This window comes from Ruegeria sp. BB9, assembly GCF_056539345.1.
In genome coordinates, this window is sequence record NZ_JBQFUU010000002.1 from 339,512 (window position 1) to 449,994 (window position 110,483).

At 61.7% G+C, this 110,483-nt stretch carries 112 protein-coding genes, 1 tRNA gene, 1 other RNA gene and 1 pseudogene (2 of these 115 running past the window's edge); 55 read left to right on the forward strand and 60 right to left on the reverse strand.

Annotation, left to right across the window (positions count from 1 at the left end):
* Positions 1-467, reverse strand: the 5' portion of a protein-coding gene (gene lgt / locus ACR0FC_RS09075; RefSeq protein WP_170340007.1) for a prolipoprotein diacylglyceryl transferase. 421 nt of this gene lie to the left of the window's left edge; only the first 467 of its 888 coding nucleotides appear in the window; its start codon is at positions 465-467; its stop codon lies beyond the left edge, outside the window.
* Positions 468-564: 97 nt separating this feature from the next.
* Between lgt and ACR0FC_RS09080 the strand changes: the two genes are divergently transcribed.
* The 5 genes from ACR0FC_RS09080 (at position 565) to ACR0FC_RS09100 (ending at position 3,772) form a co-directional block, all read left to right on the forward strand.
* The gene (locus ACR0FC_RS09080) at positions 565-813 is read left to right on the forward strand and encodes an accessory factor UbiK family protein (RefSeq protein ID WP_170340009.1); all 249 of its coding nucleotides are present in this window, start codon (positions 565-567) and stop codon (positions 811-813) included.
* A 322-nt stretch (positions 814-1,135) separates the two neighbouring features.
* Positions 1,136-1,636 carry a type III secretion system chaperone family protein gene (locus ACR0FC_RS09085; protein WP_093964674.1) on the forward strand — a complete coding sequence of 167 codons (501 nt, stop codon included), beginning with the start codon at positions 1,136-1,138 and terminating at the stop codon, positions 1,634-1,636.
* Between the two features lie 39 nt (positions 1,637-1,675).
* Positions 1,676-2,491, forward strand: coding sequence for a pyrroline-5-carboxylate reductase (proC, locus tag ACR0FC_RS09090; protein ID WP_170340011.1), 816 nt, complete (start codon positions 1,676-1,678; stop codon positions 2,489-2,491).
* A complete protein-coding gene (locus tag ACR0FC_RS09095) occupies positions 2,484-2,822 on the forward strand; it encodes a tRNA-binding protein (RefSeq protein WP_170340013.1) in 339 nt (112 codons plus the stop codon). The genes proC and ACR0FC_RS09095 overlap by 8 nt, the downstream gene beginning before the upstream one ends.
* Positions 2,822-3,772 (forward strand): 2-hydroxyacid dehydrogenase, encoded by a 951-nt coding sequence (locus ACR0FC_RS09100; RefSeq protein WP_170340015.1) that lies wholly within the window; start codon positions 2,822-2,824, stop codon positions 3,770-3,772. Before ACR0FC_RS09095 ends, ACR0FC_RS09100 begins: the two co-directional genes overlap by 1 nt.
* Here the strand turns inward: ACR0FC_RS09100 and ACR0FC_RS09105 are convergent.
* Positions 3,769-4,347, reverse strand: a complete 579-nt coding sequence (locus tag ACR0FC_RS09105) for a thymidine kinase (RefSeq protein ID WP_093964678.1) — start codon at positions 4,345-4,347, stop codon at positions 3,769-3,771. The two genes, ACR0FC_RS09100 and ACR0FC_RS09105, sit on opposite strands and share 4 nt — an antisense overlap.
* 356 nt (positions 4,348-4,703) lie before the next feature.
* Here ACR0FC_RS09105 and ACR0FC_RS09110 point away from each other — a divergent pair, with 356 nt between their 5' ends.
* On the forward strand, positions 4,704-5,165 hold the full coding sequence (locus tag ACR0FC_RS09110; protein ID WP_093965032.1) for a hypothetical protein: 462 nt from the start codon (positions 4,704-4,706) through the stop codon (positions 5,163-5,165).
* A 92-nt stretch (positions 5,166-5,257) separates the two neighbouring features.
* On the opposite strand, the gene ACR0FC_RS09115 is transcribed toward ACR0FC_RS09110, so the two are convergent.
* Complete coding sequence (locus ACR0FC_RS09115; RefSeq protein ID WP_170340017.1) at positions 5,258-5,980, reverse strand: hypothetical protein; 723 nt, start codon at positions 5,978-5,980, stop codon at positions 5,258-5,260.
* Between the two features lie 192 nt (positions 5,981-6,172).
* The gene (locus ACR0FC_RS09120; RefSeq protein ID WP_170340019.1) at positions 6,173-7,297 is read right to left on the reverse strand and encodes a beta-ketoacyl-ACP synthase III; all 1,125 of its coding nucleotides are present in this window, start codon (positions 7,295-7,297) and stop codon (positions 6,173-6,175) included.
* A 166-nt stretch (positions 7,298-7,463) separates the two neighbouring features.
* On the opposite strand from ACR0FC_RS09120, the gene ACR0FC_RS09125 reads away from it, so the two are divergent.
* From ACR0FC_RS09125 to ACR0FC_RS09135, 3 genes are read left to right on the forward strand one after another with little or no spacing between them, the layout of a single operon-like run.
* Positions 7,464-7,931: a MarR family winged helix-turn-helix transcriptional regulator gene (locus ACR0FC_RS09125; RefSeq protein WP_170340021.1), complete on the forward strand. Its 468-nt coding sequence runs from the start codon at positions 7,464-7,466 to the stop codon at positions 7,929-7,931.
* Positions 7,928-8,965: an efflux RND transporter periplasmic adaptor subunit gene (locus ACR0FC_RS09130; RefSeq protein ID WP_170340023.1), complete on the forward strand. Its 1,038-nt coding sequence runs from the start codon at positions 7,928-7,930 to the stop codon at positions 8,963-8,965. Before ACR0FC_RS09125 ends, ACR0FC_RS09130 begins: the two co-directional genes overlap by 4 nt.
* A gap of 11 nt (positions 8,966-8,976) precedes the next feature.
* Entirely contained in the window at positions 8,977-12,024 is a 3,048-nt protein-coding gene (locus tag ACR0FC_RS09135) for an efflux RND transporter permease subunit (protein ID WP_170340025.1), read from the forward strand.
* A gap of 56 nt (positions 12,025-12,080) precedes the next feature.
* Here the strand turns inward: ACR0FC_RS09135 and carB are convergent, their stop codons facing one another.
* On the reverse strand, positions 12,081-15,434 hold the full coding sequence (carB, locus tag ACR0FC_RS09140; protein ID WP_170340032.1) for a carbamoyl-phosphate synthase large subunit: 3,354 nt from the start codon (positions 15,432-15,434) through the stop codon (positions 12,081-12,083).
* 172 nt (positions 15,435-15,606) lie between these two features.
* Between carB and ACR0FC_RS09145 the strand changes: the two genes are divergently transcribed.
* Genes ACR0FC_RS09145 through ACR0FC_RS09155 form a run of 3 tightly spaced genes read left to right on the forward strand, consistent with a single transcriptional unit; the run spans position 15,607 to position 18,010 of the window.
* Positions 15,607-16,740, forward strand: coding sequence for an aminodeoxychorismate synthase component I (locus ACR0FC_RS09145; protein ID WP_170340034.1), 1,134 nt, complete (start codon positions 15,607-15,609; stop codon positions 16,738-16,740).
* Entirely contained in the window at positions 16,695-17,342 is a 648-nt protein-coding gene (locus ACR0FC_RS09150; protein WP_170340035.1) for an aminotransferase class IV family protein, read from the forward strand. The genes ACR0FC_RS09145 and ACR0FC_RS09150 overlap by 46 nt, the downstream gene beginning before the upstream one ends.
* Positions 17,339-18,010, forward strand: a complete 672-nt coding sequence (locus ACR0FC_RS09155) for a CPBP family intramembrane glutamic endopeptidase (protein ID WP_170340037.1) — start codon at positions 17,339-17,341, stop codon at positions 18,008-18,010. Before ACR0FC_RS09150 ends, ACR0FC_RS09155 begins: the two co-directional genes overlap by 4 nt.
* A 5-nt stretch (positions 18,011-18,015) precedes the next feature.
* On the opposite strand, the gene ACR0FC_RS09160 is transcribed toward ACR0FC_RS09155, so the two are convergent.
* The gene (locus tag ACR0FC_RS09160) at positions 18,016-19,242 is read right to left on the reverse strand and encodes an SAM-dependent methyltransferase (protein ID WP_170340039.1); all 1,227 of its coding nucleotides are present in this window, start codon (positions 19,240-19,242) and stop codon (positions 18,016-18,018) included.
* 205 nt (positions 19,243-19,447) lie between these two features.
* Here ACR0FC_RS09160 and aspS point away from each other — a divergent pair, with 205 nt between their 5' ends.
* Positions 19,448-21,223: an aspartate--tRNA ligase gene (gene aspS / locus ACR0FC_RS09165; protein WP_170340041.1), complete on the forward strand. Its 1,776-nt coding sequence runs from the start codon at positions 19,448-19,450 to the stop codon at positions 21,221-21,223.
* A gap of 262 nt (positions 21,224-21,485) precedes the next feature.
* On the opposite strand, the gene ACR0FC_RS09170 is transcribed toward aspS, so the two are convergent.
* Entirely contained in the window at positions 21,486-22,205 is a 720-nt protein-coding gene (locus ACR0FC_RS09170; RefSeq protein WP_170340043.1) for a response regulator, read from the reverse strand.
* 134 nt (positions 22,206-22,339) lie between these two features.
* Between ACR0FC_RS09170 and mce the strand changes: the two genes are divergently transcribed.
* Positions 22,340-22,744: a methylmalonyl-CoA epimerase gene (mce, locus tag ACR0FC_RS09175; RefSeq protein ID WP_170340045.1), complete on the forward strand. Its 405-nt coding sequence runs from the start codon at positions 22,340-22,342 to the stop codon at positions 22,742-22,744.
* 22 nt (positions 22,745-22,766) lie between these two features.
* A complete protein-coding gene (locus ACR0FC_RS09180; RefSeq protein WP_093964691.1) occupies positions 22,767-23,042 on the forward strand; it encodes a DUF1467 family protein in 276 nt (91 codons plus the stop codon).
* Here ACR0FC_RS09180 and ACR0FC_RS09185 read toward each other — a convergent pair whose 3' ends face one another.
* Complete coding sequence (locus tag ACR0FC_RS09185) at positions 23,043-23,744, reverse strand: EI24 domain-containing protein (protein ID WP_170340047.1); 702 nt, start codon at positions 23,742-23,744, stop codon at positions 23,043-23,045.
* On the reverse strand, positions 23,741-24,319 hold the full coding sequence (locus ACR0FC_RS09190) for a nitroreductase family protein (protein WP_170340049.1): 579 nt from the start codon (positions 24,317-24,319) through the stop codon (positions 23,741-23,743). The genes ACR0FC_RS09185 and ACR0FC_RS09190 overlap by 4 nt, the downstream gene beginning before the upstream one ends.
* Positions 24,320-24,442: 123 nt before the next feature.
* Between ACR0FC_RS09190 and ACR0FC_RS09195 the strand changes: the two genes are divergently transcribed.
* Positions 24,443-24,718: a DUF167 domain-containing protein gene (locus ACR0FC_RS09195; protein ID WP_170340051.1), complete on the forward strand. Its 276-nt coding sequence runs from the start codon at positions 24,443-24,445 to the stop codon at positions 24,716-24,718.
* On the opposite strand, the gene ACR0FC_RS09200 is transcribed toward ACR0FC_RS09195, so the two are convergent.
* Positions 24,715-24,954: a hypothetical protein gene (locus tag ACR0FC_RS09200; RefSeq protein ID WP_170340053.1), complete on the reverse strand. Its 240-nt coding sequence runs from the start codon at positions 24,952-24,954 to the stop codon at positions 24,715-24,717. The genes ACR0FC_RS09195 and ACR0FC_RS09200 overlap by 4 nt on opposite strands.
* Before the next feature lie 118 nt (positions 24,955-25,072).
* Between ACR0FC_RS09200 and ACR0FC_RS09205 the strand changes: the two genes are divergently transcribed.
* The 5 genes from ACR0FC_RS09205 (at position 25,073) to ACR0FC_RS09225 (ending at position 27,001) form a co-directional block, all read left to right on the forward strand.
* Positions 25,073-25,771, forward strand: a complete 699-nt coding sequence (locus ACR0FC_RS09205) for a M48 family metalloprotease (RefSeq protein WP_170340056.1) — start codon at positions 25,073-25,075, stop codon at positions 25,769-25,771.
* Positions 25,768-26,136: a YigZ family protein gene (locus tag ACR0FC_RS09210; protein WP_093964696.1), complete on the forward strand. Its 369-nt coding sequence runs from the start codon at positions 25,768-25,770 to the stop codon at positions 26,134-26,136. The genes ACR0FC_RS09205 and ACR0FC_RS09210 overlap by 4 nt, the downstream gene beginning before the upstream one ends.
* A 69-nt stretch (positions 26,137-26,205) precedes the next feature.
* Entirely contained in the window at positions 26,206-26,457 is a 252-nt protein-coding gene (locus tag ACR0FC_RS09215; RefSeq protein ID WP_093964697.1) for a DUF6455 family protein, read from the forward strand.
* A 17-nt stretch (positions 26,458-26,474) separates the two neighbouring features.
* A complete protein-coding gene (locus ACR0FC_RS09220) occupies positions 26,475-26,747 on the forward strand; it encodes a DUF6455 family protein (protein WP_093964698.1) in 273 nt (90 codons plus the stop codon).
* Positions 26,744-27,001 (forward strand): DUF6455 family protein, encoded by a 258-nt coding sequence (locus ACR0FC_RS09225; RefSeq protein WP_093964699.1) that lies wholly within the window; start codon positions 26,744-26,746, stop codon positions 26,999-27,001. Before ACR0FC_RS09220 ends, ACR0FC_RS09225 begins: the two co-directional genes overlap by 4 nt.
* Before the next feature lie 5 nt (positions 27,002-27,006).
* Here ACR0FC_RS09225 and ACR0FC_RS09230 read toward each other — a convergent pair whose 3' ends face one another.
* A complete protein-coding gene (locus tag ACR0FC_RS09230) occupies positions 27,007-27,249 on the reverse strand; it encodes a CDGSH iron-sulfur domain-containing protein (RefSeq protein ID WP_170340058.1) in 243 nt (80 codons plus the stop codon).
* A gap of 229 nt (positions 27,250-27,478) precedes the next feature.
* Between ACR0FC_RS09230 and ACR0FC_RS09235 the strand changes: the two genes are divergently transcribed.
* Entirely contained in the window at positions 27,479-27,667 is a 189-nt protein-coding gene (locus ACR0FC_RS09235; RefSeq protein WP_244952318.1) for a hypothetical protein, read from the forward strand.
* Between the two features lie 58 nt (positions 27,668-27,725).
* Here the strand turns inward: ACR0FC_RS09235 and rimO are convergent, their stop codons facing one another.
* Positions 27,726-29,117 carry a 30S ribosomal protein S12 methylthiotransferase RimO gene (rimO, locus tag ACR0FC_RS09240; RefSeq protein WP_170340060.1) on the reverse strand — a complete coding sequence of 464 codons (1,392 nt, stop codon included), beginning with the start codon at positions 29,115-29,117 and terminating at the stop codon, positions 27,726-27,728.
* Between the two features lie 98 nt (positions 29,118-29,215).
* Between rimO and ACR0FC_RS09245 the strand changes: the two genes are divergently transcribed.
* Positions 29,216-31,195 carry an AsmA family protein gene (locus tag ACR0FC_RS09245; RefSeq protein WP_170340062.1) on the forward strand — a complete coding sequence of 660 codons (1,980 nt, stop codon included), beginning with the start codon at positions 29,216-29,218 and terminating at the stop codon, positions 31,193-31,195.
* Between the two features lie 31 nt (positions 31,196-31,226).
* On the opposite strand, the gene ACR0FC_RS09250 is transcribed toward ACR0FC_RS09245, so the two are convergent.
* The 4 genes from ACR0FC_RS09250 to ACR0FC_RS09265 are packed head-to-tail and all read right to left on the reverse strand — an operon-like array spanning position 31,227 to position 35,789.
* Complete coding sequence (locus tag ACR0FC_RS09250; RefSeq protein ID WP_170340064.1) at positions 31,227-32,723, reverse strand: phosphomannomutase/phosphoglucomutase; 1,497 nt, start codon at positions 32,721-32,723, stop codon at positions 31,227-31,229.
* A 15-nt stretch (positions 32,724-32,738) separates the two neighbouring features.
* Positions 32,739-33,572 (reverse strand): 3-deoxy-8-phosphooctulonate synthase, encoded by an 834-nt coding sequence (kdsA, locus tag ACR0FC_RS09255; protein ID WP_170340066.1) that lies wholly within the window; start codon positions 33,570-33,572, stop codon positions 32,739-32,741.
* 5 nt (positions 33,573-33,577) lie between these two features.
* Positions 33,578-35,152 carry a KpsE/RkpR family capsule polysaccharide export protein gene (locus ACR0FC_RS09260; protein WP_170340068.1) on the reverse strand — a complete coding sequence of 525 codons (1,575 nt, stop codon included), beginning with the start codon at positions 35,150-35,152 and terminating at the stop codon, positions 33,578-33,580.
* Positions 35,130-35,789, reverse strand: coding sequence for an ABC transporter ATP-binding protein (locus ACR0FC_RS09265; RefSeq protein WP_093964707.1), 660 nt, complete (start codon positions 35,787-35,789; stop codon positions 35,130-35,132). The genes ACR0FC_RS09260 and ACR0FC_RS09265 overlap by 23 nt, the downstream gene beginning before the upstream one ends.
* A 234-nt stretch (positions 35,790-36,023) precedes the next feature.
* Between ACR0FC_RS09265 and ACR0FC_RS09270 the strand changes: the two are divergent.
* Together ACR0FC_RS09270 and ACR0FC_RS09275 are read left to right on the forward strand one after the other, a co-directional pair.
* Positions 36,024-36,611 (forward strand): annotated as a pseudogene (locus tag ACR0FC_RS09270) (uracil-DNA glycosylase family protein).
* A complete protein-coding gene (locus ACR0FC_RS09275) occupies positions 36,604-37,392 on the forward strand; it encodes an SseB family protein (RefSeq protein ID WP_170340070.1) in 789 nt (262 codons plus the stop codon). Before ACR0FC_RS09270 ends, ACR0FC_RS09275 begins: the two are co-directional and overlap by 8 nt.
* Positions 37,393-37,444: 52 nt before the next feature.
* On the opposite strand, the gene yghU is transcribed toward ACR0FC_RS09275, so the two are convergent.
* A complete protein-coding gene (yghU, locus tag ACR0FC_RS09280) occupies positions 37,445-38,323 on the reverse strand; it encodes a glutathione-dependent disulfide-bond oxidoreductase (protein WP_170340072.1) in 879 nt (292 codons plus the stop codon).
* Between the two features lie 241 nt (positions 38,324-38,564).
* On the opposite strand from yghU, the gene ACR0FC_RS09285 reads away from it, so the two are divergent.
* The gene (locus ACR0FC_RS09285; protein WP_170340074.1) at positions 38,565-39,083 is read left to right on the forward strand and encodes a YHS domain-containing (seleno)protein; all 519 of its coding nucleotides are present in this window, start codon (positions 38,565-38,567) and stop codon (positions 39,081-39,083) included.
* A gap of 57 nt (positions 39,084-39,140) precedes the next feature.
* Here ACR0FC_RS09285 and ACR0FC_RS09290 read toward each other — a convergent pair whose 3' ends face one another.
* On the reverse strand, positions 39,141-39,794 hold the full coding sequence (locus ACR0FC_RS09290; RefSeq protein ID WP_170340076.1) for a J domain-containing protein: 654 nt from the start codon (positions 39,792-39,794) through the stop codon (positions 39,141-39,143).
* Between the two features lie 181 nt (positions 39,795-39,975).
* Positions 39,976-40,842 (reverse strand): methylenetetrahydrofolate reductase [NAD(P)H], encoded by an 867-nt coding sequence (gene metF, locus ACR0FC_RS09295; RefSeq protein WP_093964713.1) that lies wholly within the window; start codon positions 40,840-40,842, stop codon positions 39,976-39,978.
* 94 nt (positions 40,843-40,936) lie between these two features.
* Here metF and ACR0FC_RS09300 point away from each other — a divergent pair, with 94 nt between their 5' ends.
* Complete coding sequence (locus tag ACR0FC_RS09300) at positions 40,937-41,842, forward strand: LysR family transcriptional regulator (RefSeq protein ID WP_170340077.1); 906 nt, start codon at positions 40,937-40,939, stop codon at positions 41,840-41,842.
* Between the two features lie 108 nt (positions 41,843-41,950).
* Positions 41,951-42,736 (forward strand): inositol monophosphatase family protein, encoded by a 786-nt coding sequence (locus ACR0FC_RS09305; RefSeq protein WP_170340079.1) that lies wholly within the window; start codon positions 41,951-41,953, stop codon positions 42,734-42,736.
* 76 nt (positions 42,737-42,812) lie between these two features.
* On the opposite strand, the gene bhcD is transcribed toward ACR0FC_RS09305, so the two are convergent.
* The 4 genes from bhcD to bhcA are packed head-to-tail and all read right to left on the reverse strand — an operon-like array spanning position 42,813 to position 47,161.
* Positions 42,813-43,799 carry an iminosuccinate reductase BhcD gene (gene bhcD / locus ACR0FC_RS09310; RefSeq protein WP_217358610.1) on the reverse strand — a complete coding sequence of 329 codons (987 nt, stop codon included), beginning with the start codon at positions 43,797-43,799 and terminating at the stop codon, positions 42,813-42,815.
* A 14-nt stretch (positions 43,800-43,813) separates the two neighbouring features.
* Complete coding sequence (gene bhcC / locus ACR0FC_RS09315) at positions 43,814-44,977, reverse strand: 3-hydroxy-D-aspartate aldolase BhcC (protein ID WP_170340082.1); 1,164 nt, start codon at positions 44,975-44,977, stop codon at positions 43,814-43,816.
* A complete protein-coding gene (gene bhcB / locus ACR0FC_RS09320) occupies positions 44,974-45,960 on the reverse strand; it encodes a beta-hydroxyaspartate dehydratase BhcB (RefSeq protein WP_170340084.1) in 987 nt (328 codons plus the stop codon). The genes bhcC and bhcB overlap by 4 nt, the downstream gene beginning before the upstream one ends.
* 10 nt (positions 45,961-45,970) lie before the next feature.
* On the reverse strand, positions 45,971-47,161 hold the full coding sequence (gene bhcA, locus ACR0FC_RS09325; RefSeq protein ID WP_170340086.1) for an L-aspartate--glyoxylate aminotransferase BhcA: 1,191 nt from the start codon (positions 47,159-47,161) through the stop codon (positions 45,971-45,973).
* A gap of 196 nt (positions 47,162-47,357) precedes the next feature.
* Between bhcA and ACR0FC_RS09330 the strand changes: the two genes are divergently transcribed.
* Positions 47,358-48,197 carry an IclR family transcriptional regulator gene (locus tag ACR0FC_RS09330; protein ID WP_093964716.1) on the forward strand — a complete coding sequence of 280 codons (840 nt, stop codon included), beginning with the start codon at positions 47,358-47,360 and terminating at the stop codon, positions 48,195-48,197.
* Here the strand turns inward: ACR0FC_RS09330 and ACR0FC_RS09335 are convergent.
* From ACR0FC_RS09335 to putA, 3 genes are read right to left on the reverse strand one after another with little or no spacing between them, the layout of a single operon-like run.
* Positions 48,173-48,544 carry a GFA family protein gene (locus ACR0FC_RS09335; protein ID WP_170340087.1) on the reverse strand — a complete coding sequence of 124 codons (372 nt, stop codon included), beginning with the start codon at positions 48,542-48,544 and terminating at the stop codon, positions 48,173-48,175. The two genes, ACR0FC_RS09330 and ACR0FC_RS09335, sit on opposite strands and share 25 nt — an antisense overlap.
* The gene (locus ACR0FC_RS09340) at positions 48,541-49,284 is read right to left on the reverse strand and encodes a rhomboid family intramembrane serine protease (RefSeq protein ID WP_170340089.1); all 744 of its coding nucleotides are present in this window, start codon (positions 49,282-49,284) and stop codon (positions 48,541-48,543) included. The genes ACR0FC_RS09335 and ACR0FC_RS09340 overlap by 4 nt, the downstream gene beginning before the upstream one ends.
* Positions 49,285-49,325: 41 nt before the next feature.
* Positions 49,326-52,724: a bifunctional proline dehydrogenase/L-glutamate gamma-semialdehyde dehydrogenase PutA gene (putA, locus tag ACR0FC_RS09345; RefSeq protein WP_170340091.1), complete on the reverse strand. Its 3,399-nt coding sequence runs from the start codon at positions 52,722-52,724 to the stop codon at positions 49,326-49,328.
* A gap of 102 nt (positions 52,725-52,826) precedes the next feature.
* On the opposite strand from putA, the gene ACR0FC_RS09350 reads away from it, so the two are divergent.
* Positions 52,827-53,315: an Lrp/AsnC family transcriptional regulator gene (locus ACR0FC_RS09350; RefSeq protein ID WP_170340093.1), complete on the forward strand. Its 489-nt coding sequence runs from the start codon at positions 52,827-52,829 to the stop codon at positions 53,313-53,315.
* 30 nt (positions 53,316-53,345) lie between these two features.
* The gene (locus tag ACR0FC_RS09355; protein WP_170340094.1) at positions 53,346-53,912 is read left to right on the forward strand and encodes a tetratricopeptide repeat protein; all 567 of its coding nucleotides are present in this window, start codon (positions 53,346-53,348) and stop codon (positions 53,910-53,912) included.
* A gap of 54 nt (positions 53,913-53,966) precedes the next feature.
* On the opposite strand, the gene ACR0FC_RS09360 is transcribed toward ACR0FC_RS09355, so the two are convergent.
* Positions 53,967-55,856 (reverse strand): PhoX family protein, encoded by a 1,890-nt coding sequence (locus ACR0FC_RS09360; protein WP_170340096.1) that lies wholly within the window; start codon positions 55,854-55,856, stop codon positions 53,967-53,969.
* 307 nt (positions 55,857-56,163) lie between these two features.
* On the opposite strand from ACR0FC_RS09360, the gene ACR0FC_RS09365 reads away from it, so the two are divergent.
* From ACR0FC_RS09365 to ACR0FC_RS09380, 4 genes are all read left to right on the forward strand, one after another.
* Positions 56,164-56,237, forward strand: a tRNA-Gly gene (locus tag ACR0FC_RS09365).
* 128 nt (positions 56,238-56,365) lie between these two features.
* Positions 56,366-58,186, forward strand: a complete 1,821-nt coding sequence (locus ACR0FC_RS09370; protein WP_170340098.1) for an ABC transporter transmembrane domain-containing protein — start codon at positions 56,366-56,368, stop codon at positions 58,184-58,186.
* 154 nt (positions 58,187-58,340) lie between these two features.
* On the forward strand, positions 58,341-60,230 hold the full coding sequence (locus ACR0FC_RS09375; RefSeq protein ID WP_170340100.1) for an acyl-CoA synthetase: 1,890 nt from the start codon (positions 58,341-58,343) through the stop codon (positions 60,228-60,230).
* A gap of 12 nt (positions 60,231-60,242) precedes the next feature.
* Positions 60,243-61,166, forward strand: a complete 924-nt coding sequence (locus ACR0FC_RS09380) for an alpha/beta hydrolase (protein ID WP_170340102.1) — start codon at positions 60,243-60,245, stop codon at positions 61,164-61,166.
* A gap of 6 nt (positions 61,167-61,172) precedes the next feature.
* Here ACR0FC_RS09380 and ACR0FC_RS09385 read toward each other — a convergent pair whose 3' ends face one another.
* From ACR0FC_RS09385 to ACR0FC_RS09460, 16 genes are all read right to left on the reverse strand, one after another.
* A complete protein-coding gene (locus ACR0FC_RS09385; RefSeq protein WP_170340104.1) occupies positions 61,173-62,009 on the reverse strand; it encodes an alkaline phosphatase family protein in 837 nt (278 codons plus the stop codon).
* Positions 62,010-62,168: 159 nt separating this feature from the next.
* Positions 62,169-63,806, reverse strand: coding sequence for an ABC transporter ATP-binding protein (locus ACR0FC_RS09390; protein ID WP_170340105.1), 1,638 nt, complete (start codon positions 63,804-63,806; stop codon positions 62,169-62,171).
* A complete protein-coding gene (locus ACR0FC_RS09395; protein ID WP_170340106.1) occupies positions 63,803-64,618 on the reverse strand; it encodes an ABC transporter permease in 816 nt (271 codons plus the stop codon). The genes ACR0FC_RS09390 and ACR0FC_RS09395 overlap by 4 nt, the downstream gene beginning before the upstream one ends.
* Complete coding sequence (locus ACR0FC_RS09400; RefSeq protein ID WP_170340107.1) at positions 64,615-65,571, reverse strand: ABC transporter permease; 957 nt, start codon at positions 65,569-65,571, stop codon at positions 64,615-64,617. Before ACR0FC_RS09400 ends, ACR0FC_RS09395 begins: the two co-directional genes overlap by 4 nt.
* A 15-nt stretch (positions 65,572-65,586) precedes the next feature.
* Positions 65,587-67,173, reverse strand: a complete 1,587-nt coding sequence (locus tag ACR0FC_RS09405) for an ABC transporter substrate-binding protein (protein WP_170340108.1) — start codon at positions 67,171-67,173, stop codon at positions 65,587-65,589.
* 127 nt (positions 67,174-67,300) lie between these two features.
* The gene (locus tag ACR0FC_RS09410) at positions 67,301-69,295 is read right to left on the reverse strand and encodes a CocE/NonD family hydrolase (protein WP_170340109.1); all 1,995 of its coding nucleotides are present in this window, start codon (positions 69,293-69,295) and stop codon (positions 67,301-67,303) included.
* A gap of 51 nt (positions 69,296-69,346) precedes the next feature.
* A complete protein-coding gene (locus tag ACR0FC_RS09415) occupies positions 69,347-70,450 on the reverse strand; it encodes a DUF4147 domain-containing protein (RefSeq protein WP_170340110.1) in 1,104 nt (367 codons plus the stop codon).
* The gene (dtd, locus tag ACR0FC_RS09420) at positions 70,450-70,887 is read right to left on the reverse strand and encodes a D-aminoacyl-tRNA deacylase (protein WP_170340112.1); all 438 of its coding nucleotides are present in this window, start codon (positions 70,885-70,887) and stop codon (positions 70,450-70,452) included. The genes ACR0FC_RS09415 and dtd overlap by 1 nt, the downstream gene beginning before the upstream one ends.
* Before the next feature lie 24 nt (positions 70,888-70,911).
* A complete protein-coding gene (locus ACR0FC_RS09425; RefSeq protein WP_170340114.1) occupies positions 70,912-71,592 on the reverse strand; it encodes a nitroreductase in 681 nt (226 codons plus the stop codon).
* Positions 71,593-71,691: 99 nt separating this feature from the next.
* Positions 71,692-72,807: a TFIIB-type zinc ribbon-containing protein gene (locus ACR0FC_RS09430; RefSeq protein ID WP_170340116.1), complete on the reverse strand. Its 1,116-nt coding sequence runs from the start codon at positions 72,805-72,807 to the stop codon at positions 71,692-71,694.
* A gap of 6 nt (positions 72,808-72,813) precedes the next feature.
* The gene (locus ACR0FC_RS09435; protein ID WP_170340118.1) at positions 72,814-73,131 is read right to left on the reverse strand and encodes a CPCC family cysteine-rich protein; all 318 of its coding nucleotides are present in this window, start codon (positions 73,129-73,131) and stop codon (positions 72,814-72,816) included.
* Between the two features lie 9 nt (positions 73,132-73,140).
* Positions 73,141-74,289 (reverse strand): SPFH domain-containing protein, encoded by a 1,149-nt coding sequence (locus ACR0FC_RS09440; protein WP_170340120.1) that lies wholly within the window; start codon positions 74,287-74,289, stop codon positions 73,141-73,143.
* Between the two features lie 22 nt (positions 74,290-74,311).
* Positions 74,312-75,265: a DUF2927 domain-containing protein gene (locus tag ACR0FC_RS09445; RefSeq protein WP_170340122.1), complete on the reverse strand. Its 954-nt coding sequence runs from the start codon at positions 75,263-75,265 to the stop codon at positions 74,312-74,314.
* Positions 75,266-75,278: 13 nt separating this feature from the next.
* Entirely contained in the window at positions 75,279-76,469 is a 1,191-nt protein-coding gene (locus ACR0FC_RS09450; protein WP_170340124.1) for a toxic anion resistance protein, read from the reverse strand.
* A gap of 30 nt (positions 76,470-76,499) precedes the next feature.
* Positions 76,500-77,414 (reverse strand): 5-bromo-4-chloroindolyl phosphate hydrolysis family protein, encoded by a 915-nt coding sequence (locus ACR0FC_RS09455; protein WP_170340126.1) that lies wholly within the window; start codon positions 77,412-77,414, stop codon positions 76,500-76,502.
* A 177-nt stretch (positions 77,415-77,591) separates the two neighbouring features.
* Entirely contained in the window at positions 77,592-78,467 is an 876-nt protein-coding gene (locus ACR0FC_RS09460) for a pseudouridine synthase (RefSeq protein ID WP_170340128.1), read from the reverse strand.
* Between ACR0FC_RS09460 and ACR0FC_RS09465 the strand changes: the two genes are divergently transcribed.
* Positions 78,466-78,936, forward strand: coding sequence for a nucleoside deaminase (locus ACR0FC_RS09465; RefSeq protein ID WP_170340130.1), 471 nt, complete (start codon positions 78,466-78,468; stop codon positions 78,934-78,936). The two genes, ACR0FC_RS09460 and ACR0FC_RS09465, sit on opposite strands and share 2 nt — an antisense overlap.
* Positions 78,937-78,943: 7 nt before the next feature.
* Here ACR0FC_RS09465 and ACR0FC_RS09470 read toward each other — a convergent pair whose 3' ends face one another.
* The gene (locus ACR0FC_RS09470) at positions 78,944-80,122 is read right to left on the reverse strand and encodes a M24 family metallopeptidase (RefSeq protein WP_170340132.1); all 1,179 of its coding nucleotides are present in this window, start codon (positions 80,120-80,122) and stop codon (positions 78,944-78,946) included.
* Complete coding sequence (locus tag ACR0FC_RS09475; protein ID WP_170340134.1) at positions 80,119-80,811, reverse strand: metal-dependent hydrolase; 693 nt, start codon at positions 80,809-80,811, stop codon at positions 80,119-80,121. The genes ACR0FC_RS09470 and ACR0FC_RS09475 overlap by 4 nt, the downstream gene beginning before the upstream one ends.
* A 57-nt stretch (positions 80,812-80,868) precedes the next feature.
* Between ACR0FC_RS09475 and ACR0FC_RS09480 the strand changes: the two genes are divergently transcribed.
* On the forward strand, positions 80,869-81,555 hold the full coding sequence (locus ACR0FC_RS09480) for a ceramidase domain-containing protein (RefSeq protein ID WP_170340136.1): 687 nt from the start codon (positions 80,869-80,871) through the stop codon (positions 81,553-81,555).
* On the opposite strand, the gene ACR0FC_RS09485 is transcribed toward ACR0FC_RS09480, so the two are convergent.
* The 3 genes from ACR0FC_RS09485 to ACR0FC_RS09495 all read right to left on the reverse strand — a co-directional run bounded on the left by ACR0FC_RS09485 (position 81,515) and on the right by ACR0FC_RS09495 (position 83,206).
* On the reverse strand, positions 81,515-82,273 hold the full coding sequence (locus ACR0FC_RS09485) for a class I SAM-dependent methyltransferase (RefSeq protein WP_170340138.1): 759 nt from the start codon (positions 82,271-82,273) through the stop codon (positions 81,515-81,517). The genes ACR0FC_RS09480 and ACR0FC_RS09485 overlap by 41 nt on opposite strands.
* A 6-nt stretch (positions 82,274-82,279) precedes the next feature.
* Positions 82,280-82,843, reverse strand: a complete 564-nt coding sequence (locus ACR0FC_RS09490) for a DUF4202 domain-containing protein (protein WP_170340140.1) — start codon at positions 82,841-82,843, stop codon at positions 82,280-82,282.
* A 201-nt stretch (positions 82,844-83,044) separates the two neighbouring features.
* On the reverse strand, positions 83,045-83,206 hold the full coding sequence (locus ACR0FC_RS09495) for a hypothetical protein (RefSeq protein ID WP_170340142.1): 162 nt from the start codon (positions 83,204-83,206) through the stop codon (positions 83,045-83,047).
* Positions 83,207-83,433: 227 nt separating this feature from the next.
* Here ACR0FC_RS09495 and gatC point away from each other — a divergent pair, with 227 nt between their 5' ends.
* The 5 genes from gatC (at position 83,434) to rnpB (ending at position 87,085) form a co-directional block, all read left to right on the forward strand.
* Complete coding sequence (gatC, locus tag ACR0FC_RS09500; RefSeq protein WP_005981734.1) at positions 83,434-83,721, forward strand: Asp-tRNA(Asn)/Glu-tRNA(Gln) amidotransferase subunit GatC; 288 nt, start codon at positions 83,434-83,436, stop codon at positions 83,719-83,721.
* 3 nt (positions 83,722-83,724) lie between these two features.
* The gene (gatA, locus tag ACR0FC_RS09505; RefSeq protein ID WP_170340144.1) at positions 83,725-85,212 is read left to right on the forward strand and encodes an Asp-tRNA(Asn)/Glu-tRNA(Gln) amidotransferase subunit GatA; all 1,488 of its coding nucleotides are present in this window, start codon (positions 83,725-83,727) and stop codon (positions 85,210-85,212) included.
* Between the two features lie 40 nt (positions 85,213-85,252).
* Complete coding sequence (locus ACR0FC_RS09510; RefSeq protein WP_093964748.1) at positions 85,253-85,951, forward strand: hypothetical protein; 699 nt, start codon at positions 85,253-85,255, stop codon at positions 85,949-85,951.
* Entirely contained in the window at positions 85,890-86,657 is a 768-nt protein-coding gene (locus ACR0FC_RS09515; protein ID WP_170340145.1) for an N-acetylmuramoyl-L-alanine amidase, read from the forward strand. Before ACR0FC_RS09510 ends, ACR0FC_RS09515 begins: the two co-directional genes overlap by 62 nt.
* 12 nt (positions 86,658-86,669) lie before the next feature.
* Positions 86,670-87,085: RNase P RNA component class A (rnpB, locus tag ACR0FC_RS09520), an RNA gene on the forward strand.
* A 7-nt stretch (positions 87,086-87,092) separates the two neighbouring features.
* On the opposite strand, the gene ACR0FC_RS09525 is transcribed toward rnpB, so the two are convergent.
* From ACR0FC_RS09525 to ACR0FC_RS09535, 3 genes are all read right to left on the reverse strand, one after another.
* The gene (locus ACR0FC_RS09525) at positions 87,093-87,425 is read right to left on the reverse strand and encodes a GYD domain-containing protein (RefSeq protein WP_170340147.1); all 333 of its coding nucleotides are present in this window, start codon (positions 87,423-87,425) and stop codon (positions 87,093-87,095) included.
* Positions 87,426-87,502: 77 nt separating this feature from the next.
* Positions 87,503-88,363 carry a DUF2182 domain-containing protein gene (locus ACR0FC_RS09530; protein ID WP_170340149.1) on the reverse strand — a complete coding sequence of 287 codons (861 nt, stop codon included), beginning with the start codon at positions 88,361-88,363 and terminating at the stop codon, positions 87,503-87,505.
* Positions 88,344-88,979 (reverse strand): DUF1326 domain-containing protein, encoded by a 636-nt coding sequence (locus ACR0FC_RS09535; RefSeq protein WP_149774645.1) that lies wholly within the window; start codon positions 88,977-88,979, stop codon positions 88,344-88,346. The genes ACR0FC_RS09530 and ACR0FC_RS09535 overlap by 20 nt, the downstream gene beginning before the upstream one ends.
* 292 nt (positions 88,980-89,271) lie before the next feature.
* Between ACR0FC_RS09535 and rpmG the strand changes: the two genes are divergently transcribed.
* Entirely contained in the window at positions 89,272-89,439 is a 168-nt protein-coding gene (gene rpmG, locus ACR0FC_RS09540; protein WP_007799108.1) for a 50S ribosomal protein L33, read from the forward strand.
* Positions 89,440-89,658: 219 nt separating this feature from the next.
* A complete protein-coding gene (locus ACR0FC_RS09545) occupies positions 89,659-90,165 on the forward strand; it encodes a lipoprotein (protein ID WP_170340151.1) in 507 nt (168 codons plus the stop codon).
* Between the two features lie 139 nt (positions 90,166-90,304).
* Here the strand turns inward: ACR0FC_RS09545 and ACR0FC_RS09550 are convergent, their stop codons facing one another.
* Entirely contained in the window at positions 90,305-91,042 is a 738-nt protein-coding gene (locus ACR0FC_RS09550; protein WP_170340154.1) for a Bax inhibitor-1/YccA family protein, read from the reverse strand.
* A gap of 173 nt (positions 91,043-91,215) precedes the next feature.
* Positions 91,216-91,431, reverse strand: coding sequence for a DUF1127 domain-containing protein (locus ACR0FC_RS09555; RefSeq protein WP_093964754.1), 216 nt, complete (start codon positions 91,429-91,431; stop codon positions 91,216-91,218).
* A 127-nt stretch (positions 91,432-91,558) separates the two neighbouring features.
* On the opposite strand from ACR0FC_RS09555, the gene ACR0FC_RS09560 reads away from it, so the two are divergent.
* Complete coding sequence (locus tag ACR0FC_RS09560) at positions 91,559-92,440, forward strand: LysR family transcriptional regulator (RefSeq protein ID WP_093965049.1); 882 nt, start codon at positions 91,559-91,561, stop codon at positions 92,438-92,440.
* Between the two features lie 5 nt (positions 92,441-92,445).
* Here ACR0FC_RS09560 and ACR0FC_RS09565 read toward each other — a convergent pair whose 3' ends face one another.
* Positions 92,446-93,402 carry an NADPH:quinone oxidoreductase family protein gene (locus ACR0FC_RS09565; protein WP_170340156.1) on the reverse strand — a complete coding sequence of 319 codons (957 nt, stop codon included), beginning with the start codon at positions 93,400-93,402 and terminating at the stop codon, positions 92,446-92,448.
* 301 nt (positions 93,403-93,703) lie between these two features.
* On the opposite strand from ACR0FC_RS09565, the gene ACR0FC_RS09570 reads away from it, so the two are divergent.
* The 3 genes from ACR0FC_RS09570 to ACR0FC_RS09580 all read left to right on the forward strand — a co-directional run bounded on the left by ACR0FC_RS09570 (position 93,704) and on the right by ACR0FC_RS09580 (position 96,359).
* Positions 93,704-94,075 carry a helix-turn-helix domain-containing protein gene (locus ACR0FC_RS09570; RefSeq protein ID WP_093964756.1) on the forward strand — a complete coding sequence of 124 codons (372 nt, stop codon included), beginning with the start codon at positions 93,704-93,706 and terminating at the stop codon, positions 94,073-94,075.
* A 44-nt stretch (positions 94,076-94,119) separates the two neighbouring features.
* Positions 94,120-94,911, forward strand: coding sequence for a histidinol-phosphatase (hisN, locus tag ACR0FC_RS09575; RefSeq protein WP_170340158.1), 792 nt, complete (start codon positions 94,120-94,122; stop codon positions 94,909-94,911).
* Positions 94,912-95,024: 113 nt separating this feature from the next.
* On the forward strand, positions 95,025-96,359 hold the full coding sequence (locus tag ACR0FC_RS09580) for an 8-oxoguanine deaminase (RefSeq protein ID WP_170340160.1): 1,335 nt from the start codon (positions 95,025-95,027) through the stop codon (positions 96,357-96,359).
* Between the two features lie 7 nt (positions 96,360-96,366).
* Here the strand turns inward: ACR0FC_RS09580 and guaD are convergent, their stop codons facing one another.
* Complete coding sequence (gene guaD / locus ACR0FC_RS09585) at positions 96,367-97,656, reverse strand: guanine deaminase (protein ID WP_170340162.1); 1,290 nt, start codon at positions 97,654-97,656, stop codon at positions 96,367-96,369.
* 138 nt (positions 97,657-97,794) lie between these two features.
* On the opposite strand from guaD, the gene mgtE reads away from it, so the two are divergent.
* Together mgtE and ACR0FC_RS09595 are read left to right on the forward strand one after the other, a co-directional pair.
* On the forward strand, positions 97,795-99,189 hold the full coding sequence (gene mgtE, locus ACR0FC_RS09590; protein ID WP_170340164.1) for a magnesium transporter: 1,395 nt from the start codon (positions 97,795-97,797) through the stop codon (positions 99,187-99,189).
* Positions 99,186-99,743, forward strand: coding sequence for a 5-formyltetrahydrofolate cyclo-ligase (locus ACR0FC_RS09595; protein WP_093964760.1), 558 nt, complete (start codon positions 99,186-99,188; stop codon positions 99,741-99,743). The genes mgtE and ACR0FC_RS09595 overlap by 4 nt, the downstream gene beginning before the upstream one ends.
* A 3-nt stretch (positions 99,744-99,746) precedes the next feature.
* On the opposite strand, the gene ACR0FC_RS09600 is transcribed toward ACR0FC_RS09595, so the two are convergent.
* Positions 99,747-99,977, reverse strand: coding sequence for a putative hemolysin (locus ACR0FC_RS09600; protein ID WP_217354725.1), 231 nt, complete (start codon positions 99,975-99,977; stop codon positions 99,747-99,749).
* 128 nt (positions 99,978-100,105) lie between these two features.
* Here ACR0FC_RS09600 and ACR0FC_RS09605 point away from each other — a divergent pair, with 128 nt between their 5' ends.
* From ACR0FC_RS09605 to ACR0FC_RS09615, 3 genes are all read left to right on the forward strand, one after another.
* The gene (locus ACR0FC_RS09605) at positions 100,106-100,918 is read left to right on the forward strand and encodes a TIGR00282 family metallophosphoesterase (protein ID WP_170340168.1); all 813 of its coding nucleotides are present in this window, start codon (positions 100,106-100,108) and stop codon (positions 100,916-100,918) included.
* A 90-nt stretch (positions 100,919-101,008) separates the two neighbouring features.
* Positions 101,009-102,787, forward strand: coding sequence for an SLC13 family permease (locus tag ACR0FC_RS09610; protein WP_170340170.1), 1,779 nt, complete (start codon positions 101,009-101,011; stop codon positions 102,785-102,787).
* Positions 102,788-102,886: 99 nt separating this feature from the next.
* On the forward strand, positions 102,887-103,624 hold the full coding sequence (locus ACR0FC_RS09615; RefSeq protein WP_170340172.1) for a YbaY family lipoprotein: 738 nt from the start codon (positions 102,887-102,889) through the stop codon (positions 103,622-103,624).
* 13 nt (positions 103,625-103,637) lie between these two features.
* On the opposite strand, the gene ACR0FC_RS09620 is transcribed toward ACR0FC_RS09615, so the two are convergent.
* The 4 genes from ACR0FC_RS09620 to ACR0FC_RS09635 all read right to left on the reverse strand — a co-directional run bounded on the left by ACR0FC_RS09620 (position 103,638) and on the right by ACR0FC_RS09635 (position 108,788).
* Positions 103,638-105,299, reverse strand: coding sequence for an FAD-binding dehydrogenase (locus tag ACR0FC_RS09620; RefSeq protein WP_170340173.1), 1,662 nt, complete (start codon positions 105,297-105,299; stop codon positions 103,638-103,640).
* A gap of 11 nt (positions 105,300-105,310) precedes the next feature.
* On the reverse strand, positions 105,311-106,168 hold the full coding sequence (locus ACR0FC_RS09625; protein WP_170340175.1) for a bile acid:sodium symporter family protein: 858 nt from the start codon (positions 106,166-106,168) through the stop codon (positions 105,311-105,313).
* Between the two features lie 72 nt (positions 106,169-106,240).
* Complete coding sequence (locus ACR0FC_RS09630; RefSeq protein ID WP_170340176.1) at positions 106,241-106,975, reverse strand: glutamine amidotransferase; 735 nt, start codon at positions 106,973-106,975, stop codon at positions 106,241-106,243.
* Positions 106,976-107,015: 40 nt separating this feature from the next.
* Entirely contained in the window at positions 107,016-108,788 is a 1,773-nt protein-coding gene (locus tag ACR0FC_RS09635; protein WP_170340178.1) for an SLC13 family permease, read from the reverse strand.
* Between the two features lie 110 nt (positions 108,789-108,898).
* Between ACR0FC_RS09635 and ACR0FC_RS09640 the strand changes: the two genes are divergently transcribed.
* The gene (locus ACR0FC_RS09640) at positions 108,899-109,639 is read left to right on the forward strand and encodes a YebC/PmpR family DNA-binding transcriptional regulator (protein ID WP_170340180.1); all 741 of its coding nucleotides are present in this window, start codon (positions 108,899-108,901) and stop codon (positions 109,637-109,639) included.
* A 177-nt stretch (positions 109,640-109,816) separates the two neighbouring features.
* Positions 109,817-110,483: the 5' portion of a permease gene (locus ACR0FC_RS09645; protein ID WP_170340182.1), read on the forward strand. Its footprint extends 599 nt past the window's final position; the window shows 667 of its 1,266 coding nt (coding positions 1-667); it begins with the start codon at positions 109,817-109,819; its stop codon lies off the right edge, out of view.

Below are 110,483 nucleotides of genomic sequence, written 5' to 3' on the forward strand. Positions count from 1 at the left end.
AAATTGGCCAAACGGCCAAGCAAAAGGCCGGGGGGAACAGTATGGGCGATCAAGTCGGCCAGTGAAAGCAAGGGGGCCGAATGGCGTCGCGCGAAGACCAGCGCTGCGGTCACCACACCCAGAAGGCCGCCGTGAAAGGACATGCCACCCTGCCAGACCTTCAGGATCTCAAGCGGGTGGAACAGGTAGTATTCGGGCTGATAGAACAGGACAAAGCCCAACCGCCCGCCGATGATGACCCCCAGGATGATCCAGGTGATCAGGTCCTCCAACTGGTCCGGTCTCAGAGGAGGGGATTGATCCGGCCACAAAGCGGGACGGCGCACCGCCATCACCGCCATGCGCCACGCGATCAGGATGCCCGCGATATAGGCCAGCGCATACCACCGCAGCGCGAACTCGATCCCGAAGGCGGAAATCGAGAACAGCTCGGGCGACAGATCGGGGAAATTCAAAACAGCTTGCATGTGCGTCTCATTGCCCGGGGTTGGCTGACCAAGTCAACCTTGAGACTGGGCTCTCTATCCCCCATATAGAAGGCATTCGCGATTCCGGAGTAGACACATGCAAACCCGCAACAAGTTTCTGGACGATATGTCCCAGTTGATGACCAACGCAATGGGCGTGGCGCAGGGTGCGCGAGAAGAGGCTGAAACGGCGATGAAGTCCTTGGTCGACCGCTGGCTGGCGGATCGCGACTTTGTCACGCGAGAAGAGTTCGATGCCGTCCGCGCGATGGCCCAGAAAGCGCGCGAAGAAAACGCGTCACTGGAAGCGCGGATCGCCGCGCTTGAAGCCAAGCTGGACAAATAAGCCCAGCCGCAGATCGGCATTTCGGAATTTTTGGCAAGACCCTACACCGCTCAACCCGCGCTGGGTGTCGCAGTGTGGGGAGTCTCGCCGCATTGCGAAAATAAATCAAGGCAAAGCTGCAGGGTGCGCCAATATTTTGGTGGCCGTTGCCAGCTGTCCACAACTTATTGCTGTTATCCCCAAGAATGGGGGTTGCCAGAGTCCCAGCCACAGCGCACCATATTTAGTACAGGCCTATGGGGGAAGCCCGGCTTGTAGAGCAGGCAACTAGCGCTGGGGCGCTGCCAGCCCCGAAATGCTAGGTATTAAGTGAGGTGGCACCATGGCACTTTCCGAGCAGTATTTCGAAGAAGACATTCATCCGATTGATATTGTCGAACATCTGGCTGAACACCACGATTGGGATTTCGACCGGATCGGTGACGACCAGATCGCCATGGCGGTCGAAGGACAGTGGCGCACCTACTCGATAACGTTGGCCTGGTCCAACTATGACGAGACCCTGCGGATGGTCTGCTCGTTCGAGATGGAGCCGCCCGAGGACCGGGTTTCCGATCTCTATGAATTGCTGAACCGCATGAATGACCAGTGCTGGGCCGGCGCCTTCACCTACTGGGGCAATCAGAAGCTGATGGTCTACCGCTACGGTCTGGTGCTCAGCGGCGGGCAATCGGCCAGCCCCGAACAGATTGACACGATGATCACCGCCGCTGTCCTGAGCGCCGAGCGTTACTATCCTGCGATCCAGTTGGTAACCTGGGGCAACCGTACGCCCGAGGATGCGATGCAAGTCGCCATTGCAGAGGCTTACGGCCGCGCGTAAAGCTTTGCCCCAAACCGCAAAAGCAGGGGAGGGGCAATCATGGACATGTCACGCGTCGCGGATCAGGGGCTGGTGCTTCTGGGATGCGGCAAGATGGGGTCGGCCATGTTGGCCGGTTGGCTCGAACATGGCCTGCCATCCGCATCCGTATGGGTGATCGACCCCAACCCTTCCGATTGGCTCAGGGCGCAAGGGGTCAATATCAACACCCCACTTCCTGAAAGACCTGCCGTCGTTCTGGTTGCCGTCAAACCTCAGATGATGGGCGAGGCATTGCCGGCAATTCAGGCGTTTGGGGGAGGTGGAACCCTGTTCATCTCGGTCGCCGCCGGAACTTCCATCGCCACGTTCGAGCGCGTTCTGGGGGCTGGCACACCGATCATTCGGGCCATGCCGAACACGCCCGCGGCGATCCGGCAAGGCATTACCGCGCTGATCGGAAACGCCAGCACGTCGGGTTCTGACATGACACTGGCCGAAGATCTGCTTTCGGCCATCGGTGATACCGTGCGCCTGCAGGATGAGGCGCAGATGGACGCGGTCACCGGTCTCAGCGGCTCGGGCCCGGCCTATGTCTTTCATTTGATTGAAACGCTGGCTGCCGCCGGCGAGGCGCAAGGCCTTCCGCATGATCTGGCCATGCGCTTGGCCAAGGCGACGGTTGCCGGGGCAGGGGCCCTGGCGATAGCGTCCGAGGAAGATCCGTCGCAATTGCGCATCAATGTCACGTCACCCAACGGAACGACGCAGGCAGCGCTGGAAGTCCTGATGCATGAACAGGAAGGGTTTCCAAACCTGTTGCACCGAGCCGTAAAGGCGGCAACCGATCGATCCAAGGAGTTGTCCGGTGAGTGAAATATCCTTCGACGACTTCCTCAAAGTCGACATCCGCGTAGGTGAAGTCACCCGGGCCGAACCCTATCCCGAGGCGCGCAAGCCCGCGATCAAGATGTGGATCGACTTCGGCGACGAGATCGGCGAGCGCAAGACCTCGGCACAGGTTACCGTGCATTACACGCCCGAATCCCTTGTGGGCAAACAAGTGCTGGCCGTGGTCAATTTCCCGCCGCGTCAGATCGGACGGTTCATGTCTGAGGTTCTTGTTCTGGGTCTGCCCGACGAATCGGGCGAGATTGTTTTGATCGGTCCTGATGGCAAAGTTCCCGTGGGCGGGCGGATGCACTGATGAAGCTGTTGATCACCCGACCGATGACCCCCGCGGTCACGGCCCGCGCGCGGGATGAGTTCGACGTCGATATCCGAGATAGCAACGCACCGCTCAGCATTGATGAGTTGGCGCGCGCATTGCGGGACTACGACGTGGTCGTTCCGACTTTGGGCGATGTCTTTTCGGCCAATGTCTTTGAAATGGTCACGGTTCCGCGGTGCAAATTGCTGGCCAATTTCGGGGTGGGTTTCAATCACATTGATGTGGCGGCAGCGCAGGCTGCTGGTGTTCGCGTGACCAACACACCGGGGGCGGTCACGGATGCAACAGCGGACATTGCCATGACCCTGCTGCTGGCAACGGCCCGCCGCGCGGGCGAGGGTGAACGGCTGGTCCGGTCCGGCAATTGGCGGGGCTGGCACCCGACCCAGATGCTGGGACAGCACGTCACCGGGAAACGGGTCGGAATCATCGGAATGGGACGGATCGGGCAAGCCATTGCCCGGCGCTGTCATTTCGGGTTCGGGATGCAGGTCAGCTATCAATCCCGAACGCCCAAGGATCTGGATTTCCCTGCCGAGTTCGTTCCCGACTTGGCGACCCTGGCTGCTGTGGTCGATTTTCTGGTCGTCGCCGTCCCCGGTGGTGTTGACACCTTCCACCTCATAGACGCTTCGGTTCTTTCAGCGATGCGGCCGTCGGCTATTCTGGTCAACATCGCTCGCGGAGAAGTCGTGGACGAAGCCGCACTGATCCATGCGTTGAAAACCGGCCAGATCGCCGGTGCCGGGCTGGATGTCTATGAGTTTGAACCGGCCGTGCCGCAGGCCCTGCGCGAGATGGAGAATCTCACCCTGTTGCCGCATCTGGGCACCGCGACCGAGGAAGTGCGCACGGATATGGGGCACATGGCTTTGGACAATGTGGCGGCTTTTGTCGCCGGCCGACCGTTGCCAAATCTGGTCTAACTGCCCACGGCCTCGCGCCAGTGTCTCCGGCAGAGTGAAACATAGGTCTCGTTTCCGCCGATCTGCACCTGCGCACCTTGAGTGATGGTTTTGCCGTTTTCGTCCTGACGGATCACCATCGTGGCTTTCCGCCCGCATCTGCAGATGGTGCGGACCTCGCGCATTTCATCGGCTAGGGCCAGCAGAGCCGCTGAACCGGGGAACAGCTTGCCTTGAAAATCCACTCGCAACCCGTAGGCCAGAACCGGTACTTTGAGGTCATCCACCGCGCGGGCCAATTGCCAGACCTGTTCTTCGGTCAGAAACTGCGCCTCGTCCACAAAAACACAGGCCACTTTCCCCTGATCAAGACGGTCTTGAATCATCGCAAACACATCGTCGCGGGGATTGAACGTATCGGCCTGTTCCGAGATTCCGATCCGCGATGCTATACGTCCCTGGCCCGCGCGCCCGTCAATGGCTGCGGTCATCAGATAGGTGTCCATGCCGCGCTCGCGATAGTTGTGCGACGCCTGAAGCAGCACCGTGGACTTGCCTGCGTTCATGGTTGAGTAGTTAAAGTACAGCTTGGCCATGGGCTGGGTCTAATCGGCTCACGCTGCGCGAGCAAGTCGTCAATGTCCTGAAAGGAATCGACGCCGCCATTGCAGTCGCAGAGGCCGAGCATATGCTCTTGGGGATGGATAACCCCGCTTCCACAACAGCGACACCGCCGGCCACGAAATGGCCGAAACAGCGCAGGGCCTGAAATACTGCCCCACAAACACTCTTTACCGGCATTAACTGCCGCCACTCACTCACAAAACCCCCGCATATCTGAGGGATAGCCAACATATGACATTTCAATTATGACTCGAGTATGGGAAATTTCCCCTCCCTTTCCCCGGTGCGGACAGCCGGGCAAGAGGGCGCAGCGAACAAAGGTACAAAAATGGCGGATATCGGGGCCTATCTGAAAAAGCACACCGAAGCTTTGGTCAAGGACGTGGGGATCGAAGCAGCATGCGAGATCACAGGGAAATCCAAGGCCACATTAGGTCGGTATTACTCCGACAATCCCGAGCACAGTGACCGGTTCATGCCGGTGGATGCGGTTGCACGTCTGGAAAACGCGGCCAGCTACCCGCATGTGACTTCGGCCCTGGCGGACCTGAAGAACATCACCTTGTCCTATGATGAGCGCAATTCGACCGGTACGCGTACCGGCGGCGTCAATTCGGACGTGATCGCACTGAGCCAGCGTTTCGCGATGCTGATGACCGAATACCAGGCCGCGATCGAGGATGGCATCATTACCGTCAACGAAGCCAAGCGTCTGCTGAAAGAAACCTCGTTGCTGCAACAGGTTCTGATCGAGATGAAATTGCACCTCGAAGAGGAAAGCGTCAGCTGACCTAATTTCCCGGCAAGCCGTCATGGGGCGGTGAAAAAGGCGATGTGCGCATCGCCTTCTTCAAGCTGAGCTGAAGAAGCTCATAGCCTTTGTCAGTTTTCGTCGTTGTTGGCGTTGTTCCCGCGTCCAGGGCTTGAGCCTTCGGGCCCATTTCCGCCCCCGTTGTTGCCTTTGCCGCCGCCATTGTTGCCCTTGCCGCCGCCTTTCCCGTCGCCGTTTTTGCCTTTACCGCCGCCGTGACCGCCAACCTTGCCGGGCTTGCCGTCACCATGGCCGGGCTTGCCACCGCCCTTGCCGGGTTTGTCTCCACCCTTGCCGGGCTTGCTGCCGCCATCGCCAGGCTTGCCGCCGCCGTTGCCCGGATCGTCGGATCCGCCATCACCGGGGTCATCGTTCCCCCCGCCATTGCCGGGGCCACTGTTTCCGCCGCCCGACCCGGATCCGCCGCCGGCGGCTGGGCCGGTGCTCGATGCGGGTTGAAACCCGCTGGGGTCGTTTTCGCGGCCGTCAAAGCTGTTGGCGTTGGAAATCGATCCGGTCGGCAAATCGCTCAGCAGATTGGCCAGCCCCGGACACTGCTGCGAGGTATTGGCAAGAACCGACCCGAAATCTGCCCGTTGTTGCAGATGCGAGAGGAAACTGGGCGTAACCTGCGAACAGCCGCAAAGGGCCGCATAATCACCATTGTTGGCCGCGACCCGTGCTGTGTTGGCGTTGCAGACCTGGGGCTCGGCAATGGCCGCGCTGGCTGCAGCAACCCCCAATAACGGGGCGACAACCCAGGCCGCCATTCCTGACTTAGAACTCTTGAACATGGCGCACCTTTCTAAACCTAGCGTCACCTGACATGCGGAATTGCATGGCCTTCCAGATGGAGGCCGCGGGTTAAGCTGTGCTGTATCAATTCTGAAGAAGTATTCAGGAATACAAAAACAGTCCGCCTGCGCGGGCGAAATGTTCGAGGTTATCGCTTGTTACGCCGGACGTGGACTGGCGGCGCCGGCGTGTCAGGCGTGGCGTTTGACGATGACGGACCCAACCGAATACCCTGCGCCGAACGAGCAGATCAGGCCGACATCGCCATCCTGAAGATCGTCTGAATATTTGGAAAAGGCGATGATCGACCCGGCTGACGATGTATTGGCATAGTCCTGCAGGATGTTGGGCTGTTCGCCCGGCTCCGGCTCTCGGCCCAAGACCTTCTTGCCGATGAAATCATTCATCGTTTTGTTGGCCTGGTGCAGCCACAGCCGCTTGAGATCGCCGCTTTCGATCCCTTCGGAATCCATGTGGTCGCTGATGTGTTTGCTGACCATCGGCAGCACTTCCTTGAACACCTTGCGGCCGTTCTGCATGAACTGCATGTCGCGCCGGTCGGTCAACCCGTCGGGCCGGGTGCGCCGCAGAAAGCCGTTGTTGTTGCGGATGTTGTTGGAAAACTCGGTCGCGCAGCGGGTCGACAGGATCTCGAAATGCGGGCCTTTGGCATCTTCGGTCCGTTCGATCAGCGTGGCGGTGGCCACGTCGCCGAAGATGAAGTGACAATCTCGGTCGCGCCACTCCAGGTGCCCCGAGCAGATCTCGGGGTTGACCACCAGCGCCGCCCGTACGGACCCCGACCGGATCATGTCGGCCGCAGCCTGAATGCCGAACGTCGCCGAAGAACAGGCCACGTTCATATCGAACCCAAAACCAGTGATGCCCAACGCGTTCTGGATTTCGACCGCAATGGCGGGATAGGCGCGTTCATGGTTCGACGCGGCACAGATCACCAGATCGACATCCGCCGCCGTCCGCCCGGCCTGGGCCAGCGCTTTTTTGCAGGCGTCCAGTGCCATTTCGGTCATTATGCCCGGCTCGTCATCGCTGCGTTGGCGCAGCAGGGGGTGCATCACGTCCGGGTCCAGCACGCCGGTCTTGTCCATGACGTACCGGTTCTCGATGCCGGATGCCTTGACGATGAACTCTTCCGAGGAGTGCTGCATCGGCTCCATCTCGCCCGCGGCGATGGCATCGGCGTTGGCAGCATTCATCTTGTCGGCATAGGCGTTGAAGGCTTTGACCAGCTCGGCATTGGTGATGACGTTTTCGGGCGTGAAAACCCCGGTACCGGTGATTGCGGGCGTGTACATGTCGGGTCCTGAATGTTTCGGATTCGCCCAAAATGCAGTCACAGCGCCCTCAGATCAAGAGATGTTGACCCAAGGGAACGGCATAGGTTTGCGCAAATTCAACTTCACATCTTGAATAGTTCGGAATCCGAAGTATATCACCGCTCGACTCGTGCGGAGAGCATCCATGACCAAAGACATCAGTGAACGGCTGGCCCGACTGACCCCTGAGATCCATGCGATGATGGGCGTCTATGCGCTGTACTGGAAACTGGAAGAGAGTTTCGGCTGCATCGATACCGATCTCAGCCATCAGGAATGCCATATGTTGATCAAGTTGGATCAGCCCAAGCGGATGGGAGTGTTGGCGGCCGACATGCTGACCGTGCCGTCGACGATTACGGCCACCGCCGATGCGCTTGAGGCGGCCGGTTATCTGACCCGTCAGCAGGACCCCGATGATCGCCGTGCGTGGTTGCTGGTGCTGACCGACAAAGGTGCCGAGGCCCGCAACATGCTGGTCACCACCGCCGGTGAGCTGTTTCACCGTGCCTCTGGGTTGGATGACGAGGAAACTGCTCAATTTGCCCGGCTTGCCCGCAAGATCCGGGACAACATTCTGAAAACGGGAATACCCGAGGGATTGACGAAATGAAGCTGCTGACTTCGCTGGGCCTTGCCCTTGCCGTACTGGCCGCACCGCTTGCGGCGCAAGACGACACCAAGCCTGTGAAACTTATGGTGGTGCATGAGACCGCTCCCGGATTCTCACGCCAGTTCTTCGGGCGCGTGGCCGCGCGGCAGACTGTCGATCTGGCGTTTCAGGTCGCCGGACAGATCGTGGAACTGCCCGTCAACGAAGGGTTCCAAGTGCCCAAGGGCAGCCTGATTGCAAAGCTGGACCAAGAGCCGTTCGAACTGGCACTGGAACGTGCGCGTCTTCAGAAGGATCAGGCTGACCGCACCGTGGCCCGCCTGTCGCGCCTGCGGGGGACGACTGCAAGTCAGGTCGCTGTCGATGACGCTGAAACCGCCGCCCAACTGGCCGCGATTGCGGTGCGTGACGCCGAGTACAACCTCGAGCACACGACTCTGACCGCGCCGTTCGACGCGCTGGTATCGCGACGTGAGGTCGAGAACTTCACCACCGTGGCCGCCGGAACGCCGATCGTCCGGATCCACGATCTGTCCGAATTGAGGATCGAGGTCGATGTGCCCGAAATCCTGTTTCAGAGAACCAGCCAGGAAGATGGCATTTCGATCACGGCGAAATTCCCCGCAAGCGACGAGGTCTTCCCGTTGGAAATCCGCGAATTCGACGCCGAAACTTCGAGCGTCGGCCAGACGTTCCGGATCCAGTTCGGCCTCACGCCGCCGGAAGACTTGCGGGTGCTGCCCGGTTCGTCGGTAACCGTCAATGTTCAGGTCGATGACAAACGCACTGGCATCATCGTTCCCCCGACCGCGATTGTCGCCGACGCCGAGGGCAATCTGGGCGTTATGGTCTTTTCGCCGGTCGGTGCAGATGTCGGCACCGTGCGGCGTGTTCCCGTGACCATCGAGCCTACCCAGACCGGTGACGTCCGGGTTTTGACCGGTTTGTCGGACGGCGACGAAATCGTAGTGGCCGGAGGGTCCGTTCTGACCGATGGGCAGACCGTGCGCCGCTTTGCCGGCTTTGCGAACTGAAGGGGGCGAGGATGAATATCGCACGCGCCTCGATCGACAGGCCGATCTATACGTGGCTGGTGATCCTGATTGCACTGCTGGGTGGTATCTGGGGGTTTTCGTCGCTCGGGCGGCTCGAAGATCCGGCGTTTACCATCAAGAACGCCGTAGTGTTGACCACTTATCCCGGTGCGACGGCTGAACAGGTGGCCGAGGAGGTCTCGGAACCCTTGGAATCCGCCATCCAGCAGATGGGCGAGGTCGATGTCATCACTTCGGTCAACCGCCCCGGTCAATCGCTGATCGAAGTCGAGATCAAGTCCACCTACGATGGCAGCGAATTGCCGGATATCTGGACCCGACTGCGCGCCAAGGTCCGGGATGCGGCCCGTGGATTGCCGTCCGGTGTCAGCCAACCCTATGTGAATGACGGGTTTGGTGACGTGTTCGGTCTTTTCTATGCAGTCACTGCGGAAGGGTTCAGCGACGCCGAAAAGCACGAGTTGTCGACCTTCTTGCGGCGCGAGTTGCTGACCGTTGAGGGCGTTGCAGACGTTGAAGTGCAGGGATTGCCCGACGAAGCCATTTTCATCGAGCCGGACCTGGCCATTTCGGTCAACCAGAATGTGCCGTTGCAGTCGATCAACGAAGCGATCGCTAACGCCAATTCGGTCCAGTCGTCGGGGACGCTCCGGTCAGACGACGATCGCACCACGATCCTGACGGCCGACGGATCGGACAGCGTGTCCGAGATCGCAGGGCTGTCGGTTGGCTCTCAGGGGCAAGTGATCAACCTCTTTGACATGGCTGATGTCTACCGGGCCCGCCAGACCGATCCTGACATCATGATCCGGTTCAACGGCGTCGAAGCCTTCACCCTGGGTATTGCTGGCCTGTCGACGGAAAACATCGTGGAGGTCGGAAAGCGCGTAGACGCCAAGCTGGCCGAACTGGATGTGGAAATTCCCGCAGGCGTCGATGTATTGCCGATCTACCAGCAGCACGTCGTGGTCGAGCAGGCTTCGAACGATTTTCTTGTGAACCTGGCCATGTCGGTTGCCATCGTGGTGGCGGTGCTTGGAATATTCATGGGTTGGCGCGCGGCAGTCGTTGTGGGCTCGACCCTTTTGTTGACCGTCGTCGGGACCCTGCTGTTCATGGCGCTGTTTTCCATCGAGATGGAACGCATTTCGCTGGGCGCTCTGATCATTGCGATGGGGATGCTGGTCGATAATGCCATCGTGGTGGCCGAGGGGATGCAGATCTCCATGCTCAAGGGAAAAAACTCGCGCGATGCTGCCGACGAGGCCGCGTCCAAGACACAGATCCCCCTTCTGGGGGCCACGGTCATCGGGATCATGGCCTTTGCCGGGATTGGGCTCAGCCCGGATGCGACGGGCGAATTCCTGTTCTCGCTATTTGCGGTGATCGCGATCTCTTTGCTGCTGAGTTGGGTGCTGGCCATCACGGCGACACCGTTGTTGGGGCATTATTTCTTCAAACAGGGCAAGGACGTGGATGTCGACGCCTATAGCGGCATCCTGTTCCGAACCTACGGGGCGATCCTGCGCTGGGCATTGCGGTTCCGTTGGCTGGTGGTGGCCGGTTTGGTCGGGGTCACCGTGGTCTGCTATGCCGGCTTCGCGATGGTGAAACAGCAGTTTTTCCCGGACTCCAACACGCCGCTGTTCTTCGTCCATTACAAGCTGCCGCAGGGGACTCCGGTCGCGCGGACGAGTGCCGATATGCAAGTCTTTGAAGACTGGCTGGCCCAGCGGAATGATGTCGTCTCGGTCACCACGTTCGTGGGGCAGGGCGCGACGCGGTTCATGTTGACCTATTCGGCCGAGAAGCCCAACCCAAGCTATGGGCACATGATCATCCGGACCGAAACGCTCGAGGACATTCCTGTCCTGCGCGCCGATCTGGAGGCCTTTGGTGAAACTCAATTCCCCGAAGGCGAATTCCGGACCAAGCGTCTGGTCTTCGGCCCCGGTGGCGGTACCCCGATCGAGGCGCGGTTCTCGGGCAGCGATCCGGTCGTGCTGCGGCAACTGGCCGACGAGGCGGTGCGGCGCATGTCGGCGGCATCGCCAAATGCGCTGGACGTGCATCACGACTGGCGTGAAATGGAATTGGCGGTCCAGCCGATCTATGCGACCGAACGTGCGCAGACGGCCGGTGTTACCCGCGAAGACATTGCCGCCACCCTGCAATTCTCGACGGACGGAATCACCGGCGGCGTGTTCCGCGAGAGGGACCGCCTGATCCCGATTATCCTGCGACGCCCGGCGGACGGAGAATACTCGATCGTGGATCAAGTGGTGTATTCGGACCAGTCACAGAAATTCGTGCCGATCGAGCAGATGGTGGACGGGTTCCAGTACAAAGCGCTCAATACACTGGTGCATAGGCGCGATCGCGTTCTGACCGTCACGGTGGGCGCAGACATCCCAGCCGGCCTGACCGCGGCACAGGTTCATTCCGAGGTTCGCGGCGCGATCGAGGACATGGAACTGCCGCTGGGCTACAAGCTGGAATGGGGCGGTGAGTTCGAGGATTCCGGCAAAGCGCAAGCCAGCCTGGGCAAACAGCTGCCGCTGAGCCTGTTGATCATGGTTCTGATCTCGGTGCTGCTGTTCAACGCGATCCGGCAACCGGTCATCATCTGGCTGCTGGTGCCGATGTCGGTGAACGGCGTGGTGATCGGGCTGCTGGGCACGGGCCTGCCCTTTACCTTCACCGCGCTTCTCGGGCTGCTCAGCCTGTCAGGGATGCTGATCAAGAACGGTATTGTTCTGGTCGAAGAGATCGACCTTGTCCGCGCCACGGGCAAGCCTCTGCGCGAAGCGATCATCGAAGCCTCGGTCTCGCGTCTGCGCCCGGTCATGCTGGCGGCGATCACCACGATCTTGGGGATGGCGCCGCTGCTGACCGACGCGTTCTTCGTGTCGATGGCAGTGACGATCATGGGTGGTCTGGCTTTCGCGACGATCCTGACCATGGTCGCCGCGCCGGTGTTCTACATGCTGTTCTTCTCTCGGGAAGAACAGCGCAGGTTGGCGGCGCAGACTGCATGATCCCACAAAAAAGCCCCGGCGAACGGCCGGGGCTTTTTGTTTGTCCGCTGCGGGCTTCAGCCCTGTAGCGATTTGACCTCCACATCCCCTTCAGCCTGCGCCTTGATGGCCAGTGCGGCGGCGTGGCTGGCCGCAGCCGTGGTGTAGTAGGGGATTTTGTCATAGAGCGCGATCGAGCGGATGGCCTTGCTGTCCTCAACTGCCTGCGCGCCTTCGGTGGTGTTCATGACCAACTGGACCTGACCGTCCTTCAACATGTCCACCACATCGGGGCGGCCCTCGTAGACCTTGTTGACCACGTCACAGGGCACGCCCTTGGATTCCAGCCATGTCTGTGTTCCGCGGGTGGCCACCAGCGAGAATCCCTGCTCGACCAGAACCTGCGCAGCCTCGATCATCGCCGGACCCTTGTCGGCATCCTTGATCGAGATGAAAGCCCGTCCCTTGGACGGCAACACCATGCCCGCGCCCATCTGCGCCTTGAGGAAGGCCCGCGGGAAGTCGCGGTCCCAGCCCATGACCTCGCCGGTCGAGCGCATCTCGGGGCCAAGGATGGTATCGACGCCGGGGAAACGGGCGAAGGGCAGCACCGCTTCTTTCACCGAGAACCACGGCATATCCGGGTCGGCCAGGGTCATCTGGTCGGCGATCTTGGTATCCTGACCTTCCTTGTAGGGCGGGCGTTGCGGGAAGTTCGACAGCGGCTCGCCTGCCATCACCCGCGCGGCGATCGAGGCGATTGCGCTGTCGGTCGCCTTGGCCACAAAGGGCACGGTGCGGCTGGCGCGCGGGTTGACCTCGATCAGGTAGATCTCGTCATCCTTGATCGCGAACTGCACGTTCATCAGGCCCACGACGTTCAGCGCCTTGGCCAGCTTGTAGGTCTGGTCCTTGATTTCGGAGATGATCTCTTTCGACAGCGAATAGGGCGGCAGCGAACAGGCCGAGTCGCCCGAGTGCACGCCGGCCTCTTCGATATGCTGCATGATGCCGGCCACATGGACATCCTTGCCGTCGCACAGCGCGTCCACGTCCAGCTCGACCGCGCCGGCCAGATAGCTGTCCAACAGCACCGGACTGTCGCCCGAGACCACCACGGCCTCATTGATGTAGCGTTTCAGCTGATCCATGTCGCGCACGATCTCCATCGCGCGGCCGCCCAGAACGTAGGAGGGGCGGATCACCAGTGGGAACCCGATCTCTTCTGCGATCTCAAGCGCTTGCGCGTCGGTCGAAGCGATACCGTTCTTGGGTTGCTTCAGGCCCAGATCGTTGACCAGTGCCTGGAACCGTTCACGGTCTTCGGCCAGGTCGATCGCGTCCGGCGTGGTGCCTAGGATCGGAATACCTTCGGCCTCGAGCGCATTGGCCAGCTTCAGCGGGGTCTGACCACCGAACTGCACGATCACGCCGTGCAGTGTGCCGTTCTGCTGCTCGGTCCGCAGGATCTCCATCACATGCTCGAAGGTCAGCGGCTCGAAATACAGCCGGTCCGAGGTGTCGTAGTCGGTCGACACCGTCTCGGGGTTGCAGTTGACCATGATGGTTTCATAGCCCGCGTCGGTCAGCGCGAAACAGGCGTGGCAGCAGCAATAGTCGAACTCGATCCCCTGGCCGATCCGGTTGGGGCCGCCGCCCAGAATGACGACCTTCTTGCGGTCGCTGGGGCGCGCCTCGCATTCGACCTCGCCCATCGTTGGGGCCTCGTAGGTCGAGTACATGTATGGCGTCTGCGCCTCGAACTCGGCGGCGCAGGTGTCGATCCGCTTGAACACGGCGGTGACGCCCAGATTGTGGCGGGCGCGGCGCACGTTGGCCTCGTCGCGGCCGGCCAGATTGCCCAGACGCGCGTCGGTAAAGCCCAGCATCTTGAGCCGGCGCAGGCCGTCCTCGGTCATCGGCAGGCCGTCCTTGCGGACGGTGCGTTCCGCTTCGATGATCTCGCGGATACGGGCCAGGAACCACGGGTCGAACTTGGTGACGGCAAAAATTTCGTCGTCGGTCAGACCGTGGCGCATCGCCTGCGCGATGGTGCGCAAACGGTCGGGTGTCTGCTTACTGATGGCCTTGATGACATGTGCCTTGTCGTCGCTGCTTTCGACCGCATCCCATGGGCCGATGCTCAGGCCCGGAATTTCAACTTCGTCAAACCCGGTCAGGCCCGATTCCATCGAAGCCAGCGCCTTTTGCATCGATTCGTGGATGGTACGACCGATGGACATGGCTTCACCCACCGATTTCATCGCGGTGGTCAGGTAAGGCTCGGATCCGGGGAATTTCTCGAAAGCGAATTTCGGGATTTTGGTGACGACATAGTCGATGGTCGGTTCGAAAGACGCAGGCGTGACCTTGGTGATGTCATTGTCCAGCTCGTCCAGCGTGTAGCCCACCGCCAGCTTGGCGGCTATCTTGGCGATCGGGAAGCCTGTCGCCTTGGACGCCAGCGCTGACGAGCGCGACACACGCGGGTTCATCTCGATCACGACCATGCGGCCGTCTGCCGGGTTGATCGCCCATTGCACGTTCGATCCGCCCGTTTCGACGCCGATCTCGCGCAGAACGGCGATCGAGCCGTTGCGCATGATCTGGTATTCCTTGTCGGTCAGCGTCAGCGCAGGGGCCACGGTGATCGAGTCACCGGTATGCACGCCCATCGGATCGACGTTCTCGATCGAGCAGACGATGATCGCGTTGTCGGCGGTGTCGCGCACCACCTCCATTTCATATTCTTTCCAGCCCAGAAGGCTTTCGTCGACGAGGATCTGGTTCACCGGCGAGGCATCCATTCCCGAGCGGCAAAAGTGGATGTAATCCTCACGGTTGTAAGCCACACCGCCGCCGGTGCCGCCCAATGTAAAGGCGGGGCGGATGATCGCGGGCAAGCCGATGTTTTCCAGCTCGTCCAAGGCCATTTGCACGCCGGCATCCAGGTCGGCAGAACCGTCGGCTTTTTTGGGGGCGGTGACGATGGTGGCCTTGGGGTTTTCAAGACCCAGGCGGTCCATCGCTTCGCGGAACAACTTGCGGTCCTCGGCCATTTCGATGGCCTCTCGCTTGGCCCCGATCATCTCGACGCCGAATTTTTCCAGCACGCCCATCTCTTCCAGCGCCAGCGAGGTGTTCAGGCCTGTCTGCCCGCCCATCGTAGGCAGCAGGGCGTCGGGGCGTTCCTTTTCGATGATCTTGGCGACGACCTCGGGCGTGATCGGTTCGATATAGGTGGCGTCGGCCAGTTCCGGGTCGGTCATGATCGTGGCAGGGTTCGAGTTCACCAGGATGACCCGATACCCTTCCTCGCGCAGCGCCTTGCAGGCCTGGGCGCCGGAATAGTCGAATTCGCAAGCTTGCCCGATGACAATGGGCCCCGCCCCGATGATCATGATCGACTGGATGTCGGTTCTCTTCGGCATGGCCTGGTCCCTTCGATTTTGCACGAGTCGCGGGCGCCGCCCAAGCGCCCAAATTGTCGTGCGTTATAGGGACCCGGGCAAAAGGTGCAAGGGGGATCGGAAACGGAAGCGAAATTGCCGCTTTCCCCCCTTTCCCTTGGCACCGTATTCTCTATATGCCGCTGAACGGCAGATGAGGAAGCAATTGCGCATTCGTTTCGATCAGGGACCCGCCGGTCCGGGCACCGGTTTCGACCGGCCCGCCCAGGTGATCCGCGCCGACCGGGCGGAGCAGGTGCCCCAGGCATTGGCGGCGCTGGATGACGCGCGCTCGCAGGGCGGCTGGCTGGCCGGATTTGCCAGCTACGAGCTTGGCTATGCGCTTGAGCCGAAGCTGGCCGCAAGGCTGCCCGCGAACCGTCGATTGCCGCTATTGTGCTTTGGGGTGTTCGACGGCCCGAGCGTGCAGGACCTGCCGTCCGGTGCGGCCGGGCTGACTGCATTTCAGCCGCGTTGGAGCGAGGCGCGCTATACCGAAGCCTTCCGCGCCGTGCATGATGCGATCGGGGCCGGGGACATCTATCAGGCCAACCTGACCTTTCCCATCGACCTGGAAACCGAGGGCGACAGCGCCGCGCTCTACGCCGGGCTGACCGCCGGACAGCCGGTCGGCCATGGCGCGCTGGTCCAGCAGGACGGGCTGCCCGATCTGCTCAGCCGCTCGCCCGAGCTGTTCTTCCGCACCGATGCCGACGGGATGATCGAGACCCGGCCGATGAAGGGCACCCAGCCGCGCAGCGCCGATCTGGTCGAGGACGCGCGGCGGCGCGATTTCCTTTCCTCGGACGAAAAGAACCGGGCCGAGAACCTGATGATCGTGGACCTGCTGCGCAATGACATCAGCCGCGTGGCGCTGCCGGGAACCGTTCAGGTGCCTGAGCTGTTCAAGGTCGAGACCTACGCCACCGTGCATCAGATGGTGTCGCTGGTGCAGGCGCGGCTGCAGATGGGGGCGGGGTTGTCCGACATCCTGACGGCGCTGTTTCCCTGTGGATCGATTACCGGGGCGCCCAAGATCCGTGCGATGGAGATTCTGTCGGATCTGGAGCCCTGGCCGCGCGACATCTATTGCGGCACCATCGGCTGGGCCGCCCCAGACGGGCGGTCGGAATTCAACGTCGCAATCCGGACCTTGATGGTCGAGGGTAATCGGGCCACGCTGAACGTCGGCGGGGGCGTCGTCTGGGACAGCACCGCCGCGTCGGAATACGAGGAAGCGCTATGGAAAGCCCGGTTCGCGCACCAACTGAGCCTGATTTCCGCCTGATCGAAACCTTTGCGTTTCGGCCCGGGCAGGGCTTTTTGCGGCTGGAGCGCCACCTGCGGCGCATGGCGCGGACAGCTGACTGGCTGGGTGTTCGGTTCGACGTGTGGCGCGTCGGCGAAGTGGTGGACGGTGTGATCGGCGCGGACCCGCTAAGGTGCCGGCTGACGCTGGACTTGACCGGTGCACCTGAGATCACCACGGGGCCTCTGGCGGACAACCCGCCGGACTGGACGGTGGGTCTGGCGACGACAAGGCTGACGTCCTCGGACATCTGGCTGCGCCACAAGACCACCCGCCGCGCGATCTATGATCAGGCACGGGCGGAATTGCCCGACGGCGTGGACGAGCTGTTGTTCCTGAACGAACGGGATGAACTGTGCGAGGGCACCATCACCAACCTGTTCGTCAAAACGGAAGATGGGCGCCTGCTGACACCTCCGGTTGCGGCGGGCCTGCTGCCGGGCATCCTGCGCGAGGAGTTGATCGAAACCGGACGCGCGGTCGAAGCGGTCTTGACCCTGCATGACCTGGCCGCCGCGCGCTGGGTCTGGATGGGCAATTCCCTGCGCGGTTTGATACCGGCTGAGGTGATGCTGTCATGAGCGACCGCAGTTCTGCGCGTGGATTGCAGGTGTCGAACCTGCGCCTGAAGGCTGAGTTCGTGGCGTTCTATGTCGCGGTCCCCTTGCTGATCGCCGTTCTGTTTCCACCCGACTGGATGTTTCCGGCGCTGTTCTTCTTCACCGCTGTCGGGATCGCCCTGCTGCACCGCACCTCGGGCTTTTCCTGGGCAGAGCTGCGCTATGGTTGGCGCAACTGGCGCTGGGCCGAGGTGATCGGGTTCATTCTGGCAATGGCCGCGATCTGTTCGGCCCTGGTGATGGCCACGCGCCCGGATGCGGCCTTTTTTCTGCTGCTGCACCGGCCCGAATTTCTGGCCGTGATCTGGCTGGGCTATCCGTTGCTGTCGGCACTGCCGCAAGAACTGCTGTTCCGCACGCTGTTCTATCGCCGCTATCACGCGGTCCTGCCTAACGGCGCGGCCTTGCCGTTGCTGAACGCCGGGCTGTTTGCCTTTGCGCACCTGATGTATTGGAGCTGGATCGTCACCGTGATGACATTCGCGGGCGGGCTGCTGTTTTCATGGGCCTACCGCAAGCGTGGGTCGTTCTTCTATGCGGTGCTGCTGCACGCGATTGCGGGCAACATCATCTTTGCCGCCGGGCTTGGCGTGTTCTTCTATTCCGGCAACGTGCAGCGCCCGTTCTAGGGGCTCTACTCGGCGGCGTCGCGCATGTCTTGACCGGGCTGGTAGAGATAGTCCCGCGTCAATGGCGCCGCGTCGCGGCGATGACTCAGCTGCAGTTGGAAAACGGTCTGGTCACGCTCTTCGAACACCAAAATGCAGGCGGTCAGATAGAACCGCCACATGCGGATGAACCGGTCGTCATACATCGCGCGCACCTGATCCAGATTGCTCTCGAACCGGTCGCGCCAAGCGCGCAGGGTCAGGGCATAATGCAACCGCAGGCTTTCGACATCCAGAAACCACAGACCGGTGCGCGCCACGGGTTTGACGATTTCCTCGAGCGACGGGACATAGCCACCCGGGAAGATGTACTTGTTCAGCCAGGGCGACTGGCCGGTGGGCGGCCCGTTGCGGCCGATGGAATGGATCAACGCCACACCGTCGGGCTTCAGCAGAGCGGCGACCCGGTCGAAATAGGTGCGCAGCTGTGGCGCGCCCACATGCTCCAGCATCCCGACTGAGACAATCCGGTCGAACTGATCCTGCATCTGCCGGTAGTCCATCAGCCGAATGTCGACGCGGTCGGCCAGCCCGGCCTGCTGCACCCGCGCGGTCGCGGTGCGGTGCTGGTTCTGTGACAGGGTCAGCCCGGTCACCTGCACGCCGTGGTCACGCGCCAGCGTCAGGGCCAGACCGCCCCAGCCGCAGCCGATATCCAGTACGCGCATTCCGGGCTCCAGGCAAAGCTTGCGCGCAATATGCGCCTTTTTGGCGGCTTGCGCTTGTTCCAAAGTCATCCAGGGCTGCTGGAAATAGGCGCAGCTGTACTGCATGTCAGGGTCCAGCATCAGCCGGTAGAAGTCGTCGGACAGGTCATAGTGATGCGCCACGTTGCGCCGCGCCGAGCGGACCGAGTTGCGCTGCAGGATCGGCCGCAGCAGATACCCGGCCCAGTCTTGGATCTGCTGCAGCATGGGCAATGACCCGCTGGCCGCGCATCGAATCGCGATCCGCATGGCGCTTTCCAGGCCGCCCTCGTCGACGGTCAGGGTGCCATTCATGTAGCCCTCGCCAAAAGCCATCTCGGGACTGTGCACCAAGCGCGCCATCAATGCGGGGTCATGAAGGGTGACATGCGCCTCGGGCTGCGTGGCGTCGCCATAGGTGCGCGCCGTCCCGTCCGGGAAGGTGATCCGCAGAGTTCCGCGGGTGATGAAACCCCGCAATACGCGATCCAAAACAGTTTGCCACATCGGCCGAACACCTCCTTGCTCAAGGGGCCTGGCTCCCGCGTGCCGGGAAAACTATTCGAGTTCACATGTCCAAAAGATAGCGATTTTTTCGAATTTGTCTGCATTCCGGGCTCCGATGGAGGCGCATCGTGCTCCAACCCTTGACTTCCCGACCCGATCGCGGTGTATCGGCGCGACGAATTCAGCGCCCGAAGGGATATCATCCATGCACGCCTATCGCAGCCACACCTGCGCCGATCTGACCGCCGCAAATGTCGGTGAAACCGTCCGCCTGTCGGGTTGGGTTCATCGGGTGCGAGATCACGGCGGCGTGCTGTTCATCGACCTGCGCGACCACTATGGCGTGACCCAGGTTCTGTGCGACGGCGACAGCGCCGCGTTCAGCGCGTTGGAGAAAGTGCGCTCGGAATGGTGCATCCGCATCGACGGCACGGTCAAGGCGCGCGACCCCGAATTGGTAAACCCCAAGCTGCCCACCGGCGAGATCGAGGTTTATGTCCGCGAACTGGAAGTGCTGGGCGCGGCCGAGGAGCTGCCGCTGATGGTGTTCGGCGACCAGGAATACCCAGAAGAAACCCGCCTGCGCTATCGCTACCTGGACCTGCGTCGCGAGGTGATGCAGCGCAACATGGCACTGCGCTCGGACGTGGTGGCCAGCATGCGCCGCCGCATGTGGGATCAGGGCTTCCGCGAATATCAGACGCCGATTATCACCGCCTCGAGCCCCGAGGGCGCGCGCGACTTTCTGGTGCCCTCGCGCCTGCATCCGGGCAAATTCTATGCGTTGCCGCAGGCGCCGCAGCAGTTCAAACAGCTGATCATGGTGTCGGGCTTCGACAAGTATTTCCAGATCGCGCCCTGCTTCCGCGACGAAGACCCGCGCGCCGACCGGTCGCCCACCGATTTCTACCAGCTGGACTTGGAGATGAGCTTCGTCACCCAGCAGGACGTGTTCGACACGATCCAGCCAGTTCTGACAGGGATCTTTGAAGAATTCGGCGGTGGCCGGAAGGTTGATCAGGAATGGCCGCAGATCTCCTACAAGGACGCGGCGCTGTGGTATGGCACCGACAAGCCCGATCTGCGTAACCCGATCAAGATGCAGGTGGTGTCGGAACACTTCCGCGGGTCCGGTTTCGCGATCTTTGCCAAACTGCTGGAACAGGAAGGCACCGAGATCCGCGCGATCCCCGCGCCGGGTGGCGGCAGCCGCAAGTTCTGCGACCGCATGAACGCCTTTGCCCAGAAAGAAGGTCTGCCCGGCATGGGCTATATCTTCTGGCGCGATCAGGGTGAGGGGATGGAAGCCGCCGGCCCGCTGGCCAAAAACATCGGCCCCGAACGCACCGAGGCAATTCGCCAGCAGCTGGGCCTTGGGGTCGGTGACGCGGCGTTCTTCCTGGGTGGTAAGCCCAAAGCCTTTGAAAAAGTCGCCGGCAAGGCGCGCGACGTTATCGGCGAGGAACTGGGCCTAACCGACAAGGACCGGTTCGCCTTTGCCTGGATCGTGGATTTCCCGATCTACGAGAAGGACGAGGAAACCGGCGAGATCGATTTCGAGCACAACCCGTTCTCGATGCCGCAGGGTGGCATGGAGGCGCTGCAGGGCGACCCGCTTGAGGTCAAGGGTTATCAGTACGACCTGGCCTGCAACGGTTACGAGCTGGTGTCGGGTGCGATCCGGAACCACAAGCCCGAGATCATGCTCAAAGCGTTCGAGCTTGCCGGTTATGGCGAGGACGAGGTCAAGAGCCGCTTTGGCGCACTGTTCAACGCGTTCCACTATGGCGCTCCGCCGCACGGGGGCTGCGCCGCCGGCATCGACCGGATCGTTATGCTGCTTGCGGACGAGGCCAACATCCGCGAGGTTATGATGTTCCCGATGAACCAGCGCGCCGAAGATCTGATGATGCAAGCGCCGTCGGACCCGACTTCGGATCAGCTGATGGAACTGGGCCTGCGGGTCATCCCTCAGGAATGAGCCAAGGACCGTACCCAGAGTGTGAAAAACCTTTGGGTGCGGTCGAAACTACGGCGACGGCGCGAAGCGATCTTTCTGCCAAGTGCTTCAGTGCGTATGTGGGCCCGCGTTTTCCAAGTGGCTAAAACCCTGGAACTTGAATTCAGTCCAGCCAGTTCGGCTGTTTTTTGCGGTTAGCGCGAATGGTCCGTACGGATCTGCGGGTGTGCCAATACCACCAAGCGCAGAGCATGGCTGTTGTCACAAAATAGGCCAACGTCATTCAGATCGCCTTTCGTCTTCCAAGACGGCTTTGGACAAGACCGGCAACGCGCGCAGCCAAGGCTGTTACCGGAGCGCCCGTGGCGCGCGAGGATGCGAGGTCATGGGCCGCCTGCTCCAGAACCGTGTCCTCGGCATCTCGGGCAACACCGCGCAGGAAATGGGCGGCATAGTCCAGAGTGCGTGAATCCGCAGGCCCGGTCAGAACATCTGCGATATGCGCCATGTCATCCTGATAAGCCAGCGGATCGGGGCAGATCTGTTCGTCTTTGACGGATTGGAGTGTACCCGGGCGACGGTCTTCGGGGAGGTTCTCCAGGATGGCCCTTTGGAAGCTGATCAGCGAATTCAACGGTTTCGCCAGAAAACCATCGGCCCCGGCTTGCAAGGCAAGCGTTTCGGCGCAGTCGTCGCCGGACATACCAAGGATGACGCTGATACGTGGAGAAACCGCGTTAAGTTCCGCGATCAGGTCTGCGCCGGAGCCGTCCGGCAGGCCCATGTCCACTACGATCACCGACGGGCGATAGATCTGAAGGTGCCTGCGCGCAGACCTCAGGCAATCGGCCCGGCGAATGCGGGCGCCGCTGTGCAGGCACATCAGTCGCATCGCATCACAGGCATAACGACTGTCCTCGACAACCAGAATGGTTTGACCCAGCAAAGGCCGAGTGGCGCTGGGGGCGACGGCGGATGGGGCGAACGGCACCGAATCGTCCATGGCAGAACTCCTTTCAGCAGATGCCCCACGCTAGGAACTCCTGGCTAACACAGGGTTAACGCGCGTTTTGGCGCACTTGCCCTTTGACAGGGCAGCCCCCATAAACGCTGCAACGCAGAACAGAGGAGACTGCCATGATTGGCCGCTTGAACCATGTCGCCATCGCCGTGCCCGACCTCGAGGCCGCATCCGCCCAATACCGCAACGCGCTGGGCGCCAACGTTGGTAAACCTCAGGATGAACCGGATCATGGCGTGACGGTGGTCTTCATCGAACTGCCCAATACCAAGATCGAGCTGCTGTACCCGCTGGGCGACGACAGCCCGATCAACGGCTTCCTGGAAAAGAACCCGGCGGGTGGCATCCACCATGTCTGTTATGAGGTCGAGGACATCATCGCCGCACGGGATCACCTGAAGGCGACCGGTGCCCGCGTTCTCGGAACCGGAGAACCCAAAATCGGCGCGCACGGCAAGCCTGTGCTGTTTTTGCACCCCAAGGATTTCAACGGGTGCCTTGTGGAGCTGGAGCAAGTCTGAGCCGGGCTGAGGAGACGTCGAAATGACAATCACTGCTGCGCTGGTATTGTTCGCCGTGATCTGGTTCATGACCTTGTTGGTCGTGCTGCCGGTCCGCATCAAGACGCAAGGCGATCTGGGTGACATCGTGCCGGGGACGCATGCGGGCGCTCCGGAAGTTCACCACATGAAGAAAAAGATCTGGATCACCACCGGTATTTCCATCGTTTTGTGGGCGGTGATCGCAGGGATCATTGTTTCTGGCGTAATCTCAGTTCGTGATTTTGACTGGTTGAACCAGATGGAACCGCGCGAGTAATCAGCGCTCAGCCTGTCGCGACAGCCCATGAAAGATATGCGTGAACGTTGCGGCTCCGATGATCGGAATGACAAGGTTTACCAGCGGGATCGACAGGGGGATGGCCATCAAGGTTCCGGCGACCCAGATCGTCCCGGCATGGCGTGCCCGCAACGCCCGCGCACCGTCGCGCCCGATCCGGCGCATGGCCGCCAGCGTGAAATACTCCCGACCCAGCAAAAACCCGTTCATTCCCCAAAAGATGAACGGAGCGAGGGGTGTGAACAGCGCGTAGAGGACCAGCGCCATTACGTTGGCCACAATCAAAACGCCCAAGAATCCCAACGAGTCCAACAGCGCATCCCAGATCGGGACGGACGGAACAGGGGGTAGGTTCGGATAATGCCGGTCTTCAACGGCCTGTGCGACCTCATCCAGAAACATCGAGGTGATGGCTGACGCCACCGGCACCATCAGAAAGACCGGCAGGATCAGGACCAGAAAGATCCCTGAATAGTTCAGAACGTCGTTCAGCCACGGGACGTCGCCGACAAATGGCAGCGAGATCTCCTGACCAGCAAGGGCGTTGATGCCCCAAATCGCCAGCACACAGGCAACAACAAGCAGCACAATCGTCAGGCCGACACCGCGCAGAAGCACCGATCGGAAACGGGCATCTCCGAGCTGCCCCAAGGCAGCGAAGAACGCGTTGAGGATAATCATTCCGTCACCCACTCAGTGATCGCGGCTACGTCCGGGCGAGGCCGTTCGGGCGGCGTGGCCCCTTCGGTTGCGATGTGAATCAGTCCGGCAATGCGTTCATTGTCGGCCAGGCCCAAACCGCGTTCGCAGAATTCGCGGTCGTGCGACTGCCAACCTGAAAGCCAATTGGCACCCCAACCCGCTGCAAGGGCTGCGTTGAGCAGTGCAAGGCAGACCGCCCCGGCCGAGTAGGTTTGTTCGATTTCAGGAATTTTCGGCGACGGTTTTTGCACTTCGATGACGGCAACAGCGAGATGCCCCATATCGAATTGACTACGGGCCTTGGCGATGTCTTCGGGGTTTTTTCCCAGCGCAACGCCTCGCTCCTCGGTCAGATCGGCCAATCGCGGCATTGCGCCTTTTTCGATGACGATGAACCGCCAAGGTTCCAACTTGCCATGATCGGGGCTGCGAGCGGCTGCGGTCAGCAACGGGATCAATTCGTCGCGGGTCGGCGCCGGGGCCATCAACGTCTTGGCGGGCCGCGACCTGCGCGACTGCAGGAACTCGAACGCAGCCGGGTTTTTCAGCGTCATATGTTAAATTCCTTTACATGGTTCTGTCGTATCTCGGGCAGACACGCGCCGGTTTCAAGGGCAAGATGCAAAACTGTTGGATATTGTGCCGCCCGGCACGGTCCAAATGCGGAAGAGAATGTGATGACAAAACCGAAACTGCGAAACCTGCCGGACCTTGCGCATCTGGCGCGACCCGGGCAATCGATTCCCGTGCGGGTGACTCCCAAAGCTGCGCAGGACCGGATTTCTTTCGACGGGGCGACAGTGCACATCGCTGTCACCGCCGTGCCCGAGGATGGAAAGGCGAACCAAGCCGTGGTCAAGCTGCTGGCTCGGGCCATGGGTGCCTCACCGTCGGCTTTGACGCTGAAAAAAGGCCATACAGGGCGCGACAAGGTCTTTGTCTACGATCCCTAGGCCGGTGTCTCCCTGATCTGGTAGACCCCTTCGGGCAGATCCAGAGCGGCGGCAAGATCGCGCACCTGTTCGGGCGAAAGGGTGATTTTCTGCATCTGGTCCGTTCGGGGGTCCAACTGCTCGAGCGTTACGCACTCGGCGAAACTGTTGATCACCACGTCTTCTTGCAAAGGCTCCGGGCCTTCGTCCACTAGGGTAATGACTGTCGAGTCGAATTCATGCTCAATCGAAAACATGTACCCAGACTGCCCAGCCTGCGATCGCAATGCAACCCGCTGATTGGGTTTCGGGCTGTGGTCAGGGGGGCCACATCGCGCTAAGCTTTCCTGCCGGCACGAACAGAAAGGATCCGGAATGCACCGCCTCAGGTTTTTGCTGGTCTTGGTTGTGTCCGCGTGCACTGCAGGCGGGTTCATTGCGGTTGATGATTGGTCACCGTCCTCGCCCGAACTGCGCGACTCGGCACTGACGTTTCAGCAGGTCAGCGGGTCGGTCGGGGCCGCCGCGCAAAAAGTCTGTCAGCGCGAGACACGGGGGCAGAACTGCGATTTCGGCATTCTGATCGACACGGATCCGTTTGCCGAGCCAAATGCGTTCCAGACGTTGGACAAGGATGGGCGCCCGTTCATCATTTTTACGCAGGAAATGGTCAAGTCTACGCAGAACGCTGACGAGATGGCGTTTGTGATGGGGCACGAGGCGGCGCATCACATCCTGGGCCACATCGCCCGGCAGGTAAAAAACGCCAAGGAAGGGGCTCGAATTTTTGGAGAACTGGCTGAGGCGCAAGGCGAGGACGCGGCCGGAATTGAACGTGCCCAGAAGCTGGGTGCCGAGGTCGGAGTTCAGAGCTATACGAAAGAATTCGAGCTGGAAGCGGACAGGATGGGAACTTTGATCACCTACTCGGCCGGGTACAACCCGCTGGTCGGCATGGCCTATTTCAGCCGGATTCCCGATCCGGGTGACCGCTTTCTGGCGTCTCATCCGCCCAATGCCAAGCGCATCGAAGTTGTTCTGGAAACAGCCGCCCAGCTAGGCCTGACCCGATGACCCAGATCCAACGGATGGGGGTCGTTCTGACGGACCGAGGCTCGAAATACGCGGTGAGTGGTGCGCCCGTCAGGTCGCGGGATGAGGTCGATGCGGTGTTGCGCGACCTTAAATCGGACAAGGCATATGCCAAGGCGACCCATAACACGTGGGCCGCGATTTTGCCGACCGGTGCTCTCAAGGCCGATGATGGCGAAACTGGTGCGGGGATGGTCATATTGCGTATGTTGGAACGCGCCGGTGTGCAGGATCACCTGGTCATTGTGACCCGGTGGTATGGCGGCAAAAAACTGGGCGGCGATCGTTTCAGGCGGGTCCAGGACGCCACACGGGCCTACCTGGACGACCTGGGGGTCGTCTCTTGACCTGAATCAAGGGCGCCGTCGGGTTATAGCGCTAGGGTTCTTTTCAGCGAGACAGCGAAAGGAACTCGGATGTCCAGACGCGAAGAACTGCGCCGCCACGCCGCTTTGGTGGATCGAATGGCCCTGAAACTGGGCGTTGACCTACAGGAGGCCGCAATTGGCGGTTCGGTTTCGATCGACGAAATCACCGACGCGGTGCTGCGCTGTACAGGCTGTTCGAACCCCGATCACTGCGACCGTGCGCTGGCGCTTCAAAGCAGCGACGGACCACCACCGGAGTATTGCCGAAACCAGGAATTGCTGGCCAGGCTTGCACCCTAGAGCGGACGTGCAGAACCATGAACGTGCTTGGCCAGACCATGAAGCATGTACGCCTTGTTCTGCGGATGGGGCAGGCGACCGGCGTTGACCTTGTAGATGCCCATCGCACGGGTCGGCTCAGTCCCGACGAATGGGCCCGCATGGTGGGACGGTGCCGGGGCTGCGAGTGGGCTTGCGACTGTAGCGATTGGCAGACGCACCGAGGTGGCAGGTTTGAGGCCCCAGAGACATGTCCGAACCGGAACCGATTCGCCAAACTTAAGACGCTGCAGAATCAGGAAAAACAATGAAACATGTGCGACTCGGAGACATAGAAAAACACTTCTGGCTGACGCGGTCGGTTGCGCGCTGCATGGAAATCTCGCTGTCTGAAGCTATCGCCGAAGGGCGGCTGACCGCGCAGGGATACAGCGAAATGGTGACCCGTTGTCGAGCCGCTGACTGCAGCGAAAGATGTGCTGTCTGGCTTGCGTGCCAACAGAGCAGGGCGACCGCCGCCCCGGAGTTTTGCGCCAATGCCAAAGCTTTGAATGCGCTGACCTGATTAGCCTATAGCTTGGAATGGCTCCCGTCGCACAGCGGCGGTTTAGCGGTTTGCTTGCATCCGCAGAAGAAGACCTTCTTGCTTGATTCCGCTACATATTTTACCGGCTCGATCCCGGTTTCCTTGTGCGAGCCGTCGCAGAATGGCTGACGTTTGGAGCGTCCGCAAGCGCACCAGAAGTAGCTTTTGCCCTCAGTCACTTCGATGGGGTAGGGTGATTTCTGGGCGATTTGAGATCCTTTTGGCATTCTGGCGCTCCGGCTGTTGAAAGGGACATCCGAGAGCTTAGCCCAATGCAGAGAAATGTGTAGTTCGCGCGTCCCGGTTCTGCGGTGTCACGTCGTGATGCAAGCGTGGATTCGCCTCTGATCACACGGATGTGACCGTATCTGTTGCCAGAAAGCCGAACTGCCCGTATCCTTAACCTGGCCCCGAAAAGTTGGGCAATATCAGAAAAGTATTAAAGGATTGATGGACATGAAACTGAAATTCGCTGCCGCCGGCGCCTTTGTTTTGATCCTGACTGCTTGCTCGCAGCAGGAAGAGCCCACCCCGGTTTACGTTCAGCCAAGCTATGACAAATATGGCTCGCCCAGCTGTTCGGCAGGCTATGAACTGGCCACCACCGAGGCCGGCCAGACCGTGTGTAACCCGGTCACTCAATAAGCTTTTAGCAGACGGTCCCGATTTGGGGGCCGTCTGCCTTCTTCCGCCGGATGGCGGTTCAGCGCACCAGCTTCCCCCACAGATCGTATTCACCAGCCTCGTCGACCTGAACAAGGACGATGTCGCCGGGTTTCAGATTCTCATGACCGTCGTCGATGAACAGGTTGCCGTCGATCTCGGGCGCGTCTGACTTGGTGCGGCAGGTGGCGGCCTCAGCATCCACCTCATCCACGATCACTTGGATCCTCTGACCCACTTTCGACGCCAGTTTTGCTTCGGAAATCGCCTGGGCCTTTTGCATGAAACGCTCCCAGCGCTCTTGCTTGATCTCATCCGGGACGTGATCCGGCAAGTCGTTCGAGCGGGCCCCTTCAACGTTTTCGTATTGGAAGCACCCGACGCGATCCAACTGCGCCTCGTCCATCCAATCCAGCAGGGTCTGAAACTCGGCCTCGGTCTCCCCGGGGTAGCCGACAATGAAGGTAGATCGCAGCGTGATGTCGGGGCAGATCGCGCGCCAGGCGGCGATCTCGTCCAGTGTCTTGGCGCCGGCTGCCGGTCGCGCCATTCGTTTCAGAACGTCCGGGTGCGCGTGCTGGAACGGGATGTCCAGGTAGGGCAAAAGGTTGCTGCCTGCATCTGCCATCAGCGGGATCAACTCGCGCACATGTGGATAGGGGTAGACGTAGTGCAGCCGTATCCACGCATCCAGTTGGCCCAGTTCACGGGCCAGATCGGTAATGTGGCTGCGCACCTCCCGGTCTTTCCAGGGGGTCACATCGTATTTGCGATCCAGGCCAAAGGCCGAGGTGTCCTGGCTGATCACCAGCAATTCGCGTACACCGCTGTCGACCAGTTTTTCAGCCTCGCGCAGAACGGCGTGGGCCGGCCGGCTGGCCAGTTTTCCGCGCATATCCGGGATGATGCAGAACTTGCACTTGTGATTACAGCCTTCGGAAATCTTGAGATAGCTGTAGTGGCGCGGGGTCAGCTTCACGCCCGAAGCCGGCAACAGATCCACATACGGATTGGGATCAGGCGGAACGGCGGCGTGAACGGCATCCAGCACCTGTTCATACTGGTGCGGCCCGGTCACGGCCAGGATACGGGGGTGATGTTCGCGGATGTAGTCCGGTTCCGCGCCCAGGCACCCGGTCACGATGACCTTGCCATTTTCCACCAGCGCCTCGCCGATTGCTTCGAGGCTTTCGGCCTTGGCACTGTCCAGAAACCCGCAGGTGTTCACGATCACGGCATCCGCACCTGAATAGTCGGGCGAGATCCCGTATCCTTCGGCGCGCAGGCGCGTCAGGATGCGCTCGCTGTCGACCAGTGCCTTGGGACACCCCAAGGACACCATTCCGATGGTGGGATGGCCGCTGCGCGGTGCGTCGGTGATCCGGGCTGCGGGTGCCAGATCGGGGCGTAGGTTTGGCGGGTTGGTGCTCATTGCGCGGCATATAGTGGGGAAATCTTCCCCTTGCAAATCCTTCGCACGCAAGGAACATCGAAGATGAGGCTAAAAGCCGGCAAGGCAGAGAGCAAATCATGAAGTGGCTGATACGCATTCTATTCATTCTGGTTGCGGTCGCGGGGCTGGTGATCGGGGCGTTGCTATTGATGCCCGGCGACAAGCTGGGCAAGATCCTCGCCGAACAGGTCAAGGCGCAGACCGGACGTGAGCTGACGTTGTCCGGCGATGTCCGCCTATCCTTTTGGCCGGTTCTGGGAATGGAAACCGGGCCGGTTACTTTTGGGAACGCGCCCTGGGCCAGCTCCGAACCGATGCTGAGCGCGCAAAGCCTGGCAGTTGGCGTCGATGCCTCAGCGCTGCTGGCGGGGGATGTGCGTATCCGGCGCGTCGTGGCTGAGGATCCCGTCTTGCGGCTGGAACTGTCACAAGGGCGGGGCAACTGGGAAATGACGGCGCCGCAAACCGGAGCGTCAAACACGGGCTCTGGCAATGCAAATGTACCCGCACCCAACTCTGCGGCGCCGGCCGAAACAGGAACCGTGACCCTGGACCGATTGGAGCTCAGCAACGCGCGTCTGGTTTATGTGGAAAACGGTGACCCTCAGATGGATTTTTCCGGGGTCGATCTGAAGGCCAATTGGCCCGATGTCACTGCGCCGATGAAGATGAGCGCATCAATGCCGGTGCCCGGTGGCGCGGTTGAGGTTGATTTGGAAATTCCTGATTTGCCTGCATTTTCCAGTGGCGCGGTGACGCCATTGGTTCTTGGCCTGACAGCGCCGGGCGGAGAGATCAGCTTTGACGGACGCGTCAACCTGGCCGGTGAAATGGACGGCAAAACTCATGTCCGGACCACAAACACCGACGCGATGCTGGCCGCTTTTGGTCAGGGCGGGGTGTCAGTCCCCATGGGACTTGGACGGGTCGCGGATGTGTCCGGCCAGATGACCTACACCAAGGATGGGCGCATTTCCTTGCGGGATATGCGCGCCGTTCTAGATCAGAACAGTTTTGACGGTGCCGCAGATATTGTTATCGCAAACCCACCAAAGATTAGTGCGCGGCTGAGTACCGGTGACCTTGACCTGACGCAGGCAACAGCCGGCAGCGCGCCCAGCAGCGGCGGCGGCACGGGCGGAGGGAAACAGGCGCCCGAAGGCTGGTCCCAGGCGCCGATCGACGCGTCACCCCTTTCGTTGGCAAATGGAACTATCCGGTTGAAAGCCAATTCGATTGCCATTCCTGATATGACCTTTGGTCCCAGCGATCTGAGCCTCAGCCTGGATCGGTCGCGTGCGGTTCTGAAAATGGAACCGGCCACGCTGTTTTCCGGAAAGCTGACCGGAGAAGTCGTGGCCAACAATAGAAACGGACTGTCGGTCGGGGGCAACCTGACCGCCACCGGTATCGACCTCAAACAGGCTTTGACCACCTTGGGCGGTGTCGAACGGCTGTCCGGTATTGCGTCCGGAACGTTGCAATTTCTGGGGGTGGGGCAAACCGAAGCGCAGATCATGCGCTCACTCAGCGGCAAGGGCAGCCTGGACGTCGGCAAGGGGGTGATCGCCGGGTTTGATCTGGATCGTTTGATGGGGCGCGGCGAAGGCAGTGGAGGAACCACCGTCTTTAACAGCCTCACTGCCACCTACACGATTCAGGACGGCAACCTGACGAACAACGATCTTCTGATGCAGCTTGACAATTTCCGTGCCGATGGCGCGGGCCGTGTCGGGCTGGGTGCGCGCGATATCGACTATGTGTTCACACCGGTCGCGCTGCGGGCAAACGGGGGCAATGGCATTGCCGTGCCTGTGCGGATCAAGGGGCCGTGGAGTGATCCGTCGATCAAGCCCGACCTGAGCAAGGTGATTGAAGCTGCGACGGAAGAGAAGCTCAAGGAACTGGAGCAGGACGCGAAGGACAAGGCGCTGAAGAAGGCCGGAGAGGAGTTGAATACAACCATCTCCGACAGCGAACAGGTCGAAGATGCACTGAAGCAAAAGCTTGAAGATGAGGCCAAAAAGGGCTTGCTGAAACTGCTCGGACGGGATTGAGAAAGGGGCGCCTCAGCGCCCCTTTTTTTGCTCAGATCGTCTGGTCGTAGTCGCCCACACCCGGTTCGGTGCGGATCACGGCATCGATATCGGCGAAAATTGCCCGCATCTCATCTTCGCTCTCGCTGCTTTCGCAGACCACCACTAGGTTGGGCGTGTTCGAAGATGCCCGGACCAGGCCCCAACTGCCATTGTCGAGGATGACGCGGGCACCATTGACCGTCACGACTTCCTTGATCGGCCGGCCGGCCAATGTTTCACCCGCCTCTGCCTTGGCAACGAGCTTGTCCACCAAGCGGGCGAGAATGTCATATTTTTCGGTATCGGCAGCATAGGGCGACATGGTCGGGGTCGACCATGTCTTGGGCAGGGCGCGACGCAGATCGGACATGCTCTGTCCCGGATTGCGGTCCATCAGTTTGCAGATTTCCACCGCGACCCGCATTCCGCAGTCGTATCCACGCCCGATTGGCTCGGCCAGAAAGTAATGGCCCGACTTTTCGAACCCGGCCAACGCGCCGATTTCCTTCACGCGCCGTTTCATGTGGCTGTGGCCGGTTTTCCAGTAATCCGCCTTGACGCCATGGGCCTGCAGTTCGGGATCGCTTGCAAACAGGCCGGTCGATTTAACGTCGGCCACGAAGGTCGCGCCGGGATGCAGCTTGGCCAAATCGCGGGCCATGATGACACCGACCTTGTCGGCAAAGATCTCCTCGCCCTCGTCATCGACCACACCGCAGCGATCGCCGTCTCCGTCAAACCCAAGCGCGAGGTCCGCCCCGCTGGCTTTGACGGCGTCTGCCATGTCGTGCAACATCTCCATCGCTTCGGGGTTCGGGTTGTAGTTGGGGAAGGTGTAATCCAACCGGTTGTGGCTGGGTACGACCTCGACGCCGATCCGCTCAAAGATCTCGGGGGCAAAGGCAGATGCGGTGCCGTTCCCTGTCGCGCACACCACCTTGAGGGGGCGCGACATTTTGAAATCACCGACCAGATCGTCGATATAGGCCTCTTTCACGCCGTCCACGAATTCATAGGACCCGCCGGGGCGTGCCACGCCTTCGCCGTTCAGCACGATGTCGCGCAGCTCGGCCATTTCGTCAGGGCCGTGGGTCAGAGGGCGGTCAAAGCCCATCTTGACCCCGGTCCAGCCGTTGGGGTTGTGGCTGGCCGTCACCATGGCGACTGCAGGAACATCCAGGTAGAATTGGGCGAAATACGCCATCGGGCTGAGCGCCGGGCCAATATCCTTGACCTGGATGCCGGCCTGCATGAGGCCCAGAATCAACGCATTCTTGATCGCCAGAGAATAGTCGCGGTAGTCGTTGCCGACCGCGATCACCGGCTCGATCCCACGCTTGTGCATCTGAGTTCCCAAACCAAGACCAAGAGCCGTCATCCCCGGCAGGTTGATCTCGTCCGGGTATTTCCAGCGGGCATCGTATTCACGAAACCCGGTGGGTTTGATCATCGCATCGCGCAGAAAGCTCCAGGTGTTCGGGGTCACCTCGGGGATTGGTTTGGTCATGGAAAATCTCGATCGTTAAATCTGAACTGGGTTGGCCTTGGCCAGGGCATCGAAACGCATCAATGTGTCAATCAGTTGGCCCATTTGGTCCAACGGGATCATATTCGGCCCATCAGACGGCGCCGTGTCCGGATCCTGATGCGTTTCAATGAATACGGCACCGACGCCCAGGGCCACGGCCGCGCGGGCCATTACCGGTGCAAATTCCCGCTGCCCGCCGGACGAGCCGCCTCGGCCACCGGGCTGTTGAACGGAATGGGTTGCATCCATGACAACCGGATACCCGGTTTGCGCCATTTGCGGCAGGGATCGCATGTCGGCGACAAGCGTATTGTAGCCAAACGAGGTTCCGCGCTCGGTCAGCAGGATGTTGTGGTTGCCCGTGCTTTCGATCTTTTCGACGATGTTTGGCATTTCCCAAGGGGCCAGGAACTGACCCTTCTTGACGTTGACGGCCTTGCCTGTTTCTCCGGCTGCCAGCAGCATGTCTGTCTGGCGGCACAGGAAGGCCGGGATTTGCAGGATATCCACTGCTTCGGCCGCGATGGCACATTGCGCTTCAGTGTGGACATCCGTCAGGACCGGAATACCCATCGTTTTGCGAATGTCATCCAGCACCTTCAGCCCGGCCTCGATCCCCATGCCGCGTTTCCCGGACAGGGACGTACGGTTGGCTTTGTCATATGAGGCCTTGAACACATACTGTGCCCCCGCGGCTTCACAGGCTTCTTTCATCCTTCCCGCGATCATCTGTGCGTGATCCGCCGTTTCAAGCTGGCAAGGGCCCGCGATGATGGTCAGCGGAAGGTCGTTGCCAACGGTGACGTTGGCTATTTTTACATGTTTCATGAGCTCTACGAGGATACCTGTTCACGAAGGACTGACGTAGTCAGCGAAATCATCAGGTAGATACCAGCAAACAACAGGAAAGCCAAAATCGTATTTTCGAACTTTCGCGGATAGGTGGGCTCCTGACTGGCGACCGGGTTCACGGAAACGGTGAGGTATCGAACCTTGCGGTTGGCCTCGGTCCGGGCGGTTTCCATTTGCTGCATGGCCGATTGCAGCATCATGTCCCGTGCGGCCAGATCGGCCTGTGCCATCTGGATCCGAACGCTCAACCGCGCCAGCGAGTTTTCGCCGGCGGAGGCGTCCAGCATCTCGGCATTGAGCTCTTCGAGCACGGCCTCAAGCCGGTTGATATCGGCTTGGACGCCGTCGACCTTGGCTTTGTTCGGCCGAAGGTTGTCCAGCAACGCCGCCAGTTCCAATTCCTTGTCTTGAAGCTGTATCTCGATCTCGTTGATGCGGGCGCGCAGCCCGGCAATCACGTTTTCGGGGTCCAGAACGGCACCCTGCAACTGCAGTTCGATCAGCGCTTCCTGGGCTTTGCGCCGTTCTTCCTGAGCGTCCTCGAAGGACTGCAGAGCGTCCCGCATCTGATCTTCGCGCTTCAGCTCGGTGAGGCCGTTGATCTTTTCTTCGGCGTAGGAGATCAGCAGATTTGACAGGTCGACGGCAGTATCCGGGTCGGGTGCTGCTACCTCCATCCGGATGATGCCGTCGCTGGGGTCATAGCCGATTGTGACCATACGCTTGTACAGTTTGAACGCCTCTTCCAGCGTGGCGTCCTGAGGCAGTCTTTGAATCGGATCTATCCAGTCTTGCTTGAAAATCTCGGCAAATCCAGTGTCCCGTTCCAGACGGTTGAGCGCATCCTTGGATTCAAGGAACTCCTGGGTCGCGACCGAGTCCTGCGTGGTTGCGTATTGCGTCCCGGCCAAAAGCCCGCCGATCTCACCAGCGCCACCATCTGCCTGTAGAATGGAAAACGCGGACTCGCTGGCGTACATCGGAGTGGCTATGCGATAGAAATAATAGCCGACAATAATCGTGGGCAGCAGAACAAAGGCGAATAGACGGGCAAACAGACCAAACAACTTTCGTCTGCGCCGACGGGCGATGTCCTTCTGAATCTGGCCGATTTCGAATTCGCGCCGCTGTGCCGGGCTCCATTCGGGGCCGGGAAGGGTCTGTTGCTTTTCTTTCACCGTTTGCGGCAGCTGGATCGTGACCTTGTCTTTTGGCTGGTCTTCCGCATCCGCGGTATCGGAAGAACCCGCCGCAAAATCCAGAAGGTTGGAGCGCGGAAACGGATCGATCCCCTTTTTTCGTAGCAGACGCACGGCATCGTAGTCCGACGTCGCAGCCAGACCGTGTTTCTGCGCCATGCGTCGGGCTATGCGCAGCTGACGACCGGTCAACCCTTCTTTCTTGATGGCATCCAGCTCGGTTCCCGCAGGGGCTTCCTCGGCCGGCTGGGTAGCTTTGCGGATGCGCGAAATCGCCTCGGCACGCGCCTCGACCGTGCCTTCGGACTGCGAGGCATGGTTCGGGTCGTATTTTTTAACCTTGGGTTTGGTAGTCATATAGCTGCGTCGCCTCTTCCAAGGAGTCAAACATATGAAGCTGCCCATCCACAAGCACGGCGGCCTGGCGGGCGAATTTTTCGAGGGTTTTGGGATTGTGTGACACAATCACCAAAGTCGTGGTTCGCAAGCGTTCCTGCAGGATTGAACCTGCTTTTTTGTTGAATTCGACATCGGTGGTGGCAGGCATACCTTCGTCGATCAGGTACATGTCGAAATCCAGGGCCAGCATCAACGAAAATGTGAAACGGGCGCGCATGCCGGCTGAGTATGTCGCCAAGGGTTGGTTGAAATACTCGCCCAAGTCGCACATCCAGCTGCAGTAAGCCTCGACATAGTCGGGGTCCATTCCATAAATCTTGGCGATGTAACGGGCATTCTCGAGCGCGGACATCTTCTTGGAAACGCCGCCGGCAAAGCCCATGGGGAAAGACACCCGGCACTCTCGGCGGATAACGCCTTCGTCGGGCTTTTCGAGCCCGGCCATCATGTTTATAAGCGTGGTTTTTCCGGTGCCGTTCGGGGCCAGAACGCCAAGTGATTTTCCCAGTTCGACCCGGAACGAGACCCTGTCCAGGATCACCTTGCGGCGAGTCCCGGTCCAGAAGGACTTGCTGACATTCTCGAACTCAAGCATTCACGGCCTGCTCATGTTTTTGCTTTGGGTGCGCCCACCGGTGGCTGGCTGACGGCCGGGTGTTCTACCGCTCCATGTTGGCCACATTATGTCGAAATATGAAACAAATGTTCAATGTGCGTTCGAAACGCCTGGCCACAATTGTGACGCACAGAGCCGACAACTGGATCGGTTTGCGGGAACGACTATGATCCATCCTAGGATTGCAACAAGCGTCAAAGGGCTGGAGATCAGTTGAAGCCACTTGCGGAAGAAATCAGATCGTGCCGTTTGTGCGCCGACCGCTTCGCTGCGACTGCGACCGCGCATCAGCCGCGCCCGGTGGTGTGGTTCCGCCCCGGTGCGCGCATCCTGATCGCAGGGCAAGCTCCCGGGGCACGGGTCCATGAGAGCGGCCGACCGTTCACCGACCCCTCTGGCGACCGGCTGCGGGATTGGCTGGGGTTGGAGGAAGAGCAATTCTACGATCAGGCCCGGGTTTCGATCGTTCCGATGGCGTTTTGTTTTCCGGGGTACGATGCGCGAAAGGCGGACTTGCCGCCGCCGGCGATCTGCAAGAAGACCTGGCATCACAGGGTGATGAGTGAACTTGGCGATGTTCCATTGACCATTCTTGTCGGTGGGCACGCGCAGAAATTCCATCTAGGCGCACAAACTTCGGTGACCGATACGGTGCGCAATTGGTAACAGCATGCGCCGCGGGTATTTGCCTTGCCTCATCCGTCATGGCGCAATACGGCATGGCTGAAGAAAAATCCCTGGTTCGAAACGGACCTGCTGCCGGTGCTGCGTGCCCGGGTCAAAGAGGTGATGGATGACTGACACAACTGCGTTGGACACTGCGCATGCCCAGATGGAGGCCGACCCTCAGAACGATGCCGCGCGGCTGAGGTTTTTCGAACGGCTCGCGGACAACGAACTGTTTCTGTTGCTGACCGAAGAGGCGCGAGACGAAAACATCTCGCCCGAGCTGTTTGACGTGGCTGATGGTCGGTTTGTGCTGGCCTTTGATCGCGAAGACAGACTGGCGCAGTTTGCGGGCCGTCCTGCCCCATATGCCGCTCTGTCCGGACGTGTTCTGGCGGGGATGCTTGCAGGGCAGGGCATCGGCTTGGGGCTGAACCTCGAGGTGGCGCCGTCGTCGATGCTCATCCCTGCCGAAGCGTTGGCCTGGCTTGCGGAAACCCTCAGCCATGCCCCGCAAGAAGTGCAATCCCGTCTGACGGAGTTCCTTGCGCCCGCGGGGTTGCCCGACATTTTGCTGACGGCGCTGGACACCAAACTGGCCACAGCTTCAGGTCTGGCCTCCGCCGCATATCTCGCCGGAACCCGCGCCGAGGGCGGCGGGCAGGGTCATCTTCTTGGTTTCGTTGACGCGGTGCCTGGTGCCCAGACGGCCCTGGCCAAGGCGGTGTCCGAATCTCTTACATTCTCGGGGATTGAGGCTGGTGCCTTGGATGTCGGTTTTTTCGCAGCCAGCGATCCTGCCGCCGCAGCATTGGCGAAAGTGGGCCTGCGATTTGATATCCCCGAGCCAGTGCGCGCCTCTGGGTTCCGACCAGCGCCCGGAAGCGACCCGGACAGTCCCCCGATCTTGAAGTGAAATCGAGGCTTCGGCGCAGGGATGATTTGCTCCCTGCGCCAAATGAACAGAGTTATTCGGCCGCTGTTTCCAGCTTGTCCTGCGTACGGGTTTCGAAGTCGCTTGCGTCATGCCGTTCGCGCAGTTGGGTGTGCAACTCTCCGAATGCGCGGTTGACCATGCGGCCCCGCTTCACGGCTGGCCGCGCGTCAATCTCTTGCGCCCATCGCATGACGTTCTTGTAGGATTTGACATCAAGGAACTCGGCGGCGTCGTACAAACGACCCAGAACCAGTTGCCCATACCACGGCCAGATCGCCATGTCGGCGATGGAGTAGTCCGCGCCGGCGATAAAAGCTTTGTCCGCAAGCTCGCGGTCCAGAACATCCAGCTGGCGTTTGGTTTCCATTGCAAAGCGGTTGATCGGATATTCCCATTTCTCTGGCGCATAAGCGTAGAAATGCCCGAACCCGCCACCCAGATAAGGCGCGCTGCCCATCTGCCAGAAAAGCCAGTTCATCACTTCGGTGCGCTCGGGACCGGATGCGGGCAGAAATGCACCGAATTTTTCGGCCAGATGGACAAGGATGGAACCGCTTTCGAACACCCGGATCGGCGTTTCACCCGAGCGGTCCATCAGAGCGGGGATCTTCGAGTTCGGGTTGATCGCGACAAAATCCGAGCCGAACTGATCGCCGTCACCGATATTGATCAGCCATGCGTCATATTCCGCGCCCGCGTGACCCAAGGCCAAAAGCTCTTCCAGCATGACCGTCACTTTCACCCCGTTTGGCGTTGCAAGCGAATACAACTGCAAGGGATGTTTGCCGACGGGCAATTCCTTGTCATGGGTCGCCCCTGCAATGGGGCGGTTGATGTTCGCGAAACGCCCTCCGCTTTCACTATCCCATGTCCAGACTTTCGGTGGGGTGTATGTGGTGGTGTCGCTCATCTTCTGCCTTTCGTCCCAGAGCCGAGCCGCGCCCAGCCCGACTAGAGTTAGTGTTGCAGAACAAGAACGCCAACCCCCGACGTGGCGGCTGTTCTGTAACAATTGCGGCAAGACTGCTCACGTTTGCTCGTCAATGGTCACAGCGGCGTTAACGGGTCTTCGCCGACGAAGGGAATTGCTTATTGTCTCTGCAGACAGCCACTCCGGCCCTGCAACCCGTCAAGACACGAGGACATGAAACATGAACAGATTTGCTATGACCTTTGCTGCTGCAATGGCGTTGGCCGTGCCCGCCTTTGCCGGCCCGCAATATGTCGATGGGACCGGCTTCGCCGTGTCCGGATATGATGTGGTGGCCTACCGTGGGCTTGCACAATCGCCGATTGGACAATCCCAGCCCGAAGGCGTGCGCGGACGGTCGGACATCACTGCGGAATACAACGGGGCGACCTGGGCCTTTGCGACCGAAGAAAACCGCGCGAAGTTCCTTGAAAACCCCGCGTTCTATGCGCCGCAATATGATGGCCATTGCGCCTATGGCGTGTCCAAGGGTGGCAAGGTTCCCGGCAACCCCAACCTTTGGCGGATCGTTGACGACAAGCTGTACCTGAACATCACCGACGTCGTGGTCGGTTTCTGGGAAGAAGACGTCCCGGGCAATATCAACCTAGCTGAGGGGAACTGGCCGGGTCTCGAGGTTAATGACGCCTCGACCAACGTGATCCCGAAATTCACGTCCGAAGGCCCGATCGCAAACTGACGTGACGCGCGTTGCAGGCCCGGCAGACCCACCGGGCCTTTTTTCAATGCTGGGTTTTCAACAAGCCTGCCAGAACTGATCCCGGGTGGCCTGATCCGCCTCGAACCTGATCCTGACGCTGCGCGCGCCGGGAAATTTGCGTTCTCGAATGGTATCGGGAACAACGACCTCGCCGGCTCCGCCATTCTTGGCCTGAAAGGACAGTATTTCGGTTTCGACCGTCCGAAAGCCTGCCAGAACGGATGTCGGCAGGGCAACGCGGTTTTCACCCTCGCAAACCGGCGTCGCAACGAAATAGGTCAGGTCGCGGCCATAGCATCCGATCGCCTCTGGTACATGGTCCGAATTGCGCGCCGATTGCGGGCAGTCTTCCGCGCTGGTCTCGCCAAAGGATAGGGCGCGACTTGGATCGAGCAGTTTCAGACAGGCGGAAATATCCTTCTCGTCCAGCTCGATGATACGCTTTCTGAGTTTCGGGCGTCGCGGTTGGGCCGGCCCGGCGCCTTTGCCTGCCAACCCATTTTTGCGGAGATAGTCATATGCCGACTTCGCCCGTGCGAACTGATTGCAGTCACCGCCTGTATGGTCGGGATGTGCATGAAAGGCGATGTCACGCCACGCATTCCGGATGTCCGATGCGGTGGCGGTCTGATCAAGGCCCAAGACGTGCAGTGCTTCTACGCGAGCCTGAATTTTCTCGACTGGCTCCATACCAAAATCACTCGATAAAACAACTGGCTCCTATTTTCCGGAGCCTTGAGTTTCTGTCAAATTATCCAGTGAATTGGTGGGCTTGACGGGGACAGTGCGCCGTTGCAGGGGGAATTGTTCGCGCCTTGCAGCGGGCCGCAGAGGGCAATCCCCCTTTGGCCGCTGCAAATGCAAGGAACAGTCAGGCGACGTTTTGCAGATCGGCTTTGGGCGTGATCCCAAGAGCAAAACACACATCGCGGGTCAGTTCGGGGCGGTTCAGCGTATAAAAATGCAGCTTGTCCACGCCTTCGTCGATCAGGTCCGAACACAGTTCGGTGCACAGCGCGGTGGCCAACAGGTCGTGCCGGTTGTCACGGATCGCTTTGTCAAAGGCCTGATCGACCCAGTCCGGCACCTGGGCGCCACAGCGTTTGGCAAATTTCTTCGCACCGGCCCAGTTCTCGATTGGCAGGATGCCCGGCACGATCGGCTTGTCGATCCCTGCTTTGGCGCAGGCATCGCGAAAGCGCAAAAACGTTTCGGCCTCGAAGAAGAATTGCGTCAAAGCCTCGTCTGCGCCGGCGTCCAACTTGGCTTTCAACCAGTCGATGTCAGCCTGTGCATGTGGCGCTTCGGGGTGAGTGTCGGGATAAGCTCCGACCCGGATGGTGAAACTGCCGGATTCCGCCAGTGCTGCGATCAATTCGACCGAGTGGGCGAACCCATCGGGATGCGGGACGAACCGTTCCTGCCCCTTGGGTGGGTCGCCGCGCAACGCAACGATGTCGGTGACGCCGGCCGCGGCAAAGCTGTCGGCAATGGCCAAGGTCTCGCTGCGTGAAGCGTCGACACAGGTCAGATGGGCCGCGACTTTCAATCCCGAGGATTTGTGCAACGTTGCCACCGCGTCGCGGGTCAATTCACGGGTGGTGCCCCCCGCACCATATGTGACCGAGACAAAACGGGGTGCCAGTGGCGCCAGTGTCTGGACCGTATCCCACAGGCGAAACGACGCTTCGAGCGTCTGAGGCGGAAAGAACTCAAAGGAAATCTCGGGCTGGGTCATGGCAGTCTCGCAGGTTGTGTTGCGGCTCTTGTGCCATGGAGTTCTTTGTGAGACAAACTCATATTATTCAAGAACAACATGAATGAAGCGAAAGATGCATATTGAATTTCGACACCTGCGCACGATCAAAGCCATCCATGAATGTGGTGGGTTGGCCCGTGCGGCGGATCAACTGAACATCACGCAGTCGGCGCTCAGCCATCAGATCAAAGGGCTGGAGGATCAGGCCGGCGTTGAACTGTTCCTGCGCCGGTCGAAACCGATGAAACTGTCGGCCGCAGGGCTGCGCCTGTTGCGACTGGCCGAACAGATCCTGCCGCAGGTCGAAGCGATGCAGGAGGAGTTTTCTTCGCTACGCGACGGGCGCACGGGGCGGATGCACATCGCGATCGAATGCCACGCCTGTTTCGAATGGCTGTTTCCGGTGCTCGAGGCTTTCCGCAAGTCGTGGCCGGATGTCGATGTCGATATTCGGCCGGGCCTTGCCTTTGACGCGCTGCCCGCGCTGCAGAAGGAGGAGGTTGATCTGGTCGTCTCCTCGGACCCCGAAGACCTGCCGGGCGTCGAGTTCATCGAGCTGTTCGACTACAATCCTGTCTTTGTCGCCGCATCGACCCACCCTCTGGCCGAGAAACAGTATATCGAGGCCGAGGATTTTCGCGGTCAAACGCTGATCACTTATCCGGTCGAACGCACGAGGCTCGATATCTTCAGCCAGCTTCTCATCCCGGCCCGCGTGGAGCCTGCTGCGATCCGGCAAGTCGAGTTGACCGCCGTGATCCTGCTGCTTGTGGCGTCAAACCGTGGAATATCCGTTCTGCCCGACTGGGTGGTGCGCGAGGTCAAGTACAACTCGGACTATGTGACCCGTCCGCTGACCAAGGATGGCATCACGCGCCGGCTTTATGCCGCGGTGCGAACCGAGGACATGGAAAAACCCTTTGTGCAGGAATTGGTCAAGCTGGCCAGCCTAGAGGCGCGCAAGCTGCAGCAACAATAAGGTTTTGGCCACGCGGGAAACGGCATGCTGCTATGCGCATCATTCCTCTTGGCAAGGGGGCGTTGCGCCAGTATACGCGCGGTTTGACCGGACAGGAGCCTCGGAACTATGGTTGGCAGTGCAAATCTCAACATCATGATCAAGGCCGCGCGCAAAGCGGGCCGATCGCTGGTAAAAGACTTTCGCGAAGTCGAGAACCTGCAGGTGTCGATGAAGGGCGCGGGTGATTTCGTCTCGAAGGCCGACATTGCAGCCGAGAACATTCTGAAAGAAGAACTGCTGGGCGCGCGCCCCACCTACGGTTGGCTGGCCGAAGAAGGCGGCGTGATCGAGGGCGAAGACCCGACCCGGCGTTGGATCGTTGATCCTCTGGATGGAACGACCAATTTTCTTCACGGCCTGCCGCACTGGGCGGTTTCGATCGCACTTGAACACAAAGGCAAGATCGTCGCGGGTGTCATCTACGATCCCGCGAAGGACGAGATGTTCTTTGCCGAAAAGGGCGAGGGTGCCTGGATGAACGACATGCGTATCCGCGTGTCGAGCCGCAGCCGGATGATCGAATCGATCTTCTCGACCGGTTTGCCGTTTGGGGGCCGCTCGGACCTGCCCGCCACGTTGCAGGACCTGGCCCGTCTGATGCCCGCGTGCGCGGGTGTGCGTCGCTGGGGTGCAGCTGCGCTGGATATGGCCTATGTTGCCGCTGGCCGCTACGAAGGCTTCTGGGAGCGTCGCCTGAACGCCTGGGATATGGCCGCCGGCATCATCATCGTGAAAGAAGCGGGTGGGTTCGTTCAATCGTTGAACCCCGAAGGCAGCATTCTGTCCGACGGGGAAGTCATCTGCGCCAACGAACCGATTTTCGACCAGTTCGCCAAGGTGATCCGCGGCTGATCCGTCAATACGGCGGCCGGAAACGACCAGAACCAATTTCTAAGATCGCGCGGCCGAATTGGCCGCGCGTTTTGTTTCAAAGCCGTACAGTACTTGCCAGACCTGCCTCGGAGGCCAGCCGCGCGGCCACGGATGCCACAGCCAGGTCCTGCAACCCAACTCCGGTCCCATCGAACAGGGTGATCTGATCAACCTTTGTCCGGCCAGGATGATCGCCATTGATCACCGCTCCAATCGGGGTGATGACGTCAGGATCCAGCGCTCCCGAAGCCACGGCATGTTGCGCCTCACCTATGGTGACGGACTGGGCAACCTCGTCGGTGAAGACCTGAGCCGAAGCAACCAGTTCGGGGTCGACTTCCATCTTGCCCTTCGTGTCGGTTCCCATGCAGGCCAGATGCGTTCCGGGCTTGATCCAATCGCGCATCAACATCGGTTCGAACGCCGATGTGATCGTGATGATGACGTCGGCCTGTGCCCCCAGTTCCCGCTGCGAGACGGATTCGAAATCCAGTCCGATGTCCTGCGCGACGGCGGCCAGTTTCGGAAGCATTTCGGGATGGGGATTCCATGCCACCACCTTTTCGAAGTCGCGCTGCTTGGCGGCGGCGCGCAACTGAAAGGCCGATTGATGGCCCGCGCCGACCATGCCAAGCACCTTGGCGTCCGTGCGGGCCAGGTGCGCAATCGACACTGCCGAGGACGCAGCCGTGCGGATAGCCGTAAGGTAGTTTCCTCCGACCAGCGCGGAGGGCCGCCCGGTATCGGGATCGAACAGGATGACGGTGGATTGGTGGTTGGTCAGCCCGCGATCGGCGTTTCCCGGCCAATATCCACCAGATTTGACACCCAGAACCAGGCCTTCGGCGTCAAAGCCGGATTTGAACCCATATACGGCGCCGGCATGACCCAGCCCTTCGCGGATGACGGGGAAGTTGCGCGCTCCGCCGCGTGCCATCGCTGAGAACACGTCTTGGATTGCGTCAAACGCCAGCTTGCGGTTGACCAGCTGCTTGCAGAGGTCTTCGCCAACGATCTGTATCAAATTGGTTTCAGCGTTCATCTCGTCCCTCATGATCAAAACGCCTTGCCCCGAGCAGAGACCGGCCACAGGGTCTCGACCCTTCCGTTGCGCACGCCAACATACCAGTCGTGCACGTTGCAGGTCGGATCGCAGTGCCCGGGGACCAAACGCAACTTTTCGTTCACCCGCAGCACGCCGTTGGGGTCGCCGATCACACCGTGTTCGTCCGAACATTTCAGGTATTCGACATCATCGCGGCCAAAAATCACCGGCAAACCGCTGTCGATCGACTGCGCCTTGAGCCCTGCGTCACAGATCGCCTTATCCGGTTTGGCATGGCTCATGACGCTGGTCAGAATGAACAAGGCGTTTTCCCATTCGCCCCGGTCGATCCTTTGGCCATTCCGGTCCAGAATCCGCCCATAGTCGGCATCCATGAACGCGTAGGACCCGCACTGCAATTCGTTGTAAACGCCAGAATTGCTTTCGAAATAATAGGATCCCGTCCCGCCACCCGAGACCAGTTCGCACTCAATCCCGTCCGCCTTCAACCCGTCGACGGCGTCCCGCACCATGGCGATTGCTGCATCCAGTTTTTCCTTTCGCGCGTCATAGCTGTCGAGATGTTGCATCGCACCCTGATAAGCTTGGAGGCCGGTGAACTTCAGGTTCGGCGCCTCCTCGACCGCGCGGGCAATGGCTATGACGTCAGCCGTACTGGTCACCCCACAGCGCCCCGCGCCGCAGTCGATCTCGACTAGGATCTCCAGCTGCGTTCCATGGGTCTGCGCCGCAGAGGACAGCTCGGGCACATTCGCGATGTCGTCCACGCAGACCAGCGTTCGCGCGCCCAGCTTCGGCAGCCGAGCCAAGCGGTCAATTTTGGCCGGATCGCGCACCTGGTTGGACACAAGGATATCCTTGATCCCGCCGCGCGCAAAAACCTCGGCCTCCGAGACCTTCTGACAGCACACGCCAACTGCCCCGCCCAGTTTTTCCTGCAGGCGCGCGACGTCCACAGACTTGTGCATCTTGCCATGCACCCGATGGCGCATGCCGTGCGCTTTGGCGTAGGCGCCCATTTTGCGGATGTTCCGCTCCAGCGCGTCGAGGTCCAGTATCAGGCAAGGAGTCTGGATTTCGCTCTCATCCATGCCGATTGCTGCGGGGATGTCGAAGCCGACGTCCAACTGATCGATGTTCACGGGTTTGTTCATCCTTCTCCTCCTTGCCCGGCCAGCCAGGGCAGCTTGTCCAAATCCACATTGCCGCCGGTCAGGATCACGCCGACGCGTTTGCCTCGAAAAACCTCGGGGTTGTTGAGAATGGTTGCCAACGGAACGGCCGAAGATGGCTCAATCACCAGTCGCAGGTGTTTCCAGGCCAGTTTCATGGCCGCCACGATTTCGTCTTCGGAGGCCGTGAAGATGTCGGCAACGTTCCGCGACACGAAGTGCCAGGTGTTTTCCTTGAGCGGAACCAGAAGGCCGTCGGCCACCGTCTTGGGTGCGTCGTCGGCGATGATCCGACCGGCTTTGAAAGATCGGTATGCGTCATCAGCCTGCTGAGGTTCCGCGGCATAGATCGCGGTGTCAGGGGCCAGATTCGATACTGTCAGGCACGTGCCCGAAACCATACCGCCGCCGCCGATCGGAGCGATAACGGCATCAAGCCCACCTGTTTGTTCCAGCATCTCGGCCGAGCATGTGGCCTGTCCTGCAATGACACGCGGATCGTTGTAGGGGTGCACGAATTCGCCACCCGTTTTGGCCTGCACCTGGGCAAAGGTCGCTTCGCGCGATGTTGTCGAAGGCTCACATTCGGTGATCGTGCCACCAAACCTGCGGACCGCGTCCTTTTTGGCCTGAGGTGCGGTGCGTGGCATGACGACGTTGCAGGGAATGCCCCGCCGACCGGCAGCATATGACAGGGACAGTGCATGGTTCCCGCTGGAGTGGGTGCAGACGCCGTTGCCGGCGATCTCGTCGGGCAATCCAAATACCGCATTGCAGGCGCCGCGGACCTTGAAGGCTCCGGCCTCCTGCAGGTTCTCGCACTTGAAAAAGAGCCGCGCGCCAGTTTGTGCGTTCAGATACTCCGACGACAGGACGGGTGTACGCCGGATATGTGGTTTGATCCGTTCATGCGCAGCGCGCATGTCGTCGATCGTCAGCTCTGCAGCCGAAAGCGTGTCCAACATACCGATCTCCTCAAGCCGCAGCACGCGAGCGGTTGGTGCCGTTTGCACGGAAGTATTCCTGCGCTGCCGCCACGCCGCTGCCCAGTTGTATCGGGTAGTTCAGATCGGCCATCGCCATCTCGATCGTGGCGAGGCCGGACAGAACCATGACGTCCGTCAGGCTGCCAAGGTGCCCGATGCGAAACGCCTTGCCGTTCAATTGGCCCAGGCCGATCCCGAAGGACACTCCATAGGTGTCATAGGTATGGTTAGTCAGGACATTGCTGTCGAACCCATCGGGTACATAGACTGCGCTGACAGTGTCCGAGTAGAGGTCCGGTGATTGAGCGACCAGGTTCAATCCCCACGCGTCGACGGCCCGACGCACGCCTTCAGCCAGACGGAAGTGACGGGCATAGACGTTGTCCAGGCCTTCATCGAACAGAATCGACAGGCTTTCCTGCAGCCCGCAGATCAGTTGCAGCGGCGGCGTGTAAGGAAACCCGCCCGAGGCATTGGCGTCCAACATGTCCCGAAAGTCGAAATAGGTGCGGGGCAGCCGCGCACCATCCATCGCTGCCAGCGCTTTGGGGCTGACGCACAGGATTGCCATTCCAGCGGCCAGCATGAACCCCTTTTGCGACCCCGAAACCGCAATATCGACGCCCCAGCCATCGAATTCGAACGGCATCGAGGCCAGCGAACTGACGCAATCGACCATCAGCAGGGCAGGGTGCGCCGAGGCATCCATCGCCGATCGGATCGACTGGATATCGGATCGCACGCCGGTGGCCGTTTCATTGTGCGTCACCAGAACCGCCCGAATGTCGTGGTTCCGGTCGTCGGCGAGGATCGACTGAAACCGTTCGGCAGGTGCTCCGCTGCCCCAATGGCAATCGATGACTTGCACATCCAGCCCATGCCGTTGGCAAAGGTCGATCCAGCGATGGCTGAATACGCCATGGCGGGCCACAAGAACCTTGTCGCCCGGGCTCAGTGTGTTGCTGATCGCAGCTTCCCACCCACCTGTGCCGCTGGATGGAAAGGTCACAATCTGACCCGTGGTCGACCGGAAGACCTGCTTGAGGCCCTCGAGTACCGGAGCAAAGGCCTGAACGAAATCCGGCGCGCGGTGGTCAATGGTCTGGACCTGCATCGCGCGCAGGAGGCGATCCGGGATATTCGTCGGGCCGGGAATGAAGACCGGGTTCTGTTTTGACATCATCATGTCCTCCGCTTTGCCCCAAGTCTGTCTCCGCGTCGGCGATGATGCAATTTTCTTGAAAAATATTTTCATTATTTCGAAAAAATTCGTAACCTGCCATAAACGCAGGATATTCACTTTCTCATTTCGCTGAGTGTTTGTGATCAACTGAGAAAGCCAGACGGCCGTTCGGCCAAAATGAGGGAGAATCACAATGTCAGCCCAGAAGCGGCCGCGCGGACGGCCCAAGTCGTTGTTCAAGGAAAGCTCGGCCGGAACCATGCAGGCGTTGGACCGTGCGCTGGGGGTCCTGACCACGGTCGCACGGCTTGAACGCACCGCGCTCAGCGACCTCGCGCGTGAGATCGACGTGCCTACTGCAACCACGCATCGCATCCTGACGACCTTGCAAAAGCATGGGTTCGTCAGCTTCAGCGAAGAACGTCAGGAATGGATGATCGGAGTCGAAGCCTATCGCACAGGCGCTTCGTTTCTGCGGCACAACAGCGTTGTCGAGATCGGCCGGTCAGTTCTTAGACGCCTGATGCAGGACAGCGGAGAAACTGCGAACCTTGCAGTTCCCGACGGGTCGGAAGTTGTGTTTGTCGGGCAAGTCGAGACATCGAACCCGATCCGGGCGTTCTTTCCGCCGGGCGCTCGTACGCCGATGTATGCCTCGGGTACGGGCAAAGCGATCCTGGCGGCCATGACCGAGGCATCCCGGGCCAAGGTGTTGGCGGACACCCAGCTTGTGCCGTATACGCCCAATACTTGCGCCACATTGGATACCTTGCGCGAGGATCTGACCGAAACGCGGCTGCGCGGATGGTCTTATGATCGAGAGGAGCGCCACTCGGGCATGAGCTGCATCGGAGCAGCGATCTACAACGACAAGCAGGAGCCTTGCGCCGGGATCTCTGTCTCGGGGCCGACCGCGCGATTCAATCCGGACCGGGCACCCGAGCTTGCCGCCCACGTCGTTCAGGCTGCGCAAGAGATCACGCGGCTAAGCGGTGGTCAAAGTCCGGATCAGTCAGGCCGATCAGAGGGGTGATTGACCCCGTCGTTCCAGGGAATCGGCCCGTGGGTTCTGGGGTTTCCGCCCTCGATGCAGCCAAGGTTGACGCCACACTCCGCCGGATCCGAGCGTCTTTGGTGATAAACGTATATCCCGCAGGTCTTGCAGAAATAGTGTTTCGCCGTGTGCGTTCCCCACGTGTAGAGGCTCAGGTTCTCGGCGCCTTCAAGAATGCGCAGGCTCTCGGTCGTGGCCGTCACGGCGGCGGCCCCGCGGCGGATGCAGAAGGAACAGTCGCATCGGGCAGCCGTGGACAGGCCACCGGGGAACTCGGCCTCGATCTTCACGGCGCCGCAATGGCAGATGGCAGTCATTCGGGTCATCGGCGAGGTACTCTGGGTATACGGGACTGGCTGAGCTTGTAGCGGTGTTCGGGATGTGGCGGGTGACCATGGTTACGGTTCCAATAAGCTGGTCCGCCTCGTTTCAGCCACATCGGGATGCACAGAACCAAACCGATCACAAAGCCACCCGTATGCGCCCAATAGGCGACACCGCCGGCGTCAGGGTTGCTGGACACGCTGCCAAGGAACTGCATTCCCAGCCAGACGCCCAGCATCACGAAGGCCGGGATGGTGAAGACCCGGAAGTAGATGATCAGAATCAGCAGGATATCGACACGCGCCTTTGGGAACATCAGCAGGTAGCCCCCCATCACGGCCGCAATTGCGCCGGACGCGCCGATGGTGGGAACCAACGACCCGGGAGCCGTGACGATATGGACCAGCCCGGCGCCGATACCCGCGACCATGTAGAACAGCAGGAAGGGCAGGTGGCCCATCTCGTCCTCCATGTTGTCGCCGAAGATCCACAGGAACAGCATGTTGCCGATCAGGTGCATCCAGCCGCCATGCAGGAACATCGACGTCACCAACGTCTCGAGCGCCACGCCGTCGCTGATGCGGGCAGGGATGATCGCATAGTCGAAATAGAACCGGTTGATCAGCCGGGCGTCGTCCATGAATCCGACATAGCTGAGGAAAATCAGGACATTCGCCGCGATCAGCGCATAGACGACAAAGGGCGTCCGTCCCGAAGGGTTGTGGTCTCGAATTGGAAACATGGGGGGACGCTGGGCTTTTCACGGCCCAGCGTCAAGTCAGCTTATGCCGCACCGCCCAGAAGTACGGCGTTCCCTCCGGCGGCCGTGGTGTCGACGCAGACATGGCGCTCGGCCATCACCCGCGACCGGTCGGGCAAGCCGGGGATCAGCGGCAGGATGGGGCCGTCTCGCCGCGCCAGATGGCGCTCGATCTGGCGCGCGGTGTCCGCATCGCCCCACCACAGAACCCCAGATATTCCCGGCAGGTTCTCAAGCCGGTGCAGGTCAAGCGCGCCCTCGGCCCGAATCGCGGTGCCGCCAAGCGCGAGTATGGCATCCGCCTGCGCCTTGGCCGCCTCGGGGCCGGGGCCCAGGCACAGGAACGGCGCGCGGGGGAACTCGGTCAGTCGGTTCGATTCGCCGGTCGGTCCGGGCATCGAACGGGTCGTCGGCGCGGCAGGCTGCCCGATCGGTGCGGGTAGGTCGGCTGGGGCGGACCATTCCGCGGCCGCGACCTGTCGGTCCGGGGCGCAGAAACGGGCCAGATAGTTCGGGCCGCCCGCCTTGGGGCCGGTGCCGGACAGACCTTCGCCGCCGAAGGGCTGCGAGCCGACGATCGCGCCGATCTGGTTGCGGTTCACGTAAATATTGCCGGCGTGGATCGCCTCGGTCACGTGCTGTACGCGGTCGTCGATTCGAGTGTGCAGACCGAAGGTCAGGCCGTAGCCGGTGGCGTTGATGTCGGCGATCACCTGGTCGATCTCGTGCGACTTGAACCTTGCGACGTGCAGGACGGGGCCGAAGATCTCGCGTTCCAGCGCGCCGATGCCAAGGACCTCGATCAGCGTCGGCGCCACGAAGATCCCCTCGGGCGGCAGCGCCAGTTCTTTCAACACACGACCTTCGGCGCGGGCCTTGGCGACGTGATCGGCGATGCCCTGCCGGGCTTGTTCGTCGATCACCGGGCCGCAATCGGTCGAGAGCAGCCACGGATCGCCCACCGACAGGGCGTCCATCGCGCCCTTGAGCATGGTCAGCACGTCATCGGCGATGTCATCCTGCAGATACAGACAGCGCAGGGCCGAGCACCGCTGGCCCGCCGACTGGAAGGCGCTTTCGATGATTGACTGCACGGCCTGTTCGGGCAGGGCGGTGCTGTCCACGATCATCGCGTTCAGCCCGCCGGTTTCCGCGATCAGCGGCGTGCCGGGCTGCATGTGATCGGCCATTGCAGCGCGGATCTTCAGCGCCGTCGCGGTCGAGCCGGTGAAGGCCACGCCCGAAACGCGCGGGTCGGATGTCAGCGCGGCGCCCACCGACGGCCCGCCCGGCAGCAATTGCAGCGCATCGCGCGGCACGCCGGCCTGATGCAGCAGCTGCACGGCCCGGTGGGCGATCAGCGGCGTCTGCGGCGCGGGTTTGGCCAGAACCGCATTGCCCACGGCAAGCGTTGCCGAGATCTGCCCCGTGAAGATCGCCAGCGGGAAGTTCCACGGGCTGATGCAGGTGAAGGTCCCGGCCGGATCGGCGTCGGGGATGTTGGCGGCGTAGTAGCGCAGGAAATCCACCGCCTCGCGCAGCTCGGCTACCGCATCGGGCAGTGATTTGCCGGCCTCGCGCGCCAGCAGGGCGAAGAGCTCGCCATAATGCTCCTCGTAGAGGTCGGCGGCGGCATTCAGGATGCGGCTGCGCTCGGCCGCTGGCGCCTGCCACGGAGCAGCTGCGGCCAGCGCCAGCTCCACATCCGCGGCGCTGGCCGGGGCGACCGCGCCTGGCCGGTCCTCGGGCAGGGCGGGGTTGATGACAGGTTCCTCGGCCTCGGGCGCCGCGTCACCGGCCAGCAGGGGCTGCGCGAACCAGTGATGCGCGCGAAAGGCGTCGCGGGCGGCATCGATCCGGTCCAATGTCGGCGTGTGATGCAGGTCGAACCCCTGCGAGTTTGGTCTTTCAGGTTGAAACAGTTCGGGTCCGGTTGGGATGTGGCGTGCAGGTTTCCGCACGGCCTCGAACGGATCGGCGGCCACCACTTCGGGGGCCACGTTTTCGTCCACGATCTGGTTGACGAACGAGCTGTTGGCGCCGTTTTCCAGCAGCCGCCGCACCAGATAGGCCAGCAGGTCGCGATGCGCGCCAACCGGCGCGTAGATGCGGCAGCGGGTATTGTGTTGGTCCTTGACGATCTGGTGCAGGGTCTCGCCCATGCCGTGCAGGCGCTGGAACTCGAAGGGCTGGCCCTCGGCCATGTGCAGGATCGCGCTGACCGTGTGGGCGTTGTGGGTCGCGAACTGAGGATTGATCCGGTCGGTCATGCCCAAGAGCTTGCGGGCATTGGCGATGTAAGAGATGTCGGTTGCCGCCTTGTTGGTGAAGACCGGGAAGCCGTCGACGCCCTCGACCTGCGCGCGCTTGATCTCGGTGTCCCAGTAGGCGCCTTTGACCAGACGCACCATCAGCTTGCGGTCATACCGCTCGGCCATGTCATAAAGCGTGTCCAGCACCAGCCCGGCACGCGGCCCATAGGCCTGCACCACCACGCCGAACCCGTCCCATCCGGCCAGCGCTGGCTCGGACAGCACCGCCTCAATCACCTGCAGCGACAGAGACAGGCGGTCAGCCTCTTCGGCGTCCACGTTCAGGCCCATGCCGGCCGCCTTGGCCAGCAGGGCCAGCGCCCGCAGGCGCGGCACCAGCTCGTCCATCACGCGCTGTTCCTGGGCAACCTCATAGCGCGGATGCAGCGCCGACAGCTTGACCGAGATGCCGGGATTGGCGCGGATGTCGTCCTGCGTACAGGCATCGGCAATCGCCGCGATGGCACGGGAATAGGAAAGGTGATAGCGCGCGGCATCGGCCTCGGTGCGGGCGGCCTCGCCCAGCATGTCGTAGGAATAGGTGTAGCCCTTGGCCTCCATCCCGGCGGCGCGTTTCATGGCGGACTGGATGGTCTCACCGAGAACGAACTGCCGGCCCATTTCCTTCATCGCGCGCCCGACAGCGGTGCGGATCACCGGCTCGCCCAGCCGCTTGATGGCGCCGCGCAGGGCGCTGACCGGCGAGGCCTTGCCCTCGTCCAGAACCTTGCCCGTCAGCATCAGCGCCCAGGTCGAGGCGTTGACCAGCGACGACGAGGAGTGGCCCAAGTGTTTGCCCCAGTCCGAGGGCGCGATCTTGTCCTCGATCAGCGCGTCGATCGTGTCGGCGTCGGGAACGCGCAACAGTGCCTCCGCCAGACACATCAGGGCGATGCCTTCATCGGTCGACAGGCCGTATTCCGCCAGAAACACTTCCATCAGCCCCGGCGATGTGCTGGACCGGATGTCGCGCACCAGTTGCGCAGCCGCCTCGCAGATGGCGGTGCGGTCGGCTTGGGTCAGGGCGGCCTGATCGGTCAGGGATTTCAGCAACGCGGTCTGGTCCGCGTAGGTCATGGAATCGATGGTGTGGCGCAGGCTGTGAGTCATGTGTCCTCCGGTCTTTCGAGTAGTATACCGGTGATCTGGCGGGACAACGGACCGAAATTGTTCTAACAAGCATGTATCGTCCTGAATTTTGGATCAAATGCCATGCGAAAAGACTTTCCGGGTTTGGACCGGTTCGACCGCGCGATTCTGTCCATCGTGGCCGAGGACGGGCGGATCTCGGTCGCTGATCTGGCCCGGCGGATCGGGCTGTCGAAATCGCCGACACAGGCGCGGCTGAAACGGCTCGAGTCCGAAGGGATCATCACTGGCTATCGAGCCATGCTGGACCCGATCCGCCTGGGCCTGGACCATGTGGCCTTTGTCGAGGTGCGCTTGACCGACACGCGGGAAAAGGCGCTGGCTGAATTCAACGCGGACGTGCGCAAGGTGCCCGAGATCGAACAAGCGCATATGATCGCGTCGAATTTCGACTATCTGCTGAAGGTGCGGACGGGGTCGATGACGGAATATCGCGCGGTTCTGGCCGAAAAGATCTCGTCGCTGCCGCATGTGGCTAGCACCTCGACCTTCGTGGCGATGGAGGCGGTGAAAGAGACCGGGCTGGCAGATGCCATCGATGGTGCGGGTTGACGAAAGGGCGATCCGCGTCACCATTGAACTATGAGACACCTAATTCTTTCCACAGTTCTGAGCGCAGGCGTTGCGATTCCGGCGCTTGCTGAGACCTGTCCGTCTGCGCCCGATCACGCCGCCCGGCTGGGTGAACTTATCGGTCAGATCCAGCAGGCCGAGACCGAGATGGCCGCCCGCGAGATCTCGAACCAGATGTGGGAGTTGTGGGCCGACGCACCTGACGAGGCCGCGCAGACCGTATTGGATCAGGGCATGTCCAGACGAAATGCCTGGGATCTGTTGGGGGCGCTGCAGGATTTCGACCGTTTGATTGCGTACTGCCCCGAGTATGCCGAGGGCTACAACCAGCGCGCCTTCGTGAATTTCCTGCGCCAGGATTTTGACTCGGCCCTGACCGATCTGGACCGTGCTCTGGAACTGTCGCCGAACCATATCGCAGCGATGAGCGGTCGGGCGCTGACCCTCATGGGTCTGCAGAGAATGGAAGAAGCCCGCGTTGCTCTGGCAGAGGCGCTGGAACTGAACCCTTGGCTGCCCGAGCGTCACCTTGCGGCCGATGGTGGGCCTTTGGCGATGCCCGGCCAAGATCTCTGAACGGCGCTGCCACCCCCGACGCTTCGCCGGGGGTGATCGCTGAGGTAAGACGGTTCAGCCGACCAGTCCGTTGTCCTTGCGTTTGATCGCGATGATCGAGGAACGCGGCGTGCCCCCATCTGGCCAGGATCCACCGGGGTGCTGGATGCCTACGAACATGGTCCGGCGGTCGGCCGACCATGTCAGGCCGGTCACCTCGCAGCCGTTCGGGCCGGTCATGAAGCGAACGATTTCACCCGTGATTGGGTCGCCGGCCAGCATCTGGTTGTTGCCATGGCCTGCAAAATCGCCTTCGTTGTCGTCGTTCCCGTCGGTCTGGATCCAGACCACGCCGGTGCTGTCGATCATCATCCCGTCGGGCGAGTTGAACAGGTTGCCTTCGTTTACGTTCCCGGAACCGGCATATGCATCGGAATGCACTGTCGGGTTGCCGGCCATGACGTACAGATCCCACTGAAACGCGGTTTCTGCATGATCCTGGTTGGCTGGTCGCCAGCGAACAATCTGCCCGTATTTGTTGGCTTCCCGAGGGTTGGGACCATTGACCGAAGTATCATCGCCACCCGCATTTGGTTTGACGCCACGGTTCTTGTTGTTGGTCAGGCAGCAATAGGCCTCGGCAAGAACCGGGCTGGTTGCAACCCATTCCGGTCGGTCCATCGTGGTTCCACCGGCCTCAGACGCAGCGATGCGGGCAAAGATCAGAATCTCGGCCTCGTCCATGCCAGTCGTTTCCGGCGTCAGCGGCACCCATTCACCGGACATATCGTCGTTGAATTTGGCCACAAACAGCGTGCCGTCATCCAGCAGACCTTCGGTATCCCTGCCGGGGGTGTAGACTCCGTTCGAGACGAATTTGTACAGGTATTCGCCCCGCTCATCATCGCCCATATAGACGACAATGCGACCATCCTTGGCCAGCTCGACCGCGGCGTTTTCATGTTTGAACCGCCCAAGTCCGGTATGTTTGACCGGGGTGCTGTTGGGATCGGTCGGGTCGATTTCGACCACCCAGCCGACGCGATGTGGTTCGTTGGGGTTCTTCGAAGTGTCAAACCGTGGATCGAACAGCTCGTATCCGTTCCAGCTCTCGGCCTTGATGCCGTATCGCTTGAAGCCATCCGCGACCTTGGGAGTATAAGTCGCGCTTTCGTTGCTGGAGCCGAAGTAGCCGTTGAAGTTCTCTTCGCAGGTCAGGTAGGTACCCCAAGGTGTCTTGCCCGACCCGCAATTGTTCATGGTGCCCAGCGACGTTGTGCCGGTCGGGTCCGCCTCGGTCTTCAGCAGGTCGTGGCCAGCTGCTGGCCCCACGATCTTCATGGGTGTGTTGTGGTGAATGCGGCGATTGAACGGGCTGTCCTTGACCACGGTCCAGCCATCCGGGGTTTCGGCGATTTCCATCACCGTCACACCCTGCAGGTTCTGCAACTTTCGAACGTCATCCGCGTTCGCGGGTACACCTTCCTGCGCTGCGGGCAGGTTGATTTTGCGGTTGGGATACTCGTGATTGATGGCGATCAACTGGTGCCCTTGGAACGAGAAGGTCTCCATGCCATCAGTGTTTTCGCCAAAAACCTTGTCCGAGTTTTCGACCGGTCCACCATCGGTGATGTCATACCCGTCAGCCTCGGAGAACAGCGGATCGCCCCAGCGCATTAGGACCTGCCATTCATACCCCTCGGGGACATGCACGGTGCCATCGGTCTGGGCCGCAATCGGAGTGAAGGCAAAACGAGAGGCGGTCTGCGCATGAGCTGAGGTCGACCCCAACAGACCGCTGCCCATGGCCGCTGCGCCCGACCCGAACGCCAACACTCCGCCCAGAAAGCCGCGTCGCGACAGGGCGCTTTCGACGACGCGGTCAAAGTCGTTTTCGTCGGGGCGGGGGAAATGCAGTTCGTCCCAGTCGTCGGCGGAAAGGGTGGCTGGATCAACGTCTTTCATTGGATGATTCCTCGCTGTCGGAATGAATTTGTGAAACGGATTTAGGAACTGATTGTTACAGGTACTTAACAACCCCATTAACCGTTTGGGGCGGTACACACGCTAGGCAGGTTCTCGCGAACGGCAAGCACTGCAATCGCATGCTGCGCCAGTGCGCGGCCCCAAAACAAGTGCAATTCAGAGCGATTGGCGGTTGGCCGCGCAGCCCGTCCCGGGTGACCGCACGCAGACAGCCGCAAAAGCGATGCGCAGGAGGATTTCGGTTCTTGACGGCGGCCCGGGCATGGACTACTCAGCCCTTCACCAAGCGGGTATAGCTTAATGGTAAAGCCCCTGCCTTCCAAGCAGGCTATGTCGGTTCGATTCCGTCTACCCGCTCCAAACTCTCCGGAATAAGTTGCGTCAAAAAGCCCTTGTCGGGGTGCTATTGCGCGCAGTCTCCTTGACCCGGCGCGCCTGCACCGCCAAGAAGCCGTATCGCGAGTCCCAGAAGGTAAAAAGGGTCAGGCATGGCAAGAACACGCTCCGCCAACCAAGCAAACGTGCAAGCGCCCGGTGCTCATGAAGATCGACCTGGATCCCGGAAGCTGAGCGTGCTGGCCTCTTTGTGGCCTTTCATGAAGCCTTACCGGCTGCTGATGCTTGGGGCGACGCTGGCGTTGGTTCTGACGGCCAGCATGACGCTGACGTTGCCATTGGCCGTGCGGCGCGTGGTCGACAACTTCCGCATTGAAGACGGTGAGCTGCTCGATTGGTATTTCCTGGCGGCGCTGGGCATCGCGGCGGTTCTGGCGGTGGGAACGGGTATCCGGTACATGCTGGTGACCCGGTTGGGCGAGCGGGTCGTGGCTGACATCCGCAAGGCCGTCTTTGACCGCGTCATCGGCATGAGCCCCGCCTTCTACGAACGCATCATGACCGGTGAGGTCCTGAGCCGTATCACCACCGATACCACGCTGATCCAATCCGTTCTGGGCTCGTCAGTGTCGATCGCATTGCGGAATTTCCTGATGTTCATCGGCGGGCTTGTGCTGATGTTGCTGACTTCGGCCAAGCTGACCGGGCTGGTTCTGCTGCTGATCCCGGTGGTGGTGGTGCCGATCCTGGTTCTCGGGCGTCGGCTGAGGGTCATCAGCCGCGAAAACCAGGATTGGATCGCCGCCTCGTCGGGCAATGCAGGCGAGGCGCTGGGCGCCGTTCAGACCGTACAGGCGTTCACCCATGAGGACGCCAGCCGCCGCCAGTTTGGCGACATGACCGAGACCTCGTACCATGTGTCCCTGCGCCGTATCCAGACGCGGGCGGTTCTGACCGTGATCGTGATCTTCCTGGTGTTCTCGGGGATCGTCGGCGTTTTGTGGATGGGGGCGAACGATGTGCGCAACGGCGTGATGACCGAAGGCGTGCTGATCCAGTTCGTGATCTATTCGATCATCATGGCCGGGTCCGTGGCCGCGCTTTCCGAAATCTGGAGCGAGCTGCAACGCGCCGCAGGCGCAACCGAACGGCTGGTCGAGTTGCTGAACGCCGAGGATACGGTCAACGACCCGGCACAGCCCAGGGCGCTGCCGCAGCCGGTCAAGGGGCAGATCACCTTTGACAACGTGACCTTCCGCTACCCGGCCCGGCCCGACATTCTGGCGCTGGACGACCTGTCGCTGACGGTGAACCCTGGCGAGACCGTGGCCTTCGTCGGCCCCTCGGGCGCGGGCAAGACGACCGTGATCCAGTTGATCCAGCGGTTCTACGACCCCGAGGCCGGTCAGGTCAGCCTGGACGGGATCGGTCTGCGCGACATGCGCCGGGCGGATTTCCGGCAGCACATGGCGCTGGTGCCGCAGGACCCGGTGATCTTTGCGGCCTCGGCACGCGAAAACATCCGGTTCGGACGGCTGGACGCCTCGGATGCCGAGGTCGAGGCCGCGGCCCGTGCCGCCGCGGCGCATGACTTCATCTCGGCCCTGCCCGAAGGCTATGACAGTTTCGTCGGCGAACGCGGCGTGATGCTGTCGGGCGGTCAGAAACAGCGCATCGCCATCGCGCGGGCGATTTTGCGCGACGCTCCGGTTCTGCTGCTGGACGAAGCGACCTCGGCGCTGGACGCCGAGAGCGAGCGCGCCGTTCAGGCCGCCGTTGACCAGATGCGCGCCGGGCGCACCACCCTGATCGTGGCGCACCGTCTGGCCACCGTGAAAAAGGCCGATCGCATCGTGGTTATGGAGAACGGCCGGATCGTGGCGCAGGGCACCCATGACGATCTCGTGGCGCAAGATGGGCTTTATGCGCGACTGGCGCGTCTCCAGTTCACCGATGGTGTGGCCGCCGAGTGAAGTGACGCGCGGGCATTTCGCGAACCGCCGTAGCGTCATTCTACTTTTTCCCCTTGCCCAAGGGTAAGCCCTCGCTTGCGCAGGGCTGCATTTGCTTACATCTTGGACGCAAGACAGCCCGCAAAAATGCAGGGTAAAAAAGGGGAGGAACCACATGGCCTTTGTGGGCAAGGAAGACAAACTGAGAATGGAGCAGGAAATGCCGTGGGAGGACCGCGATGTCCCCGTCACGTTCCATCAACTGCTCTCGCGGACGGCCACCAAGTTCCCGGATCGCAACGCGATCAGTTTCCAGATCCTGTCCGGCCCCAAGGACAAGGCCGAAACCCTGACATGGTCGCAACTGCTGGCCAAGACGAACCAGGCGGCCAACCTGTTCCGCTCTTTGGGGGTCAAGGAAAACGACGTCGTGGCCTATGTGCTGCCCAACTGCAACGAGACGCTGGTCACCATGATGGGCGGCGCGGTGGCCGGGATCGTGAACCCGATCAACCCGCTGCTCGAGCCCGAGCAGATCGCGTCGATCCTGCGTGAGACCAAGGCCAAGGTCGTGGTCACGCTGAAACCTTTCCCAAAAACGGACGTCGCGCAGAAGGTCGCCGAGGCCGTGCGCCACGCGCCGGGTGTTAACACCGTGCTGGAGATTGACCTGAACCGGTACCTGACACCCCCCAAGTCGTGGATCGTGCCGTTGGTCCGGCCCAAGATGGCCGACAAAGAGCATCTGGCCCACGCCGACTACCTGGATTTCAACAAGGAACTGGCCAAGCAACCCACCACGCTGACCTTCGAGGACAGCAAAGAGGACCGGGTCGCCTGCTATTTCCACACCGGCGGCACCACGGGTATGCCGAAGGTCGCGCAGCACAAATATTCCGGCATGATCTACAATGGGTGGCTGGGCCACACGCTGCTGTTCTCGGAAGAGGACGTGATCATGTGCCCGCTGCCGATGTTCCACGTCTTTGCCTGCCATGTGATCGTGATGGCGGCGGTGTCTTCGGGCGCCCATGTGGTGTTCCCGACCCCCGCCGGGTATCGCGGCGACGGCGTGTTCGACAACTTCTGGAAGCTGATCGAGCGCTGGAAGGTTTCGTTCATCATCACCGTGCCCACGGCGATTTCGGCCAAGATGCAGCGTCCGGTGGATGCCGACATCTCGACCGTCAAGACGGCCTTCTCGGGCTCGGCTCCGCTGCCGGTCGAACTGTTCCGCCGCTTCGAAAAAGCGACCGGTGTGACCATCGTCGAAGGTTATGGCCTGACCGAAGCCACCTGCCTGGTGTCTTGCAACCCGGTGGATGGCGAGAAGAAGATCGGCTCGATCGGGATTCCGTTCCCGTACACCGACGTCAAGATCCTGCGCGACAGCCCCGACGGCCCCAAGGAATGTGCGGTGGACGAAGTGGGCGAGATCTGCGTGTCGAACCCGGGTGTCTATGCCGGGAACACCTATACCGAGGAAGACAAGAACGTCGATCTCTACTATTTCGACAAGTACTTGCGAACCGGCGACCTGGGGCGGTTCGATGCGGACGGGTATCTGTGGATCACCGGCCGCGCCAAGGACCTGATCATTCGCGGCGGTCACAACATCGACCCGGCCGAGATCGAAGAGGCCCTGCTGGGCCATGACGCCGTGGCCTTTGCCGGCGCCATCGGCCAGCCCGACGCCCATGCGGGCGAGGTTCCCTGTGCCTTTGTCGAACTGGTCGACGGTGCAAGTGTGACCGAGGCGGAACTGTTGGAATACTGCAAGATTCACGTGCATGAACGCGCCGCGCATCCCAAGCACATGACGATCCTGCCCGAACTGCCGAAAACCGCGGTGGGCAAGGTCTTCAAGCCTGAGCTGCGCAAACAGGCGATCACGCGGGTCTACAACCAGGCGTTGGAAACTGCCGGTGTTGCGGCGCGGGTCGTGTCGGTCATCGACGACAAAAAGCGCGGCCTTGTCGCGCAGCTTGACGCGAACGGCGCATCCGAGGACGATGTGAACCAGGTGCTGGGCAACTTCACCCGGCCGTGGGAGTGGGCCGACTGATCCGGAGGGGCAATGGATTATGAACGTCTGATCGACGAGGAGACCTGGGCGTTCATCCGGCGCACCGCCGAAAGCTATCCCGAAGACGCGGTGGATCGGTCCATCAAGGACCAGCGCCGCGTCTACGACGACATGTGCCGCGCGTTTCGGCAGCCGCGTCCACCGGGCGTCGAAACGCGGGACAGCTCGGCCGATGGGGTCGGGGTGCGCGTCTATTCCTGCGGAGATCCAACCCGAACCGTCGTCTACATGCATGGCGGCGGTTTCGTCGTCGGCGGGCTGGACAGCCACGATGACGTCTGCGCCGAACTATGCGCCCAAACCGGCTATCGGGTAGTGGCGGTCGACTACCGCCTGTGTCCTGAGCATGTGCATCCGGCGCAGTTCCAGGATTGCTGGACCGCGGTGAACTGGGTGGAAGCCGAATTCGGCGATCCGCTGGTTCTGGCCGGAGACAGCGCGGGCGGAAACCTCGCCGCAGCCGTCGCCCATCACGCGCGCGCGCGCATCGGGAACATCCTAGGGCAGGTTCTGATCTATCCCGGTTTGGGGGGCGACCCGAACCAGGGATCGTATATCGAACACGCCCACGCCCCGATGCTGACGCGCGACGAGGTCCAGTTCTATGAGAAAGTCCGGTGTGGCGGCGCCGTCCCGGAACATGACCCCACATTCGCCCCCCTGCACGATACCGACTTTTCCGGGCTGCCGCCGACGGTGGTCGTGACCGCCGACTGCGATCCCCTGCGTGATGACGGAGCCGTGTACTGCGCCAAAATCACCGCTGCCGGCGGGCAGGCGCATTGGATCAACGAGGCCGGACTCGTGCATGGCTACCTGCGCGCCCGCCATTCGGTGACCCGCGCCGCCGACAGCTTCGAGCGGATCTCGATCGCGGTCGAGGCGCTGGGGCAGGGGTTGTGGAATTACGACTGACCGCGCTCAGCGCAGGAACGGCCTGGCCTTCATCGTCTCGGCAACCGGCGCGCCCATGCGGGTCAGAACCGTGGGCGCCAACTGCAACTGATCGATGACCGTATCGGCATCGGGACCCTCGGCATCGCCGAAGTAGTACAGCGCCGTTTCCTGCTGCATCGCGCTGCGCCCGCCGTGGTGGCCGCGCTCGTCCTGGCCGTGATCGGCGGTCACGATCACCTCGTATCCCAATTGCCGCCAGCGGGGGATGAAAGGGGCCAGCATCTCGTCCATGACGAAACAGGCGTGATCCATCTCTTCACAGTCGTGATGGAACCGGTGCCCCATGCTGTCGAGCGTACAGGTATGGAGAATGCCGTAATCCAGCCCGAAGCGCAGGCACAGGTTGGTCAGGGTCGCGAACAGGTCGACATCGGACGGCGTCATCTGGTTGGCCTTGCCATAGCCCGTCATCGAGTGGAAGCGGCCGTGGTTGATGGTGGGGCTGTCCGGTTCGTCATATTCCACATCGCGCACATAGTCGAATGGGTGGCGATTGAAGAACTGCGACCAGAAGCTATGGGTGACGGCCCCGGTCACGCCGCCGGCCTCGCGCACCTGGCTGAAGATGTCTTTGTGGTCCAGTCGGAATACGTTGCCGTTTCCGGTGCAGCCATGCTCCTGCGGTGTCACGCCAGTGTGGATCGAGGCATAGCAGCTTGCCGAAATCGACGGGAGCACAGAGCGGTGTTTCCAAACCCGCGCCTCGCCGCTGTCGACCCAGCCTTCGAGGTTGCCGAAAAGCCGGCGGAAATTGCGCCACGGCACCCCGTCGAGAATGATCAGCAGCAGTTTGCGGTCCATCGCATGGCCCTCGTGTTGGATGGCTTGTTTGCCTCACCCTAGGAGATTCGGTCAGCCAAGGCTGCCCGTTCGCGCCCGGAATGAGCAAATCCCGACACTTCGATACAAACAAAGTGTCGGGATTTCAGAGTGTTTTGCCGGCGTTCACAGCCTGCGGCATCAGTTGCCGGCGCTCTCCATCTTTCGGTGGGCCACGACCTCTTCCAGCCAGCCCAGATGCATTTCCGGCACCGAGCTGAGCAGCAGATCGGTATAATCGTCGAATGGCGGGCTCAGCACCTGCGATTTGGATCCATAGCGCACCACGCGCCCCTGATACATCACGGCTATGCTGTCGCTGATCGCGCGCACCGTCGCCAGGTCATGGGTGATGAACAGATAGGCCACGTCCTCGATCTTCTGCAGGTCCAGCAACAGCTTGAGAATGCCGTCCGCCACCAGCGGATCCAGCGCCGAGGTGACCTCGTCACAGATGATCATCTTGGGCTTGGCCGCCAGCGCGCGGGCAATGCACACACGCTGCTTCTGACCACCCGACAGCTCCGCCGGATACCGGTCGATGAAACCTTCGCCCAGTTCGATCTCGTCCAACAGTTCGATGATGCGCTTGCGCTTCTCGGCGCCGCGCATGTTGAAATAGAACTCGAGCGGCCGGCCGATGATGGTTCCCACGGTCTGGCGCGGGTTCATCGCAACATCGGCCATCTGATAGATCATCTGCAACTCGCGCAGGTCCTCGCGCGAGCGTCCGGCCAGATCGGGGCTGAGCTTGCGCCCGGCAAAGGTGATCTCGCCGTCGCGCGGGGGTAGCAGGCCGGTGATCACCCGAGCCAGCGTGGATTTGCCCGATCCCGATTCCCCCACGACCGCCAGCGTCTGCCCCGGATGAAGCTCGACATTGACGTTGTGCAGCACGTCGAAGTTCAACCCCTTGTAACGGGCCGTGATGCCATCAACCTGCAGCACGGGTTCGGGCGTAGGCTGCTTTTCCTCGTGTTCGATCGAACGGACCGAAACCAGCGCCTGCGTGTACTCTTCCTGCGGGTTGTTGATGATCTGGTCGGTGGTGCCGTATTCGACCGTGTCGCCCATGCGCAGCACCATGATGTCATCGCTGACCTGCGCCACCACCGCCAGATCGTGGGTGATGTACAGCGCGGCCACACCGGTGTCGCGGATTGCTTCCTTGATGGCCATCAGGACGTCGATCTGCGTGGTCACGTCCAGCGCGGTCGTGGGTTCGTCGAACACCACCAGATCCGGTTCGGGACACAGCGCCAGCGCCGTCATGCAACGCTGCAACTGCCCGCCCGAGACCTGATGCGGATAGCGGTTGCCGATGTTGTCCGGGTCGGGAAGACCCAGCTTGGCGAACAGTCCACGCGCACGGGCCTCGGCCTCTTTGCGGCTGAACTTCTTCTGCTCGACCGCGGCTTCGACCACCTGATCCATGATCTTCTTTGCGGGATTGAAGGACGCTGCCGCCGATTGCGACACATAGGTCACCTCGCCGCCGCGCAGTTTGCGGATATCCGACAGCGACGTCTTGAGGATGTCGCGCCCGTTCACCCAGACCTCGCCGCCGGTGATCTTCACGCCGCCCCGGCCATAGGCCATCGAGGCCAGCCCGATGGTCGACTTCCCGGCACCGGATTCCCCGATCAGACCCAGCACCTTGCCGCGCTCGAGGTCAAAGCTGACCCCGTGCACGATTTCGATGTCACGGGGCTTTTCGCCCGGCGGATATACGGTTGCGCCGATCTTGAGGTCGCGGACCTTGAGAAGGGTATCGCTCATCCCCGGCCTCCTTTCAGCGATGTGGTGCGGTTCAGGATCCAGTCGGCCACCAGGTTGACCGAGATGGCCAATGTAGCGATGGCCACTGCCGGATACAGCGCCGCGCCGATGCCATAGACGATGCCGTCCTTGTTTTCTTTCACGATGCCGCCCCAATCGGCCAGCGGGGGCTGAACGCCCAGGCCCAGGAATGACAGGGTCGAGACGAACAGGACCATGAAGATGAAGCGCAGGCCCAGTTCGGCCACCAGCGGTGACAGCGCGTTGGGCAGGATCTCGCGGAAGATGATCCAGCCGCGGCCCTCACCGCGCAGCTTGGCGGCCTCGACATAGTCCATGACTTCGATGTCAACAGCCACGGCCCGGGCCAGGCGATAGACGCGGGTGGCGTCCAACAGGCCCATGACCACGATCAGAACCGGGATGGTGACCGGCACCATCGCCAGGACCACCAGCGCGGTGATTAGCGACGGGATCGACATGATCAGGTCTACGGTCCGTGACATCACCTGATCAGCCCAGCCCCCCAGTACGGCGGCCAGAAAGCCCAGGATCGAACCGGTGACGAAGCTGAGGATGGTGGCGGCGGTGGCGATGAAGATCGTGGTTCGCCCGCCATAAATCATGCGGCTGAGAAGATCGCGGCCGATATTGTCGGTGCCCAGCCAGAATTGCGAGCTCGATGGCTCCCACACGTCGCCTACCACCTCGGCCATGCCGTAGGGCGCCAGGAAGGGCGCAAAGACGGCGATGATGAAATACAGGGCGGTGAAGGCCAGCCCGATCATTGCAGAGATTGGGATGTTCTTCATTTCGGGTGCCTCAGCCTTGGGTTGGCCAGGATTGCGACGATGTCGGCCACCATGTTCAGCCCGATGTAGATTGCGGCAAAGATGACCCCGCAGGCCAGAACCACCGGCACGTCGCGTTTGGTCACGTGATCCACAAGGTACTGTCCCATGCCGGGATAGACGAACACCACCTCGACCACGACGACGCCCACGACCAGATAGGCCAGGTTCAGCATCACCACGTTCACGATGGGGGCGATGGCGTTCGGGAAGGCATGGCGCCAGATGACCTTGAAGTTGCTCAGGCCCTTCAGTTCGGCCGTTTCGACATAGGCCGACTGCATCACGTTCAAAATCGCGGCGCGGGTCATGCGCATCATATGCGCCAGAACCACCATGGTCAGCACGATCACGGGCAGCGCGATCGAGTTCAGCTTTTGCCAAAAGGACATGCTGTCATTGATCATCGCCAGCGGCGAGAACATGCCCAGCTTGACCGCGATGAAATAGACAAGGACATAGCCGATCAGGAATTCCGGGATCGAGATTGTCGTCAGGGTGACGGCCGAGATCAGCTTGTCGGGCCAGCGGTTGCGGTAGCGTACCGCGACGAGGCCAAGAAAAATTGCAAGGGGCACCGAGACGATGGCTGCCCAAAAGGCAAGAAACAACGTATTGCCCAATCGGTTGCTGACCGACTCGGCGATGTCCAGCTTGTTGGTCAGGGACGTGCCCATGTCACCTTGGACAATTCCGCCAAGCCATTCGAAATACCGGGTCAAGGCGGGACGGTTCAGCCCCATCTCCTCACGGAGGTTGGCAAGGGATTCAGGGGTGGCGGACTGCCCCAGGACGGCTTGCGCGGCGTCTCCGGGTAGGGCCTCGGTCAACCCGAAAATCAGGGCCGAAGCGCCAAACAGCAAGAGGAATCCCAGCGCCAGGCGCTGGGAAACCAGTTTGATGATAGGATGCATACCTGTCGATCCGAGTTAGACGAACCACATCTTGCGGGACATGTTGCCGTTCATCATCTCTTGGGTCGGATCAGTCTCCCAGCCATCCAGCTGGTTGCTGATGCCTTCGACAAAGTCGTTGAACATCGGGCAGATCAGGCCGCCCTGGTCACGGACCATCATGCCCATCTGGCTGTAGATTGCCTTGCGCTTTGCCGGATCCAGCTCGGCACGCGCGGCAAACAGCAGGTCGTCGAACTCTTTGACCTTGAACCGGGTGTCGTTCCAGTCGGCGGTGGACAGGTAGGCCGTTGCGTACATCTGGTCCTGCACCGGACGGCCACCCCAGTAGGACGCGCAGAACGGCTGTACGTTCCAGACTTCGGACCAGTAGCCATCATTCGGCTCGCGCTTGATCTCAAGCGGGATGCCGGCCTGCTGGGCGGTCTGCTGGAACAGGGCTGCGGCATCCACGGCGCCAGGGAAGGCTCCGTCGGCCACACGCAGAATGATGGGCGACCCGTCATGACCGGACTTCTTGTAGTGTTCGGCGGCTTTTTCGACGCTGAACTCACGCTGCGGGATCGTCTCATCGAACAGCGGGTATGCTGCGTTGATCGGCATGTCGTTCCCGACCGAGCCATAGCCGCGCAGTACCTTCTCGACCAGTTCTTCGCGGTTGATCGCGTATTTCAGAGCGGTCCGCAGCTCGTTGCTGTCGAACGGCGCCGTGTCACAATGCATGATGAACACGTAGTGGCCGCGTCCTGCCGTCGAATGTACGGTCAGGTTGGGCGCACGACCCAAGAGGTCGGCAACCTTGGGCTCAACCCGGTTGATCGCGTGAACCTGACCCGACTGCAGCGCGGCCGTCCGGGCCGTGGCATCGTTGATGACCACCACTTCGACGCTGTCAAAGTTGCCGAAATCCGGGTTCCAGTGGTTCTCGAATTTGGAGAACAGGTGGCGCACACCGGGTTCGTCCGCTTCCAGCTTGTACGGACCGGTGCCGATACCGGCGCCCGGGTTGTCCATTCCGCCGTCCGGCTGGATGATCAGGTGATAATCGGCCATCAGGTAAGGCAGATCGGCGTTCGGCTCGTTCAGGGTGACCTGAAAATATTCGCCATCGGCCTTCATCGACTCGATGCCCTTCATGATGCCCAACGCGCCCGACTTCGAATCTTCGTTCGAGTGGCGCTGCATCGTTTTCAGCACGTCCTCGCTGGTCATGGTCTTGCCGTTGTGGAACTCGACCCCCTGACGCAGTTTGAACGTCCACACCTTGGCATCGGCGCTGCCTTCAACGCTTTCGGCCAGGCGCGGCTCGATCGTGCCGTCGGGGGCGACTTCGACCAGTTGGTCACCGAACTGCTTGCCGTTCTGGAACGGAACCGAGCTGGCATAGGTGGCCGGGTCCAGCGAGTTCGTGGATTCACCGCCCTGCAGGCCCAGTTTCAGATCGCCACCTTTCTTGGCGCCAGCGGCGCGGGCCGCGTCGGCGAAGACGGTGCTGGCCATGGCGGCCGATACACCCAATGCGGCTGCCTTCCCCATGAATTCACGTCGGGTCAGCTTCCCGGCGGTCACCTGGCTGGCCATGTGAGTGAGTTGTTCGTTCATTCGGATATCTCCCAGTTGAGTGTTTTGTGTGCCCGTTTTACGGGCTTTTTATTGACGCATGAGTCAACGTTGGCGCATTTCGTCGCGGCGGGCAAGGTCAAATCTCGGGGACTTGCCACCAGCAAAATCACATCTGATCACGAGGTATGGTGTCCTCCACGGTTTTGGAAAAAATCTTCACATCGTTTTCAAAGGCATCAAGCGTCGCGCGCAGATGAAAGTTGGATCGGTCCGACCACATCTCGCAATTGGCCTCGGTTCGCAGTTGGATGCCGTCGCGCCGGGTCTCTTGTACCCATTCGCAGCGGCCGCGCGCGCTCAGCGGATCGTCCGGTTGGATTGACCACTGTTCAAAAGCGGTTCCGCCGCTGACCAGACCATGATCCGCGTCCTCGACCAGGCCGAAATCATCTTCGATGACCAGATCGATGACGCCAGTCGTCATGTCTGTTTCGACGCGCCGCGCATGGGTCGCCTCTCGCAATTGGGTCACTTGCCACGGAGAGTCCGCATCGGGTGGGGCAAATTGCCATTCATCCCGATCCGACCTGTCGCGCTGGGGGATCGTGAACGTGCCGCCTGTCAGGTGGAGCTCCGCTGTTTCCGGCGAAGGCCAGATCAGCGGCCAATAGGCGCTTGAGACGGCAACGCGCAGGCGGTGGCCCTTTGGAACCCGGTAGGCGATGTGGTCCAGCACAACCTCGATGTCGTAAACCCGTCCGGGTATCAACGTTTTGGGGGACGAATGTCCCTCCCTATGGGTCAGGTTCAATACACCATAGGTAATCCGAGTCGCAGCTCCGTCGGGGTGGATGTGGTTCAGCCGAACGGCAATTTGGGCTTGTGGTTTGTCGACACTCAGCTTCAAGCGCAGGCGCGGGGCACCGACAATGTCCAGATCTGCGGTCAGAGGGGTCGTGTCGAAACAGGAGGACAGAGCGTCATCTGCCCGCTGGTCGCCCGGCATGTCCGGACCCAGCCAGATGGCGCAATATTCGCCGCCGTCCATGCCGCAATGATGCGGCGAGCGGATTTTGGTATCCAAGGGGCCGTCCTTACCCAGCCCGGCATCGGAAAGCGGAAGGGTGACCGTCGGCAGGTGGGACGTGGCGCCGGCATCCTCGGTGATCCAATGGCCCGGGCGCTCGGCATACCAGCGCGCCGGGCGCACGCCATCCATCAGATAGGCGCGATAGGCCGGGTCCTGTTCAACTCCGGTCTTTTTGCCCTTCAGCCAGCGGTCCCACCAACGCAGCGCCTCTTGCAGGAAGCCGATGCGTGGTTCGGGCACGGCAAAATGCGGGTACTTGTGCACCCAGGGACCGACGATGCCCTTGACCGGCGCACTCAGGTTCTCGACCAGCCAGGGCACCGTGTTCTTGTAGGCATCACCCCAGCCGCCCACCGCCAGCGTCGCGGCGCGGATCGCGCCGGGGTCTTCGCAGACAGACCCATGCCGCCAATAGGCATCGCGGGTCTGATGCCGCAGCCAGACCGAGGGCAAGAACGGTTCGGCCTTCAACCGTTGCAACCACATCTCACGCCAGTCGTCACGCAGCGCCGGGTCGGGCGGACGGGACGAGTACGACCACATGGTCGCCCCCCAGCCCAGGTTCTCGTTCAACAGGCAGCCGCCCTTGTAGTGGATGTCATCGGCATAACGGTCGGCGGTCGAACACAAGGTGATGATGGCCTTCAAGGGTGCGGGCTGCAGCGCCGCCACCTGCAGCGCGTTGAAGCCGCCCCAACTGATCCCCATCATCCCGACTGCGCCGCTGCACCATGGCTGTTGGGCTAGCCACTCGATCACCTCGACGGCGTCGTCCAGTTCCCGCTGGGTGTATTCATCCTCCATCAGTCCCTGGCTGTCGCCGTTGCCGCGCATGTCGACGCGGATGCAGGCGTAACCCCGTTTGGCAAACCAGGGATGGGTCAGGGCATCGCGCGCCGTCGTGCCGTCGCGCTTGCGATAAGGCAGGTATTCCAAAATGGCGGGCACCGGGCGCTGCGCCGCATCGACAGGACGCCAGATCCGCGCCGACAGGCGGCAGCCGTCCGACAGAATGATGCCCTGATCCGGAACGTCTTCGATCTCGGCCAGTGAGTTCTTCGCCTGAGTCATGTGCCTAGTCTCAGGCGCATCGGCGGATGGTGTGCGAGGAAAAGCGTCAATTCATTCCTTCGTTGCGACAAGCAGATCCATGACATTGGTTCCCGTGGGGCCGGTCACCAGCAGGGCACCAGACCGCTCAAGGAACGACCCCGCATCGGCCTCGCGCAAGGCTTGGTCCGCCCCATCGGCCCATGTCGCGCCGGTCACGACTCCGCCGGCCGCATTGGTCGGCCCGTCGGTGCCGTCGGTTCCGCCGACCACGACGCACAGCCCCTCGCATCCCTGAATCTCGCGCGCCAGCGCCAGCGCCAGCGCCTGGTTGCGTCCGCCTCGGCCCGGGTTTTCGGGCAGGACAACGGTCGGCTCTCCGCCAAAGATCATCGCGCCCGGCGGCATCTGACGCAGCCGCGCGGCGATATCTGCGGCGACGGACAGATAGTCGTCGTGCAGGGCCTCTTCCTCGGCAAGAATTTCCTTTCCGGCGGCACGTGCTGCGTTGGCTGCGGCGCGGCGCGCATGGGCGTTCGAGGCAATGATCTCGACACTCGATTCGAATTGAGGGGCTTCGGGCAAGGCGCCGATGCCCGATCCGATGACGCCGATATCGTCCCCCGGCACGTCCGAGATGGCCAGGACCGTCGCGCGTGCTCCGCCGAAACCGGCCAGCAGACCGCCGCCCTTGATCCGCGACATCTCGCGCCGGCGGGCGTTCATGGCGGTGATGTCCAGCCCCTCGGACAGCAGCTGCGCGTTCAGCCGCGCCAGATCTTCGAGGGTGGCCCCCGGCACAAGATCCTCAGCCAGCGAGGACGCACCGCCCGAGACCAGCAGCAACAGATGCGTGCCGGGCTCCATGGCCTGAACCGCCGCGCGCAGAGCCTGACCGCCCTTCAGGCTGCGGGCATCGGGCACGGGGTGAGAGGCTTCGATGACCTGCAGATGCGACGGCAGCCCTACGGCATGGCCGTCTTTCGTGACCACAATGCCCGGTGTTTTGCCGAAATGGTCCTGCGCCGCGTTTATCATCGCTGCCGCGGCCTTGCCCACCGCCAGAATCTGATCGGGGCGCGGAACATCGGACAGCGCCGCCTTGACCGCGCCATAGCCGTCAACGGCGGCAACGCCCGCCTTCCAGATCGCGATCGCCTGATCCTGCATCGTCATCACATGTCCATCCAGATCGTGACCGGGCCGTCATTGATCAGGGACACCGCCATATCCGCACCGAAAGACCCGGTTTCGGTCGGAACGCCAAGCGCGGCCAGCGCGCGGGCAAAATGTTCGTACAGGCGTTCACCGGTTGCCGGATCGGCCGCCGCCGCAAATCCGGGCCGGTTCCCGCGCGACGTGTCAGCGGCCAGCGTGAACTGGCTGACCACTAGGGCTGAGCCGCCGATATCCAGCACCGACCGGTTCATCTTGCCCGCGTCATCCTTGAAGATCCGCAGCTTGGCAATCTTGGCCGCCAGTTGCTCGGCCCGGGTCTCGTCGTCGCCCTGCATGGCGCAGACCAGCACCAGCAGCCCCGGCCCGCACTGGCCTATGACTTGCTCCTCGACCGAGACCGATGCCTCGGACACTCTTTGTATCAATGCGCGCATGTCGATGTTTTTCTCAAAGTTCGCTTACTCGGTCGAAGCCCCGCGCCAGGTGACGAATTCGTCCAGCGTGGCGCGCTCGGTCCGGAATTGGTTGGCCGGATGATCGGCATCCGGATAGCCGAAGGAAATCGCGCACAGGATCAGCCGGTCATCGGGGATGTTGAAATAGCGGTGCAGGAACGGCCCATAGGCGGCCACCGCCGCCTGCGGGATCGTGGCGATGCCCAAGGCCTGTGCCGCCAAGGTGAAAGCCGTGACAAACCCGCCGCAATCCATCGCGCCATAGGGACCGAGTTCCGCCGGGCTGGACAGGATGGCGCAATGCGGGGCGCCGAACAGGTTGAAGTTTTCCATCATCTGCCGGGCCGACCCGGCGCGGTCACCCTTCTCAACGCCGACTGCCTCGTACAGGGCCCATCCGCAGGCGCGGCGCCGGTCCTGATAGATGCCGGAATAGCCGGTCGGAGAAGGCAGGTCGGGCTGCGCCTGGCCGGTCTCGGCTTCGGCCCGCAAGGCGCTGCGGAATGCATCGGTTTCTGCACCACCGGTCACGACCACCTGCCAGGGCTGCGCGTTGCACCAGCTGGGCACTCTGGCGGCGCTGGTCAGGATCTGTTCGATGTCACCCCGCGGCACCGGATCGGGCCGGAAGGCGCGGCAGGAATGGCGCGCAGTCAGAAGCGTGTTCAGATCGGCCAGGGTCACGTCGTCCTCTCCTCCGGGGCAGCCGGCGGCAGGATGGGTGAGAAGCCGGGGATGTTCAAGGGGTTCCGCGGCAGAGTTTTCGGCGACGGAACCCAGCGGTCATTGCTGTCCGGTCGCCACCAGATACCCGATGCCGGCCGCCGCCAGCAGGCCCAGCACCACCGCAATCGTGATCTTGATCGCCGACCAGGGCCGTTCGCCCTGCACCTGACCGGTGCGGCCGTTGACGACAAAGCGATAGGTCTGGCCGCGATACTTGTACGCGGCCATCCAGACCGGCAGCAGGATGTGCTTGAAGGTCACGTCGCGGATGTCGGTGTCGATCGAATGGATGCGCTGCCGATCACCGCCGATGTCAAAGCGGACGTCACGCTCGATCACGCGGGCCATGTGGCCGCGGGCCTCCTGATAGCCTTGCTGCAGATCGACCGTATAGGCCTCGGCCCGGAACCCGGCCAGGTATTCGGGCTGATAGGGCTCGAGCGCGGGCAGGTCCCAGGGTTGCAGCGCGTCGGTGTATGATTTGGGTAGCGATTGCGAGGCCAGCACCAGCACGTCGTCGAAAAACCGGGCCACCCGGCCGGATTTCGGTGTCCAGCGCACCTTGGGCACCTGCTGCTGCACCCGCTTGCCGTCACGCATCACCGTCCGGGTTTCGTAATACACCACGCCCCGTTCGCCGCGATAGGCCGATTTTGTGTCGGCGTCGAACGTCCAATAGGGCACATAGATGCCCTGCATCCTACGGCCCTTGCGGGCATAGTCCTTGAGTCCGTTCGGCGCGAACCACAGCCGCCCCAGCCAGTCACTCATGGCCTTGTGTGCGGCGCGTTCGTCCAGCGCAAAGGGCAGTACGCCGCGCGGCTTGATGTGCCGGTTCACGCCGGTATCGGTCACGACCGGGGTGGCGCAGAACGGGCATTCCGCGGCGTGGGTGTTGGGGTCGAACTCGACTTGGGCCGCGCAGTTGGGGCAGGTCAGAACCCGCGTCTCTTCGATCTCGCTGTCGGGCAGGCGGTCGGCGATGGCCGCGTCGAAGTCCAGTTCGCGCAGGCTGGCGCCGCCCCAGGGGCCAGCCCCGATCGGTTCGGAATGGCCGCAATGGTCACAGGTCAGCGCGCCGGATTGCGGGTCGAACCGATAGTCCGCGCCGCAATTGTCACATGGAAAACGGTGTTCCGCAGAACCGGGTGGCGGAGCAATGGGCTGGATCATAGGTGGTCACTTGTCGAGGGGAACGTGAAGATAGGCTGCGCGCTGCTCCTCGGGCAGGACATGCGGCAGCATCGCGGCCTCGCAGGCACCGATTGCCCTGAAATTCTCGCGCGCCTCGGCCAGTGTCAGGCCGTGGTTGGCGGCAGAGGGCTCGCGGGGGTTCTTGTCGTACAGAATGTCCTCGTCCTCCCAAAAGCAGATCGCGCAGATCAGATAGGCCCCGCGCTCGGCCAGGGTGACATACCCGCAGCACGGGCAGATGAATTGTGGCGGCTGCGGCGCTTTGCGCCCGCCTGTCTTCGAGCGTTTCCGCAATGCGGACATGCCGATGCCTCACGCCCCGGGCGGCGGAGGCGGCAGAATCGTGAACAGCTGCGCGAGTTCCTGCACCTCGCCCGCTTTCTTCCATCCGTCCTGACCGGGCGTCCACACGAAAGTGTCCCGCGTAATTTCTCCGTCGCTGGCCATGCGCCCCATCTTGGCCTTCGAGAACGGGCCGCTGGTCTGTCCGTCCACCGCGATATGCCAGACATGCTCGACCGGGGGTGGAGGCGGAGGGGCCACATGCGCGGCCGCTTGCGGGGCAGCGGGCGCGGGCGCGCCCCACGGGCCTGACGGCCGACCCGTTGCCATGTTCGACATCTGGTTCGCCATCGCCATTCCCATGCCCATACCAAGGCCAGCACCCATGCCACCGCCTCCGTTCGGGTTGCTGGCGGCCGCCGTCATCGCCTCGGCCGCCGAATACTGGGTGAATTTGCCCAGATCCCCCGCCAGCCCCATCGAGGTACGCTTGTCCAGCGCCGCCTCGACCGCCGGCGGCAGCGAGATGTTCTCGATGTAGAATTCCGGTATCTCGAGGCCGTAGCCGTCCAGCACGGGCGAGACCTCGGCCGCGATCAGCTTGCCCAGATCGGCGGTGTTGGCGGCCATGTCCAGAACCGGAATGCCCGAGCCTGCGATGACCCGGCTGAATTCCTGCACGATGATGTTGCGGATCTGAAAGCTGATCTCGTCCATGGTGAATTCGCCATCGGTACCCACGATCTCGACCAGGAAACGGGCCGGGTCCTTGACCCGGATCGTGTAGGTGCCATAGGCGCGGATCCGGGTCGGGCCGAATTCCGGGTCGCGCAGCATGATCGGGTTCTTGGTGCCCCATTTCAGGTCGTTGAACCGGGTCGTGTTGACGAAATAGATCTCGGACTTGAACGGCGATTGGAATCCGTGATCCCAGTGCTGCAGCGTCGTCATGATCGGCATGTTGTTGGTCTCAAGCATGTAGAGGCCGGGCGTGAACACGTCGGCCAGCTGGCCCTCGTGTACGAACACCGCCGCCTGGCCCTCGCGCACGGTCAGCTTGGCGCCATACTTGATCTCGTGGCCTTCGCGCTCGAACCGCCAGACCATCGTGTCGCGGGTGTCGTCCACCCAATGAATGACATCAATGAATTCTCCGGTCAGAAAATCAAAAATTCCCATCTGGGTTCTCCTGTCAAAGGGGTCAGAGCGACTGCCCCATCAATTCACGGGCGATGATCCGCACCACCGGCGCGGCCTCCTGCGCGGTCATGCCGGGTTTCAGGCGCGGATCATACAACATCGTCAGCAGCTTTTCGTCATGGCTGGTCAGCAGGGCGAATTCGTCATCATCGTTGAAGATCGACGGTCGTGCCCGGGGGCTGTCATTGGGCAAGCCCAGCCCTTGGGCGATTTCCTCGTGGATGCAGCTCAGCCGCATCAAGTCAGGGTGCTCGGCCCGCACCAACGCAACCGCACCAGTGTAGGTGTTCGGTGCCCCGTTCGACGCCGAGGCAAAGACAAAGCAATAGAACGAGCGCGGTAAATCCTGAAACAGGTTCAACTGAGCCTGTCCGATACTGGGAAACAACTGGCGCAGTCGCGTTTGCACGAATTCCGTATCGTCATCGCCGGCGACGAAGACATGGAAGTTCGCGTTTCTGGTTGCGGTCGAGATCGGGTGGCCCGTCAAGGACGACATGCGTTCGGTATAGGCCCGGATCTGTGCCTTGTCGGCCGCGCGTTGGTCTAGTGGTACTGACGGCCCGAACTCTGCCTGTATTCGGACCGGGCCAGACCAGCGGCTTAGCCTTCCGCTGGTGCGTTGGCTGCTGCCGGATACGGCGGCGCCGGGATACTCGCTGTAGAACGCGATGGCTTCGAAATTCCGCGCCAAATCATCCGCATCAAACGGGGTGTCCGGCCCGCCACCGTCTGTACGCATCAGGCCACGGGTCAACAGGTCGCGCTCGACGCGCTGATAATAACGCGCCAGATCCCGGCTTGCCGCCGAAGGTTCGACATAAGCATTGGCCAACTGCGGCTGGGACGGGCGCGCCTGCGGGGCAATCGAGGACTCGAGCGCGTCATCGCAATTGGCCAAGATCAGCAAAGCAGCTGCTCCCAACCCGTGCCCTAGAAATCTTCGAAGCCGCACCTGCGATCTCTCCTTAGCCCGGAACGGCGGTTCCGGCCGTGTCGCCCAGCCCGTCTTTCCGGGCCTTGGCCGAAGCCAAGGTGTCCCGCAGCTCGGCTTCCATCTTCTTCAGCTCTTCTTCTGCGGCGGCCCGTTTCGCCTTGCCTTCGTCAGCGATGGCGAGGCTTTCATTGATCGTGCCGATCAGATCCTCGTTGGCCTTCTTGACGGCTTCGATGTCGAACACCCCGCGCTCCATTTCCTCGCGGATCATCTTGTTCGACTGGCGCAGGTTAGCGGCGTTCGAGGTCAGCAGCTCGTTCGTCAGATCGTTGGCGTCGCGCACGGCGGCAGCGGCCTCGGCGCTGCGCTGGATGGTGACCGCCTGTGCCAGCTGGGTTTCCCAAAGTGGCACGGTGTTGACCAAGGTCGAGTTGATCTTGGTCACCAGCGACTTGTCGTTTTCCTGAACCAGCCGGATCGAGGGCAGCGATTGCATCGTCACCTGCCGCGTCAGCTTCAGGTCATGCACCCGGCGTTCCAGATCGTCGCGGGCCGCCCGCAGGTCGCGCAGTTCCTGCGCCTTCATCACCTGCTGATCTTCCGGGGCGGCCTGCACCTCGGCCTCTTTCTCGGGGATGTCATGGCTGTCAAGTTCGGTCAGCTTCTCTTCACCGGCGGCGATGTACAACGCCAGTTCATCATAGAAATCCAGCGTCTTTTCATACAGCAGGTCCAGCGACTTGATGTCCTTCAGCAGCGTGTGCTCGTGCGACAGAAGGTTGTCGGTGATCCGGTCGATCTGATCCTGAACCTCTTCGTAGCGCGCAGTGAACTTGGCGAAAGGTGCGGCGCGGCCCAGCAGTTTCTCCCACCAGCTGCGCTCGCGGCGCACGTCCAGTTCAGACACGGAAAAGCCGCGGATCGTGGTGACGATGTCGCGCAGGCTGTCACCGGCGGGGCCGACGTCCTTGTTGCGCACGTCAGCCAGCATGGCCTGGCTGATTTCCTGCAGCTCGGCCTGCGCAGCCGATCCAAAAGCAACGATCGAGTTGGTGTCGCCCATGTCGATTTCAGACATGCGCTTGCGGATTTCGGCACCCACCGGTTCGTCGGCTTCTTCCAGTGGCACGATCTCGGAACTCGGCTCGGGCAATGAGACGGCTGCAACTTCCTGAACCAGCGTTTCGGCCTCGGCCGCCTTTTTCTTGATTTCGTCAGACATGAGAAGCTTCCCTGTTCTTGGTTTGGCCGGTCAGTCGAGCCGGACGCCTTCGCGCTGCAGCCTTTCGCGCAGCACGTCGATTTCGACCGTCAGATCACTGCGGTCATCCAATAGCATCTTTCGGGTGCGGGCCGAAAAATTCTGCTCGAGGTCGTCCAGCAGCGCCGAGTAATCTGACAGAGCCTGAGGGTCGCGGGTGCGCGCATAGACATCGGCAAACTTGATCGTCGCATCGCGGGCGCCCTGCAGATAGACGGTCAGGTATTTGCGGGCACCGGCCAGATCGCGCGGGTCTTCCTCGACCGTACGGAACAGGTCGCGGGCGGTAGTTTGGAACCGCTCGACCCGGGCTTCGATCCTGCGGTCGCCGGCCCGTTTGATGGCATCCGTCATTTGGTTCAGATGCGCTTCGGCATCTTCGACTACGCGGGCGACCCGGTCCTGTTGATAGGTGTCCACACCCTCCATGCCCTTGTTCTTCATCGGGTCGAGGCCGAAGGCGACGGAATGCAGCACTGTGGCCACGCCGCCGAACAAGACCGGCGCCAGCAGGCTGACCTGGCTGGCGGCCTCGGCATCCAGATAGTCATTGCGATAGGCGGCCAGACCCACCCCCAGCCCGGTCAAAACGGATGAGAAGATCTTGCGTGGAAAGGCTGGGCGGCGCGCGGTGCGGCGCGCGTAGTAAGCATCCTCGGCCTTCAGCCCTTCGCGCAGCAGAAAAGCTGCAGCGGTCAGAATGCCGGCGGCGACCAATCCAAGGGTCATCCCGATCGCGCCGTCGTTCAGCGACAGAAAGACCAGCGGGATCGCCGGAACGAACATGACATTGGCGCGTGCGCCGACCGGGTTTACCCGGGCCCCATCGTATTGCCCGCGTGGGGCGGGCGCGTCGGCGTCAGACTGGCCGTCGGGGCTGAACTTTCCGCCGTATCGCTTGGCCATGGCGTCAGAGCCCTCCAAGCCAACCGGTGCAGACGCCGAACAACAGCACCAGCAGGGCCGCGTAGGCCATTTTTTGCACTCCGGTCCCGGACATGACGTCCTCCAACTGCGGTTGTCCCCTTGAAAACCTAGGGGATCACGGGGCTTGGCGCTAGGGGGAAGGTTCGATAACCCGCGTCAATTGCGTGATTTCTTGCCGACCGGCCTGCGGGATCTTTGAGGGCGGCTTGGGCGTTTCGCAGCAGCCGGTGGGGTTTCGGGTTCCAGGCCCAGCTGGTCGCGCAGAACGCGGCGGCGGATTTCCTCGACCTCGCCGGGTTTGAGATCGCCCAGCTGGAACGGCCCGTAGGACACGCGCAACAGCCGGTTCACGGTAAAGCCGATGTCTTCGATCGCGCGGCGGATTTCCCGGTTCTTGCCCTCGCGCAGTCCGATCGTCAGCCATGCATTCGCACCTTGCTGGCGGTCCAGCGACACGGTCATGGGCTGGAACCTTTCGCCCTCGATCACAAGGCCCTGGCGCAGGGGGGCGAAATCCTCGTCCTTGGGGCGGCCGTTGATCCGCACCCGGTATTTGCGAAGCCAGCCGGTCGAGGGCAATTCAAGCTTGCGCTTGATGCCCCCGTCATTGGTCAGCAGCAGCAGGCCCTCGGAATTCAGGTCCAGCCGGCCGACGCTCATGACGCGGGGCATGTCCTCGGGCAGGTTGTCGAAGATCGTGGGGCGGCCTTTTTCGTCGCGGTTCGTGGTCACAAGGCCGGTTGGCTTGTGATACAGCCACAGACGCGCGGGTTCGGGCTCGGCCACGGGCTTGCCGTCGACGGTGATCTTGTCGCTGGGCGTGACGTTCAGCGCCGGGCTGTCGATGGTCTTGCCGTTCACGGTTACGCGGCCGGCTTCGATCATGCGTTCGGCCTCACGGCGCGAGGCGATGCCGGCGCGGGCCAGCACTTTGGCGATCCGGTCGCCAGGAGGAGGGGTGTTGCTCATGCCCTGCGCATAGCGCATCGGCGCGCCTTGCGAAAGGTGGGTTTCTGGGGCAGTCAGGGGCATGGTCTTCAGAACGCATATGGACAAGGCGCTGGAACAGGCGCGCGCGGCAGGTGATCGGGGCGAGGTTCCGGTGGGCGCGGTGATCGTGGCGCCCGATGGGCGGATCATCGCGGCAGACGGCAACCGTACGCGTGAGTTGCATGACCCGACCGCGCATGCCGAGATCCTGGCCCTGCGCGCCGCCTGCCGGGCCGTCGGGTCCGAGCGGCTGACGGGGCATGACCTGTATGTCACGCTGGAGCCCTGCGCCATGTGCGCCGCGGCGCTGGCGGCGGCGCGAATCCGGCGGGTCTACTACGGGGCCGCCGATCCGAAATCGGGCGGCGTGGCGCATGGGGCGCGGGTGTTCTCGCACCCTCAGGCCCATCACAGGCCGGAGGTCTATGACGGCATGGCGGCCGAGGACTGCGTCCGGTTGTTGCGCGATTTCTTTGCCGCGCAGCGCGGTGGCGGCGGATCCAAGGGCTGAGGCGCGCTCAGGCCGGTTTCACGACCAGTTCGCGGGGTATGTCCGCCAAGGGTTGCCCGCCCGTCGGCGTGACCACGAAGGTTTCGGTGATGGCCAGCCCCCAATCCGGCGTCCACAGGCCCGGCATCAGGTGAAAGGTCATGTTGTCCTGCAGAACGGTGCTGTCGCCGGGGCGCAGGCTCATGGTGCGCTCGCCCCAATCGGGCGGATAGCTCAGGCCCACCGGATAGCCCGTGCGATTGCCTTTGACATAGCCGGCCCGGGCAAAGCTGTCATAGACGCAGGCGGCGATTTCTTCGCAGGTGGCGCCGGGGCGGGCGGCGGCCAGCGTGTCCTCAATCGCGGTCAGGATCGCGGTTTCCGCGCGCCGGATATCGGCGGGTGGGTCACCCAGAAACAGGCTGCGGCTGGCCGGGCAGTGATAACGGCGGTGGCAGCCCGAGATCTCGAAATAGGTCGCCTCGCCCGGTGTCAGCGGACGGTCGTTCCAGGTGATGTGCGAGGCCGAGGCCTCGGCCCCCGAGGGCGCGATTGGCGCAATCGCGGGATAGTCGCCCGCAAGCCCCGGCAGCCCGGCGATGCCCGCCGCCTGAACCTCGGCCACGAGCACGTTTTTGTGAACCCCGGCGCGGAACCCGTCGCGCAGCACTGCGTGCATGTGTGCGGTCAACTGACCGGCCTTGCGCATCAAGGCGATCTCGGCCTCGCTTTTGACCGCGCGCTGCCAGTTCACCAACCCGGTCGCGTCGACCAGCGCATCGCGGCCGAACGCGGTCTCAAGGATCCGGTGGCTGGCGGCCGAGTAGTAATAATTGTCCATCTCGACACCCAGATGGGTCGTCCAGCCGCGCGTGCGCAGCAGCGATGCCAGCGACTCGACCGGGTGATGGTCGGGGTGCTGCACATGTTCCTCGGGCCAGTCGAACAGGTCGGCGGGGTCCAGCCAGGTGGTCTGCGCCGCGCCGGGCTTGTCCTGCGTCCGGCCCCACCACAAGGGCGCGCCGTCGCGGGGGACGATCACCATCTGCGGGACGTAGAAGCTCCAGCCGTCATAGCCCGTCAGCCAGGCCATGTTCGACGGGTCCGCAACCAGCAGGGTCTCGACACCCCGCTGGGCCATCGCGGACCGGGTCTTGGCCAGCCGCGCCGCGTATTCTTCCGCCGAGAAGGCCAGCGCGGGCGTCAAAGCTCGATCTCCTGCAGGACCTCGGGTTCGATGACGGTCACGCCCGGCAGCCCATCCGCCAGGTCTTTGGCGGATTGTTCCAGGATCGGAAAAGTCCGGTAGTGGCAGGGGATCACCGTCTTGAAGTCAAAATACCGCCGGGCGGCATAGGCGGCGGCTTTCATGTCCATCGTGAAATAGCCGCCCGCCGACAAAACGCCGATATCGGGTTTGTAATAGTCGCCGATCCACTCCATGTCGGCCATGATCGTGGTGTCGCCCGAGACATAGACCGTGTGACCATCGGCCGACAGGATGAACCCCACCTCGGACCCACCGGTGCGAGGGCCATCGGGTGTGGCGAAGGTCGAGCTGTGCGAGGCCGGCACCATGTCGACCTTGACCCCGTTCAGGTCGACCCGGCCGCCCTTGTTAAAGCCGATGGTCTCGATCCCTTCGGCCTCGGCCCAATGCGCCATGACGTCGTATTGGCCCACGACGGGAATGTTCAGGCGTTTGGCCAACGGCAGAACGTCGGCGACGTGGTCGAAATGCGCGTGGGTCAACAGGATATGCGTGGCGCCTTGGGCGGCCGCGTCGTGCTGATCCTCGGGCAGCATCGGGTTGCCGCTCAGCCAGGGGTCGATCAGCAGGACCTGTCCCGCCGCGTGAATTCGAAAGCTGCCATGCCCCAACCAGATGATTTTCATGAAAGACCCTCCTGAAACCGGTTCAGGGCCAGCCTAGCATCGGCTATGTAAAAATCCATGGACTGGATGCGAGAAATCGACGGCTATTGCGAGCGCCTGTCGCCGGCCTATTGGGCCGAACCCGTAAACGCCGTGACCAACGCGGCCTTTCTGCTGGCGGCATGGGTGATGTGGCGGCGGGTGCGGGGGCAGGGTCTGCCCTTGGCCAACCTGCTGGTCGCCATTCTGGCGGTGATCGGCATTGGCAGCTATCTGTTTCATACCCATGCGCAGGTCTGGGCCGCGCTGGCGGATACGACGCCGATTCTGCTGTTCATCCTTGTCTATATCTTTGCCGTGAACCGGGACATCTGGCGGCTATCCACGCCGAAGGCGGTGGGGCTGGCGGCCTTGTTCGTCCCCTATGCGGCGTTGACCATACCGGTGTTTCAGCTGGTACCCGGGCTGGGCGGGTCGTCCGCATATGCTCCGGTGCCGTTGCTGATCCTGATCTATGCGTATCTTTTACGCGTGCGCAGGCCGCAATTGGCCCGGGGCCTGGCGGTCGGGGCTGTGATCCTGATCGCGTCGATCACTTTCCGTGCGCTCGATGCTCCGCTTTGCGCCCGCATCCCGATGGGAACGCATTTCATGTGGCACCTCCTGAACGCCACCATGCTGGGCTGGATGATCGAGGTTTACCGCCGGGCCATGACGGATTCGGTCAGTCCGGCAGACGCCGTGCCACGTAGAACCCATAGCTGACATAGTCGGAATAGGTTTCGTACAAATCAATCTCGGTCTGTTCGGCATCGACAAGCGCTTTGGCCTGCTCGGAATTGCCCTGCCGGTCGAGGAAGGCAGGGAAGCTGCGTTTCAGGGGGAGATAGTAGTTCTCCATCCAGCAGTCAGAGCCCAGCGGGAAATAGCCGACAGGTTCATAGCCAGCGGTCTCGATCTGGCGGATCTTCTCTCCGGCGGTTGCAACTTCGGGATAGGCCTCATCCCAGTGCCGTGTCAGCGGTTCGGGGCGTCGATCGGTCAGCCAGGTCAGCTCGGACACTGCCAGGACCCCGCCGGGTCTCAGGAACCGACGCCAGGCTTTCAAACCGTTCTCGAACCCCATGTTGTAGATCGCGCCTTCCGACCAGATCACGTCAAGGCTGGCATCGTCGAAGGGCAGGTTCTCCATTGACGCCTCAAGGGTGTGAATGCGGGCCGCCAGACCCAAGCCCTGCGCACGCCTGTTTAACTCGGCCAGAAACTCCGGCAGGAAATCCACTGCCGTCACCGATGCGCCCAGATGGCGCGCAAGGCAGAAGGCCGCCGCGCCGGTTCCGCAGCCAATATCGGCGATCTTCAGTCCGGGATCGGCTTGTACGCCCGCCAGCGTCAGCGCCAGTTGCGTTGCCGCGTCGCTGCCGGGGCCTTGCCGGTCGTTGGGCAGGTGCAGGTCGATCAACAGCTGCATGTCATCAGTCATGACCCGTCAATCCTTGAAGGCGCGGGCCAAGTCTTCGGGTAGGTCGAACTCGTCCAGCACGCGTCGGCGCGCCTCGGCCGACATCTTGCGGGCGGTCTTTTCGACGATGCGCTGGATCTTTTCGTCCGAGTGTTTCGTGGCGAAGGGCGCAAAATACCATTTCAGAAAGACAAAGCAGATCACGTCCTCCAGCGCCTGAACGTCGTCGTCGCGCTTGATGCCCTGTTTGCGCAACATGCGACGGGCGGCGTCGATCTCGGCTTGATCGTACCCGGCCTCGGACATCAGCTCGGCCACGACCTGCGCGTGATGCTCGGCCTGGGCCTTGCGCCAGGCCAGATAGCCCGCGCGCCCTTCAGGGTATTCCGAGCGGGCCAGCTTCCAGCGCTCGACATGCTGGCCGCGGGCGGCGATCTGCAACGGCTCGGAGGCGTCGGGGAACAGCCGGTCCAACTCAGCGCTCATCCGTTCGCCATAAAGCAGCGCGGCGGGGCGGCCGTCTTCCTGGGTGGGATCGGCCGAATTGGCCGTATCAATTGCATCCAGAACCTTCTGCTTGCGCTCTGTCATGGCATCTCCTGCTTTGGCAACGGCACCTCGGGACATTCGGTCATGCTGACCTGAAACTCTTGAGTGAGTGAACGATAGAGCACCGTGCTTCAACAAAAAAGCGCCGACCCATTCAGGGCCGGCGGCGCCACGAGGGCAGGTGCAGGATCGGGGCGGAAAAAGGGGGGAGAACCGGCCCGATCCAACAGGGAAGCGGTAGGGTTAGTTGCGGAGCGAAGATTTCTCCTGGCTCACCTGATCCGAGGGGTGCTGATCGGGGAAGGTCAGCGTTGGTGTCAGGTCGCCCATGGGAACCCCCAGCGCGAGGGCTGGCGCGGCAGCGGTTGTCAGAACAACGGACACAGCAATCAACATGCGTTTCATGATTTTTCTCCGGACTGAACTGTTTCGTTCAGTACATAAAGTAACTTTTTGCGCCGGCTTCAATCGTCAAAGTGAACTAATCCGTTCACTTTTTTGCATAGCGGGTATTCAAAATTGTTTGGCTTGGCGGCAACCGCGTGGGCTTTGGACAAATCGCTGTGGCTCAGTGGTCTTGCGACTGCTGCATCAGACGGGTAAATGCCCCTGTAACGCATATGAGGTTTCCCATGTCGATTGACCAAAGCACCGCCGCCAAGGTGGCCAAACTGGCCCGGATCAAGGTCGAGGATGACGCGTTGCCCGCGCTGGCCTCGGAATTCAACACGATCCTGGGGTTCATCGAACAGCTGAACGAAGTTGACGTCGAAGGGGTCGAGCCGATGGTCTCGGTGACGCCGATGCGGCTGAAGCGGCGCGAGGACGTGGTGACCGACGGGAACATGCAGGACAAGATCCTGTCCAACGCCCCCGACGCGCGCGAGGGCTTTTTCGCGGTTCCCAAGGTGGTGGAGTAAGACATGTCCGATCTGAACAAACTGAGCCTTGCCGAGGCCCGCGACGCCCTGCGCAACAGAGATGTGACCTCGGTCGAGCTGACCGAGGCCTGCCTGAAGGCGATCGACGCAGCCGATGTCCTGAACGCTTTCGTGCACAAGACCCCGGAAATCGCGCTGGAGCGTGCGAAGGCCGCAGACGAGCGGATCAAGGCGGGCGACGCGCCTGCCATGTGTGGCCTTCCGATCGGCATCAAGGATCTGTTCTGCACCAAGGGCGTGCCCTCGCAGGCTGCGTCCAAGATTCTGGACGGGTTCAAGCCCGAATACGAATCCACAGTCTCGCAGCAACTGGCCGATGCGGGCGCGGTGATGCTGGGCAAGCTGAACATGGACGAGTTCGCCATGGGTTCGTCCAACGAAACCTCGGTCTATGGCAATGCGGTGAACCCTTGGCGGCGCGGCAATGATGACGCGCAGCTGACCCCGGGCGGTTCCTCGGGTGGCTCGGCGTCTGCCGTCGCAGCCGATCTGTGCCTGGCAGCGACCGGAACCGACACCGGTGGCTCGATCCGGCAGCCCGCCGCCTTCACCGGCATCACCGGCATCAAGCCGACCTACGGCCGCTGCTCGCGCTGGGGCATCGTGGCCTTTGCGTCCTCGCTGGATCAGGCCGGGCCGATGACCAAGAACGTGCGCGACGCGGCCATCATGCTTGAGGCGATGTGTGGGCACGACCCGAAAGACTCGACCAGCGCAGAACTGGCTGTTCCGAACTTTGAGGCTATGCTGACCGGAGACATCAAGGGCAAGAAAATCGGCATTCCAAAGGAATACCGGATGGATGGTATGCCCGCCGAGATCGAAAAGCTCTGGGCCGATGGGGCCGAGATGCTCAAGGCCGCCGGGGCCGAGATTGTCGACATCTCGCTGCCGCACACCAAATACGCGCTTCCGGCCTACTATGTAATCGCACCGGCCGAGGCGTCGTCGAACCTGGCGCGCTATGACGGCGTGCGCTACGGCCGCCGTGCGCAGCTGGCGCAGGGCGACGGCATCACCGAGATGTATGAAAAGACCCGCGCCGAGGGCTTTGGCCACGAGGTGCAGCGCCGTGTCATGGTCGGCACTTACGTGCTGTCAGCTGGTTTCTATGACGCCTACTACAACCGCGCCCGCAAGGTGCGGACGCTGATCAAGAAAGACTTCGAGGATGTCTTTGCCGCAGGCGTCGATGCGATCCTGACACCGGCGACACCTTCGGCTGCGTTCGGTCTGGGCGAAATGACCGAGGCCGACCCGGTGCAGATGTATCTGAACGACGTGTTCACCGTGACCGTCAACCTCGCGGGTCTTCCGGGTATCTCGGTTCCCGCCGGTCTTGACGGGCAGGGCTTGCCGCTGGGGCTGCAGCTGATCGGTCGTCCGTGGGAAGAAGGTGACCTTCTGAATACCGCCTACGCGCTTGAGAATGCCGCCGGGTTTGTGGCCAAGCCGGGCAAATGGTGGTAACCCTCAGGCAGCGGTAACAACGCGAGGACGGAGCAGTTCCATGCGCAAAATGCTTCTCATTCCGGCCTTCGGGTTCGTCGCGGCTTGCGATACCGTGGCACCAGTCACGGACTCCGGCTTCAACACGCCGCAGTATCAGGCCGAACGCGAGGCGCAGTTGGCCGGGCAAGGCGCCGCGGGGAACCCGCTGCTGCCGCCGCCGGCCATTTCGCAGGAGCAGTTGAATGCCGAAGCCGGTCCTGCCCCCTTCACGACGGGCGACAGCGCCACGGACATTGCCAACCAGACCGCGGCGGCATTGGCGAGCACATCGGCGCAGCCGACTGCACCGGTGGCCGTAAGCTCAAACGGCATTTCGAACGAGCAGGATTTCGCAGCGGTTTCAAGCAGCCGCAGCATCCAGGATGATGCCGCGCTGATTCAGCAGAACCGTCAGACATACGAGGTTGTCGCGCCGACGGCGGTTCCTCAGCGCGGGTCGGACGGACAGCCCAATATCGTCCAATATGCTCTGACCACGACCAATCCGGTTGGCACACAGCTCTACAGCCGAGCCGGGTTCAATTTGCAGGCCAAGGCACAACGCAACTGCGCGGGATACGCATCGCCTGACCAGGCACAGATCGATTTCCTGGCCAATGGTGGCCCCCAGCGCGACCGCAAGGGCCTGGACCCGGATGGCGACGGATTTGCCTGCGGCTGGGACCCCAGCCCGTTCCGCAGTGCCGTCGGCAACTGAGCTCTCGCCGATCTGGCACCCATCCCCCAATTTCGGCCCCCGCCGGGATGGGTTGAAGCCGTCGCTGGTGGTGCTTCACTACACCGCGATGAACAGCGCTCAAGCCGCGCTCGAGCGTTTGTGCGACCCGGCCACCGAGGTATCGGCCCACTATCTGATCGGCTGCGACGGAACGCTCTGGCAGATGGTCCGTGAGGAAGATCGCGCCTGGCACGCCGGTGCAGGTGCATGGCGGGGGTTCAGCGACATCAATTCCCGCTCCATCGGGATCGAACTCGACAATCGCGGCGATCATCCTTTCTCCGAACCGCAGATGGCGGTGCTGGAAAACCTGCTTTCACATCTGCAAGAGCGGTTGGGGATCAAGCCCTCGAACGTTATCGCCCATTCGGACATGGCCCCCGAGCGAAAGTTTGATCCCGGTCCCAAGTTTGATTGGGATCGTCTCGCGCACCAGAAACTGGCGGCCGGGCCGGCCGTTCTGAAGGGTATATACCTTGAAGAAATGCAGCCAGACGACGAATACTTTGCATTGGTTGCGATGAGGGCCGGGTATCCCAAAGCCCCTATAGCTGATCTGCTGAAAGCGTTCCGAAGCCGGTTTGCCCCGTGGCGGCGCGGGCCCCTGTCCAAGAAGGATATGGGCGACATCGAACGACTGGCTGCCTTGATGGAACACCTTGACGGTATTCGGGTGGACGTTTAACCCGGCAACCGCGCGGAGGGCCGGATGGCCGCTGGGGCTCAGGCCCGAGAGGAAAGTCCGGACTCCACAAGGCAACGGTGCCGGGTAACGCCCGGGCGGGGAAACCCGACGGAAAGCGCCACAGAAAACAGACCGCCATGACGGATCGGAGGTTCGCCTCTGGCACATCATGGCAAGGGTGAAACGGTGGAGTAAGAGCCCACCGCGCCGCTGGCAACAGCGGCGGCACGGCAAGCCCCACCGGGAGCAATGCCGAATAGGGTCCCCGCGCGGGCCGGTCGGCGTCAGCCGATACCGCCGCTAGGCTCGCCTTGGCCGAGAGGGACCGGGTTGGCAGCTCGAGCCGCGCAGCAATGCTCGGCCTAGAGGAATGGTCATCGAAGGGGGCAACCCCGGAACAGGATCCGGCTTACAGGCCCTCCGCGCGTATTTTCTTCATCCTCCGGGCGGCGTGTAGGCCGCGACCAGTTTCGCGGCTTTCTCGGTGATGGCAACAAATTCGTCGGCCGACCAGGCCCGAACCGTCTCGACCCGCGAAACCGCCCCCGAAGCCGCAACGGCCATACCGACTGCCACGGCATCCGTTCCGTCCGGAGCTTCGCTGATGACCACCACGTCATTGCTTCCGGTCGTCACGTAGAAGGCCAGCAGTTTGCCGCCAACCTTCTCCAGCAGCGCCGCCACCGGCCCGGTGCGGTTTTCCGGTTTCTTCAGCATCCCTTTGACACCGGCGTTGGAATAAGAGGCATAGGTGATGAAGACAGGCATGACGATCTCCTCGTGAATGAAATGTGCAGAGCGCTCCAATTGGCCGGCTCCTTGGCCCGGAAGACAGGCTTGCCGCATCAAACCAATGCGGTGATCGACACCCAGGCTCCCAATCCGATCAAAACGACACCGACGACCGGCGTCAGCCATCCCGCCCGGGGCAACAGCTTTTCCAGCGCGACGTAGACGGCGATTGTGACGATCCACCAAAGGTTCATGATGCCGCCGACGAACAGCAGTGCCATCAAGGCCCAGCAGCAGCCCAAGCAGTAGGCTCCGTGCAGGGCGCCGCATCGAAACGCACCCCAATGCCCGGGCCGGTTGTGGCGGGTCAGAAAGGCAGCCGGGCTCTGACAATGGCGGAGGCACGCGGATTTCAACCCGCTGAACTGATACATCCCGGCAGCACAGAGAACGATGCCCGCCAAGATTCCGGACCGGATGGTCATCATCGGGCCATCCATCGCTCCGATCTGTTGCAGGCCCCATTGCAGTCCGGTTGCCCCAAGGCTGAACACGGCCCAGGCAAAAAGATACCCCGACAGAAAGGCCAATCCGAAGCTGGCGCTGCGCTGCCTGTCGGGTCCAACCCGTTTCAACGCCACAAACAATAGGGCAGTCGGGGCCGCGCTGGGCGTCATCATTGCGACCATCATCACCCACCACATGGCAAAGACCAATGCGGCGTACCAAAGCGTCCAGACGGCACCGGCCCCCATCGGCATGGGCTGGCCAATTGGACCGGCCATCCGAGTCATCTCGACGGCCGACATCTGCATCCCGACACCGGCGACCGTGTACCAGACCGCACCCGAAACGATCAGAAGGACACTTCCAGCGACGATCAGACGTTCTTTTCGCAGTACTCGCTCGAGGCTGATCGTTCGGGCAGGGCGGGCCTGTTCCGACGCGTCTGCACTATGGCCCGACAACGCCATGACCTGAGATGTTTAAATGCGCCAGATGGGCATGTGAGGACTCGAAGGTCAGGTCTATGGCTGAACCGCTTGTCCTGGCCGTTCCCGAGGCGACCTCGGCGTGGCGGTATTCGAATCCATGCGGCAACTGGATCGACGCGCGATGCGGTTGGCCCGAGACGATATGTGCGATCGGCTTGACGTCCACATCGAACACGTTCTTGACCTTCGCGTAGCCGGTCCGGTCTTCGCGGCTCCAGTTCACGTCGATTTCAGCAAACAGTGTCTCATGCTTGGTCGGCGCCATGGCGCTGTAGACATACCACATGGTGGCCATTTCATCGGTGTCCTCACCGGACATGATGGCCTGCAGGGCGGCCCGCTGATCGGCGTCCGCCCGTTCGTCGATGATCAGTTGCATCTGCCCGTTGCCCTCGTGAATCGGGCCTGGCCAGTGGTAGACACCCGCAGCCCGCAGGCCGGAAAGATCCGTGTCCCCGTAATGGCCGCTTGTGATGTCAAAGACGACCACGGCCTCGCAATTCCCGTGACTGGGCAGGCTGCTGAACTGGCAGGGGCAACCGAAATCACAGTTGCAATTGGCCAGCGTCTCGCCCTGAAGTTTCCATTCTGTCATGATTTCCCCCAAGCAGACGTACAAGAAAACTCTGCTGACAGAGGGTCTTGCCCGGTTTCGCTGCCTCATGCCGCACAACCTTGGACCGCGGCGTTCTGGGATGCTGTTGTGCGAACATATCACGAAACCGTGATCTGTCCAAACCGGGCGCTGATCCACTGTGTGTCGGATCCTGTGATTTGTGTTGAAACACCACCGATTCCGGTTGACTCGGGCGCGCGACCGGGTAAAAGCGCACGCTCATAGGAATTCAACCGAAAGGCCCCTGCCTTTCCGGACGCAGGAGATAACCATGGCGAAGCCGACGACAATCAAGATCCGTCTGAACTCGACCGCGGGCACGGGCCACTTCTACGTGACCAAAAAGAACGCTCGCACCATGACCGAGAAAATGACCGTTCGTAAATACGACCCGGTCGTTCGGAAGCATGTCGAGTACAAGGAAGGCAAGATCAAGTAATCTGCCTTTTTTCGACGCGAAAGCTTAAGGGGTTCTGCTTCGGCAGGACCCTTTTTCGTTGTTTTGACCGGGTCGTTTGGTCCTTAAGCCGCCCGATCCGGCCGTTTCGGGCCGTTGCAGAGGCGCATCAGGCCGACAGGTATTCTGATTGGTGTTGGCTTGCTTTTTTGCCCCGCCTGCCAGTACGGTTCAGCAAACCGCCACAAAATGTTGAGCGCCATGAAAAAAATCTTGTTGCCCGCAATCGCCATTCTGACACTTTCGGCCTGTGAGGACCCGTTCAACCGCCAAGGCGTCGGGTTCACCGGCATTGATGGCGAACCAAGAACCGTTTCGGACGTCAAAGGCGCCGTCGCCTTTGTTCCGCCTGCTACGAACGTCCCGGCTGAGTTGGCTGAATTGCCGACCATTCAGGCCAGCACTGACAAGACAGAATTCGACAAGGTCGCTGGTGTGGCCATCGACAATGGCGGACGCTCCGACACTACTGCCGTTCAGTTGACCGGCAGCAGCAGTACCATGTTCCTGAGCACGGTGAGTGTGAACGGAACCCTGTTCGGCGTGTTGCGCACCGAAAACAACAGCACCAAGGTGGACAACTCGGTTGGGGCCGCGTTCGGCAGCCAGACCGAACGCTTTACAGGCTGTCTGCCTGCGGGCGACGTATACCGCAAAGGCGGCTCGTCGCGCAGCTCGGGTTTCGCGGTTCCGCTGAACTGCAGCTGATCGGATCTTTCGCGATTACAATGATGAAAGGCCCTTGCCATTTGGCTGGGGCCTTTTTCTTTGGGCTGGCTATGCTGGCGCCGGAACAAAAAAGGGCGGGCCGTTCGGGCCCGCCCTTTGATTGGGTGTTCCGGCAGTCTTACTCGCGATTGCCGAGCAGCTGCAGCAGGAACATGAACATGTTGATGAAGTCCAGGTACAGGTTCAGCGCACCCATGATGGCGGCCTTGCCCAGCCACTCCTGATCGCCCGCATGGGCCATCTGGATGTAGGTGGTCTTGATCTTCTGCGTGTCATAGGCGGTGAGGCCCGCAAAGATCAGAACGCCCAGGATCGACACGGCGAACATGATGGCCGGCGATTGCAGGAACAGGTTGATGACCATGGCCACGATCAGGCCGATCACACCCATCATCAGGAACGTCCCCATACCGGACAGGTCCTTCTTGGTGACGTAACCATACAGCGACAGACCGGCAAAGGCGATCGAAGTCACCAGAAAGACCTGGGCGATCGAAATGCCGGTGAAGGCCACGAAGATCCAGCTGAGCGACAGGCCCATTACCGCCGCGAAGGCGTAGAAGAACAGTTGGGCGCCAGCTGCGCTGAGGCGGTTGATGGCCGCGCCGAAGGCAAACACCATGATCAGCGGAGCGAACATGACGATCCAGCCCAGAATGTTCGGGCTGAGGGTCACCGGATCGCGGAACACCGACAGCAGCTGCGGGCTGGTTCCTACAGCCCATGCAACCGCAAAGGTGATCAGCATGCCCACGGACATCGTGCCGTAGACCTTGTTCATGTGGGCGCGCAGGCCCTCGTCAATCTCGGCAGCGCGCGCGCCAGTCGCCGTCCGGATCGTATCGAATTGTGCCATAGAGGTCTCCCTTGAATTCAGCTTTCAGCCCCCGGTTGCGGGGCGATTTCCCTGCAAATATCGGAGAGTGTAGCGCATGTTTCAAGGGTTTTGGGGCCAAAACTCAGCAATATGGTCAACAATTTCAGCGCCGCTTTGGAAGGTGGCGCTGAAATCCGTTGCAGGCCGTGCATTCAGGGCCGCTTGCGCCAGGTTTCGGGCGCGTCCCAGAACGGGCGGGATGCTTCTGTCAGGGCCTCTGATCGGGTGATCCCGATGTCTTGCAGGGCGCGGTCATCCAGCCGGGCCAGCTCCCGCCGTTGATGAGCGGCCGCAAGCATTCGCTGAAGCCAATTGCCCGTTTTGATCGATGCCGAGGCACAGGGTCGGTGTGCAGCGATTTGGGTCATGACTTGTGTCCTTTCATCGGTCTGTGATGTAAATCTGTTTTCATATCAGCTTCCTTGAACTATATGGCGGGTTGTGGCATATTTTAAAAATGAATGTTTTTGAATTCATCCATAAGGATTATTGATGATGCGGAACCTAGACATCACCACCCTGCGCTCATTCGTGGCGGTCGCGGACCACGGGGGCGTAACGCGTGCCGCCGGTTTCCTGCATCTGACACAGTCGGCTGTGTCCATGCAGCTGAAACGTCTGGAAGAGTTGTTGGGCCTGGAATTGCTGGACCGGTCTGGGCGCACCATCGCGTTGACGGCCTCTGGCGAACAGCTGTTGGCTTATGCCCGGCGAATGGTGGCGTTGAATGACGAGGTCATCTCGAAGCTGACCGATCAGGCCTTTGAGGGCGAGGTGGTGCTTGGGGTGCCGCACGATATCGTCTACCCGGCCATTCCACGGGTTCTGCAGCGGTTCAATGCCGATTTCCCCCGCGTGCGCGTGCAGTTGGTTTCGTCCTATTCAATCCAGTTGAAAGAGATGTTTCGGCGTGGTGAATGTGACGTGATCCTGACGACCGAGGCTGCGAATTCGGACGGCGGTGAAACCATTGCAGAGCTGCCTCTGCGCTGGATCGGCGCGTCAGGAGGCTCGGCTTGGCGACGGCGGCCGCTTCCGTTGGCGCTGGGTCGGCGCTGCCTCTTCCGGCCTCAGGTCATTGCCGCCTTGGATGCAGCAGGCATTCCATGGGAGCTGTCGGTTGAAACCGAGAACGACCGCACGATCGAGGCAACCGTCAGCGCGGACCTCGCCGTCCACGCCATGCTTGAGGGGACCGAGGCGGCACATCTGGAGAAGATCGATTCAGGTGGGGTTCTGCCCGAGTTGCCGGCGCATATGATCAACCTTTACGGAGGCGATCAGGGGCGCGGCGAAGTGGTGGAGGCCCTCGCTGCGCTGGTGCGGCAGAACTTCCACATGCTTGGTGGTACACCACTGCGCGCCGTGGTGGGCTGATCCGGTCAGATCGTGATGACGACTTTCCCGGTCGACTTTCGTTCCTTCAGCAGAGCCATGCCCTGCGCCACTTCGGACAGCGGCAGGCTGTGGCTGATATGGGGCCGGATGCGTCCCTCGGCATGCCAGGCAAAGAGGGTCTCAAAGCTGTTGCGAACGACCTCGGGCCGGAACCTCAGATAGCCACCGATGTAGAACCCGATCACGGTCAGGTTCTTCACCAGCAAATGATTGGCCGGTATCTGCGGGACTTCGCCGCCGGCAAAACCTATCGGCAGCAGGCGGCCTTCGGGATTGGTCGCCCGGAAGGCAGCCTTGAACACGTCGCCACCGATGGCGTCATAGACAACGTCTGCGCCACCCAATGCCAGCACGCGCTCGCGCAGATCTTCGTCCGCGTCGATTAGGTGATCGGCCCCGGCCGCGCGGGCGACCGCCAATTTATTGGCGCCACGGGCCTGTGCGATCACCGTCGCGCCCATAAGCTTGCCGATCTCGACCGCCGTCAGCCCGACACCGCCGGCGGCACCGGTCACCAAAAGGGTCTCGCCCGGCTGCAGTCGCGCCCGATGGTCCAGCGCCATTTGGCTGGTGCCGTAGGCGATCTGGATGGCTGCCGCGTCTTCAAAGCTGCACGACCGGGGGATGAGTACGGCACGGTCGGCGTCAAAAACCCCGAATTGCGCCAATCCGCCCTGGCCTGAGTATACCGCGACCCGGTCTCCGGGCTTCAGATGGCTGACCCCTGCGCCGACCGCGTCTACGACCCCCGCAACCTCAAGCCCCAATGTGAAAGGGGCCGCTGGCGTATCCTGATACGTGCCCTTCTGCATCAGAAGATCGGCAAAGTTCAGCCCGCAGGCGCGAATGGCCACGCGGATCTGGCCTTCGGCGGGTGCGGGCACGGGTATCTCGCGCAATTTGGCCTGCTCTCCGGCAGACTGGATCTGGTAGGCCAGCATCTCAAATCTCCATGTTGGCGCCATTGATCGGGGCCGCCCCTGACTTGTCAATCATTCCGGAAGGGAACGGCCCGGGCGTCGTTGTCGCACTGGCCAAATCGTGCACAACCGTAAACCTTCCTTCGGGCGCGCAGATTCAACCATCTTGAAAATTTTCCAAAAAGCGGCAATATTGCTTGTCAGTGCTGTTTCGGGGGGCACGTTCCGTATTAGAGAGTTTTTTACAAGCGTCTCGCTAGTGTGCGGTCATGGTTCAGTTAGCGTTTTCCCGGGCGGTTGTGTGTAACAGAGGAGAATACCAATGACCCATCACGTCGATGTCCATGTGGGCAAGCGCGTACGGCATCGCCGCTGGTTGATTGGCATGACGCAGCAGCAGCTGGCACAGCAGGTCGGTATCAAATTCCAGCAGATCCAGAAATACGAAACCGGGGCCAACCGCATCAGCGCCTCACGCCTGTGGGACATTGCCGAAGCTCTGGACGTTCCGGTCAGCTTTTTCTTTGAAGGTCTGGAGGACGCCCAAAAGGAAGACTCGGGCAAGAAATCGGTTCCTGCTGATCTGATGGGCGACAAGGAAGCGTTGGATCTGGTTCGGTCCTACTACGCGATCCCGGAAAACCAGCGCCGGCGCCTGTTTGAGCTTGCGCGCGTTCTCAGCGACGTGGCCTGAGACCGGGACTTGACTTCGCACAGGGCTGAGCGCACCAGTGGCGCATGACCAAAGCCTCCGCAAGTGACCTTGAAGTTGCCGAGAAAATGGCCGACGCGGCGCGTGCGGCCATTTTGCCTTACTTTCGCCAGTCGAATCTTGAAACCTCAAACAAGCTGCAAGGCGGATATGACCCAGTGACCGTGGCCGATCGCGCAGCCGAACAGGCCATGCGATCCGTTCTGGCCGAGCTTCGCCCCGACGACGGCATCTTGGGCGAGGAGTACGGTGCGCTCGAAGGCAAATCGGGACGAACCTGGGTGTTGGACCCGATCGACGGCACCCGCGGTTTCGTCAGCGGCACACCGACATGGGGCGTGCTGATCGCGCTAGGCGACGATAGCGGGCCGATCATGGGGGTGATTGACCAACCCTATATCGGCGAACGGTTTGTGGGTCATGCAGACGGTGCGTTCATGACCGGTCCTTTGGGCAGAACCAGCTTGGCGACCCGTCGGACGGATGCCTTGCGGGACGCAATCCTGTTCACGACATTCCCCGAAGTTGGCACGACCGCCGAAGGAGACGCCTTTCGCGCCGTGGCCGGACAGGTGCAACTGACACGCTACGGCATGGACTGCTACGCATACGCGCTGCTGGCGGCCGGGCAGGTCGACCTGGTGATCGAGGCTGGACTGAACGCGTATGACATTCAGGCCCCGATCGCGGTAATTAAGGCGGCCGGTGGCGTCGTGACCGACTGGCAGGGCGGGCCTGCCCATCAGGGGGGGCGGGCACTGGCGGCTGCGAACCCTGAGATCCACGCCGCGGCCCTCGAGATTCTGCGCGACTTCTGACGACGGTTGCCGCTGCGGCCGCGATTGATTAGGGTCGTCGCGCCGGTTCTTGCGCCCGTTTTCCACCGGCACACGCATTTCTGGCATGAGGCGGGCAGATGCAGGAGTGCGAGATGCCCGAAATCCTTCTTAGAAACGCCGATGCGATCCTGACCATGGACGACAACCGGCAAGAACTGGCCGGCGCCGATTTGCTGATCCGTGACGGGCAGATTGCCCGCATAGGCCAAGGTTTGACCACCGACGGAGAGGTGCATGACCTCAGCGGCTGTGTCGTGACGCCGGGATTGGTCAATACCCACCACCATCTCTACCAGACACTGACTCGAGCTGTTCCGGCGGGCCAGGATGCGCTGCTCTTTGGCTGGCTGCAGACGCTCTATCCGATCTGGGCGCGGTTCGGTCCTGACGAAATGTTCACTTCGGCTCAGATCGGTCTGGCCGAGTTGGCCTTGTCGGGCTGCACGCTCAGTTCCGACCATCTGTATCTGTATCCGAATGGGTCACGCTTGGATGACACGATCGCGGCCGCTGCGGAGGTGGGGCTGCGGTTCCATCCGACCCGCGGCGCGATGAGCATCGGCGAAAGCGACGGCGGTCTGCCGCCCGATGCTTTGGTCGAGGCCGAGGCCGACATCCTGAATGACATGATCCGAGTGGTCGACGCGTTCCATGACCCGTCCGAAGGCTCAATGTGCAGGGTTGGACTTGCGCCCTGTTCGCCCTTCTCGGTCAGTCGGGATCTGATGCGCGACGCCGCACTGCTGGCACGGGACAAAGGGGTCATGCTGCACACCCATCTGGCGGAAAACGACGAGGATATCCTGTATTCCGAATCCCAGTTCGGCTGTCGACCCGGCCAGTATGCCGAGGAACTTGGCTGGACCGGCCCCGATGTCTGGCACGCCCATTGCGTGAAGCTGGACGGGGCAGAGATCGACCTGTTCTCTCGGTCACGCACCGGGGTTGCGCACTGTCCCTGCTCGAATTGCCGTCTGGGCTCGGGGATCGCGCCGGTGCGCGCGATGCGTGACAACGGGGTCAGGGTTGGCTTGGGCGTTGACGGTTCCGCAAGCAACGACAGCGGCAACCTGATGGCCGAGGCGCGGCAGGCGATGCTTCTGCAACGCGTGGCGAACGGTGCCGATGCCATGTCCGCGCGCGAAGCTCTGGAAATTGCGACGCGGGGTGGGGCGGACGTGCTGAACCGGCCGGACTGCGGCCGCCTGATGCCGGGCAAACGTGCCGATATCGCTGTTTGGGACACAAGGGGTGTGGAGTGCGCGGGCAGTTGGGACCCGGCTGCTCTGCTGCTGGCAGGTCCGGTGCACGTCAAACACCTGTTTGTCGAGGGGCGACAGGTCGTCCGGGACGGCAACATTGCTACATTTGACCTGCCGCGCGCGATCGAACGGCAGAACAGGTTGGCCCTCGCCTTGCAGGGCTGATCTGCCTTCAGGTCGAAACGCGCCGTCCGCCGATCCACACATCGGCGATGGCGCGGTCGTCGCCCATCATGATTGTCGGGAACACCGCCTCCCAAAGGGACTCGGCATTGGCTTCTCGCTGGGCAATCGCGGGGGTCGAGGCGAGGTCGAGCACGATCAGGTCCGCCTCCATTCCGGGGGCGATATTGCCGATGCGGTCGTCCATCCGCAGCGACCGGGCCGAGCCTGCGGTGCCCAGCCACAGCAGTTGCGCCGGGTGCAGCGGATGTCCGCGCAATTGGCCGATTTCATAGGCGGCCGCCATGGTCCGCAACATGGAAAAGCTGGACCCGCCGCCGGTGTCGGTTGCCAGGCCGATACGATGGCCATCCCGCATCAGCCCGTGCAAATCGAACAGACCCGAACCGATGAAAGTGTTCGAGGTGGGGCAATGGATCAGCGACGCATCGACCTCACGCAGGCGGTCTCGCTCGCGCGGTTCCAGGTGGATCACGTGGCCATAGAGGCCGTTCGCGCCGAGCAACCCGAACTTTTCGTAGGTGTCCAGGTAGTCACGCGCCTCGGGGAACAGCGACCGAACCCATTCGATTTCGTCCGTCTGCTCGCTGAGATGCGTCTGCATGAGACAATCGGGGTGTTCCGCCCAAAGCGCGCCCATCGCCTCAAGCTGTTCTGGGGTCGAGGTCGGGGAAAACCGCGGCGTGATCGCATAGGCTATCCGGTCGACATCTTGCCACTTTTCGATCAGAGCCTTGGACTGGTCATAGGCTGCTTGAGCCGTGTCCCGAAGACCTTCGGGCGCGTTGCGGTCCATGCAGGTCTTGCCGGCCACGACACGCTGACCGCGCTCCTGGGCGGCCGTGAAAAAGGCATCGACGCTTTCGGGATGAATGGTGCAGAAACTGCACATGGTCGTGGTGCCGTGTGCGGCGGTCAGGTCAAGATACCGGTTCGAAATCTCGGCTGCGTAGGCTGCATCACCGAACTTCATCTCTTCTGGAAAGGTGTAGGTGTTCAGCCAATCAATCAGCCGTTTGCCCCAACTCGCGATCATCGCCGTCTGGGGATAGTGGACATGGGGGTCGACAAAACCAGCCAGGATCAGGTTTTCGCCATGGTGATGAATGGCGGCCTCGGGGTGCGCGGTTTGCAGGTCAACGGTACTTCCCAACTCCCGGATTTTCCCGCCCTCGATCAGAACGGCTTCGTGCAGCCGGACCGCCTGATCCGGTTGCGTTTCGAAGGGGGAGTGTTCGAAACTCAGTACGCGCCCTGTCAAAAGCGTCTTTTGCGCCATCCGCCTTGATCTCCGCCTTGGTGAATCCGGCTTGCAGCATAGGGATGTGAAAGATGCGGGTAAATCGCACCATTGTCATTGTTTTCCGGTAGCTGCTTCTTCTATTTAGGGGCCAATTCCCAGAACAAGGGGCAGCGCATGACGACCGGCACCGAAGACAACAGAACCGACCCCTCTCGCGATGATGACGTCTATGCGCTGGACCGGCGAACGGTTGCCGCAATCCTTTACGCCGTCGATGTCGAGGATCGCGAGAAGCTGATCGAGCTGATGGAGCCACTGCACGCGGCCGACATTGCCGACCTTCTGGAACAGATCAACCCCTACGACCGAGCGCGGCTGATCCGCCTGTATGACCGGGAATTTGACGGGGACATTCTGTCTGAACTGGACGAATCCGTTCGCGAAGAAGTCATTGGCGTTCTACGACCCGACGTTCTGGCCGAAGCCGTCCGTGAGATGGAAAGCGACGATGTCGTGGACCTTCTGGAGGATCTGGAGGAGCCGCAGCAGGAAGCGGTGCTGGAGGCCCTTGAGGCCTCGGAACGGATCGCGGCACTGCAGGCGCTGGCCTATCCCGAGAACTCCGCAGGCCGACTGATGCAGCGCGAGGTGGTCATGGCTCCCGATCATTGGACGGTCGGGCAGGCGATCGACTACATGCGCTCGCAGGACGATCTGCCCGAGCAGTTCTATCACGTTGTGCTGGTCGATCCACGGCTGAAGCCGGTGGCGCAGGTCATGTTGGGCAAGTTGATGGCCGCGCGGCGCGACACCAAGTTGCTGGACATCGCCGAGGACGAGTTTCACATCATCCCGGTCGATCAGGATGAAGAAGACGTTGCCTATGCTTTCAACCAGTACCACCTGATTTCCGCGCCGGTGGTGGACAGTGACAAACGGCTGGTCGGGGTAATCACGATAGACGACGCAATGGCCGTTCTGGATGAAGAGATCGAGGAAGACATGCTGCGACTGGCAGGTGTCAGTGATGACAGCTCGATTTCAGACAGTGTTGCAGCAACCAGTCGTCGCCGTTTGCCCTGGCTGACGGTCAACCTGTGCACCGCCATTTGTGCCTCGCTGGTGATTTCACAGTTCGAGGCGGCAATCGAGCAGATCGTGGCGCTGGCGATTCTGATGCCCATCGTTGCCTCGATGGGTGGTAACGCCGGAACTCAGTCTCTGACCGTTGCCGTACGTGCGTTGGCGACCCGCGACCTGACGGGCTCGAACGTGGCGCGAGTCATCCGCCGAGAATTGCTGGTGGGCATGTTGAACGGGCTGTGTTTCGCCATCGTTCTGGGGACGGTGGGGATGATGTGGTTCGAATCCCCGCTGCTGGGTGTCGTGATCGGTTCCGCCTTGGTCGTGAACATGATCATCGCCGGGTTCGCGGGTACGGTAGTACCGGTGGTGCTGGATCGCCTGGGTGTAGACCCGGCATTGGCCTCGGGAACCTTCGTTACGACGACGACGGATGTAATGGGGTTCTTCATCTTTCTAGGGCTTGCAAGCGTGGTGCTGCTGTGACCGATCTGACTGAAATCAAGGCCGCGGCGCGCAAGGCTGCCTTTGCCCGGCGCAAAGCGGCCTTCGACGCGGGGCCGCCGGCCGCCGCGGGCCGCCTGTCCGAGGTGCTGGCCGGATTTCGTGGCGTTCCGCTGTCTGGCTACATGCCGATCCGCACCGAAATCGACCCTCTGCCCGCCATGGCCGAGGCCGCAGCCTATGGTCCCGTGGGTGTTCCGGTCATCCAAGGCGCCGGACGGCCTCTGCGGTTTTCGCGCTGGACACCCGAAGGGCCGTTGAAAGATGGGCCATTTGGCGCCAAGGTGCCCGAGACGGACGACTATTTTGACCCTGAAATCCTGATCGTGCCCCTTGTGGCATTCGATCCGCAAGGCGGGCGATTGGGCTATGGGGGCGGGTTTTATGACCGCACGCTTGAAGGGCTGCGCGCCAAACGTCCCACATTGGCCATCGGTTTCGCCTTCGACGCGCAAGAGGCCGAAGCCTTGCCGCTGGAACCGACGGACCAGCCGTTGGACATGATCGTTACCGAGACCAGGGTCCTGACGTTTTAGGCTTCAGTTCTCAAAGTGGCTCCGCAGATAGTCCCAGGCATCAACCTCAGTTCCATCCTCAAGGATGCACACGCCGTATTCCGATCCATCGGTGTTCTTGCGGATCTGATATTCGCCGCCGTTTTCGATGCAGAAGGTCGCGGCCGGATTTGCCATTGTTGTCTTGGTCGTCGCGTGAGCAAAGCCGCCCGAGATAGCGAGAGAAACAGTTGCGGTCAGGACTATGCGTTTCATCGAAATCTCCGAGTGAAAAACCGGTTGCGTCAGAATTGCAGGTTTCCACCGGAATTCAACCCGCATGCGGCCCGCGAATTGCATCGTTCCGCCTTGTTATTGCCGTTTGCAGGGCCTAGGACCGCGATATGAGAATCTTGTTCCTGGGTGACGTCATGGGGCGCGCGGGCCGCGCCACCGTTCAGCAGCATCTGCCCCGTCTGCGCGACGAGTGGCGGCTGGATTTCGTGGTGGTCAACGGCGAGAATGCCTCGAACGGCATGGGGTTGACCGGCGATCATGCCAAGCTGCTGCTGGAGTCGGGCGCAGATTGTCTGACGTTGGGCGACCACGCTTTCGACCAGAAAGACATGCTGCAATTCATCGAACGCGAACCCCGGATCGTGCGCCCTGTGAATTTCGCCAAGGGTGCTCCCGGTCGCGGACATCGACTGTTCACCGCGCCGGGCGGACGCAAGGTGTTGGTGGTTCAGGTTCTGGGACAGGTGTTCATGAAACGACCGTTCGACGATCCGTTCTCGGCGGTGGAACCGATCCTGAAGTCCCACCCGCGGGGCGGTCAGGCGCAGGCCATCATCGTGGACATGCATTGCGAGGCGACTTCGGAGAAGATGGCCATGGGCCACTATTGCGACGGACGCGCCAGCCTCGTCGTGGGAACCCATACCCATGTCCCGACCGCCGATGCCCAGATCCTGCCCGGCGGCACCGCTTACCTGACCGATGCGGGCATGTGCGGCGACTATGACTCGGTGATCGGAATGGACAAGCAGGAGCCGATGCGCCGCTTCATCACGGGGATGCCCAAGGCTCGGTTCACCCCGGCCAATGGCGAAGCGACGCTTAGCGGCGTTTTCGTGGAAACTGATGACCGTGACGGGCAAGCCAAGACGATCAGCATGGTACGGGTTGGCGGGCGCCTGCAGCAGGCAGCACCGTGAATGCACGTCAGGCTTGCTCTGCGGCCTGCAATACGTGAAACTGACTCTCAGGCGCTTGGGCCGGGACAGGTTTCGGACAGAACACCACGAATGCAACTCCTTCAATTGTCAGATATGGGCAGCGCGATACTTGCGCTGGCGATTGTTGCGGGCATGTTCATCATGTTCATGCGCGAGGTCTATCCGACCGAGGTCGTTGCCATAGGCGGCGTCTCGGTGATGCTGGTCACCGGCGTGCTTCCATACCAAAGCGCACTGGCGGTTTTGTCGAACCCGGCGCCCTGGACCATCGCGGCGATGTTCATCATCATGGGCGCGCTGGTCCGGACCGGTGCCTTGCACGCCTTTACAGCGACGGCGCAGAAACAGGCGCAGGTCAACCCGCGCATTGCCATCGGTCTGCTGATGGCATTTGTCGTCCTGGCCTCGGCGGTCGTCTCGAACACGCCCGTCGTCGTCGTGATGATCCCGGTGTTCATCCAGATTGCCCGCACGCTGAATATTCCAGCGTCGAAGCTGCTGATCCCGCTCAGCTATGCTGCGATTCTCGGCGGGACGCTGACCCTGATCGGAACTTCGACGAACCTGTTGGTCGATGGTGTGGCCCGGGCACAGGGTCTGCCGGCCTTCACGATTTTCGAGGTCACGCCTTTGGGCATCATTCTTGTCATCTACGGTATGATTTACCTGCGCTTCATCGCGCCGCGTCTTCTGCCCGAGCGTGACAGCATGGCAACCATGCTAAGCGATCGGTCGAAGATGAAATTCTTCACCGAAGCAGTCATTCCGCCCGACAGCAACCTGATCGGCCGTGAAGTGACCGGCGTGCAGCTGTTCAAACGTCCGGGCGTGCGGCTCATCGACGTGATCCGCGGCGACGAGTCGTTGCGGCGGAACCTGAAAGGGGTCGAACTGAAGGTCGGTGACCGTGTGGTGTTGCGCACGGAAATGACCGAGCTGCTGAGCCTGCAAAGCAACAAGGAACTCAAGCGCGTTGATCAGGTTTCGGCGGTCGAAACACGCACGGTTGAGGTTCTGATCACCCCCGGTTGTCGCATGGTCGGGCGCACATTGGGCGCGTTGCGGCTGCGTCGTCGCTACGGGGTTTATGTCTTGGCCGTGCACCGGAGAAATCAGAATATCGGGGGGCAACTTGACGATCTGGTCGTCCGGGTCGGTGATACGCTGCTGCTCGAAGGCTCGCCGGCCGATATCAGTAAACTGGCTGCCGACATGGACATGGTCGACGTCACCCAGCCATCGGCCCGCGCCTTCCGGCGCGGTCATGCTCCGATCGCGATTGCCGCGCTGATTGGGATCGTGGTTTTGGCGGCGCTCGGCGTGGCTCCGATTTTCCTGCTGACGATTCTGGCAGTTGCGGTTGTGCTGCTGACGCGATGCATCGACGCGGACGAGGCGTTTTCCTTTGTCGAGGGCCGTCTGCTGGCGCTGATCTTTGCCATGCTGGCTATTGGGGCTGCGCTGGACAGCTCGGGTGCGGTCACCCTGATCGCCAACGCGATTGCTCCGTCCTTTTCCAACCTGCCGCCGTTCCTCATCGTTTGGGCCATCTATCTGCTGACCTCTGTCCTGACGGAACTGGTCTCGAACAACGCCGTGGCGGTCGTGGTCACGCCGATCGCCATCGGTCTGGCGCAGGCGGTGGGGGTAGATCCGCGGCCGCTCGTGGTGGCGGTGATGGTTGCGGCCTCGGCCTCGTTCGCGACGCCGATCGGGTATCAGACCAACATGATGGTCTACGGCCCCGGTGGGTACCGGTTCACGGACTTCATGAAAGTCGGGATTCCGCTGAACCTAACGGTTGGATTGCTGGCTTCGCTGATCATCCCCTTCCTCTGGCCGCTTTGATCTCCGGCACGAATTTGCCGCTTGGAACTGAAAAACCTTGTAAATCGCGCTGATGTCCCGATCTTTTGTGCTGGAAACTGGTGACAAAGGGATCGGACAATGCAAACCGCAAAAAGCCTGCTGGCAGGAACCGCGATGTGGGCAGCCGTGTGGGGCGCCGCGCAGGCGGGAACCGTTGAAGGCACCGCCACATATCGCGAACGGATCGCGGTTCCGCCCGGGGCAACCCTGTTCGTCGAGTTGCAAGACGTTTCACTGGCCGACGCGCCCGCCGTCACGCTGGCCGCGCAACGCTATGCTTTGACGGGCGTGCCTGCCCAGTTTGCGCTGACTTATGACGACGCGTTGATTCAGGATCGACACCGCTATGTGGTGCGGGCCTCGGTGCATCAGGACGGCAAGCTGCTGTTCACCACCGATACCGCTTACCCGGTTCTGACCAACGACGCCGGAAATTCGGTCGATCTGGTCATGGTCAAGGTTCAGGAACGGGGTGCGGCGATGCTTGAGAACACGCAGTGGGTCGCAACCGATGTGAATGGCGTTGCGCTGGACACCGAGAAACGCCCGCAGATTACCTTTGCCGAAGGCGGAGCCTTTGGCGGAACAGGCGGTTGCAACCGGTTCAGCGGACAGGCCGAGATATCGGGCAAGTCGATGTCCTTCCCCGACAACATGGCCGCCACCCTGATGGCCTGCCCACCGCCGCTGGACGAGGTTGAGCGGGAATTCCTTACCGCTCTGCCAAAGGTCGCAAGCTTTGTTCAGCGCGGGGACACTCTGGTTCTTCTTGATGCGGCAGGTGAACCGGTTCTGCAGTTCCGCCGCGACCAATAATGCCCAAGGGCCGTCAGGCGACGGCCCTCGACCGCCCGGCATTGCGGCCCGAGAAGATGCATCCGCCCAGGAACGTGCCCTCAAGCGCGTTGTAGCCGTGGTAGCCGCCGCCGCCGAACCCCGCGACTTCGCCGGCCGCGAACAGGCCGGGCACCAACTGACCATCGGCGCCGATCATCTGACTGTCCAGATTGGTCTGCAAACCGCCCAGCGTCTTGCGGGTAAGCACATGCAGCTTGACCGCGATCAGCGGGCCGTTTTTCGGATCAAGGAACTTGTGCGGTTTGGCGGTGCGGATCAGCTTGTCTCCGCGATAGTTTCGCGCCGCCAGGATCGCCATCATCTGCGCATCCTTCGAGAACGGATTGTCCACCTGTGAATCCCGCGCCTCGATCTGGGCGCGCAGATGCGCCTCGTCGATCAGACCGCCGCCCAGATGGTTCATCCCGTTCACCAGTTCGGTCAGCGTGTTGGCGACGACGAAATCCTCGCCCTTTTCCTTGAACGCTTCGACCGGCCCGGTGGCCTTCGACCCCGAAAGGACCCGCTGACGGATGACCTCCTTCCAACTGCCCGAGGTGAAATCGGGGTTCTGTTCAGACCCGGACAGGGCGAATTCCTTCTTGATGACCTTCTGGGTCAGAACGAACCAACTGTATTCATAGCCGGTTTTGAGGATCTCGCGCAGGGTGCCCAGCGTGTCGAACCCGGGCAGGCAGGGGGGCTGCAGCCGGTTGCCGCGCGCATCGAACCACATGGAGCTGGGGCCGGGCAGGATGCGGATACCATGCGCGGGCCAGATCGGGTCCCAGTTGCGCACGCCTTCGGTGTAGTGCCACATGCGGTCGCTGTTGATGACGTGACCGCCGGCCTTTTCACTGATCGCGATCATCCGACCATCCACATGGAAGGGCACACCCGCCACCATATCCTTGGGCGGTTCGCCCAAGCGGTCGCGAGGCCAGCTCTGCCGCACCATCTCGAAATTGCCGCCGATCCCGCCCGAGGTGACGATGACCGACGGGGCATAGACCTCGAACTCGCCCACTTCGTCACGGTTGGTCTTGCCGCCGCGCTGGGCCGCATCATCAGCCAGAACCTCGCCCGAGACGCCCTTGGCCTCGCCGTTTTGCATGATGATGTGGCTGACCTGATGGCGGAACTTCAACTGGATCAGGCCGGCGCTGACATGCTCGCGGACCCGGCGGATGAAATGCTCCAGCACGCCCGGGCCGGTGCCCCAGGTGATGTGGAACCGCGGGACCGAGTTGCCGTGACCGTCGGCATAGGACCCGCCGCGTTCCGCCCAGCCGACCACGGGAAACCAGCGCAGGCCCATCTGGTGCAGCCAGGGGCGCATCTCGCCGGCGGCGAACTCGACATAGGCCTCGGCCCATTTGCGGGGCCAGGCGTCCTCGTCCCGGTCGAACTGGGCGCTGCCCATCCAGTCGCGCAGGGCCAGGTCACGGCTGTCGCGGATACCCATGCGGCGCTGCTCGGGCGTGTCGACCATGAACAGGCCGCCCAGGCTCCAGAAAGCCTGACCGCCCAGGAAATGCTCGGGCTCCTGATCCAGCACGATCACCTTTTTGCCGCGGTCACCCAGTTCGGCCGCCGCGGCCAGGCCGGCCAGCCCGCCGCCCACGACGATCGCATCAGCAGTGTTTTCGGTCATGCTCTGTCCTTTCAGCGGTTGCGGTACCAGGCGATGAAGGGGATCGCGACGGCGTACATGGTGATCCCGTAGACGGCCGAGGGCAGGGCCAGCGGGCTGAAGCCGCTTTCGGTTCCGGTGATCAGGGCCGCCAGCGTGATGCCCAGGGTCGAGTTCTGGATGCCGGTTTCGATCGAGATGGTCTTGGCCTCATTCCACGACAGTTTCGCCGCCCGCGCCAGCCCCAATCCGATCAGCAGCAGCGCGAGGTTCAGCGAGATCAGCCCGGCGCCCATGATGCCCAGATTGTCGACGAACAGCTGCCAGTTTCCAGCCAGCGCGGCGATCACGATCAACACGAACAGGATGGTGGCCAGTTTGGAAAGGGGGCCGTCGATCCGGTTGGCAAAAGCGGTTGCAAAGTGGCGCAGGCCAACGCCGATGGCGACGGGCAGGGTGGTGATCAAGAACATCGCCAGCGCAAGACCGCTGATCGACACTTCAGGTGCGTCCTCGCCCATGAAGTGGTCAATCGACCAGGCCGCCAGAACCGGCACCGTGACGATCGACAGCAGGCTGATCACCGCCGTCAGGCTGACCGACAGCGCCACATCGGCCTTCGCCAGTTTCGACAGGATGTTGCTGGTGACGCCGCCCGGGCAAAAGCTGAGCAGCATGAACCCGACCGCAATCGCCGGCGGCAGCGCGAACAGCTTGACCGTGACGAAAGCCGCGACCGGCAGCAGAACGACCTGGCAGACCGCGCCGATCGCAAACGGATAACGCCGACTGATCACGCGCCGGAAATCCGCCGCCTCAAGCCCGATGCCCAAAGACAGCATGATGATGGCCAGCGAAACCGGCAGGCCCACGTTTATCAGAAGATCCAAAACAACCCCTCCCAAAGTCGTTTCGGTCCAACCTAAGCGCGCGGTCCCCGGTCAGGCAACCGCGCCGTTGGGTCACCCGTAGCGCTGGGCGAAACGGCGCAGGATTTCGCCGGGCTGCGTGACCTCGGCCGCGTGGCAGCGTTCGATCAGCGGCTGGGCGTCCTCGGGACGGAAATAGCCGTGGTCCTTGTAGATGTGGATGCGCTGCTCAAAGTCCTTGGCGTCGGCTTCGGGGTGGAACTGCGTGGCATAGACATTCTGGCCCCAGCGGATCATCTGGAACGGGCAGGGGTCTGACGCGACCAGATGCACGCAGCCCGCGGGCAGGGCCTGCACCGCCTCTTTGTGACCGACGAAGGCATCGAAGTCGGGCTCGAGCCCGGCGGTCAGCGGGTCGCGGGCGCCATCCTCGGTCAGGTGGCAGCGCGACGGGCCGACCGGCTCGCCATAGCGGTCCTTGCTGACCGGCGCGCCCAGATGCGCGGCCAGAATGCCCAGGCCATAGCAGCAGCCCATGAACGGATGATCGTGCGCCGTGATCTGTGGCATCAGCCCCATGATCGCACCTTCGATCCGGGCGTCCATCTGAGATTTGCTGGCCGGGTCGTCGCTGACGCAGCCCGGCCCGCCGCCCACGATCACGCCGGCATAGTCGGTCACGTCAAGACCTTCGGGCAGGGCATCGCAATCCAGACGGATGCGGTGGGTGCGCTTGGGCGTCAGCCCGGATCGGTTCAGGATCGAGGCATATTCGCCGTCCGAAGCATCGGTTTCGGGGCGCAGCTGCAGGATCAGAAAGCGTTTCATGCGCTGCCCTTAGCGCGCGGTCCGCCGGTCACGCAAGCCCTCACAGCGGCCAGAACACGAGGATCGCCGGCACCGAAACCGCCACGATCAGAATTTCCAGGGGCAGGCCCATGCGCCAATAGTCGCCAAAACGATAGCCGCCGGGCCCCAGCACCAACGTATTGTTCTTGTGCCCGATCGGGGTGAGGAACGCCGCCGAGGCGGCCACCGCCACCGTCATCAGGAACGGGTCGGGCGAAACCTCTAGCGTGCGCGCCATCTGGATGCCCACCGGCGCGGCCACGATGGCGGTTGCTGTGTTGTTCAGCACGTCCGACAGCGTCATGGTCACGACCATCAGAACCGTCAGAATGGCCCAGGCCGGCAGGCCGTCGGTCAGTTGGACCAGCGCATTCGCAATCAGTTCCGTCCCGCCCGAGCTTTCCAGCGCACTGCCCAGCGGGATCATCGAGCCCAGCAGAACCACCACCGGCCATTCGATCTGATTGTAGATCTCGGAGATAGGGATGATCTTGGTCAGCACATAAGCGATCACCACCAGCCCCAGCGCGATCGGCAGGTAGATCAGGCCGATGCTGGCGGCCAGAACGGCGGCGGCGAACAAGCCGATGGCCAGCCACGCCTTGTCATTTGCGGTCACGTTCAAGCCGCGTTGGGCCAAAGGCAGGCAGCCGAGCCACTCGGTCACGTCCGCGCCCCGGTCGCGCGGGCAAAGCAACAGCAGGATGTCGCCCGGCTGTACCTCGGTCTTGCGGACCTGTTGGGTGATGCGCCGGCCCTGGCGGGAAATGCCCATCAGGATCGTGTTCTGCCGCCAGGCCAGCCCCAGCCCCTGTGCCGTTCGGCCATTGATGCGGGCGCTTTCGGGTACGACGACTTCGATCACCTCCAACCCGTCGCCGGCCGCGGTCAGCAGCTCTTGCCGGCGGGCATCCGAGAAATCCAGGTTCAGCGCGGCACGGAACTCGTCCAGCGCCTCGGGGCTGGCTTCCAGCACCAGCGCGTCGCCTTCCTGAAGGATCGCGTTTGCCGCGCGGCCATAGCGGCGCTTGCCGTCCCGGATCAGGCCGATGATGGCGACGTCGGATTTCTCGGCGACCTCGTCCAGCTCGGCGACGCGCTTGCCGATATGGGGAGACTCAGCCGGGATTGTCAGTTCAGCGATATATTCCGCCAGCGTTTCCGAACTCTCGGTCTGTTCGCCGCGGTTTGGGATCAGCCGCCAGCCGATCAGGGCGACGAAGGCCAGACCTGCGATGGCCGCCAGCCCGCCAACTGGGGCGAAATCAAACATCTGGAACGGCTCGCCAAGGGTCTCCTGCCGGATTGACGCGATGATGATGTTGGGCGGTGTGCCGATCAATGTGGCCATGCCGCCCAGAATGGTGGCAAAGCTCAGCGGCATCAGCGACAGACCAACGGGGCGCCCGGCCTTGCGCGCGGTCTGAATATCGACAGGCATCAACAGCGCAAGCGCCGCCACGTTGTTCATGAAGGCGGACAGAACGGCTCCGATCCCGCCCATCAGAGCGATATGCGCACCCAGGCTCCGCGAGGCATCGACCAGCGTGCGGGTGATCAGGAACACCGCCCCCGACCGCACCAGCCCGGCCGAGACCACAAGCACCAGCGCCACGATGATCGTGGCCGGATGGCCGAACCCGGCAAAGGCTTTGTCAACCGGCACAACACCCAGTATCACGCCGACCATCAAGGCGGCAAACGCCACAAGGTCATAGCGGAACCGACCCCACAGCAGCAGACCGAATACGGTAATAAAGAGTGCAAAGAGAATGATCTGATCTGTCGTCATTGGGCCACCATAAACGCGCTGACTGCACGAGCAAGCGGGTGTCTTGATCCTTTGCCCCGCAAACGTCTATATGTGCGCCGAATACGCAATCACGATTACGAGGACGCAACATGGCAGGCCACTCAAAATGGGCCAACATCCAGCACCGCAAGGGGCGCCAGGACGCCGCGCGGTCCAAGCTGTTTTCCAAGCTGTCGAAAGAGATCACCGTGGCCGCCAAGATGGGCGACCCCGATCCCGACAAGAACCCGCGCTTGCGTCTGGCGGTCAAAGAGGCCAAGTCGAACTCGGTGCCGAAGGACGTGATCGAACGCGCGATCAAGAAATCCCAGGCGGGCGACGGTGAGGATTACGAAGAAATCCGGTACGAAGGCTACGGTCCCAACGGTGTGGCCGTGATCGTCGAGGCGATGACCGACAACCGCAACCGCACTGCGTCGAACGTGCGTTCGACCTTTTCCAAGAATGGCGGAAACCTGGGCGAAACCGGCTCGGTCGGGTTCATGTTCGACCGGAAGGGCGAAGTGATTTATCCCGCATCGGCGGGCGATGCCGACACGATCTTCGAGGCGGCCATCGAGGCTGGGGCCGAGGATGTGGAAAGCTCGGAAGACGGTCATATCATCTGGTGTGCAGATACCGACCTGAACGAAGTGTCCAGTGCGCTCGAGGCGGCTCTGGGTGAATCTGAATCCACCAAGCTGGTGTGGAAACCCACGACCACCACCGAACTGGGCCTTGAGGACATGCAGCGCCTGATGAAGCTGGTCGAGGCGCTAGAAGACGATGACGACGTTCAGCGCGTGACCACCAATTTCGAGGCCACCGACGAGGTGATGGCGCAACTCTAAGCGTCGCACTCGGTTGTTTTTGGAGCCCGGCCGAACACGGCCGGGTTTCTTTTTTTGCCTGCGTCGCAGTTGGTCCTTGGCGCATATGGGTCCTGCGCATACCCTTAGGGTTGAACCGCGCACAAAGGAGCTGGCAGAGACCTTGCGACAGACAGGTCGGGGCCGGCACGACAGGACATGACAGGCAAATCCACGGAATTGGAGCGGCGAAATGTGCCGGTTCTGGCAAGCCAAAGCGTGCTGTCCCAGGTCGCGTGGACGATGGGCAGCCCTTCGATCGTCTTGCCGTTTCTGGCGGTCTCATTGGAGATGCCCATGTTTCTTGCCGGGGCGCTGGTTTCCGTGCGTCAGGCAGGCAACATGATTTCGGACATGTTCTTTGCGGTCCCTGTGTCCGCGAAGCAGCAGAAGAAACGTTCCATTGCCCTGACCGAGGTCGCGATTGGTGCGTGCCTTCTGGCAGCCATCGTGGTTGCGGCGATCGGGGGCTCGCCCATGGTGGCTGCGGCTTTCGTCCTAGCCTTCTTTGCAATCGGCATGATCGAAGAGGTCCAGGCGCTGATGTTCACTGACCTTTGGGGGGATCACCTGCGCTCGAAATCCCGGATCTGGATGAGCTATCTTCAACTGGGGGCAGGGGGGCTTGGGGCCATCGGGCTGACACTGACGCTGCATCATCTGACTTCGGACAACCCGCCATTCTCGCGTCACTCGACCGTGATCGCGGTGTCTGCCGGGTTCTTTGTGCTGTCCGGATTGTCCATTCTTGCCCTGGCCGAACTGTCGCGGTCGCAACCCCAGGCGCAAACCGGTCGCCGAGCGGCGGGGCAGTTCCTGTCGGACG

Coding starts and splice junctions, on each gene's coding strand:
- ACR0FC_RS09080 (WP_170340009.1), top strand. CDS start 565: ATGCAAACCCGCAACAAGTTTCTGGACGATATGTCCCAGTTGATGACC.
- ACR0FC_RS09085 (WP_093964674.1), top strand. CDS start 1,136: ATGGCACTTTCCGAGCAGTATTTCGAAGAAGACATTCATCCGATTGAT.
- proC (WP_170340011.1), top strand. CDS start 1,676: ATGGACATGTCACGCGTCGCGGATCAGGGGCTGGTGCTTCTGGGATGC.
- ACR0FC_RS09100 (WP_170340015.1), top strand. CDS start 2,822: ATGAAGCTGTTGATCACCCGACCGATGACCCCCGCGGTCACGGCCCGC.
- ACR0FC_RS09105 (WP_093964678.1), bottom strand. CDS start 4,347: ATGGCCAAGCTGTACTTTAACTACTCAACCATGAACGCAGGCAAGTCC.
- ACR0FC_RS09110 (WP_093965032.1), top strand. CDS start 4,704: ATGGCGGATATCGGGGCCTATCTGAAAAAGCACACCGAAGCTTTGGTC.
- ACR0FC_RS09115 (WP_170340017.1), bottom strand. CDS start 5,980: ATGTTCAAGAGTTCTAAGTCAGGAATGGCGGCCTGGGTTGTCGCCCCG.
- ACR0FC_RS09120 (WP_170340019.1), bottom strand. CDS start 7,297: ATGTACACGCCCGCAATCACCGGTACCGGGGTTTTCACGCCCGAAAAC.
- ACR0FC_RS09125 (WP_170340021.1), top strand. CDS start 7,464: ATGACCAAAGACATCAGTGAACGGCTGGCCCGACTGACCCCTGAGATC.
- ACR0FC_RS09130 (WP_170340023.1), top strand. CDS start 7,928: ATGAAGCTGCTGACTTCGCTGGGCCTTGCCCTTGCCGTACTGGCCGCA.
- ACR0FC_RS09135 (WP_170340025.1), top strand. CDS start 8,977: ATGAATATCGCACGCGCCTCGATCGACAGGCCGATCTATACGTGGCTG.
- carB (WP_170340032.1), bottom strand. CDS start 15,434: ATGCCGAAGAGAACCGACATCCAGTCGATCATGATCATCGGGGCGGGG.
- ACR0FC_RS09145 (WP_170340034.1), top strand. CDS start 15,607: ATGAGGAAGCAATTGCGCATTCGTTTCGATCAGGGACCCGCCGGTCCG.
- ACR0FC_RS09150 (WP_170340035.1), top strand. CDS start 16,695: ATGGAAAGCCCGGTTCGCGCACCAACTGAGCCTGATTTCCGCCTGATC.
- ACR0FC_RS09155 (WP_170340037.1), top strand. CDS start 17,339: ATGAGCGACCGCAGTTCTGCGCGTGGATTGCAGGTGTCGAACCTGCGC.
- ACR0FC_RS09160 (WP_170340039.1), bottom strand. CDS start 19,242: ATGTGGCAAACTGTTTTGGATCGCGTATTGCGGGGTTTCATCACCCGC.
- aspS (WP_170340041.1), top strand. CDS start 19,448: ATGCACGCCTATCGCAGCCACACCTGCGCCGATCTGACCGCCGCAAAT.
- ACR0FC_RS09170 (WP_170340043.1), bottom strand. CDS start 22,205: ATGGACGATTCGGTGCCGTTCGCCCCATCCGCCGTCGCCCCCAGCGCC.
- mce (WP_170340045.1), top strand. CDS start 22,340: ATGATTGGCCGCTTGAACCATGTCGCCATCGCCGTGCCCGACCTCGAG.
- ACR0FC_RS09180 (WP_093964691.1), top strand. CDS start 22,767: ATGACAATCACTGCTGCGCTGGTATTGTTCGCCGTGATCTGGTTCATG.
- ACR0FC_RS09185 (WP_170340047.1), bottom strand. CDS start 23,744: ATGATTATCCTCAACGCGTTCTTCGCTGCCTTGGGGCAGCTCGGAGAT.
- ACR0FC_RS09190 (WP_170340049.1), bottom strand. CDS start 24,319: ATGACGCTGAAAAACCCGGCTGCGTTCGAGTTCCTGCAGTCGCGCAGG.
- ACR0FC_RS09195 (WP_170340051.1), top strand. CDS start 24,443: ATGACAAAACCGAAACTGCGAAACCTGCCGGACCTTGCGCATCTGGCG.
- ACR0FC_RS09200 (WP_170340053.1), bottom strand. CDS start 24,954: ATGTTTTCGATTGAGCATGAATTCGACTCGACAGTCATTACCCTAGTG.
- ACR0FC_RS09205 (WP_170340056.1), top strand. CDS start 25,073: ATGCACCGCCTCAGGTTTTTGCTGGTCTTGGTTGTGTCCGCGTGCACT.
- ACR0FC_RS09210 (WP_093964696.1), top strand. CDS start 25,768: ATGACCCAGATCCAACGGATGGGGGTCGTTCTGACGGACCGAGGCTCG.
- ACR0FC_RS09215 (WP_093964697.1), top strand. CDS start 26,206: ATGTCCAGACGCGAAGAACTGCGCCGCCACGCCGCTTTGGTGGATCGA.
- ACR0FC_RS09220 (WP_093964698.1), top strand. CDS start 26,475: ATGAACGTGCTTGGCCAGACCATGAAGCATGTACGCCTTGTTCTGCGG.
- ACR0FC_RS09225 (WP_093964699.1), top strand. CDS start 26,744: ATGAAACATGTGCGACTCGGAGACATAGAAAAACACTTCTGGCTGACG.
- ACR0FC_RS09230 (WP_170340058.1), bottom strand. CDS start 27,249: ATGCCAAAAGGATCTCAAATCGCCCAGAAATCACCCTACCCCATCGAA.
- ACR0FC_RS09235 (WP_244952318.1), top strand. CDS start 27,479: ATGAAACTGAAATTCGCTGCCGCCGGCGCCTTTGTTTTGATCCTGACT.
- rimO (WP_170340060.1), bottom strand. CDS start 29,117: ATGAGCACCAACCCGCCAAACCTACGCCCCGATCTGGCACCCGCAGCC.
- ACR0FC_RS09245 (WP_170340062.1), top strand. CDS start 29,216: ATGAAGTGGCTGATACGCATTCTATTCATTCTGGTTGCGGTCGCGGGG.
- ACR0FC_RS09250 (WP_170340064.1), bottom strand. CDS start 32,723: ATGACCAAACCAATCCCCGAGGTGACCCCGAACACCTGGAGCTTTCTG.
- kdsA (WP_170340066.1), bottom strand. CDS start 33,572: ATGAAACATGTAAAAATAGCCAACGTCACCGTTGGCAACGACCTTCCG.
- ACR0FC_RS09260 (WP_170340068.1), bottom strand. CDS start 35,152: ATGACTACCAAACCCAAGGTTAAAAAATACGACCCGAACCATGCCTCG.
- ACR0FC_RS09265 (WP_093964707.1), bottom strand. CDS start 35,789: ATGCTTGAGTTCGAGAATGTCAGCAAGTCCTTCTGGACCGGGACTCGC.
- ACR0FC_RS09275 (WP_170340070.1), top strand. CDS start 36,604: ATGACTGACACAACTGCGTTGGACACTGCGCATGCCCAGATGGAGGCC.
- yghU (WP_170340072.1), bottom strand. CDS start 38,323: ATGAGCGACACCACCACATACACCCCACCGAAAGTCTGGACATGGGAT.
- ACR0FC_RS09285 (WP_170340074.1), top strand. CDS start 38,565: ATGAACAGATTTGCTATGACCTTTGCTGCTGCAATGGCGTTGGCCGTG.
- ACR0FC_RS09290 (WP_170340076.1), bottom strand. CDS start 39,794: ATGGAGCCAGTCGAGAAAATTCAGGCTCGCGTAGAAGCACTGCACGTC.
- metF (WP_093964713.1), bottom strand. CDS start 40,842: ATGACCCAGCCCGAGATTTCCTTTGAGTTCTTTCCGCCTCAGACGCTC.
- ACR0FC_RS09300 (WP_170340077.1), top strand. CDS start 40,937: ATGCATATTGAATTTCGACACCTGCGCACGATCAAAGCCATCCATGAA.
- ACR0FC_RS09305 (WP_170340079.1), top strand. CDS start 41,951: ATGGTTGGCAGTGCAAATCTCAACATCATGATCAAGGCCGCGCGCAAA.
- bhcD (WP_217358610.1), bottom strand. CDS start 43,799: ATGAACGCTGAAACCAATTTGATACAGATCGTTGGCGAAGACCTCTGC.
- bhcC (WP_170340082.1), bottom strand. CDS start 44,977: ATGAACAAACCCGTGAACATCGATCAGTTGGACGTCGGCTTCGACATC.
- bhcB (WP_170340084.1), bottom strand. CDS start 45,960: ATGTTGGACACGCTTTCGGCTGCAGAGCTGACGATCGACGACATGCGC.
- bhcA (WP_170340086.1), bottom strand. CDS start 47,161: ATGTCAAAACAGAACCCGGTCTTCATTCCCGGCCCGACGAATATCCCG.
- ACR0FC_RS09330 (WP_093964716.1), top strand. CDS start 47,358: ATGTCAGCCCAGAAGCGGCCGCGCGGACGGCCCAAGTCGTTGTTCAAG.
- ACR0FC_RS09335 (WP_170340087.1), bottom strand. CDS start 48,544: ATGACCCGAATGACTGCCATCTGCCATTGCGGCGCCGTGAAGATCGAG.
- ACR0FC_RS09340 (WP_170340089.1), bottom strand. CDS start 49,284: ATGTTTCCAATTCGAGACCACAACCCTTCGGGACGGACGCCCTTTGTC.
- putA (WP_170340091.1), bottom strand. CDS start 52,724: ATGACTCACAGCCTGCGCCACACCATCGATTCCATGACCTACGCGGAC.
- ACR0FC_RS09350 (WP_170340093.1), top strand. CDS start 52,827: ATGCGAAAAGACTTTCCGGGTTTGGACCGGTTCGACCGCGCGATTCTG.
- ACR0FC_RS09355 (WP_170340094.1), top strand. CDS start 53,346: ATGAGACACCTAATTCTTTCCACAGTTCTGAGCGCAGGCGTTGCGATT.
- ACR0FC_RS09360 (WP_170340096.1), bottom strand. CDS start 55,856: ATGAAAGACGTTGATCCAGCCACCCTTTCCGCCGACGACTGGGACGAA.
- ACR0FC_RS09370 (WP_170340098.1), top strand. CDS start 56,366: ATGGCAAGAACACGCTCCGCCAACCAAGCAAACGTGCAAGCGCCCGGT.
- ACR0FC_RS09375 (WP_170340100.1), top strand. CDS start 58,341: ATGGCCTTTGTGGGCAAGGAAGACAAACTGAGAATGGAGCAGGAAATG.
- ACR0FC_RS09380 (WP_170340102.1), top strand. CDS start 60,243: ATGGATTATGAACGTCTGATCGACGAGGAGACCTGGGCGTTCATCCGG.
- ACR0FC_RS09385 (WP_170340104.1), bottom strand. CDS start 62,009: ATGGACCGCAAACTGCTGCTGATCATTCTCGACGGGGTGCCGTGGCGC.
- ACR0FC_RS09390 (WP_170340105.1), bottom strand. CDS start 63,806: ATGAGCGATACCCTTCTCAAGGTCCGCGACCTCAAGATCGGCGCAACC.
- ACR0FC_RS09395 (WP_170340106.1), bottom strand. CDS start 64,618: ATGAAGAACATCCCAATCTCTGCAATGATCGGGCTGGCCTTCACCGCC.
- ACR0FC_RS09400 (WP_170340107.1), bottom strand. CDS start 65,571: ATGCATCCTATCATCAAACTGGTTTCCCAGCGCCTGGCGCTGGGATTC.
- ACR0FC_RS09405 (WP_170340108.1), bottom strand. CDS start 67,173: ATGAACGAACAACTCACTCACATGGCCAGCCAGGTGACCGCCGGGAAG.
- ACR0FC_RS09410 (WP_170340109.1), bottom strand. CDS start 69,295: ATGACTCAGGCGAAGAACTCACTGGCCGAGATCGAAGACGTTCCGGAT.
- ACR0FC_RS09415 (WP_170340110.1), bottom strand. CDS start 70,450: ATGACGATGCAGGATCAGGCGATCGCGATCTGGAAGGCGGGCGTTGCC.
- dtd (WP_170340112.1), bottom strand. CDS start 70,887: ATGCGCGCATTGATACAAAGAGTGTCCGAGGCATCGGTCTCGGTCGAG.
- ACR0FC_RS09430 (WP_170340116.1), bottom strand. CDS start 72,807: ATGATCCAGCCCATTGCTCCGCCACCCGGTTCTGCGGAACACCGTTTT.
- ACR0FC_RS09435 (WP_170340118.1), bottom strand. CDS start 73,131: ATGTCCGCATTGCGGAAACGCTCGAAGACAGGCGGGCGCAAAGCGCCG.
- ACR0FC_RS09440 (WP_170340120.1), bottom strand. CDS start 74,289: ATGGGAATTTTTGATTTTCTGACCGGAGAATTCATTGATGTCATTCAT.
- ACR0FC_RS09450 (WP_170340124.1), bottom strand. CDS start 76,469: ATGTCTGACGAAATCAAGAAAAAGGCGGCCGAGGCCGAAACGCTGGTT.
- ACR0FC_RS09455 (WP_170340126.1), bottom strand. CDS start 77,414: ATGGCCAAGCGATACGGCGGAAAGTTCAGCCCCGACGGCCAGTCTGAC.
- ACR0FC_RS09465 (WP_170340130.1), top strand. CDS start 78,466: ATGGTCTTCAGAACGCATATGGACAAGGCGCTGGAACAGGCGCGCGCG.
- ACR0FC_RS09460 (WP_170340128.1), bottom strand. CDS start 78,467: ATGCCCCTGACTGCCCCAGAAACCCACCTTTCGCAAGGCGCGCCGATG.
- ACR0FC_RS09475 (WP_170340134.1), bottom strand. CDS start 80,811: ATGAAAATCATCTGGTTGGGGCATGGCAGCTTTCGAATTCACGCGGCG.
- ACR0FC_RS09480 (WP_170340136.1), top strand. CDS start 80,869: ATGGACTGGATGCGAGAAATCGACGGCTATTGCGAGCGCCTGTCGCCG.
- ACR0FC_RS09485 (WP_170340138.1), bottom strand. CDS start 82,273: ATGACTGATGACATGCAGCTGTTGATCGACCTGCACCTGCCCAACGAC.
- ACR0FC_RS09490 (WP_170340140.1), bottom strand. CDS start 82,843: ATGACAGAGCGCAAGCAGAAGGTTCTGGATGCAATTGATACGGCCAAT.
- ACR0FC_RS09495 (WP_170340142.1), bottom strand. CDS start 83,206: ATGAAACGCATGTTGATTGCTGTGTCCGTTGTTCTGACAACCGCTGCC.
- gatC (WP_005981734.1), top strand. CDS start 83,434: ATGTCGATTGACCAAAGCACCGCCGCCAAGGTGGCCAAACTGGCCCGG.
- gatA (WP_170340144.1), top strand. CDS start 83,725: ATGTCCGATCTGAACAAACTGAGCCTTGCCGAGGCCCGCGACGCCCTG.
- ACR0FC_RS09510 (WP_093964748.1), top strand. CDS start 85,253: ATGCGCAAAATGCTTCTCATTCCGGCCTTCGGGTTCGTCGCGGCTTGC.
- ACR0FC_RS09515 (WP_170340145.1), top strand. CDS start 85,890: ATGGCGACGGATTTGCCTGCGGCTGGGACCCCAGCCCGTTCCGCAGTG.
- ACR0FC_RS09525 (WP_170340147.1), bottom strand. CDS start 87,425: ATGCCTGTCTTCATCACCTATGCCTCTTATTCCAACGCCGGTGTCAAA.
- ACR0FC_RS09530 (WP_170340149.1), bottom strand. CDS start 88,363: ATGGCGTTGTCGGGCCATAGTGCAGACGCGTCGGAACAGGCCCGCCCT.
- ACR0FC_RS09535 (WP_149774645.1), bottom strand. CDS start 88,979: ATGACAGAATGGAAACTTCAGGGCGAGACGCTGGCCAATTGCAACTGT.
- rpmG (WP_007799108.1), top strand. CDS start 89,272: ATGGCGAAGCCGACGACAATCAAGATCCGTCTGAACTCGACCGCGGGC.
- ACR0FC_RS09545 (WP_170340151.1), top strand. CDS start 89,659: ATGAAAAAAATCTTGTTGCCCGCAATCGCCATTCTGACACTTTCGGCC.
- ACR0FC_RS09550 (WP_170340154.1), bottom strand. CDS start 91,042: ATGGCACAATTCGATACGATCCGGACGGCGACTGGCGCGCGCGCTGCC.
- ACR0FC_RS09555 (WP_093964754.1), bottom strand. CDS start 91,431: ATGACCCAAATCGCTGCACACCGACCCTGTGCCTCGGCATCGATCAAA.
- ACR0FC_RS09560 (WP_093965049.1), top strand. CDS start 91,559: ATGCGGAACCTAGACATCACCACCCTGCGCTCATTCGTGGCGGTCGCG.
- ACR0FC_RS09565 (WP_170340156.1), bottom strand. CDS start 93,402: ATGCTGGCCTACCAGATCCAGTCTGCCGGAGAGCAGGCCAAATTGCGC.
- ACR0FC_RS09570 (WP_093964756.1), top strand. CDS start 93,704: ATGACCCATCACGTCGATGTCCATGTGGGCAAGCGCGTACGGCATCGC.
- hisN (WP_170340158.1), top strand. CDS start 94,120: ATGACCAAAGCCTCCGCAAGTGACCTTGAAGTTGCCGAGAAAATGGCC.
- ACR0FC_RS09580 (WP_170340160.1), top strand. CDS start 95,025: ATGCCCGAAATCCTTCTTAGAAACGCCGATGCGATCCTGACCATGGAC.
- guaD (WP_170340162.1), bottom strand. CDS start 97,656: ATGGCGCAAAAGACGCTTTTGACAGGGCGCGTACTGAGTTTCGAACAC.
- mgtE (WP_170340164.1), top strand. CDS start 97,795: ATGACGACCGGCACCGAAGACAACAGAACCGACCCCTCTCGCGATGAT.
- ACR0FC_RS09600 (WP_217354725.1), bottom strand. CDS start 99,977: ATGAAACGCATAGTCCTGACCGCAACTGTTTCTCTCGCTATCTCGGGC.
- ACR0FC_RS09605 (WP_170340168.1), top strand. CDS start 100,106: ATGAGAATCTTGTTCCTGGGTGACGTCATGGGGCGCGCGGGCCGCGCC.
- ACR0FC_RS09610 (WP_170340170.1), top strand. CDS start 101,009: ATGCAACTCCTTCAATTGTCAGATATGGGCAGCGCGATACTTGCGCTG.
- ACR0FC_RS09615 (WP_170340172.1), top strand. CDS start 102,887: ATGCAAACCGCAAAAAGCCTGCTGGCAGGAACCGCGATGTGGGCAGCC.
- ACR0FC_RS09620 (WP_170340173.1), bottom strand. CDS start 105,299: ATGACCGAAAACACTGCTGATGCGATCGTCGTGGGCGGCGGGCTGGCC.
- ACR0FC_RS09630 (WP_170340176.1), bottom strand. CDS start 106,975: ATGAAACGCTTTCTGATCCTGCAGCTGCGCCCCGAAACCGATGCTTCG.
- ACR0FC_RS09635 (WP_170340178.1), bottom strand. CDS start 108,788: ATGACGACAGATCAGATCATTCTCTTTGCACTCTTTATTACCGTATTC.
- ACR0FC_RS09640 (WP_170340180.1), top strand. CDS start 108,899: ATGGCAGGCCACTCAAAATGGGCCAACATCCAGCACCGCAAGGGGCGC.